Below are 114,819 nucleotides of genomic sequence, written 5' to 3' on the forward strand. Positions count from 1 at the left end.
ACGCGGGGTGCTAGTGATGATTCGATTCTAGATTCGTACGCCGGAAATCGCTATTCGATTTTAAGGGTTCGCCCCTGTTTTTCGGCGTTTCTTTTCAATATGCGCACAATCGGCTGCGACTAGCGCAAACCAGCGATAACTTTGCGGAAATCCGCCTCGAATGCATCAAGATCGCTGGTGATAAATCGCTGGAACTCGGCGAGCCGCTCCTCGCGCGGCGGATCATGCAGCGGACGCCGCTCCGACAGATGTTTCAGATAGTTGGCGTAGGCGTCGGGATACCGCTTCAGCAGGTAATAGTTGAGCGCCCACGCAAGCGCATACGCATCGAGGGCCGTTTCCGCTTTGCGAAATTGATCGTCATCGACCAGCAGGCTCGCAATCAACTGACCGCCAGGTCGCTGCACGAGTCGCTTCGCTTGCGGCAGACGAATTCGGTTCACTTCGCCGATCCCACGCCACCCGCGCGAGCTCGACAGGTCAGGCGTTTCAAAATAAATCGCGAGCCCTTCGCTCACCCAGACCGGATTGTCGGCGAGACGAACCTGAAGCCCGCAGTTGTAGGCGATCTGATGGGTCGCTTCGTGAACGATGGTCGCGACCAGGTAAGCCGCCTCAGGACGAGCGAGGATGCTGTTGATGCGGGCGATGTCGCGTTGGCTGGAGCCTTGAGCGCGGGCTGCATCAACGCCGGTCAAGTCATACATCGCGACGCGATTGGTATGCATGCTGTAGTAGCCGATGATCGAACCGGCCGCGTCGCCCAGTTCTTCTTTACCGTAGGCGGCGTAGTTCTGCTTGTTGTCGAAGATGACCGCGACCATTGGCTGCGTCGGCTCGACCAGGTTCACTCCCCGCTGCTTCCAATAATTAACGAAGCCGCGATAGAGTCGCTCGTACAGCGAGCCGCACCAGTAGGCGTACGCTTTCGACGTGTTGAAGCAGATCAAGTAGTGAGCCGTTTCATGCACCTCGAAGCCGGGGGGCAATTCGGCCAGCAACTTTTCGGTCAGTTGCTTCTTGTCGAGCGGCGCGAATTCGGTCGCATCTTGTTTACTCGCGATCAGATCGTCGGCCAGAATCGGCCACATCATGTTGTCGGGCGTCTCGAGAATCACGCCGCTTTCGGCGTTGGCGATAACGCGTCCTGTCTTCGTCACTTCCGCATCGTTGTAGCGAAACGTCAGCGTGTCTTCGGCCAGCGCCGAGACGCTGAGTGCCAATGTGATTAGAACGGGGGATAAGGAGCGTGCGAAGTTCATGTTGTCAGTATACGCAAGATCGGCCGGAAAGGTCCGAATTGCGAAGATTTGCTGCCGACGAATTACGACTGAGCCGAGCGAAACGCAGGTTTGAGCAGCATAATCGTTATCACCGCCATCGTCGCCGAAAGGGCCAGATTGATCAGACAAAGGGCGGCGACGTTGTCCTCGGCGCCGTAGTGGAGCATTTCAAAGATCGTGCGCGAGAGGGTATCGACTCCCGGCGGGGTAACCAGATAGGAAGCGGTCACGTCGCTGGTCGCCAAGGCGAACGCCAATAGAAAGACGGCCGCCAAAACCGCCGGGCGGCGCATGACGCCGACTCTCCACAGACGCCGCCAAGGCCCCAGGCCTTCCAGCTGCGCCGCTTCGTCCAGGTCGCCGGCGTCGGCGCGAAAGATATGCCACAGCAACAAGAGGCTGATCGGCAGGCTGATGATCACCAGCGCAATCGTTGGCGCCAGGATCGTGCGATCGTAAAAGTAAATCAGCAACGGCGCCTCGCGGCGATTAAAGAGCCAGATCAGCGAAAGCGCGATAATTGGACCGGGAACGCCAAACAGAACGCCGGCGATGAGTGCGACGACGCTCTGGCCATGCCGGAGTCGTGATGCTATCCAAGCGATGCTCGAGCTGATCAAAAGCGTTGCTGCGGCGCTGGCAAGTCCTATCGCGATCGTCCATTGAAAGAGGCCAGCGTACTTTTGCATCGAAGCGACAAGCAACTCGCTCACTTTCGCTGCTGACCAGTAACGATCGACGTGCCCATCGGCGACGTTGACGATCAGTCCCGCTTTGTAAACAAAAGCGCCGATCGGCAGTCCGGCCAGCAGCAAGACCGACAGCCAGACGATTGCCGTCGCAAAGAGGCGAGCGAGTGGCCGCATGGGAAACGTCGGCGAACGAACCGGCGTACTGGCGGCGTTTGCCGGCGCAAGCTGCGAAGCGAGCGTCGTGGCGACGACGGTCATTGCGAAAGTGACCAGGACCGCCGGCCAGACCGGCAGCGACGTTCGATCGACCGCTTCGCCGAGCGTGATCCCGGTAAAGAGGACCTCGGCGTAGGTTCGCACATTGCAGATGCTGGTGACGGTCATCTCGCTGAACGCGACGACGCCAATCCAAAGCGCCGCCATCAACACGCCAGGCGCTGCGCGGCGGAGCGTGACGTTCGTCAGCGTCGAAGTGGTAGAGGTGTCGAGCAGTGCGTCTTCTTCGAGTTCCGGCGCACCGGCCGCCAACTGCAACCTTACGAAGAAGAAGGTCCAAGGAATTGCGGCGATGCCATGCAGCACGATCGCGCCGAGCCAGCCATCGAACAGAAAGGGATTGGCCGCGGCGCCGATTTGATCTTGTAGCCAACCATGCGGACCAAACGCAGCTCGCCACGCGCCGCAAGTAAGATAGAGCGGCTCAAACAAGAGGAGCGTCAGCAAACCCTGAGCGAGCCAACGACCAGGAATCGCTAGTCGACCCAATGCGATCGCGAGAAACGTACCGATCGGCAACGCAATCGCCGCGGCGCCGAGCGCCAATAACGCTGACGCGCCCACCAACCGTAACGTCAACCAGTCGCCGCCGACCGCAAGCAGGCCGGCGGCAATCAAAAATAGTACAGCGGCGACGAGACGAAGCTTCACGCAATGGCCGAATGGGAAAGGCGAGAAGCGTTAGTTGTCGTCCGTGCCGAGCAGCTTTTCTTCCACCTTGTCCGCCTGCCAGGCGATCGCGGTCATGATCCGCGTCAATCCGAGCGCGTCGGCCGTATCGGCCAGTTCGTTGGCTTGGACCGAGATCATTTCGCCGGCCGGAGTCGTCGCGAACGCGAACGCTCCATGGATCATCTTCGTGTTGTAGCGAAGCAGCGCGACGGCGTTTCGTTCGGTCGCCGGTCCGCAGTACGATTGGAAGGTGATCAGGCTTTGTCCATCGTCGTCTTTGAGATTGAACGAGATGTGGACGTTCTGTTTTCGCAGGCTGCCGATCGGAACGGTGACGATGAAGCCGTCTCCGTCGGCGGCGATGGTCCAGGAGTTCGACTGCGCGACCGCTTGAACCAACTGACGCGGATCGGCCTTGTGAGCGGCCGGAGCGAGATCGTCAAACGAGAGCGAACCGCCGGCTGCCGCGCCTGCTCCGGCGGCGGCCATTGTCGCGGCGCCTTGCAGCGGCTGCTGCGGCATCGATTGACCGGCTTGCGGAGCGGGTTGGTTTTGCAGCGCCTGCTGGATCATGCCGGGCATCATCATGCCGAACCCGGCGCCCATGCCCATCCCCATCGCGTTGTTGCCGGCTCCGCCCCCCTGCTCCGCCATCTTTGACATGCTGCTGGCGGCTTGGTACATGGTGAAGGCGCGGAGATCGCCGATGGCGCCCATGCTGCTGCGAGCGTCGATCGCCTTCTGCACTTCTTCCGGCGGCGTGATCGCATTGATGAAGAAGTCGGCGAGCTCCAGCCCATACTTGGCGAAGTCTTCGGCCACTTTAATTCGCGTACCGGCGGCGACTTCGTCAAACTTGGCGGGCAAGTCGAGCATGCCGACCTGCATCGTGCCGAGCAGATCGGTCAAGCGCGAAACGATGACGTCCTTCAAGAAGCTCGTCACTTCGTCGGTCGTGTATTTACCTTGCGTACCGACCAGCGTGTTGAGCAAGAGCGACGCGTCTTTGATACGGTACGAGAACTTCCCGAAGCTCCGCAGGCGGACCATGCCGAAGTCGGCGTCGCGGACGGTGATCGGTTGTCGCGTTCCCCATTTTTGATCGAGGAACGTCTGCTTGCCGAAGAAGTAGACCTGGCACTGAAACGGCGACTTTTCCCACGGAATGGTGAGAATGCTGGTGATCAGCGGCAGGTTCTGCGTGGTCAGCGTGTATCGACCGGGGTCGAAGCTGTCCATCGCTTTGCCGTCGCGGAAGAAGATCGCTTCCTGATTTTGATTGACGATCAACTGCGCGCCGTACTTGATGTCGGCCGAACCGCTTTGCGGTTCGCGATGGACGAGCGAGCGGTTCGTTTCGTCGAAATACTGAATGACTTCTAATCGGATGCCCATGGCGTTTTCCCTCGTGTTGCTTGTTCCGTCGATCTACTCGAAGCCGCGCTAGGCGATTAGCTCGCCGGCGGTTCCGATCCGATTCCCTTCAGCATGTTTTCGCGTTCGTCCAGTTTCGCTAGCATCGCGTCGAGCAACGCGATGAGCGGCGGAATGGTGACGGCCGGAGTTTCGCTGGCGGTCGGCAACTTTTCAATTCCCGCAGCGACCGAATCGGCGTCGGTGATCATCCCAGCGTCGTAGTCGTAGATGTCATCCAATTGATCTTCGCCGATGTGTACAAAATCAAAGAAGCCGCTGTAGCCAGGCATCGCGCCACGCAAGCAACCGATCGCGGTATCAAGTTTCGCGCGAAGGCGGTCAATCATGGGGAGCTGGTCAATTTGGCCTAGATCGACAAGCATCCGTCCATAGGTGTCGAGTGGAGATTTCGCGCGATCCAGGCGATCGGCGAGCCATTTACGCGTGAGCGCGTCAGCGTCGCGCCGATACTCCTTTTCTAGGTAACCGCTAAAACCGGGAATGTAGCGCAGAATCGTTTCGATCGCGCCACGATTGCTGGCATGTTGTTTTGGATCGACCAAGGGAATTCCCCCGTAGATGAGCGGATAAGGCGGTAACGTCGATTGGTATTCGTCGCCCAATCGGGAATATTGCCCCACTGGGCGAATCGCTAGCTCTAAGTGGAAAGCCTACCACGTTTTGGCGGGAGATGCGAAGCACCGCAAGCAACAATTTTCTCCCTCCAGAGAAGGTTTCGGATTGGCTGGGATTCGTCTAGGCGGGCCTGGACCATTTTGCTATCGTCTCGCGTCCTCGCGACCAGAAATTGCTATTAGAAAATCCTTCGAAGGGCAACGATGAAGTCGGCCAGTTTTGCCATCTGTCTTTTGATATGCGTACTCGGTTGCACCAAGAACGGCGCTATCAGCAGCCCATTCGGCTGGGGCATCAAAGATGACCCCGCTGATCTGGCCAAGTACGGCCCGAGCCCCACGCAGCGCCGTGACGATATTCGGCGTATGTCGCGGTACACGCACGAGATGAGCGACTCGGAGCGGCAGTTGAACGCCAATAAGCTGACGCAGCAGCTCAAAGACGAACAGGATCCGCTCCTGCGGATCGAAATTCTGAAGGCGCTGGCGGCGCTGCAGACTCCGGCGGCTCAGGAAGGCCTGCGAATGGGGCTCTACGACAACGAGCCCCGTGTCCGCGTAATGGCGGTCGAAACGCTGGTCGTTGGCAAAGATCCCAAAGCGGTCGAAGAGTTGGGGGACTTGATCGTGCGCGATCGCGAGCTCGACGTCCGCTTGGCTGCCGCGAAAGCGCTGGAACAATTCGATTCGCCAGAGTCTCGCAAGGCGCTCGCCCCTGCGATTCAAGACCGCGATCCTGCTCTCCGCTATGTAGCGATTCAATCGCTGAAGGAACATAGCCAGGTTGACTACGGTGGCGATACGGCAAAGTGGGAGGCTTACGCGATGGGCGAGAAACCTTCCCCTCCCGAGAATGTCAGTATGACTAGTTGGTTGATTCCGTCCTTTATGCGGTAGACCGTCTGAGGCCCGTGCCGATTTCCGGGCGAATACGGACTTCGGCGATCGATGGGGAGAGGTAGGATTTACAGTTTCTACCGACGAGTCTCCCCGTGATTTCAAAAAGCGACGCTGCGAGCCGAATCGACCTGATTTCAATCCGCCGTTGCGTCCGAAAACTGCGTATGCCAAGCTGGCAATAAGGCGATTGCAGCAAAGCATGGTTTGCCTAACCGGCAAACCGGCGACAGAATCTCAAGGCATGGATGATGCGACGACGTTCGACGTTTTTGACTCTCTTGGCAATTTCCGGCTTTTGCACACCCGTCCTCGCGGATGGGTTGCAGTTGCAAGCGCCCTCGAATGTGGAAGAGTCCGTCACGCCGGTAGAAACCTCCGGGTTGCAGCTGGACTCTCCTGTTCTACGCATCGCGCTCAAGTTTGGGGCGGAAAAAGAAGCCAATAAAACGGCGCCGCCGCAAAATGACGCGCCCGCCCCGGTCGCTCCGTTGACCGAAGAAGAGAAGCAAGCCGCCGCAAAGGACAAGGCCGATGACGGCCCGATGCTGAAGCTGTTGCCGATGAACGAGCCAGCCGCCGAAATTGGCGCCGGCGTCGCGAAGCAGGAGATGAAAAGCGAACCGAAAACGGTCGCCTCCTCCGTCGAACCGGCGAAACTTCCCCTGGAAATTCCCGCCGAAGCGATGAAGCCGGTCGAAATGGAATCGATCGAGATGAAGTCGACCGAGCCTGCCCCGGCCGTCGAAGAAAAGCCGACCGAAGAGCCGAAGCCGCTTGAACTGGCGCCCGAAGCTCCTCCCAAGAAACCGCTCACTCCCGAACAGGCCCGACTCCGGGGTAAGATTCGCCGCGTACTTGACTATTACTACAAGCAGCCGGTCGATGTCGCGAAGGAAAACGCCTGGGCGACGATGCACGCGATGCTGCCGTACGGCGTTGACGCCAACGTCCAGGCGAATGGCCGTCCGGTCAATGCGATCGGTTGGCTTTGCTGGAACGGCAAATGCAAGGGCTACAATCTGTTTTACGTCGAAAACGGACGCCTCGGCGCTCGTCAAGGTGTTGGCGTTCAAGGGCATCATGGCCAGTTTTTGGCGATGCTCGCCCAGAGCTACGTCACCCCCTCGTATGAAATCCGGGTCAATAATCAGGCCTATCACATCTCGGACCTGATCGAATTCGAAAAGGAAACTTGCCGCCCGGCGACCGAATTGACCTTTAAGCTAATCTCGCTGGCCTACTACCTGCCGGTTGACGCTGAGTGGAAAAGCGACGACGGTCAGACCTGGACGATCGAGCGATTGATCAGCGAAGAGCTGAAACAGCCGGTGATCGGCGCCGCTTGCGGTGGTACGCATCGTCTGATGGGGCTCTCTTACGCGGTCCGCAAACGTGAGCTCTCGGGGTTGCCGATGGATGGCCATTGGGGACGTGCCCAGACCTTCCTGGACGACTACTACAAGTACACGTTCCGCCTGCAGAATCCGGACGGCAGCTTCAGCACCGAATGGTTCGAGGGTCGTGACGCCAAGCCCGATCTGCAGCGTCGCTTGCAGACGACCGGTCATATCGCCGAATGGCTCGCCTATTCGCTGAACGATGACGAATTGTCCTCGCCGCAGATGACCAAGGCGATCGACTACCTGGCGACGATCCTGGAGCGGAATCCGCGGATGGATTGGAGCATCGGGCCGCTGGGACATGGGCTGCACGCGCTCGCCATCTACGACCAGCGGGTCTTCGACACGCCGCCGGGGCACCGCAGCGCCGAAGTCGCCACGAAATTGCCCTAATTGCAGCGCAGATCACCATTTCGGTCGGTCGGCGTAGTTGCCTCGGTCTGCGATCTTTTTTACCATGCTTTCACGAGCGCACTTCCCCTTGCGCCTGCACTACTGACGCGGCGAAATGCCGAACTGACCGCTACGGATGAAGCAACAGAAATTCACCAAGCAATTCGCAGAGTTTCTCAAGATCGGTGCTGCGCTGGTGAAGCAAGCCGAGGCCGACGCGCTGTTGGTTTTCGTCGAAGGGGTTTGCGAGTGGGAACAGATCAAAACTGGAGCCGGCGACGTCAAAACGATCATCGCCGCCGATGACGAGGAGGCCCTTGAAGGGGCCAAAGAGGCCGGACTAATGCCGGTCGTCGTCGAACTGGATGAGAGCCCGATCCTGGAAAAGCTGACCCACGCCCTGGTCGAATCGGTCGCCGACGATATTATCGCGACCGGCGCCTCAGTCGTCGCGATCTACAGCGGCTTCGACGAGTCGCGGATCGACACGATCAGCCTGGTTCGATTGTCGGAACACCTTGGCCGGTTGACGTCGCGCGATCTGCGTCGTCTGGAGACCAGCGTTCCGCTGGAGACCCTCAAACATGTGATCGACCTGGCGGTGGACATCGGCCGTGAAGGACGCGAAGGGAAGCCGGTTGGGACCATGTTTGTGGTCGGCGATCATCGTAAAGTGCTCCACCATAGCGTCGCGAGCGGTTTCGATCCGATCAAAGGCTATAACCGCAAAGAACGGAGCATCTTCGACAGCCGCGTCCGGGAAGGGCTGAAAGAAATCGCTCAACTGGACGGCGCTTTCATCATTAACGCCGACGGCGTGGTCGAAGCGGCCTGTCGATTGGTCGACGTTTCGTCGGCCAGCGTCACCTTGTCCAAGGGACTGGGCGCGCGACATTGGGCCGGCGCTGCGATCAGCAAAAAGACGAAGTCGATTGCAATCGTCGTTAGCGAATCGAATGGAACCGTTCGCGTCTTTCAGAACGGCGAGGTGATGCTCCGCATCGAGCCCTTCCGCCGGGCGATGAAGTGGAAGGATCTCGATTTCGACAACGCGGGAGAGTAATCGATGCCCGCTTCTTCCGGTCCGGCGCCATTCGCCGGTCAGGTCGTTCTCGTCGACCTTCACAATGAACAGCACGCCGCCGAACTAATGCGGCTGCTGGAGTTGTACGCCCTCGACGTCATGGGAGGTGGAAAGCCGCTCCTCCCTGAAGTGCACGAGCATTTGATTGAGCGGCTGAAGAACTTTCCGACCTTCGTGGGGATGCTGGCGGTCGAAGACGGCCAATACGTCGGATTGGCGAACGGGTTCTATAACTTCTCGACCTTCTCGGCTCGCCCGGTGATCAACGTCCATGATCTGGCGGTCGATCCCGATCATCGCGGCCGCGGCGTTGGAAAGGCCCTGTTGGACGAGATGGCCCGCTATGCGGCCGAGCAAGGTTGCTCTTATCTGACCCTGGAAGTACGGGCCGACAACCCGGCGCGGCGGCTTTATCAGCGGTGCGGTTTCGTCGGCGGAGATCCGCAGGCCGACGAGATGGCGTTCTGGAAAAAGCGGCTGATCTGAGATTCTGCGACACTCACGGCTAAAACCGGAGTTCAACTTCGCAGCCGAATATTCCGCTACGCTAATTTCTTTCGAACGACTCCGTATGCCTATCGGTCCAAATGGGTGGGCTTTCGGGGGCGCCGCTAGGTTTTCGTCCCATGTCCGAAACCGTCGAACTGACGCAAAAGAAGCGGATTGTCCAGGAGCGTCGCAAGCAGAGTCGCGCCTACTGGAACAAGACGATGCGCAAGTGGCACTGGATCAGCTCGGCCATTTGCCTGGTGGGGATGATCGTCTTTGCGGTGACCGGAATCACGCTGAACCATGCCGGGGAGCTCGCCGGCGAGCCGCAGATTCGCAACGTCAACACGCAGGTCCCTGCGTCCCTCTTGGAAACGCTTCGCGAGCAGCCGACCGAAGGAGAGCATCCGCTGCCGGTCGACATTTCACGTTGGCTGCGGCGGGAACTGACCGTCTCGATCCCGTCGCAACCGGCTGAGTGGACCGAGGATGACGTTTATCTTTCGATGCAAGGGCCAGGCGTCGACGCCTGGCTGACGATCGACCGTGAGAGCGGCGACGTCGAGTTTGAACGAACGTCGCATGGCTGGATCGCCTACTTCAACGACCTGCACAAGGGGCGCCACACCGGGCTCGCTTGGAGTTGGTTTCTCGACATCTTTGCGATCGCGACCCTGATCTTCTGTTTGACCGGGCTCTATTTGCTCTACTTCCACGCGCAGCAGCGGCGGATGACTTGGCCCTTGGTCGGGCTGGGGTTCGTCTTGCCGCTCTTGATCGCGATGTTTTTGATGCACTGAACGGGACGCCGTTTCCATTCCCCTCCATTTAACTTGCGTGAGACATCCATGAATCGAACTCGACTTTGCGGCCTGCTGGTCGCCGCGACGTTCTCTCTGCTGGCCGGCGTCGCCCTGGCCGATGACGAAGCGAACAAATTGGAAGCGACGGTCGAGATTCCGCAGCTCAACATCGGGCGCTATCACCGCCCTTACGTCGCGGTTTGGATTGCGAACTCGAAAGACGAGATGGTGCAGAACGTCGCCGTCTGGTACCAGTTGAAAGGACGGGGAGGAAAAGGGGGCGGTACGAAGTGGCTGCCTGATTTACGGCAGTGGTGGCGCGACGGTGGACGCAATTCGCAGATGCCGATCGATGGCATTTCAGGAGCGACCCGACCTGCCGGCAAGCATGAACTGGCGGTCGACGACCAAGACGCCCTGACCAAGCTAAAGCCGGGCAAATATTCGCTGGTCGTGGAAGCGGCCCGCGAACACGGCGGCCGTGAACTGGTCGTAGTGCCGTTCGTGTGGCCGGCGAAAGAAGAAAAGTCGTACTCCTCCAAGGGGACGAACGAGCTTGGCGAGATCACGCTGACGGTTCGTCCGTAAACGAGCGTCCCCAAAAGAGAAATAGGGCGCCGCGCGCATTGCCCCAAGCATTCGCGGCGCCCTTCTCAACTGACTAGTTGGACTTCAAGTCAAAGTCGATCGTGTTGGAGCCGCGTTCGACTTCCGCAGTCAATTCCGATTCGGCGTTGTACTTTGCTGGAAGTTTCGGGAGCTTGCCGGCTGGCGCCGCCGGCGCTTCGCCGGTTTGAACTCCTACTTCAATTTTCACCCTATGTTCGCCAACCAAGGCGCCATCTTTCATTCCGGTAAATCGGAGCAAGTATTTTCCTTCGCCGTCGGTCGTTCCATGTGCAGAACGAAGTCCGGAGGTCGGATAAAAACTGATCATCGCGTTGGGTAGCGGTTTGCCATCCAGCGTGACGGTTCCGGTTACATTGCCCAAGGCTGGGCCGGAACTTGGAAAACAAGCGGTCAGGCCGACCAGCGGCGACGCGACGAGAAATAGCATTGCGAGCGTTCGGTTCATAACAGGATTCTCCATGATTGGCGTCTGGGACAAGCTCGATCAAAGTCGGCCAGATTAGTAGTCGCCAATCACTTCCCCTCCGTCGACGGTGCCAAGCGCCGCGTAGGTCTGCATGTTGATCGTTTCGCTGATAAAGCGGGACGATCCGTCGCACAGCAGGAATTGCGCTCCGCCAGGATGGAGGCTGCTGGTCGAGTGCAAAATGGTGCCGTTGATCGCATAGTCGGTATCGTTCGACAAGCGATTGATCCGGACGCGGAGCGTGAACGGGTAGCTGTGCGGAATCGGCCCGGCCAGGTCATGCCAGCCGATCCAGAGCGAAGCGACATAGACGTGGACCCCAGCCCGTTCAGTAACGGCGATCGTATTGCTGGTCCCATCGGTGATGTCGCGGAACTTCCGTTTGGAATTCTCGTAGAACATCGCCTTGCGATCTTCCGTCTTGGTTCCGGCCGCGTTGTAGTAGGCGGCAGTGTAGGCGCCGACGTAGTTTGATTTCGCGTAGATGCCCGGGTAAGTGGAGTCGGTCGAAGCGATCCGATCATTCAGCTCCGGCGTCGGATCGGAAGGGCACATGTAGGCCGGGAGGATCGTTTTCGCCAGCGGCGTCGTCCCGGTCGAAATAATCGCCGGATTGCTGTGCCAGTAAGGTTTGCTGGAAGAGCCGTCGGCAGTAAACGCACCGGCGGTTTCCAGTTGATCGCGAAGGGCAGATTGTTCGATCTGCGGCAGAACGAGCGCCTGCCAACTGATGCGGCTGCGGGTCAGTTCGCCCGGCGGAAATGAGAGGTAGGCGTCGTGATAGGTATGCAGCGCCAAGCCTTGCTGTTTCAGGTTGTTGCTGCATTGCATTCGGCGGGCCGCTTCGCGGGCTTGTTGTACCGCCGGCAGCAAGAGAGCGATCAACACGCCGATGATGGCGATGACGACCAGCAGTTCCACGAGCGTAAATGCTCGTCGCGCAGGGAGAGAATGAGTCATGGGAGGTTCCAGCCTTTAAGCGATATCAGGGGATGATGAAAGTTGCCGGCCGACACGCATTTGGCGCATCGACGGAAGGGGCTTCGGAGGCGAGAGGTGCGTGTGCGAAGAAAGCACTTCCTATGCCACACAGCCCCCAGGATCAGCCCGAAATGCCATAAGTCGCATTGAGGTTTGGGGTTATGGGACTTGCGCGATAGGGCCTAAGGCTCTCTGTCGGGGGGAATCGCCGTAGAATTGCCCTCGATTTGCGCCGAGAACTGACAAAAAACTCAGCAGTTGAGATAGCGGTTACGCGGATTACTTCGCTTCCGCCAGCCAGCGAATCTTATAGGGCTTATTCGCTGGAAACGTGATTGCCCCCGCAGGCGAGAAGAATCGCATTTCGCTTTTCCAGAAACCGATCAGCAGGCGGCCTGTCTCCGGGTTCACGTCGGCCGCTTTCACGTGTTCGAGATCCGCCGCTTCGGGATGAAGGCGGAACTTCTTCTCGTTCCGATCGAAGAGATAGACATGCTCGTGGGTCGACAGGATCAGATCGGCGCTGTTCGGGACGGCGCGGAGATCGTGTCCCCCTTCGGTCGGCAGTTCGTACTGATCGACCAGGCGAAGCGACGGTTTGTCCGATTCCCAATCGACCAACTCGTAGGTTTGCAGTTGGTCGAACCCGATCGCCCACAGCAGCTTCCGCGATTCGTCCCAAATGACGCCGTGCGCCGAATGGAGCGGCGTCTGAAACTGCGGAGCGTCCGACTTCGCCAGGTCGAACAGGATCAGCCGATTCCCGTTGACCGAACTGGCGACGACCACGCGGTTGTTCGGCAATAGCTCAATGCTGTGAGCGTTAGTGGCGTAGCCTTTCCAGAGCATTTTGCTCGTCGAGCGATCAATCAGGGCGCAGCCGCCGTTGGAAGCGGTGAGCAAGATCTGCGTTCCACCGCGTATCGCACGGCACTCGTCGAGATTGTTGAACTGCTTGATCAACTCCGGCGTCGCGTCGGGTAAGTTGGCGGCCTTCCAACTCCAAAGTTTCTCGCCGGCGCCCTGCTCCGCCGCATCGGCGTCGATCACGAACATCTCGTCCTGGCCGGCGCAAAGGAGGAGGTTCTGACTTGAGCTTCGTCCCGCTTTATCAGCTTCTTGAGCCACCGCCGCCAACGGAACAATCAGGGCGAAAATAAACGCGAGAAGCCGACAGGCGGACGTCATGGTGGGGTATATCTCGAGAGGAAGGACAATCGTAATTGGTAACTGATTTTGCTTGGCTCTGGGCGTGCCACCCCATGGCTTGTTTCATCTCTGACGCTGTCCGCCGATATCGCCGGCGCTTCGCTCAGTCGGGATACTCCCCGCCTTTTACCTCTTCGAGAAACGCCGTGAGGTTTGGCGATACCACTCGCGGTTCTTCGCACCAATCGGAGTCCATCAAGTAAACCTCGGGACTTTCGTCGCGGCGCATCAGGTAATAGCCTCCGCCCCCATCTTGAGCGATGGCAAAGTACTCGTCCCACCACTCGACCATTTCCTCGTGGACGCAGAGGGCCGCTTCCACTGCCGCTTCTTGCGTACCGACGAGATCATCCACCGTCGTGCAAACGCCCCCTTCGAAGTCGGGATTCATACCGACCGCCGACAAGTCGCCGGCCGAAATCATGGGAGCGGAAAAAGTCTTCGGAAGCAGGAAGCCAAGTTGGTCGCTGGCGGACTGGACGTCAAGTTCCGTCATGGTGATACCGGGGCTGAAGGTGGAGGGGCAGTTCGCAGTTCGGGGGGACTGCGATGACGTCGGTAGTCTCGCCGAGTCGAAGTGAGAAAGCAAATGTTTTTTGCGATCGTTCATTCTTTAGCGCAAGCGCGTTCAATCGCTTGCCGCGGGGCGCCGATATCGACGGTGACCACCTCTCCCAGATACCGTTTCGCAGTTTCGACGGCAAAGCCGACCTTCGGCGCGACGAAGGTTGCCGTCACCGTCGCTTCGACGGTTGGCTCGCCCGGCGTTCCCAGGTCGCAGTCAAGGCCGCTCGGCAGATCGACCGCCAACTTCTGCGCGTCGCTGCGATTGATCGCCTGAATCACGCGGTCGAGCGGCGATCGCGGATTTCCCCGCATCCCGGTTCCTAGCAGTGCATCGACGATCCAGTCGGCGCCGGATAGCAACTGGTCGAGAGCTTCGTCGGTCGCATCGGCCGGAACGATTACGAGCGGCAGTTCCGCCTTCTGCACGATGTTCAGCTGAACCGCTGCATCTCCGGTAATTTCGGTCGGCGGGCAAAAGAGGAGCGTTTGGGTGGGAATTCCCCGCAGGTCAAGCAGCCGGGCCATCGCCAGCCCATCCCCCCCGTTGTTCCCTTTGCCGCAGCAGATTCGGACGCACCTCGCTCCATGCGCAGCTAGAATATCGACGCACCCTCGAGCGGCGTTTTCCATCAGCACGACGCCGGGGACGCCAAAATTCTCAATCGAGATGCGATCGACGGCCCGGACCTGCTGCCGAGTGATTTGCGATAAACTAGTGCCGTTGGACATAATGATTCGGTCAGAGTTGGCGTATTCGAGCGACGGCCCCGACCCGTATGATAAGCCAATCCCCCATCTACGAAAATTAAGCGAACAGGAGACGCGTCGCGATGCCGCTGTTTGAATACGTCTGCACCCAATGCAATTGCGAGTTTGAAGCGCTGGTCCGAGGCGAAGAGACGCCCGTCTGTCCGCAGTGCGGCGCGACGAAGCTCGAAAAGGCTTGGAGCGTGCCGGCCGCTCATACCGGCGGATCGTCGCAAAGCCTGCCGGTGTGCGCTCCGCCGAGTGCGCATGGCGGCTGCGGCGCTCATCAGTGCGGTGGCGGTGGCTGCCATCTCCACTAATCGACTTGATTTCGTAATCCTGCCCCGCCCTGCTTCCCTCCTTCGCTTCTTCCAAACAAGGGTTCCTCGACGATGACCTCTCGAAACCGCTTTGCCGTCGCGACGCTGATCGCGCTGGCCTGCTCTTCGTCTGCGTGGGCCGTCGATTCCTGGCCGCAATTCCGTGGCGCATCGGGGGACGGAATCAGCGAAGCGACGAACGTTCCGCTGAAATGGTCGGAAGAGGAGAACGTCGCGTGGAAGACCGAAATCGAAGGAAAAGGTTGGTCTTCGCCGGTTCTCGGCGACGGCAAGTTGTGGCTCACCACGGCGATCACCCAGAAGGCGTCGCAGGAAGCGTTCGATAAGAAGCTGGAAGGCCGGCCGAAGTTCGCCCAGGCAACCAGCGAATTGGCCGCGACGGTGCTGCTGAAAGCGATCGAAGTTGACTATGCGACCGGCGAAATCGGCAAGCAAGTCGACCTCTTCTACATCGACGATCCCGATCCGATTCACTCAACCAATAGCTATGCGTCGCCGACGCCGGTTCTCGACGGAAATCGCCTTTATTGCCATTTCGGCACCTACGGCACTTGCTGCGTCGATACGACCAAAGGGGAATTGGTTTGGAAGAAGCGACTGCCGCTGCAGCATAACGTGGGACCGGGAAGCTCGCCGGTGCTGCACAACGGCGTGCTGGTCCTGACCTGCGACGGCGCCGACCAGCAGTACGTTTGCGGGCTCGATGCGAACAGCGGCGAGATGGTCTGGAAGACCGATCGTCCTCCGCACCGCAAAGAAGATGGGGACATGCAGAAGGCGTACGCGACGCCGCTGGTTGTAACGTGGGAAGGTCGCACGATGGCGATCATCCCCGGCGCCCAGTGGGATTGCGCCTACGATCCGTTGACCGGCAAAGAACTGTGGCGAGTTGATCACGGCGACGGGTTCTCGAACGTCCCCCGCCCGGTCTTTCAGGAAGGAGTCGTCTACATCTGCACCGGCTTTACTCGAGCCGAACTGTGGGCGACACGCGTCGACGGCGAAGGTGACGTTACCGATTCGCACGTCGGCTGGACGATGGACAAGCAAGTTCCGACCAAGCCGTCGCCCCTGCTCTGGGAGAACTTGCTCTACATGGTCTCGGACCGCGGCGTGGCGACCTGCGTCGACATCACCAATGGCGAAACGGTTTGGACCGAACGTCTCGGCGGCAACTTCTCCGCCTCGCCAGCGTTGGCCGAAGGCCGAATCTACTTCTGCAACGAAGATGGCAATACGATCGTGATCGAGCCGGGCCGCGAGTTCAAAGTCCTGGCCGAAAACGATATCGCCGGCCAAATCATGGCGACCCCGCTGCTGTTAGACGGAGCGATCATCCTACGAAGCGACACGGCGCTCTACCGAATCGGGAAGAAGTAATTCGTGGCCGGAAGCGCGAGCGAGGGAAATGCGTTTGGCTATTCCAGTCGTTCTAGCCAGTACAGCGGGCGTCGACTCGTGTGGGCGACTGCGACAATTATGACTTCCATTTCTCGTCGTAAGATGATGACCGCATACGGAAAGCGTCTAAGTAACGCACGCCTGATGTCATGCGATCCAAGATAGGTTTCCAGTTTCGAATTCGAATCTGGGGAAATTCGAATTCTGTCGAACGCGGCTGCGACTTCTTCAAGAAATTCGGAGCCAAGTAGCTGTTGGTGATCGTCGTACCAAATGGCCGCTTCAACTGCTTCAAGCTGAGCTTCCGGCAGAACGCGGAACCTCATGGCGTCTTTTTGCTAGAGCGATGCGTCTCAAGCGCCTGACGCATGTTGGCTAGAGCCGCCTCAAAATCAACCGCGTTTGTTTCACCGCGATCATAGGCCGCGATTCGCCGATCGAGTTCTTTGGACCACGCCTCGGCGATCTCCGGCGTTCGAAATTCACCGTAGGGAAGGCTTTGTTCCAGCATATCGGCCAAAAACTGGCGATCCTCTGGAGGCAAGGCCATGGCTCGCTGGGCAATTTCATCACGCGGCGTAATCATTGCATCTCCTCGTACACGTGCTGGCCCTATTCTGCCACCTACCCTCGAGTGCGTCGAGACTTTTCCTATAGCTCAAAGAAAGTGCGTTTGGAAACCCCAAACGCACTTTCGATTTTCGAATACGGCGGAGCTTAGATGCTTCCTTCCTGGAAACCAGGGTAGCCGCCGCCATTGGGGCCATAGCCTCCGCCGCCACCTGGTCCATAACCACCGGGACCGTAGCCTGGTCCCACGCCGCCGCCAGGACCGAAGCCTCCGGCCGGAGTGTTGCCATACGGGAACGGATTCGGGCCGAAGTTGTTGTTGAAGGTTGGGCCAAGGCCTTGATACGGTGCGCCCCACAGTTGGTACGGCACCGAGTAAGGACGATACGGATGGAGCCATTCGCCGTACGGGCGGACCGGGCGGCCCCATTCTTCGACGATGTGATAGTTGTCGACGCTTCGCCCGGCGCGGATCGTGCTTTGGAACTGACGATAGCCCGATCGCAGATAGGTCGGATCGTACGGCTTGGCGACGACCGGATCCGGCGCGTACTGAGCGGTACGTTCGCCGGTTTCGTTACTGTGGCTGTAAAAGCTGGGAGCGGTGAGCCAGTCTTGTCCAAGGGACGAAGATACGGCGGCAAATACCAGGCAGAGCCCGGCTACTACGCGACATACGTTCATGATTCGAACAGGGGAGTTCGGCGCATCGCCGCGCGTATCCGTTACGAGTTGCGGCGATCGAATTAGACTGCCGGCGCTTCTAGTTGCGCAGGCATACGGCACGACGAAATTCGCCGTGCAGAACTGGGGGGTACCTCCCAGTCTAATCAGCGATCTGCAAATCCCAAGACTTCATTCGGTCAAGATACGAGTTCTCGGTCAAATTAAAGTGGAGCGGAGTCAGGGTGATGTCCCCCTTCTCGAGCGCCGAAAGATCGGTTTCTTCCGATCCGTGTTCGGGACGCGGATCCCCGGTCGCCCAGAAATAGTCGCGTCCTTTGGGGTCTTTGCGGCGGATAAAGTGCTCGCCGTATCGGGCCAGACCCATCGGTACAACCTTTACAACCGATTTTTTCCGCATCGCGGCGGTCGGCATGTTCAGGTTGAACAGCTGCGAAGGCTCCCCTTTTTGGGCCAGGATTTTCTCGATGATCTCTCGCGCCTTGAGGGCGGCGACGTCAAACAGCGGGTGCTCGTCCCATTCCAGCGAGACCGCAACGCTGGTAATCCCAAAGAAGGCGCCTTCGATCGCCGCGGCGACCGTTCCGGAATAAAGAACGTTGATCCCGGCGTTCAGCCCGCCGTTGATCCCGCTGACGATCAGATCAGGGCGTTTCTTGCAAAACTCGAAAACGCCGATTTTGACGCAGTCGGCCGGGCTCCCTTCCACGGCGTAGCCGCGAAGGCGATCGCCGTCGTACGCTTCTTTGCAGATCAAGGGACTCAAAAAGGTAATCGAGTGCCCGACGCCGCTCTGCTCGGTCGCTGGAGCGACCACGGTGACGTTTCCAATCTTTTGCAATTGGCGCTCCATCGCGGCCAATCCGGGGGCGTAAATTCCGTCGTCGTTCGTCAGCAAGATTTCCATCGTTCCATCCGGTTGTGCGCTAAGATCCGTGTTGAACTTCATGCTAGGCGGGGCCGCGACAAGGGTAAACCGGGGCGCGGCGGCCAAAAGTTGGTTCCCAAGCAAACTTCACGCTCGCGACTTGCCGCAGCCAGATGAGGGGGCGTGCTAGTTTGCAGCAATTCGCGATGGCGATATAATACGCGGTTTCCTTCACCCGCCGGATTCTGGGCGGGCTTTTTCGTTTCCGGTTTGACGGAAGGATGACGATGACGGCTCCCGCGAATGACAACACCTCTGACGCCTCTCGCATCTCCGATGAAAAGATTCTCGTCCTCGACTTTGGTTCGCAGTACGCCCAGCTGATCGCTCGCCGCGTTCGCGAACAGAACGTCTATTGCGAAATCGTCCGGCACGACATCTCGGTTGAGCGGATCGCCGCGCATAATCCCCGGGGGATCATCCTCTCGGGCGGACCGTCGAGCGTCTACGAAGATGGCGCCCCGCAGTGCGATCCGGGGCTCTTTTCGATGGGCATTCCGGTACTCGGCATCTGCTACGGCATGCAGCTGATGTGTCAGGCGTTCGGCGGCTCGGTGAAGAACACCTCGCACCGCGAATATGGGCACGCCAAGATTCGCATCGCCGCCAACGAAGATCTGTTCGGCGGTCTGCCGAGCGAAACCGACGTCTGGATGAGCCACGGCGACCAGGTCGCCAACGTCGCCGACTCGTTCGAGCCGCTGGCCCACACGTCGACCTGCCCGATCGCGGCGATGCGGCACAAGGAACTGCCGCTCTACGCGATGCAGTTTCACCCGGAAGTGACCCACACGCCGCTCGGCTTTCAGATTCTCCGCAACTTCGTGATTGCAATCTGCGAGTGCGAAGGGCTCTGGAAACTGCATGACTTCGCCCAGCAGACGATCGCCGAGATTCGCGAGCGGGTCGGCAATGACCGCGTCATCTGCGGCCTTTCAGGCGGCGTCGACTCTTCGGTGGTCGCCGCTTTGCTATACCAGGCGATTGGCCCGCAATTGTCGTGCATTCTGGTCGATAACGGCCTGCTCCGAAAACAAGAGGCGGAGTCGGTAATCTCCGAGTTCACCAAGCACTTCAAGACCGATCTTCATGTAGTCGCCGGTAAGGACGCCTTCCTGGAGCAATTGGCCGGCATCGAAGAGCCGCAGGAAAAACGCCGCCGCATCGGCTACCAGTTTGTCGAGTGTTTCAAAGCGGAAGCCCGCAAAATCAAAGACGCCAAATACCTGGCGCAAGGGACGCTGTACCCCGACGTGATCGAAAGCGGCGCCGCGATCGACGGCCCGGCCGCGACGATCAAACTGCATCACAATGTGGGCGGTCTGCCGAAAGAACTCGGCTTTGAACTGATCGAACCGCTTCGCGACCTCTTCAAAGACGAAGTCCGTAAGCTTGGTCTGGAACTGGGGCTGCCGGAAGATCTGGTCTGGCGTCATCCCTTCCCCGGACCCGGTTTGGCGGTTCGTTGCCTGGGCGAGGTGACCGACGAAAAATTAGCGGTGCTCCGCGAGGCCGACTCGATCGTCGTTAGCGAGATCAAAGCGGCCGGCCTCTATCGCTCGACCTCCCAGGCATTTGCCGTCCTGCTGCCGGTGCAAAGCGTCGGCGTAATGGGAGACGCGCGAACCTATGAAAACGCGGTCGCCGTCCGCTGCGTCAACACCGACGACTTCATGACCGCCACTTGGAGCGACCTGCCGTACGAAGTGCTGGCCCGAATTTCGACCCGAATCATCAACGAGGTCAAAGGGGTCAACCGCGTTTGCTACGACATCAGCACCAAACCGCCGGCGACGATCGAGTGGGAATAACGCCGCTCGGCTAGAAGTCGTACAATAGCAACCATTCCCGGGCGCCACGGCTCTGTGAGTCGTGCGGCGTAGACTGGCTTGTCACGTCGGAAGACACGGCTCACAGAGCCGTGGCACACGTGATTTATTCGCACAAGAAATAAAAACGGACGCGACTGTTGGGAACAGTCGCGTCCATGAACGGAAACTTCGCTCGTTCGGCAATCCTGGCAGGCGGGGCGAGCTGGTGGGTACTCGAGGCCAGGGCTGCTAACGATCGCGTGGAGTTGAGATAAGAGTTTTTGCCCGAACTGATGTTCGATTGCCCAATGATATCATTCTATCGTGATCTTACAACCATTAATTCGCTGTTTTGGGAAGAATTCTTCCTGTCGCCCAGCAGCGGGCAGATCGCATGCACAAAATCGCTATAATCGGTAGCGATTCTTTATTACCCGCACCATCACTAAACGCTAGCTACGAAAGACGTTAGAGAGTACCTGCATGGGTAAAAAATACATTTATACGATCGAGAATTTAAACAAAAAGTTCGGCACGCGCGAGATCATCAAGGATATGTGGCTCTCGTTTTATCCCGGCGCCAAGATCGGCGTCCTGGGGCGAAACGGCGCCGGTAAGAGCACTATCCTGAAGATCATGGCCGGGATCGATAAAGAATTCGATGGCAAGGCGGAGCTGACGCCCGGCTTTACTGTCGGCTATCTCCCCCAAGAGCCGCAGCTGAACCCGGACAAGGACGTCTTCGGTAACGTCGAAGAAGCGGTCGCCGGGCGTCGTGCGCTGGTCGAGCGCTTCAACGAGATCAGCATGAAGCTGGGCGAGCCGCTCGAAGATGACGAGATGAACGCCCTCTACGAAGAGATGGGGAAGCTGCAGGATCAGATCGAAGTGACCAACAGCTGGGAACTCGATCGCGAAATCGAAATCGCGATGGACGCGATGAACCTGCCGCCGGGAGACGCCGACGTTTCGAAGCTCTCTGGTGGTGAACGCCGCCGCGTCGCCCTTTGCCAGCTGCTGCTGAAGAAGCCCGACCTGCTGCTCCTCGACGAACCGACGAACCACCTCGACGCCGAGTCGATTCTGTGGCTGGAACATCACCTCCAGGCCTACCGCGGCACGATTGTCGCGATCACCCACGATCGTTACTTCCTGGACAACGTCGCCGGCTGGATTCTGGAACTCGAATTCGGTCGCAGCTACCCGTACGAAGGGAACTACTCTTCGTGGTTGGAACAAAAGCAGAAGCGTCTGGCGCTGGAAGAAAAGCAGTCGGAAGCTCGTCAGAAGTTCCTGGCCAACGAATTGGAATGGATTCGCAGCTCGCAGAAAGCGAAGCAGTCGAAGGGTAAGGCCCGTATCAACGCCTACGAAAAGTTGGCGGCCGAGCAGTTCGTCGAACGGAATGACGAATTCGAAATCCAGATTCCGCCTGGTAAGCACCTGGGCGACCTGGTGATCGAAGCGACCAACGTCAGCAAGGCGTACGACGATCGCGTCCTGATCGACAACCTCAGCTTCCGCCTCCCGGCGGGCGGCATCATCGGCGTGGTCGGCCCGAACGGCGCCGGCAAGACGACCCTCTTCCGGATGTTGACCGGCGAGACGGCGCCTGACTCGGGTGAGATCCGCTTCGGCTCGACCGTCGAACTTGGCTACGTCGACCAGTCGCGTGACGCTCTCGACCCCAACAAGACCGTCTTCGAGGAAATCTCAGGCGGGCACGATACCATCGTGATGGGGAACAAGAAGGTCCACGCTCGCGGGTACGTGTCGCGGTTCAACTTCCGCGGTCCTGACCAGGAAAAGAAGGTCGGCGTGCTGTCCGGCGGTGAACGAAACCGCGTCCACTTGGCGACGCTGCTTCGCCGCGGTTCGAACGTGCTGCTGCTCGACGAACCGACGAACGACTTGGACGTCGATACGCTTCGTTCGCTGGAAGAAGCGATCATGAACTACGCCGGATGCGTGGTGGTGGTCAGCCACGATCGTTGGTTCCTCGACCGGCTCGCGACCCATATCCTGGCGTTTGAAGGAGACGGGTACGTTCACTGGACGGAAGGAAACTTCAGCACGTACGAAAACCAACGGCGCGAACGTCTCGGTATCGATCCGGATCATCCGCCCCGCTTTAAGTACAAGAAACTGCAACACTAAATACGATTGGAAAATGGTTCGTCTTGCCGCAGAGTCTTGACCTTGCGGCGACGATCCGTTACCAACAATTGCTTGCTCCGAATTATTCAAGATGTTGATTTAACTACGAGGTATTAAGCCGTGTCCATCATTCGCGTTGGTTCCAATCAGAAGTATTCCGACGGTTGGGAATCTGCGTTCGGGAAAGAGCCTGCCAAGAAGAGCTCCCCCGCGAAAAAGAGCGACGCTGCCGCCGCCAAGAAGCCTGCCAAAACCGCCAAGAAGACTTCGGCCAAGCCGGCCGCCAAGAAGACGGCGAAGAAAAAGAAGTAGCGGCTTCTCCGCTTCGTGCGAAGCGACTGGGCCGCTCGATCGGCTTAAACTAGCGATATAACGAGAAACGGCCGCGGCGATTGTTCGCCGTGGCCGTATTTTCTTTTCTTGTCGCCAGATGGCGGATTAGGCGGCGGGACGATTAGTCCCAGGGCTCTTCCCCTTCCACGTCGTCAAAGTCGTCGCCGGCGTGCCAGCGCTCGAGCGCGGCGATTACGGTGTCCCGTTCTTCGCGGTTCGTCCAGAGCGACTCCCCTTGTTCCAGCCGGACTTCGTACTGTCCTTCGCACAAGCAATCGTCGGCGCCGCAGAAGTGCGGTACGTCCGAGATCCACAAGATCCGGTAAAGGGGGACGTGCTTGTCGTCAATCATGCAAAACAACGAAGACATTTCGCTATCTCCTCACGGCGCATTTCGCCTGCTTATCGCCTGCCGTTAATTATAGTTTCGCGGAAAAGGGGCGTGCGCAGAATTTATTCGGCCCCAAGTTCCTTCGAGCGGGCGGTCGCCGCGACCACCGCGTCATAAGCCGCCGACCGAAATCCCCCCGCTTCTAGCGCCTGAAGGCCCGCGATCGTCGTTCCGCCGGGGCTGGCGACCCGATCTTTAAGGACGCCGGGATGATCGCCGGTTTCGAGCACCATGCCGGCCGCGCCGCGAACCGTTTGGGCGGCCAACTGCAATGCGGCGTCGCGCGGCAGTCCGACCCTGACGCCGGCGTCGGCCAGCGCTTCGATCAGCACATAGACGTAAGCCGGACCTGAGCCTGACAGCCCTGTCACGGCATCCATCAACTTCTCGTCGACCTTGCGAACGACTCCGACAGCGCCCATCAGCTGCTCAATCAAGGCGGCGTCTTCGGCGGTCGCCCCGCTGCCGGTGCAGAAGGCCGAGGCGCTTTCGCCGATCAGGCAGGGCGTGTTCGGCATCACCCGGATGATGCGGGTCGAGCCGGTCCAATCGGCCAGTTTGGCCAGCGAAGTGCCGGCCGCGATCGAGACCAGCAGGATGTTGTCGCCGATCTTGCCGAGCCCCGCGATAGCTGCTTGCATCATCTGCGGTTTGACTGCCAGGAAGATAACGTCGACCTCTTTGGCCAGGCCGGCCGCTTTGTCGCTGACGGCGGCGCCGGGGACCAATTTGCCAAAACTGGCTAGTGCCGCCGGAAACGGGTCGACCGCGACGATATCGGCCGGATGGACCAGATCGGCCCGAACAAAGCCGCTGGCAAGGGCTTGCGCCATCTGCCCGGCGCCCAGGAACCCGATTTTGCTCATTTTCAGCCGACCTTCCGCAGGTTTGCTCGTAAGGGGAAACGCTCAATGCTAAAGAATTGCCCTCCCAGGGACAATGCGGCCGGGGAAATGCCGCAGATTGGTCTGGACGCCGCTCGCCGATTTTGACACAGTCGCCCGCGCAAATCTTCAGGATCGTTGCGGAAGGAGAGAGTCATGTACCAAAAATGGATGAAAGTGGCGTTGTTGGGGCTGTTCGTGCTGGCGCTGTCCGGAACTCCGGCCAAGGCCGAGTGGGGAGTCTACAATCCGTTCGGCAGTAAGCCGGCCAAAAAGACCGCCAAGAAGGAACCGAGCACGCTGTCGAAGATGAATCACAGCACGCAGCAGTTCTTCAGCAAGACGGCCGACTTTCTGAACCCGTTTAACGACGCCGACGAAAAGCCGAAGAAGAAAGTGATTCCAAAGGTCTCGCGAACCAAAGAAACGAATAGCTCGTGGTGGAGCTCGATGTTCGGCGGCGGCAGCGAACCGGAACCGCCCGAAACGGTCGATCAGTTCATGTCGCTCGATCGCCCGAAGTTCTAACAGCTTTCGGCAGACGAAACAAATCGAAGGGCGTACCGCCGCTGCGGCCGCCCTTTTTTTATGCGCACTGGACTCTCCTACCTTGCGCAAATCGGCGTTCGATTCCCTTGACCTTTCCCACTCGTTTTGGTCAGTTCGGACTAGTAAGGTCGTACATGGAGATAGCCAAGATGCGCCGTAAAACTCAGTTCCTGGTAACGCTAGTCGCTCGATTACTACTCCTGTTCGTTCTGTTGAGCAGGGCTGAAACGCTCTCGCACGCCATGGCGCAGTCGGAGGACGAACAATCGCCGGCCGGCCGTTACGTCTTACACGGCAACTGCGTCGATCAGGCTGATCTCTCTCCCTTGGCCGGAATTGCCGTGACGTTGTACGAGGTGGCGGGAATGACCGGGGCGCCGGTAGAGATCGCCAAGACGGTCTCCGATGCGGAAGGGAAATTCAAATTCACAGGGCTCGTTCCCGAACGCCGCGACTTCGCCCTTGATCGACTCCGGTATGACGTGGTTGGCAGAATGCCCGGTTGGGCGATTGGTAAGAGCTTCTTCAATCAAATCAACGGGGAGTATGTACCGACGATTCGCCTGACGCGCGAAACGGCGACGCTCCGCGGCAAAGTTGTCGACATCGATGGTCAGCCGATCGCCGGGGCGACTGTTACTCCCTATTTTGTGAACGTCCGGCCGATGCCAGAATTCCTCTCGGCGACGACCGACGCCGAGGGGCGTTTTCAACTGGATGGCATCGGCATCTACAGTTGGAGCCCGACGCACGTTGTTCCAACGCATGTCGCCGTCCGGCACCCCGATTATCCGCCAGCTTCCGGCAGAACTAAGAAACTGCCGGACGATATCACGGTGACGATGGAGCGTGGCTGCGTGGTGCAAGGGAAAGTCGTCGATAGCGTGACCGGAGGGCTGGCCGATGGGGTGTTAGTGAACGCTGGCAGCATTGCCGGTGGACCGAGTCAATGGGCGTCTACCAACGCAGTGGGCGAGTTTCGGATGGTGATTCCTGAAGGGAATTACACCTTTCGTGTTGAAAAGCACGATCGCATCGGCTTGGCGCTAGGCGAAACCTGGTGCGGCGCCGGACAGAAGATCGACTTGCCTCCGATTTTGCTGATTCGCGGCGGCGTGATCGCAGGGCAGGTGGTTCACGCGAAGACCGGTCAGCCGATCGTCTTTACCGAGCGAGGAGAGCGGCTCCGGCTTGGTCTCTACGGTCCGTCGGAATTGAATCGCCAAATCGCCGCTCCCCGATCGCTAGTGGAGGTCGACGCAAATGGACGCTTCGAACTGAGGGCGGCGCCAGGCGACAACTTTCCCTATGTGCTGAATCACGAAGCGAATCGGATGTCGTGGAATACCGAGAAACAGTCGCCGGTTGTGGTGAAAGAGGGAGAGACGACCGACTACAACTTGTTGTTTGAGCCGCCGATCGCTTCGGCGGAAAAAATGAAAGATGCCGAAGCGCTAATCGCCGAATTGTCAAAAGACCCGACCGAGCGGACGGCCCAGATCTTGTCTGCTTATCGGCAGTATGCTCACCCTTTTGAGGATGCCGAGGTTTGGGCCTGTATGACCCGCGAACTGATTGCGCTGGGGCCACAGGCTGTGCCGCAGTTAATCGCGGAGCTGGATGCGACGAAGCACGAGGGAATGTTGCGGCGTCTCGGATTCGCCTTGCGTGCGATCGGCGATCCCCGGGCAGTTCCTGCCCTCATTCGGGCAATTCCCAAAACGCACGTCCCGACCGGAAGCGACTGCGGGCTGCGAATCGATTCTTCCGAGCTAACCGCTCTCTTGCGAAAGTATGATCTCGACGAGCAAGACCGGGGCGACTGGATCAGCTATGAGCGACCAGTCGGCGAGATCTGCGGCGCCCTTCACAAACTGACGGGACAAAATTTTGACGACATGGCCCTCAGCTCAATCCATCTGAGCGAAGATCCGCGGCGGGCGATCATGCAGCAGCGGCGGTTTGATCGTCATGCTCAGCTTTGGCAATCGTGGTGGGAGCAAAACTGGCGGACGCTGACGCTGGACGAACAGTTTGCGACGGTTGGTTTGAAGAGCGAAGAAAAGCCTATTCCGCCGCCAATGGCCGAGTTGGGACCAACGGCGAAGTACGGCAACGGACGGATTGGCGCGAGTCTTTCGCCGGTGAGCGTCCAGGGAAGATACAACAGACACTTCCTCGATCTCGATACCGGTTACGAGCCACATCCGCCGGCAGCGTTTATCAAGGAAGGCGCCAAGCCGACCGAAGCGGAAGTTTCCGCATGGGCCGCTGAGCAAGGGTGCGATCTGATCTGCGTCCCGTACCCGACCGACGTTGGAAAGTCGGCCGTCGCTCTAAAAGCCATCGACATGCAGGTGCGTGAAATCAGTCTGACTGACGCCCGAAAGATCAAGCATTGGATCGCTTCTGGGAAACTGCCTGAGGGACGCCAGGTCGAAGACCAATTCCTGGTTCATTACGATCCAAAGACCCAGCGTTTTGTCCCCGGCGCCGAATCGGCCTTTTTGTATACGACCGAGGAGGGATGCATCGGAATGATTACGATTGGAATGCCCAACGGGGAGGAAACGATGATTGGCCTGGAGGACCTAAATGCAAGCGACGTACTCCCACGTCGCGCCACGTTCGACCTGCGGGAGATTATTCCGTAACGACGAATTGTACCCGTTACCTCGACTTGTTTCCGCCCGAGATCAGGTTCGCTTTCGCACTTCGCGAAAGTCCCTTGATCGCCAGCTCCCGCTTCAGCGCAGCGCTTTTATTCGGCAGCGACTCGTGATAGACCAGCTCGACCGGCAAGCGGCTGCGGGTGTACTTCGCTCCTTTGCCGGCGTTGTGGGTTGCGATCCGTTGGGATAGTTCGTTGGTGACGCCGGTGTAGTAGGATCCGTCGGCGCACTGGACGATGTAGGCCGACCAGGTTTCGGCGAGTTGTTTCTTCAGCTTCAGAACGGCGAGTTCTTTCGCCTTCGCTTCGACTTCGACAGTGAGTTCCAGGTTTCGCCAACAATCGGGGAAGTCGGTGACGTCGATGTAGTCGTGATGTCGCTGCGGCTTCGGACCTTTCCAACCTTCGAGCGGACTGGAGAGGTGGAACATCGGCTCCCGGTTCCAAGTGGCGATCGCCGCGGTGGTCGCTTCCTCGATCGACAGTTCGTCCGGGTTGCAGCGATGGTGGTGGACGTCGTAGACGAGCGGAATGCCGGTCGACTGACAAAGGGGCAACAAGTCGGCCGGCGTGTAGGTGACGTCGTCGTTCTCGACCGTCAATCGACTGCGGGCTCGTTTCGAGAGTCGCGACAACGTTTCGGCGAAACGCTCAAGTGACTCTTGCTTGTTGCCGTAAGCGCCGCCGCCATGAATGTTCACCACATCGGCGCCAACCCACTCGGCGACTTCGCTTTGATATTCAAGTTCGGCGAGCGACCGCTCGACCACGTCCTCTTTGGGAGAATTGAGGACGACGAATTGATCAGGATGAAAACAAGTGCGGATGTTATGCTTCTTGGCGAATTTCCCACACGCCTTAAAGCGTTTGACGATTTCTTCCCCGTCGGGAAGCTCCTCCACGCGATAGCCGCAGGTCTCGTGCGTTTTGACGGGAAGGATCTGGCTATTGATCCGAAAACAGCCGATCCCCTCCTCGGCACAATACTCAAGCGCCGCCAATAGCGCATCGGCGTTCGCCAGGCAAAGTCCTGACAGCTTCGCCAGGCCGTCGCCCCGTTTCATCGCGCTGATCGCTTTGACGGTGGTGTTGCGAAACTTGATCGGCTGCTCGTGAAAGATGCAGCAGAGACCGAGACGGATGCCGCCAACGGTTGGTGATTCGGTCATATCGAAACGCAGCTTTCCAGGATCCAGGTTCGCATCATGCTCTTCCATGTGACGCATTCGCGTCGGTAAAGAGTGTAACCGCGAAATTTCTGAGAATTAACGGGGCGAAATTGGCGCCGCGTGCGCCCCCTCCCCTGTCTGGCGGCGCCTTGCCCCGCAACTCCCGCGGGAGCAATAATTAAAGAAAGACCCCAGGGAGAAATGCGATGCCCACGAATCTATTCGGCAAACTGCCGACCGTTAGCGAATTGTTGGACAAGCCGCCGCTGAAGAAGCTGCGGGAGACGATGAACCCGGCCACGCTGGTGAGCAACGTCGGCGTCTATCTCGATCGCTACCAGCGGGACTTCAAGTCGCGCGTTGCTGATTTTCCGGCGCCCAAGCTGCAGCATCTGGCCGAGTCGATCTCGCGCTGGCTAACGGGAGACGCTCCGGCCGGGATTCGCGCGGCGATTAACGGGACCGGCGTCGTGCTCGCTCCGGAACTGGGGAAATGTGCGATCGCCGAACGAGCGATCCAAGGGGCGTACGCTCGCCTGCGCGATTATCACACGACCCAGCTCGACGCCGAGTCGTCGCGGCAGAGCGCTTCGCAGGCCGAAGCGGTCCGGCTAATTACCGACCTAGCGGTCGCGACCGACGCGGCGATCGTCAACACGCGGACCGCGGCGCTCCATCTGGCGCTGAGCGAACTCGCGGCGGGGCGCAAGGTGGTGGTCGCGCGCGGCGAATTGGGGGAAACCTTCGACGGCATTCACTTGCCGAACTTGCTTGCCGGCGCAGGGGTTCTGCTGGTCGAAGTTGGCGCGAGCAACAGCGCGACGTTGGCCGACTACGAAAAGGCGATCGAAGACGATACCGCGGCGATTCTGTCGATCGATGCGAGCAATTTCGCCGGCGTTACCAGCGCCACGCGTCCGAGCCTGGCCGAGTTGTCGGCCCTCGCCAAGAAGCGAGGCGTGACGCTCATTCATGACGTCGGCGTCGGTGGTTTGCAAAGTCGCGACGAATATCAAGGCTTTGGCGTCGATAGCGTTCAGGCGGCGATTGCTCATGGCGCCGATCTGGTCATCGCGGCCGGCAATCACTTGTTGGGCGGACCTGACGCAGGCTTGCTGGTGGGTCGTCAGAAGCTGATCGAGCAAATTCGGAGCTCGGCGCTCTTTCCGCTCGTCGGATCTTCGCCGCTCGAGTTGGCCGCTTTGACCGAGACGTTGGAAATCTATCGGATGGGTGAGTTGGTCGCCGACGAGATTCCTCTCCTCGCACTGCTCACCACGACGATCGCCAATTTGGAACTGCGGGCCAATCGTTTGGCCGAGCAGATTCTGGCGTCGCCGCTGGTCGAATCGGTGGTGGTAGAGCCATGCAAGGCGCATCTGCTGCCGGGAAGCATGCCGATCGATTCGGTCTGCGTGAAGGTCGTTCCCAGCGATGGGGATGTCGCTGCGATGTACGCGCGACTGCAGCAGAATTTGTATCCCCTCTTCGTGCGGCAAGCGGCCGGGCATCTCGCGATTGACCTGCGGACCGTTTTCCCACGGCAAGATTTCCTGATCGCTGGCATGTTCCCGCTGGGAGTCGAAGAATCCCCCAAATAGGGCCGTTTGTTCAGCAACATGGCCGTGATTCATTGCGAAAGCTCCTCGCTCAGCGTAATTTAGGGTAATTCTACGGCCCTGGGGCTTTCGGCGATCTAGTTTAGTGGGCGAAATGTCACGACTCGCGATAATGATCTGGCTGACCAGCGTTTCTCTCTGCGTGGCGCAGGACATTCCAGATCTATTAACGCCCCACGATCACCACGAATGGGCTCGCTTCGCCCCCGGATCGTGGAAGAAGCTGCGACATACCACCCAGATCTACAAAGATGGCGCCGCTGGGCCGATCAGCGTCACCACGCAGACGATCCGTCTGAAAGAAGTGGGGGACGATTATGTGCTGCTTGAAACGGCATCGCAGTCGGAAGTCGGGGGGCAAGTCTTCGACAAGCCGACCCTCTCGTTCCGCAGCGGGCTGAGCGGTGAACCGGATCGCTACACGGCGACGGTCACTCCCGGCGAACAGGAAGCCTTGGTGGTGAACGGGGTTACTTATCCCAGTCAGCTCCGAAAGGTCGTGATTACCGGTCAATCGGAGGAAATCAGCGGCAACGTCCTCTACTGTCCTGCGACGGCGCCATGGGTGCTGCGGCGACGATTTGAGGCGCGGGAGATTGGCGGCGGTATGGTTACCAAGACGATCGCGACCGACCCCATCGCTCTCGATATGCCCTATCCGGTGCTGGCCGAGAACAAAACTGTCGCCTTTTTTCGGACCCGGATTGTGGTCCCCGAGAAGACCTCAACCACTTCGGTAGAAATCCATTGCGCCGACGTCCCGGGCTTTGTCGTCTCCAGCTCGACCACGACGATCGACGCGTCGGGAAAGATGATCAACCGGACGACGACCACCTTGGTCAGCTACGAGGCCAAGCTGGCCGAACAGAACTCTCCGACCGCGATTCGCCGCCGCGGACTCTTCAGCCGCCGCAACCGCTAGGCCTTCTAACTGCGGAAAACTGGGGAAATCGCCCCCTTTCCGGGCTGCGACTCCCCGTGAGAGCGTTGCCAGCATCGGCATTGCCCGCCATAATTGCGGGTTTACCCCCACTGCTTCGATCACGCTAGATTCGGGAGCCGCGCCATGGACGAGATGTTCGCCAAAATCGCCATCACCTTTGACGACGTTCTACTCGCGCCGCGCTACAGCGATTTTGTGCCGTCCGAAGTGACGACCGAAACGCAGCTGACCGCCAACATCAAGCTGAACATCCCGCTGATCAGCTCGCCGATGGATACGGTGACCGAAAGCGCCATGGCGATCGCCCTGTCCAAAGAGGGCGGCTTGGGGGTGATCCACAAGAACCTCTCGATCCAGCGCCAGACCGAAGAAGTCTACAAGGTGAAACGCTCGGCCAACGGCATCATCGTCGATCCGGTGACGATGCCGCCGGACGCTCCGGTCGAAGAAGCTCGCCGCGTGATGGAGCAGCACAACGTTTCGGGGATGCCGATCACGCTAGCTGACGGCAAGCTAGTGGGGATCCTGACTCGCCGCGATTTGCGGTTCCTCGAGTCGAATTCCCTTCGTATCCAAGAGGTTATGACGAAAGACAACCTTGTCACCGCCACGGGGACCGTAACGCTTGCGGAAGCTGAGCAAATTTTAACGGCTAAAAAGGTGGAGAAACTTTTACTGGTTGACGATGACTATAAACTGACCGGTCTCATCACGATCAAAGACATTGACATGATGAACCGGTTTCCTCAGGCGTCGAAAGATAGCCTGGGGCGGTTGCGAGTCGGCGCCGCGGTCGGAGTGATGGACTTTGAACGAGTCCAGAGCCTGATCGACAACAGCGTCGACGTGTTGGTCGTCGACAGCGCTCACGGCCACTCGAAGAACGTGATCGAGACGGTCCGCGAGATCAAGAAGAACTGGCCGATCGACGTGGTGGCGGGCAATATCGCCACCAGCGAAGGTTGTGCCGACTTGATCGCCGCCGGGGCCGACGCGGTCAAAGTCGGGATCGGACCTGGTTCGATCTGCACGACTCGAGTGGTGTCGGGCGTGGGGGTGCCGCAAATCACCGCCATTCGCGACGCAGCCTCGGTTGCAGCCAAGAGTGGGATTCCAATCATCGCTGACGGCGGCGTGCGGTTCTCCGGAGACATTTGCAAAGCGATCGCCTCGGGCGCCAGCGTGGTGATGATCGGCGGTTTGTTCGCCGGTTTGGCCGAAAGCCCCGGCGACGTAATCCTGTACCAAGGACGAACCTTCAAGGTTTACCGCGGCATGGGTTCGCTGGGAGCGATGGTGAAAGGCTCGAAAGAGCGTTATCGCCAGGGCGAAGTCAGCGAAGGGGGCAAACTGGTCCCCGAAGGAGTCGAAGGGCGAGTTCCCTTCAAAGGAAATTTGAGTCCGTTCGTGTATCAGCTTGTCGGCGGCTTACGTGCCGGGATGGGCTACTGCGGTACGCGGACGATTGAAGAACTACGCAGGGAAGCCAAGTTCATCCGGGTCACACCGGCCAGTGTTAGGGAAAGCCATCCGCATGACATCGCGATTACTCAGGAAGCCCCGAACTACAGCCCGGACGTTCATCAAAACAACGACTAAGGCGCTGTGTGGAGCGATCATTCTGTTTTCGGCGGCCGATCTGTGGGCCGCCGAAGGTCAGCCGCAAAGCCACCTGCAGTGGCGCCGCTCGACCAAAACTACCACTGCTCCGGAAGTCGCGACGCCGCTCGGCGTCAACGCTCCTGTCGAGCTGAAAACCGTCCGTAAGCCGACTCCGGCCGCTGCCGGAACGGTTCGCCCGGTCGCCCACGTTGAGCTGACGGCTCCGAACGGCGAACCGATGGTCCGCAAGGCCAGCAAGCTCTCCCCCGCTGACCCGTTCAATGATCCGTTTGGCGATCAGCTGACCGCTTTGAATCAAGAAGAAGCTCCGGCGCCGCAGCCGAGCCGTTTCTCTGCTCCGCAGCCGCTCACTCCGGCCGGCGACGCCGAACCGATGATCGAGCAGCCGAAGCCGATGGCGGAAGAGCCGATGCCGATGACCGTTCCGCCGATGAACGCTCCGAAGCTGCCGATGATGTCCCCCAGCGATCGCGAACCGATCGAACTCGGTGATGATGGTTTGCCGGTTCGCCCGCCTTCTCCCGAACGCAAGCCGTGCGGAACCATCTATAACGAACGGAACTGCTGCGACGACCTGGAAGCCTGCAGCGATATCGTCGCTCGTTTGAAGGCGTTCAAGTTGCCGCAGATCAACCTGGACATGACCCCGGCCTTCCGTCCTGATGAAGAAGATCCGGAACTGGCGGAACAAATGCGTATCGAAGCCCTCTCCGCCGCGCCGAGCCGCAGCTGGAAGATGCTCGATGGCCAGGTCGTCGCCGAAGGTCGCATGCTCGACTTCAAGAATCAACGCGTGGTGGTCGACACCGGTCGCGAGATCAAACGATTCGACCTCCGCGACTTGAGTGCGGACGATCGTTGCTTCGTCGCCGCCTACTGGGACCTGCCGTACGAATGCGGTTGGTCGGACGCCCAATTCCCGGGCCGTCACTGGTCGCCGACCGAAGTCAACTGGACCGCTTCGGCTCTGTGCCACAAGCCGCTGTACTTTGAAGAACGTGCTCTGGAACGTTACGGTCACATGACCGGACCGATCACCCAGCCGTTCGTCTCCGGCGCCCACTTCTTCGTCAGTGCCGCCGTCCTGCCGTACCAAATGGGGATGTATCCGCCGAGCGAATGCCAGTACGCGTTGGGCTACTACCGCCCGGGCAACTGTGCTCCGTGGATGCTGCCGCCGGTTCCGATCAGCCTCCGAGGCGCCGCCGCTCAGGCCGCCGTGGTGGTTGGGGCCGCCTACTGGATCCCCTAATCGATTACGAAGCTTTGCTACTTGGGAGCGATTGGTTGAAGCGGCGAGATCGTCTGATCTCGCCGTTTTCGTTTTCTTGGCGAAATTTTTGGTAGGATCTCCAATATCACGGCTCGGTTCGCGAACCTGCGTAGGGCAGGCCGTGCCTGCCGAAATGCGAACGCCAGCAAGAAGAACGGCAGGCACGGCCTGCCCTACGGCTACTCGAAGGAGAGTCCGTTATGCGTCACGCCTATCGTTATCAACCGTATCGTTACGAGTCCGAGACGAAGTTCCTGGGACTCCCCTTGGTCAGCATCGCGTATGGTCCCGACGGCCCTTCGCCAACCGGCGTCGCTCGCGGCGTCTTCGCCTTTGGCGATGTGGCGATTGGGATGTTCGCCTGTGGTGGTGTGTCGATCGGGTTGATCTCAGTCGGCGGCCTATCGGTCGGAGCGATTAGCTTGGGCGGAGTCGCGATTGGAATCTTAGCGCTAGGAGGTCTGGCGGTGGGAATCCTGGGCGCAGCCGGCGGCTGTGCGGTTGGCGCCGTCGCCATCGGCGGATGCGCCATCGGCTGGCAAGCGTTCGGCGGAGCGGCGATTCGGATACCGGAGTTGCTCTCGAGCGTCGTGCGTTTTCCGTTTTAGAACGCGCGGATTAACGCCACGAGTTTTCGCCTGGCGTGAACGGCAACGCATCTCTGGCGTCGGGGATCCCGTCGCCGTCAGCATCGTTCGCGGACTTGCGCTGCGTGACCGGCGTTGGCTGCGATGCGATCTCTTTCCAAAGTGCGATTGCCGCATCGCGTCGCGTCAGCTTGGCCGAATTGGCGGGAGCGGCGCACTCATAACCTTTGGCGCGAATTTTCGCGACGACGTCGTTCATCCATTTTTCGTCGGCCGCTGCTTCCGGTTGAAAGTCAACGTCGGCGGGGCCGAGCGGCAAGAGGCGGCGAGCGGCCAATTGTTGGATCGCCACGAATCCAGTGTCGTAAGGATCGACGTCGCCAAACGGCCAGATCGCGACTGGCGCCGCATCTTTCTCGGGGAGCAGGCCGTTCCAGACTTTCGCCAACAGCTGCTGATCGAACCAGATTTGTCGCGGCTCCACCTCTTGCTGCAAACTGACCGCGGCGATCGCTCCGCAGGCCTGGCCAGCTGCCGTCGACTGGTCATGCAAGCGGCATGAAGAGCTGACGATGCTGGTGTAGCCAAGATTCTTTTGAGCGCCGAGCAATCCGTCGAACTCAACAGGCACGAAGCTGCGCATGGGAAAGATCGCTCGCCCCGTGCCGCCGACCCCAAACCGGCGTTTGCCACGGAACGTCGCTTCCCAGGGGCCTTCCGGTCCGTCAGGCGTCATCCAGCGCCGGGCCGTCGGATGGAAGTCGAGTTCAAATTGCCACGAGAAAACCCCATCTTCAAACATCGTTTGGGCGTAGTTCGATTGCGAGCCTTCGCCGAGAACCTCTTGCTCTTTGATCATGTGCAGCGCTTCCAGTCGCAAGCTCTCGCGCACGTACGGTTTCGGCGGAAGTTTGTCAGGCGTTCCAAACTCGTCGCTGAGGGCCAACTTCCGGAACAGCGGATACTTTTGCTGAAGGTAGTAGAGATACTGGAGCGTCCGCAGTCGCGCGTCCTGAAAGATGATCTCCCGCTGAGCCGGCGTGAGATCGACGATCGGTTTCGTCGCCGCCCCCGCTTCGGTCTTTTCGAGCGCAGCGGCCACATTGGCCGGCAACGTATCGAGCGGATAGTCAATCGGCGGATTGTTGATCAGGATGATGTCCGGCTGCTGACGATCGGTAAGCGCTTTGCCGTCCACTAGGCGACGAGTGGTGTAATTGAACTTGTCGTCGATCCAGCTCCACATGCCATGGAAATTACGCTCGTCGTAGCCGGCCGGTTCCGGAATGGTCGCTTCGTTTTCCTGTTCGACCAAAATCATGCACCACGTGATCGGGTTCACGTCGGTTTTGGGATCGGGCGATTCCTGGGCGCGCGGCTCGCCATATTCAGCGCGAGCGTCGAGACCAAAGTCGTACGCCGCCCCTGACAGTTTGATAACGTCTCCCCAGTCGCTGGCGTCGATCGTCAGCTTCGCATTGACTTGCAGCGACTCGCTGCCGCCGGTCGTCGGTTCAAAGAGGACGTTGACGACGCGATTCTCCTCTACCCCGACCGACTTCGGACGTAGATTGGAAATGCGGCGAATCTGCCCCGTCGCTTCGTACGGCTGCAGCAGTTCTCCAAAGATCTGATTCGCGAGCTTTGGTTGACAGGTCGTGATGACCCGCGTGTTGCCGGGGCGGGCCGATCCGTACAGTTCTTTGTTCTTGCGTTCAATGGCGTCAATCACTTCACGAAACAAACCGGATCGCGGGATCGGGACTTCGCCGTTGTAGTCGTGAGCTCGATTTTCATCGATCGCGCCGAGCGCCTCCGCCGAGAACTGTCCACCAAGCCACTCGATGTCGTTGACCAGCACGATCCGTTCGATCCCCATGCGAGCCGCTTGGACTGCGGCGGCGCACCCCGATTCCGTTCCACCGACGATCAAGAGATCGGCCTCGAGCGTCTTTTCCGCTGCGGTCGCCGCTGAAGGGATGCACCACAGTCCCAGGAGTGTGATCAGAATAGCGGAGCAGCTTCGCGCAAGAATCGCCATGATGTTTCTCCGGATGCGAATCTCGCGCAAGGGTGAGCGGAGCATTCGCAGCATGATGTTGGTTGGGGTGTTGGCTCACACGCTGGTGAGCTGGGGCGAATCCGCTAAGTGTTCCGGCGGGTCGAGACCCCAAGTGACGGAACATTCGCGGCTCCCTGCGGATGTCGGGGAACAGGCAGTGGAGGAGAACGCGGGAGGGGAAAGGGAGTTGATTTACCCAACGAAAGGGTGGCGTTCTGTATAGCAAACGACTGTTTCACCGTCAAATAATTCCGGCTCGCAGAGTCGTGACGCCAAGACCAAGGAGAAAACGATCAGGGCCGTGCATCAATCGCCAGCGACGAAGAAGAAAGTGCGGCCCGCCCTGCTCTACCGTTCTCGTTTCGAGATCCGATCGCGGATTTGAGCCGCCCGTTCGTACTCTTCGCGAGCGACCGCTTCGGCCAGTTGTTCTTGCAGAGTTTGACCCACTTCGTATTGGCTGCGAAGTTGTTCGCGCAGTTCGATCAGGCGTTTGACCAGCTCGTCATTCTCGTACTCTTCTTCGAGCTCGAAGTCGATAAAGACCTCGCGCATCTCTTCCAGGCCGAGATTGATCACTTCGATCGCGCGCTCTGGCGTCAGATCGGTCAGCGTCGCCAAAGCGGCCGCTTGGATCCGGTGGAACAACACGAAGGGGCGGAACTGCTCGTGCGAGTCGACCCACTCGTCGTCGTCGGAGTGGTCACGGCAGATATCCATCAGCAGCAACGTCTGATCGGCGTCGCGGACCGCTCGCTGATATTCTCGCAGGCCGAGCCAGCAAATGCGGCGATGGTAGAACTGGATGAACTCTCGATCGATCTCGGAGCAGTCGCCGTCGGTCAGCGTGTAGTCCGGGTCTTCATCGATCCGCTGTTGCAGATAGTCGGCGTAAGTAGCGAAGCCGAACGGTTCGGTCCCATCGGGGCGCCCGTCCACTTCCATCTGCATCAAACCCATCTCGATCCGCATTTGCACGACGTCGCGTCCATCTTCGCCAGAGACGATGCGCGCGCTGAGGTGGCCGTTTTCAAAGGGCCAGTCGTTCAAGATGAAGTCGATATGTTCAGGGTTTTCCATAGTCAAATTATAGCGCACGCTACCGGTTTTTCGGTAGGCGGCGCGAATTTATCGAATGCTCGGGCGTTAGGGGGAGATTTGTAGTGCTTATAGAACCCTTGCAGGCCCCCCGGCCTCATTCGGGCGACAAGCAAGTGGATCGCGGCGCTTATTCGGGCGGAGCGCCCGGCGAACGTCGCATCCGCTTGGTCTCGCTGCGCTGCTTCTTATCGGTGATGCGCCGTTCGATCGAGCCGCGGCTGGGACGCGTCGCGCGGCGCGTTTTCTCGCGGGCTGCGCAGTCGAGCAGGATCACTCGCAGCTTTTCGAGGCAACTCTCGATATTCGTACGTTGATCGCGGCTATTGTCGTCGCTGATCACGATCTCGCCGTTTTTGTTGATTCGTCCGCCCCACCGCGTGCGTAGTCGTTCTTTTACCCGATCGTCGATATGCTCCGATTGGTCGAACGCCCAGCGCAGCATCGCCTTCGAGTTGACCTTGTTCACATTCTGGCCGCCGGGGCCGCTGCTGCGAGCGAAGGTAAACTTCAGTTCCGCCAGAGGGATCTGGATCGAATTGTTGACGCGTAATTCGGGCATGGGAGCACCTGGGAAAGCAATCTTGCGCTTCTCATTGTAGACTGGTAGTCAAATCAACGCTTCTCTTGAACCTGCCTGCCGAACGATCCTGCCATGAAAAAACGAAAATTCGTCGCTCTCGCGGCTTGCCTGTCGCTCGTTTCGTTCTACGTCTTGCCGCACGTCGCATGCGGCGAAGAGACGCTTCCGCCGGACCTTGGTACTCGCAAGCAAGGAACCGATTGGGAAACGTTCCTCGGTCCGACGCTCGATAGCAAGTCGACCGAAACTGGTCTTACGACTCCCTGGCCGGAAGCAGGTCCGCGCGTCGTCTGGCAGCGCGAACTGGGAACCAGCTACGGCATCGGTTCGGTCAGTCGCGGCCGCTTCTTTCAGTTTGATCGGTACGACGACGTCGAACGGCTGACCGTTTTGAACGCCGAGACCGGCGAGTTTCTCTGGAAGTTTGAGTATCCGACTTCGTACGAAGATTCGCTCGGCTACAACAACGGACCGCGGACTTCGCCGATCATCGACGGCGACCGGGTCTATATCTACGGCGCCGAAGGAAAAATGCACTGCCTGCAGATCTCAACGCAGAAACTATTATGGAAGGTCGATCTGAATGAAAAGTTCGGGGTGGTGCAAAACTTTTTTGGGGTCGGCAGCTCGCCGATCGTTTACGGCGACTTGCTGCTGGTGATGGTCGGCGGCAGCCCGCCCGAGTCGCATCAGTTCGGGCGGTTCGATCTGGATCGGGTCGTCGGCAAAGATAGCGGCGTCGTCGCGCTCAACAAAATGACCGGCGAAGTGGTCTATCACAAGAGCGACGAACTGGCGAGCTACGCCAGCATGACCTGGGCGAAGATTGGGGAACGCCCGTTTGCGTTCGCCTTCGTTCGAGGCGGACTGTTGGCGTTTCAACCTGAAACCGGCGTCATCGATTTCCATTTCCCCTGGCGAGCCAAGATCCGCGACAGCGTCAACGCCAGCACGCCGGTGATCGTCGGCGACGAAGTTTTCATCTCGGAGACGTACGGTCCGGGCAGCGCACTCTTGAAGGTGAAGACCGGCGGCTATGACGTCGTCTGGGAAGATGATCCGAAGAAGCGTGACAAGGCGATGCAGACCCACTGGAACACCGCCGTCTATCACGACGGCTATCTGTATGGTTCGAGCGGCCGCCATACCGGCAACGCCGAACTCCGCTGCATCGAATGGAAGACCGGCCAAGTGAAGTGGAGCGTCCCCGGCTTGACCCGCTCTTCCCTCCTCTACGTCGACGGCCACTTCGTCTGCCTCAGTGAAGATGGCATCCTACGCTTGATCAAAGCGAACCCGGAGAAGTACGAACTGGTTTCAGAAACCGAATTGCGTCAGGCGCCGGAGCCTGGTGAACGCGTTCGCCCGCTGCTGAAGTACCCAGCCTGGTCGGCGCCGATTTTGTCGCACGGGCTGCTGTATGTGCGCGGTGATGATCGGTTGGTTTGCTTAGAAGTAATGCCGGTGAAATAGTCCGAAACTAGCCCGCAGCGCAAGCGAGGGAATGCGCTCGGCCAAATGAGAAATGCCGAAACCAGAATTACGAACGAAAACGAATTCATCGTTTGAGTTTCGTCATTTACCTGCGACCACATTCCCTCGCTTGCGCTGCGGGCTAGTATTCAATCAACAAAAAAAACGGCGCCTCGTTGGAGGCGCCGTTCTTATTTAGTTCAAACTGCAAAGCGACGATTAACCGGCCGGGTCTTTGCCGTTGATCCAGGGACCTTCCAGCTTTTGGTGGTCCGGGTCGTTGATCGTCGAGCCTTTGTCGCCGGCGTTCCAGCCAGGGACGTGCGACGCTTTGCCACGCTCTTTCGAGATCTTTTCCCACTTCTTCGCCCACGAGCTGTCCGCATCGCTGATCTTCATCGTCTCTTCGTCGAAGTGATAGATCTTTCCTTCGCGGTAGCTGCGAGCTCCCAGGTTGACCAGCACGATCGCGGCGGCGCCCAGGTCCGGCGGATTGTTGCACGTGTCCGGGGCGTTGAGGTCGATCGCGGCGAGCCAGTTCTCGAAGTGAGCCCGGGTTTGATCCTTCGGCGCTTCCTTCTCGGTCTTCAGCACCTGCTTTTCAAACGGCAGCTCGGTCGGGCTGATGTGGGTCACCTGCGGACGTTCCGGAACGAAGGTGAACTCGCCCGAAGCTTCCGGGCGATCAAACAGGATCGAGCCGTCATGCCCGCGCACCAGGTTGGTGATCGGCGTTTCGGAAGCGGCCATCGTTGCGGTGACCAAACCTTGGCAGCCCGAGTTGAACTCGGCGACCACCGTGGCGACGTCCGGCACTTCGCGGCCGTCATATTCGAGGTACAGACCGCCGCTGCCGGTGATGCGGGCCGGATAACGCAGGCCGGTTGCTTTCATCATCTGCGTGGTGCGGTGGACGAACAGGTCGGTGAACATCCCGCTACCGAATTCCCAGAAGCGGCGCCACTGGGCGAAGACGGCGCGATCGAACGGCTGGTCTTGCGCCAACCCTTCTTCGACGCCGAGGAACCGCTTCCAGTCGACCGTCTTCGGGGTCATGTCTTTCGAGAGCGGATAGTAACGCCACTGGCCGATGTCGGAGTTGCGGAAGTACTCGGTCTGGTACATCAGCACTTTGCCGAGGAGACCGGCGTCGATCTTCTCGCGAGCGGCGTCCCAGATCGGCAGGCTGGTTCCTTGCACGCCGACCTGCATCACTTTGCCGGTGTCGCGCCAGACGCCGACCAATTCGATCGCATCTTCGACCTTCTTGACCATCGGCTTTTCGCAGTAGACATGCATGCCGCCTTTCATCGCTTCCATCGCTTGGATGGCGTGCCAATGGTCCGGCGTGCCGATGCTGACCGCATCGAGGTTTTCCTTGGCGTACATCTCACGGAAGTCGACGTACCGCGCGACCTTCCCGCCGTTTTCTTTTTCGATGTAGTCAGCGGCGCGATTGCGGTTGTGTTCGTAAACGTCGCAAACGGCGACCAGTTCAATATTGGCGCCATCTTTGGCGATCGCCGACAGGCTCTTCACATGCGCGCCGAAGCCGCGTCCACCGACGCCGACGAAACCGATGCGAAGTTTGGAGTTGGCGTCAGCTGCTTGCGATTTGGCGGCTTTCACGGCGAGCGAAGTCGCAGCGACGCCGGCGGCGGTCGTCTTCAGAAAAGTTCGACGCGAGGCATCGAAAGAATCCATGGGCATGGTTCTCCATTCAATGGGGCGGGACAAAAGTAGAAAGTAGATTCTGGCGAGCAGAGGGATGTTTCTATCAAACCAAGCCGGCCGCATAAATTCAATATGCCATTTCTCCTATTTGCGCAATCGCTTCTCGTTTCCGCCTGATAATTCCCCCAACATGGCGCAGTCCGGGGGAATCTTGACGGATTGCGTTGACATTTCACGATCACGCGCCCGCAGCGCAAGCGAGGGAATGCGGCCGCAAGTAAATGACTAATGACTAAGCCCTAATGTCTAATGACAGATCGTGTCTTCCGAATTAGACATTAGGGCTTAGTCATTAGACATTTCCGAATCCATTCCCTCGCTCGCGCTGCGGGCTAGTGTTGGCGTTCTGTTTTGCTTTAAGCGTTGGAGAATCCGTTTAAATCCACGCAAGATTAGCGAGCAACTAGCGAATACCCGGCTGAACGGATCGATTCGTCGACGGAGATATGTATTCCCAGCAATACGAATCTTCTTCCGCAAAACGGTGCAATCGACCTATTGCGAGCGATAGAATCAAGTTCGTGGCGTTACCCGTTCTTTGCAGCCCCAATTTCGCAGTGAAGGTGAAGTCATGTCTCGTCTCCTAGCCTCGATCGTTTTGATCACTCTCACGTTAGGCGTCGTTCATTCGCAGTGCTGGGCACAGGAAGATGGCGCAAGTCCGCCGGTCGCGGCGGAAACGGCGCCCCCGGAAGCCGGCGTTGCCGATGTCGAAAAAGAGAAGGAAGCGACGCCGCCAGCCAAAGAGGAAGCCCCTAGCGCCGAAGTAAGTCACGGTGAGGCTTCCGATGCAACCCACAGCGCCGATAGTCATCTCTCTGGCCAGTTGGAAGACATCGCCAAGAGCGTTGATGAATCGGATACGGCGAAGGAAACGAGCGCTGGGATTTTGACGCCGATTTATCAGGTCGCCGAAGCGCTCGAGTTTCCGGCGTTCCACTGGATCGCCTTCTCGCTGATGCTGGCCGGCGTCGTCGGCTTCGCGTTGCAGTTGGTGATCGGCAAACTGGTGGTCTTCTCCCACTTCGGCTTCAGTCTGCGCGAGATCCTTTCAGACTTGCTTGGGTTTGCGATCAGCGTCGTCGGCCTGGTGCTGACCACGCAAGCGGCCGCCCAGAACTCGACCTTCACGCAAAGCCCGTTCGCCGTCCTCTCGGCCAGCGCGTTCGGGCTGATCATCGGCCTGCTCCTCTATATCTGGGGACAGTCGCAAGAAGTGGAAGCGGTCAAAGGACGCGTCGCCGCGGCGAAAGAGAAGAAGGTCGAAAAGAAGTAGGCGGTATTAACTAGCCCGCAGCGCAAGCAAGGGAATGCGGTCGCAAGTGAATGACTAATGTCTAAGCCCTAATGTCTAACGACAGATCGTGTCTTCCGAATTAGACTTTAGTGATTAGTCATTAGGCATTTCCGAATCCATTCCCTCGGTTGCGCTGCGGGCTAGTGTCGGAGTTACTTCGCTGGCAGCGATTTCTCTGACGTGGTGGCGCCGAAGATGTCGTTGAAGTAGCCGCGGCTTTGGGTGATTAGTTGTTGGTAGTCGGAGTTCTCGATCGCCAAGCCCATCAACTCGATGTCGAACGCTCCTTCGTAGCCGGCCGAGCGGAGCGCAGCGACGATCTCGCGCAGCGGCAGTTTGCCGCTGCCGAGCGGACGGCGATCAGGTTCCCCCATCGGGGCTTCATCGGCGTCGGCCAACTGCACCAGGGCCAAATGGGGCGCCGCCTTCTTCAACTGCTCGATCAGATTCTTTTCGCCGAACAGCTGATAAACGTCGGCCACGATTTTGAGATGAGCGCTATCGAACTTTTTCGTCAGTTCGATCGCGTCGGCCAGCGACTGCAGGAAGGTCCACTCGGCGCCGGCGGCGGGGTGCATCGGTTCGACGGCTAGCTGGATTCCATGCTCTTCCGCGAGCGGCAACAGTTCTCCCAAGGCCGACAGAAAGAGACGCCGGGCATGGTTTACCGTGTGACCGCCGCGCGAGCCGCTATGGACGACGAGGACCGGCGCTTGAAGTTCGGCCGCTTGTTCGATCGCCAGCTTACCGTCGCTGAGGGCGTCGGCGAAGGTACGGCCGTCGCTGCCGGTAAAACCGCCGGCCCAACTGAGCGCGACCGGCTTCAGGCCGTACTCTTCCAGGAGGTGCGCCCCTTTTTCGACGCCGTAGTCAACCAACTTCTGCCGCCAGACATGGATCCCGGGGATTCCGGCCTCGGCAATTCGTTGGGCATCGGTTTCAAAGGACCAACGAAACGTGGTGAGTTGATTGATCGCGAGAAGCGGCACGCGCATTGCCTCCGTGTAGTTAATAGGTCCGATCCTTCGGTTGGCGACTCAGAAAGTAATGGGCCAGTATAGAAGGCCGCATCGTCCTGTAAACCGCCGCTCCCTGGGGTGGTTGCTAGCGATGGAGGCGACTACTTCGTCAAATCCCACGCGTTCAGCCAGCGGGTCGACTGCGGCTGCAAACCGAAGTCTTCGACCAATCGACGATGCATGTCGGCGAAGTGCCCTGCGCCGTAGAAGACTCCGATCTTCTTTTTGCCGTCATTCAACTCCTGCCGCAGCACCTGAAACGCTTTGGCGTTCCGCTGCGAGATCAGGGTCGAGCCATTCTTCCCTTCGATGGCTCGCATCTGCCCTTCCATGTCGTCCATTTGCGAGGCGAAGAGCCGCTTCATCCGCAGTTGGCGATCATCCGCGAAGAGGGCCATCAGCATCGCGGCGTTCATATCTTCCCCTTTGGTCTGCTGAACCATGCCGGCGCCCATCAGGCGAGCGAACATCTGGAGGAAACCGTCCCCGCGTTCCGCCATGTCGGCCGCCATTTCTTCGGGGCTCATGTCGGCATGGACGAAGTTTTGCGGAGTGTAGTCGATCTGTTCCAATTGGAATTCGAGACCAAGCATGTCCTTCATGCCGTTTTGCAAGCCGCTGACGGCGCTACCGTTCTTCTTGGGGCCGCCTTTGGGGATGCGAGTCCCCTTGGGAGCGACAATTTCATACAAGAGCGCGTCGTAGTTCTTGAATTCTTCGTTCAACTGGTCGTAGTAGGCCTGTTCGCCGATGTGGACGGCGCCAACCAGATCGACATAGACGCCAGGCTGCTGGGGATCGGCATAGCGAACGATCGCCGTCTGCAACGCATCCGGCTTGCCGCTAGCGTTTTCATGAATGCGGAGAAATGTCGGCGCCGTCTTCTCCTCGGCCGATTTTTCCGTCGCTTCCTCGGCTCGAGCCGCTAGCAGGGCGGAGCTGAATTGAAAAATGAGGGCGAGCAACAGAGTCAGCTTGGATCGGACGGACATCGCGATCTCCGAAGATGGGAGGAAAAGTACTTATTCCAATATAGAACCGACCTGCCAACCGCTCAATGAATGGGGCGGCGCGATCGTTGAAATCGAAGCATCTTTCCTATTTTTACTCGGCGGCCTGTTTTCGTGCGAGAGTCTGCGGATTGCACCGGTTTTTCGGCAGAGAAAGACATTCTCGCTTAACTCAGGTCAACGGGAATTCCGATACTACCGGCACAGCAAGATTTTTCCGAACAATTTGCGGTAGGCAAAGCCGCGAGCGCTGAAGCACTTTACAAGGTATAACCGGAACATGTTAATGAACCGCAAAATGCTCTGGCTACTCTTCGTCGCAGCATATTCGCTCGCGGCGTCGACGGCGTTTGCCCAGTACGACCAGGTCTACCCCGGTTTTAATACGCCTTTCACCGACATGCCGATCGAAGACTACGACTTCCAGTGGTTCGCTCCGCCGATCACGGAAGTTTATGGTCAGGACGGCATCGACCCGAAGACCGGCCCGTTCTTCGACTACCACCGCGTCTACCTGAACGTGACCCGCGGCGAAGCGGCCCCGGATAACGCCCAAGGGGACGTGACCTGGGGCAACAAGCTCGACATGGGCTGGATGTCGGAAGAGGGGCACGGCTGGTTGCTCCGGACGTTGCACATCGACGGCCCGCAGGTCGCCGAACGGAACGTCGGTTCGACCATCAGCGTCGGTTTGAACAAGGTCTGGCGTCTCGATCCGTACCACAACGGCTTCTGGGTCGAACCGATGATCGGCGTTCGCTACTTCCAGTTCAAAGATCAGTCGCTACGGGTCACCTACGACTACTTCCCGATTATCAACACCTGGATCATCGACGACACCCATCTGGCCATGGAAAACAACATGCTGCTGGGTCAGGTCGGGGTTCGCATGCACACCCATCGCGGCCACTGGAAACTGTACGGCGAATGGGAAGTGTTCGGCGGTAACAACTGGGTCTACCGGATGCAGCAAGACAACACCTACTCCAAAGGTATCATGGGTACCGAAATCACCCTGGGTTGTGCTTACTACCTGACCCGTGAAATCGCCCTCGACTTCAGCTGGAATACGATCTACTTCCCGGATGGCGTCGGACGTAACCCGTACCAGTCGAGCGGTAACCAAAGCGAATCGCTCTTCATCTCGGGTCTCGGCTTCGGCTTCAGCTTCCATCGCTAAGCCGCTCCGTCAAACCAACAAAAAAGGACGACCAATTGGTCGTCCTTTTTTTATGCGCGAAGCGAATCGCTACGCCCTGACGTTGGCTCCGCCGTTGCTCAGAAAGTCGGAGTCTTCGGTCCGGATCTCGTCGCACAGCTGACGCAGAATGTTGATCGTGCTGCGGATCTGCGCCTCGGTATGCTCCGAGTTGATGAAGAACCGCAAGCGAGCCGCCGACTCGTCGACCGCCGGATAGATGATCGGGCGAACGTTGACTCCTTGCAGCAGCATCCGCTGGGCGACGAACATCGTCATCATCGAGTCCCCCAGGATCACCGGCACGATCGGCGTCTGGCGGCTGCGACCGGTGTCGAGCCCCGCCTGACGAGCGACCCGCAGGAAGAACTCGGCGTTGCGATGCAAGGCCGAAACGCGCTGCGGCTCTTCGCCGAGGATCTTCAGCGCTTCGATCGCCGCGGCCGCACTGGCCGGCGGCATGCCGACGCTGAACACAAAGCCCGGCGCCGTGTACTTCAGGTACTCAACCAGGTCGGCGCTGCCGGCGATGTAGCCGCCGCAGCTGCCCAGCGCCTTGCTGAGCGTTCCCATCCAGATGTCGACGTCCCCTGGCTCGATCTTAAAGTGCTCGGCGATGCCGCGACCTGTGGCGCCCATCGTGCCGATCGAGTGGGCCTCGTCGACCATCAGCCACGCTTTATGGCGCCGCTTGATCTCGATGAACCGGGGCAAGTCGGGGAAATCCCCTTCCATGCCGAACACCCCTTCGGTCACGATCAGCACGCGGCGATAGTCGCGGCGAATGTCGTGCAGGATATGGTCGAGCTCTTCCCAGTCGTTGTGCGGGAAGGGACGACGACGTGCGCCGCTAAGGCTGGCGCCTTGAATGATGCTGTTGTGAGCCAGCGAGTCATGCAGCACCAGGTCGCCGGTTCGCACCAGATGGCCGATCGTCGTTTCGTTGGTCGCATGTCCGCCGAGCATCGCCACGGCGGCGTCGACGCCGATCCAATTGGCGATCGCTTGCTCTAGTTCGGCGTGAATCGGACGTTCGCCAGAGACCAGACGGCTGGCCGAAACGCTGGTTCCGTATTGGTCGATCGCCTGCTTGGCCGCTTCGCAAACGCGCGGATGCTGCGCGAGTCCAAGGTAGTTGTAGCCGGCGAAGTTCACCAGCTCGGCGCCGTCGATCGACGTCATGCTGCCGGTCGATTTGTCGTGCGACTGGAAGTAGGGATTCGGCATCCCGAGCGATTCAAGCTCGTCGGCGGTCTGCTTCACCTGGCGATATTCAGGAAGCGCGGCGAAGCTGTACATTTCGGCCGGAACGTCGTCCGCGACCGCCTGCGGGCGAGGTTCACCGCCTAGATAGATTTCGACCGCTTCGGTCACTTCGCGGCAGGTCTTCAACGTCGGCAGGATATGATCCGGGAACTGGACGCCATACGCGTCTTCGATTGACGCGATGATCTCCATTCGCTCCAGCGAATCGAGTCCCAGAGACAGCAGGTCGGTGTTCATTTCCAAGTTGGTAGCGCGCTCTTTGGCGACCGCATGGATCTTTTCCATGACCAGCTTGGTAGTGCGATCTCGCAGTTCCGGATCGGAGACGGCGAGCCCTTCAGCGTCGGCTCGGGCCAATTCGAGTTGCGAGCGACGGAGTCGAACCTTGCGGACTTCGTCGAGCATCTGGGATTCGTCCCAGCTGACCCAGCGATCGACGATCGCCAAGACGTTTTGCATGAAGTGATTGCGGCACGCGTGACGCTGAATCTTGCCGCTGGAGGTCTTGGGGATCGACCCGCGGCGGATCAGCGCGACGCCGTCGACCGCCATCTCGTGCTCGAGCGCAACTTCCTTCCGAATCGCGCTGATGACCTCGGCGTACTCTTTCTGACGCAGGCGGGGCGCTTCGACGACGATCACCAGGCGTTCTTTGCCGGCGATCTCGGCCGAGAAAGCGGCGGCCGTCGAATTCTCGAGGTGCTCATGCGCCGCACAAACGGTCGCTTCGATATCCTGCGGATAGCGGTTGACCCCGCGGACGATAATCAGGTCTTTCAGACGACCGGTGACGAAGAGTTCGCCATCCTTCAGAAAGCCCAAGTCGCCGGTTCGCAGGTAAGGTCCCGCCTTGGTGTCGGCCAGATGCGCGCGGAAGCAACGCTCCGTATCTTCTTCGTTGCGCCAGTAGCCTTTGGCGACGCTCGGGCCGGAAATCCAGATTTCGCCCACCTTGTTCGCCGGCTGCTGCGTCAGCGAATCGGGGTCGACAATCAGAATCTCTTGGTCGGGGAGGCAGTTACCGCAACCGACGATCGGCCGAGCGCCAGCTTCATCCGGATCGCAGTCGATGACGACCCCTTGATCGAGCACGTCCCCATCGACCGTCAGAACGACCGGCGGGCTCTTTTTCAAACCGCCGGAGATGATCAGCGTCGCTTCGGCCATGCCATAGCAAGGATAGAACGCTTCGCGGCGGAAGCCGCATGGTTCAAACGCTTCGGTAAAGCGATCGAGCGTCTCCGGCTTGATCGGTTCGGCGCCGTTGAACGCCAGTTCCCAGCTCGACAGGTCGAGCTTCTCGCGCTGCTCCGGCGTGATCTTGTTCACGCACAGTTCGTAGGCGAAATTCGGTCCGCCGCTGATCGTCGCCTGGCTTTTCGAGATTGCACGCAGCCAGCGATACGGCTGCTGCAAGAAAGCCATCGGCGACATCAATGTGGTCGGGTGACCGATCTGCATCGGCTGCAAGACGCCGCCGATCAACCCCATGTCGTGATACATCGGCAGCCAGAAGACGGCTCGCACGCTGCGCGTATGTTCGAACGCGTACGAGATGAGGGCCGAGTTGTGCATCATGTTGCTGTGCGACAACATGACCCCTTTCGGCGTGCCGGTCGAACCGGAGGTGTACTGCAAAAAGGCGAGCGTCCTGTCGTCAATGTCCGGCATCCGCCACTTTTCGGGATCGGCCAACTGCGGACCGTCGGTCGCGAGCCACTCGATCTGCTTCAGGTGGGGCGTCTCGTCCAGCATCGGCGTGACGCGGTCGAGCACGTCGCTGGTCGTCAGCGCGATCTTCGCTTCGGCGTCGTCGGCGATCGCTTGAATCCGCACCATGTTGCGGTTGCGGCGCGGCGGATAGGCCGGCACGGCCACAGCGCCGGCGTACAAGCAGGCGTAAAAGGCGATGATGAAATCGAGCCCCGGCGGGAAGAGCAGCAGGGCTCGTTCGCCGTGCATGTTCTTTGCCTGCAAGCGTGCAGCCAAAGCGCGAGCCGCTTGATCGAGCTGCGCGTAGGTCAGTTCGAGCTTCTCGTCTTCCCCGTCTACGAGATAGGTATAAGCCAGGTGCGGGCCCTGATGTTCCGCCCGATACCGCAGTCGATCAACGACGGTCGATGTTGGGGGGGAAAACGAACCAGCAGATTCGGTTGTCACGCGGCTATCGCCTCTGCAATTAGGGAAGGACTTCTTCTCAACGGCGCCCAGAATTGGCGCAGTGGGAGATATGGATTAGATCGGCGTATGGGACTTAACTGTTTTAACCAAGCTTCCCAACCTTACGGCCAGGGAGACTAGGTAGACTAAACCGGCATTTTATTGCATTTCGCGCCGCTGTCGAAGAAGCGGATCGCCGAATCGATCCCGGAAAGTTGATTTAACCGGAAGAATTTTGCAAAAGCGGCCAGCTTTGCGCCAAAAGATATCGAGCTCTGTTCGTGTTTCCGAATTCGGCGGCCTACGCCCAGCTTAAGCCGCTCGCCTTTTGCATCCGCTTTTCGTAATCGCCGATCAGCCCGCCGATGATGTCCCACCCTTCCGGGCGTCGAACTTCGATGTCCCCTTGCTGATTGATGCGGACGATCGTCGTTTCGCTGACGCCCGCCTTTTTCAGTTCGTCAGGGCTCATTTCGTCTTCGTGCAAAGCGCCGATCAGAGTGCCGCCAGTCATCTCGATGAATTTCATAGAATCGCCAACTTCGCAACAGATAAGACCAATGGCGGCGCGACAGCGTCGCTCAATCCAATCGTATTATCCTCGATCAAAGACCAAAATCCAAGTCGGCGGGGCCCCGTAACCCGCTGGCGTGGCGATCTGCCGGAAGCCCCACGATTTTGCGGGTGAATCAATAAAAATAGCCTGCATCATGATGCAGGCTATTTCCCGTCTTTGAGGGGTTCGGCGGAGAGAAAACTGGGCGGACTACTGAAGCGAAACGACTTCGCCGCCGTTTCGCGTGCCGATTGCCGACAGGATGTTCGCCGCCGTGTTTTCGCTCACGAAGCGAACCGATCCGTCCATCTGGGCGAATTGGACGCCGCCAGGATGCTGGCTGCTGAAGCCAGCGTAACCGACTTCGCCGGTGTCGGGGCTGTTGAGCGGAATGCCGGTCGAGCCGCTGAACGCCGAGTGGCGGTCTTGCGAGTTCGGAATCCCGATGTACCAGTAATTGAGGTATTTGCTTTCCTCGGTCTTCTTGTGGTTCCAGCGTTCGCCGATGCCGACCGTGTTGCTGGTGCCGTCGGTAATGTCGGCGAAGCGAGTCGTAATGTTTCGTCGTAAGAAGGGACCGTTGAATCGGGCATGGTTGTCTGAGCCGTCGTCCATGTAGTGATTGTTCGTTCCATGGCTCGAGTTGTAACCGACGGTCCCTGAGGTGACGACGCCGTAGTTGGCGCGATAGTGCGTAACCCCTTCCTGGGTGCTGGTGTTTGCATCCGGCGCCGACGGGCAGCGATAGGCTTCGATTTTGGTATTCAACAAGTTTTGATTGTTGCCGCTGTCATTCCAAACGATGCCGAAGCCCATCCCTTGGATCTTGTCGTAGATGTTCCCTTGTTCGATCTGCGGCAGGATGAAGGCGCTCCAGAAGGTCGCTTGCTGACTGCCTGGCTGATCTTGATTCGCTTCTTTAACGCAGGTCGGAGGGAACGATTGGTAGGTGTCATGGTAGTTGTGCAGCGCCAAACCAAGTTGCTTCAGGTTGTTTTGGCATTGGCTGCGTCGAGCCGCTTCGCGGGCTTGTTGCACCGCCGGCAAGAGCAATGCGATGAGAACGCCGATGATGGCGATCACCACCAACAGTTCGACGAGCGTGAAGCCACGTCGCCGCAAGAAAGGAGTAGGCATAATGGAGGCTCCGAAATGGGACAACGAAAATGAATGATGGATAAGTGGGATTCGGTTATTTGCCTTCAAGCTGAAGGATGATTTCGTTGGGCTCCGGCTTTACTTCGACAGTGAAGTCCGTCGGCAACTTTCCGGGCAGCTTTGCGCTCGGATCTTGCACCGAGACCGTAACGCGATGCGTTCCGGGAATCGCACCGTCGCCGCTTTCATACGTGGAGAGGGTGAACTTCCCTTCCGCATCGGTCGCGCCCCCGGCCACTTTGCCGGGCCGATCGCTCGAGCCGGCGGTCTTAATCGGCATCAGTTGGACGTAGACGTCGGCTACTGGCTTGCCGTTGAATTCGACGCGTCCTTCTACCGGGGCGACTTCCATATTGGTTGATTGGGCGCCGCAACCGACAAGGAGAAAGAGTGTTAGAAAAAAAGGAAGGGCAGCAAGAAGTAGAGGGGATTTCCGTGGCATGAATGTCTCAGCGGCGATGTGGGATGAGTAATCGTTGGCGATCCTGTCGCCATAGCCACATTATAAAGCGGCGCTATGTCCAATTAACGGCAGTTTGCGGGCTAACGAATCAGAGTTAAGGAAAAAGTAGAGGTCAAATTTCTAATTTTTACGTGCCCCAGGTCCGCTCCTTTTACCTATCTATTTAGGGTGTTTATGTCGCCGCAAAGAGGTGCGAAGTTTCTGCAAAGAAACGGGCAATGGGTAGAGGTTTCGCGCAGCGCAAAAGAAGCGGACGCCGCGCCCGGTGCGCGGACCATCAGCGCAGAGTTCGGTATGAATCCGAGATAGAAACCGCCGCGTTACTTGCCCAGCGACAGCAGCTTCTGGCGGAACATCTCGCTCATCGCCAAGACTTCGTCCGGCGTGAACTGCTCCGCGCGAGCGTCCGGCTGCAGGCCATTCTCCGCGATCACTTCATCGACCTGGCTCTTTTCGAGCCGATCTTTGAACGCGCTCATCAGCACGCTACGGAGAAACTTGCGGCGATGGAAGAAGATCGCCCGACTGAAGGTATGAAAGAACTCGAGATCCGGGATCCGACCGCGCAGCTCGTCGTCGACCACCAACTGCACAATCGCCGAATCAATCTTCGGCCGCGGCCAGAAGACGCTCGGCGGCAAGATGCGGACGATCTCGCAGCGACATTGCGACTGCAGCCAGACGCTCAGCGCGCCGTAGTCCTTGGTGCTCGGCTGCGCGATGATCCGTTCGGCCACTTCCTTCTGAATGGTCGCCGTCATCGAGTACGGAATGATCTCGGTCCGCAGCAGGTTCGAGATGATCGGCGTCGCGACGTTGTACGGCAGATTGGCCGAGAGTTTCAAACGTCCGCCAGGGATCTCGGCGATCTTCTCTTTGATCGTCTCCATCACTTCCGGGCGAAACGCGTTCTTGTTCTTCAACACGTCGAACTGCAGCATCGTGACGTTGTCGAACTCAAACAGCTCTTCCGACGCCAGCGTATGCAGATGCTCGTCGATTTCGACCGTGATCACATGTCCCGCTTCGGCAGCCATTCGCGTGGTGAGCGATCCGGTGCCGGTGCCGATTTCAAGGACGACGTCCTGCGGACCAAGGTCAGCCGAGCGAACGATCAGATCGAGGATGTTCATGTCGATCAGAAAGTTCTGCCCATGGCGCGACACCGGGCGAATGCCGACTTCGCGGAACCGTTTGGTCAGAAAGGAGATCGTTTGATTCTGAAATTTGGGCATGCGTCAGGCGAACAAGTCGCCAGGTGAAAGTAAGGAAGAAAAAAGTTGCGTGTCGTTAGTTGGTCGCGGCGCCGCGGAGTTGTCGTTCGACATACTTGGCGAGCAAATCGGTTTCGATGTTCACCTCGTCGCCGGGCTGTCGTCCGCCGAGGGTGGTGACCGCCAAGGTATGCGGAATCAGGGCGACGCTGAATCGCTCATCTTCCACGTCGACCAGCGTCAGGCTCACCCCGTCGACCGCGACCGAACCTTTGGAAGCCATCTGTAGCGCCAACTCCGGCGCGACGCGGAACCAAAACTTCGACCATTCGGCGTCGTCGTGTCGCTCGTCGACCCGCCCTACCCCGTCGACATGCCCGGTCACGTAATGCCCCCCCAAACGGTCGCCGGCGCGGAGGGCTCGCTCTAAATTGACCGGATCGCCGCCGGAGAGGCGGCCGAGGTTCGTCTTGCTGAGGGTTTCCTCCCCCGCCTCAAAGGCCAACTGGGAGCCGGAAATCTCGATCACGGTCAGGCAGCAGCCGTTAATCGCGACGCTGTCGCCGATCATGGCGCCGTCGGCGACCGGGCCGCACTCGACCAGCAGCAGGACCCCGGGCCCTTGTCGCGTGATGGCGACGATCGAGCCGAGCGCTTCGACCAGTCCGGTAAACATGAGCAATCGCCTTCTGGGAGGTACAAGGTGGAAAAATAGCGCCGCAATCGCAGCGCAGCGGCGAGAGTCAGCATTCGGTTACAGACGGTTCGTAGTTAATGAATGTATCCCGAGTTAATTTTTTCCTCAACCAAGCCTCGAATGCCTAGTCAATGCGTATTGTGCGCGGCAAAATGGCGACTCCATTCGAACTATGGTAAGCCAATTCTAGGGACATAGGCGTCCCTAGGCCCCGAAATGTGCGGCGCCCTACGGCAAGCCGTGCTCCCAGCGACATCCCTTGTAGAACGAGAGAGAACCATGAGCTTTATTGTTGACATTCGTGGCCTGCAAGTGCTCGACAGCCGCGGCAATCCGACCGTCGAAGTCGAAGTGACCCTGGATGACGGCGCCGTCGGCCGCGCCGCCGTGCCGAGCGGAGCCAGCACCGGCGCTCACGAAGCGAACGAACTGCGCGACGGCGACAAGAGCGTCTATGTCGGCAAGGGCGTCACCAAGGCGGTCGAAAACGTCAACACCGTCCTGGCCGAAGTGCTGCTGGGCGAAGACGCGCTGAACCAGACCGAAATCGACCGCAAGATGATCGAGCTCGACGGCACGCCGAACAAGAGCAAGCTCGGCGCCAACGCGATCCTCGGCGTTTCGCTCGCCACGGCCAAGGCCGCCGCGCAAAGCTCGGGCTTGCCGCTGTACCGCTATCTGGGCGGCGTCGGCGCTCGCCTTCTGCCGGCCCCGATGATGAACATCCTCAACGGCGGTTCGCACGCTGACAACAACGTCGACGTCCAAGAATTCATGGTCATGCCGCTCGGCTTCGATAACTTCAGCGACGCGCTCCGCAGCGGCGTGGAAGTCTTCCACAGCCTCAAGGGCGTTTTGAAGGGTAAGGGCCTGAACACCGCCGTCGGCGACGAAGGCGGTTTCGCTCCGAACCTCGGCAGCAACATCGAAGCCCTCGATCTGATCATGGAATCGATCGAAAAGGCTGGCTACAAGCCGGGCGAACAGGTCTTTATCGCCCTCGACTGCGCCTCCAGCGAGTACTACAACGGCGAAACCAAGAAGTACACGATGGACGGTAAAGAGTTCGACTCGGCCGCCATGGTCGACTTCCTGGCCGACTGGGCCGCGAAGTACCCGATCGTTTCGATCGAAGACGGCTGCGACGAAGACGACTGGGCCGGTTGGAAGATGCTGACCGAAAAGCTCGGCAGCAAGGTTCAGCTGGTCGGCGACGACTTGTTCGTCACCAACACCGAACGTCTGGCTCGCGGCATCAAAGAAGGGATCGCCAACAGCATCCTGATCAAGGTCAACCAGATCGGCACCTTGACCGAAACGATCAACGCGATCGCCATGGCTCACAACAACGGCTACACCAGCATCTCGAGCCATCGCAGCGGCGAAACCGAAGACTCGTTCATCGCCGACCTGGCGGTCGCCTTGGGCTGCGGTCAGATCAAGACCGGCTCGGCCTCGCGTAGCGATCGTATGGCGAAGTACAACCAACTGCTCCGCATCGAAGCCGAACTGGGCGAAAACGCCAAGTACGGCGGCCCGATCTTCCCGGCGATGAAGAACAAGTAGTCTTCACGTCGCGAGCAATCGTGAAAAACGAAAAGGCGTCGGTCTAAGGACCGGCGTCTTTTTTCGTTTCTTGAAGTTCTAGAGCGCCGCACGCGCTAATTCACTGGGAGAGGCGCCGTACTAGGAATCGCAATGGGCTGTCCAGCGGTCGCATCGCGGCTTACTGGGCGAACGCGAATGATGAGCGACCGCGTTTCCGAAAGCTTAATCATCCGGCCTTTCGGCGGCTGTATCGCCGCCAGTTGCGGATCGAGTTCGGCGCCTTGCAGCGTCATTCGCACGTCGACCGAATCGTGGCGTACGATCGTAACGCCGGCGTCGTTTTCCACTTCCTCGCTCCGGCGGAGAGTCGCCTGCAATTGAAGCTGGCCGTTGGCGTTCGGGCGAAGGATTCCTGCCAGCCGCATGCCGGTTTCCAGCGGAGGCCCATCGAACTGCGGGTCGCGCGGTAGAATGCCCCCCGCATCGATCGAAAACGGGACATTGGCCTTCGCATGCATCGCCGGCATCGCGAGATTCTCTGGTCGCTCGCTGGTTGGTGATGTTCCCGACAACTCGAGGTGAATCTCGTAGAACCCTTGGTGAGCGTCCGCCGCAGAAAGTTGCGCCGTCATGCAAGCAGCCAGAAAAACGGCCAAGGCGAATGGGAAGCGGATCATCGGTGCATCCTTGCAAACGGGAACGGCGTAGGGCCTACGTAATCGCTTAGTTGGAACGAGCAGTTGCTGGCTCCGCCAACTGCGCGCGGATTTCCAGAATGCCATTCGATTCAAACCGGATCTGCTTCGGACGTGCCAGCGGCAGCGGCATGCGGAATCGATAGACCGACCCGAACGTGGTCGTGACTTCGTTTTCTTCTTCCGGCGGCAGCGCCTCGCTCACTTCGATCGCCAGGTGGAGTTGCGTTTGCCCGTCGGCGCTTTCGCGAATGACCCCTTCGACCTGCGTTCCATAGAACAAGATCTCTCCGCCGAACTTGGGATCCGGCATGATTTCGCCTCCCGAGAGAAACGAAAACTTGCGTCCCGAAGTCGCCGCGATCGTCGGCGCGGCCAGAATGCGATCTTTGTTCGCAGCGTCGTCGGTCTCCAGCAGCCTCAGCTGGATAATGTATTGCTGCTGCGATCCCTGAGCGAGCAACGATGGAGGGATGGCTAGCATCCCGGTCAAACAAACGGCAAGCGAAAGCAAACGCACGGCGAGACTCCTTCCACATCAAGGGACGACGAAGCCGTCAGCGTAGGCAATTCGGCCCCCCAAGTCTGCGCCGATCGGGGCGCCTGCAATTTCGACCCGGTTTTGGCCTCCCCGTGTATAATCGAAACCTATGGAAAAGCCGCAAACGCCGATCGCCGATTCCCCTTGGTTTTGGCTCTACCTCTTCGCCATGTGCGCCCTGGCCGGCGGCCTGGTGATGGCGCCGAAATATGGGGCGCGGCAAGCGACGCTTGAGAAACAGTACCAGGCTCGCCAGCGAGCCGAGCAGATCCGCCAAGGGGAAACGCCGCAGGGAGAGATCTCTTCGGCCGATAGCACCTTGATCGACCTGCGACCGATTTACCTGGTGCTGCTCGTCTTGGTGAGTGTCGGTTGGGCGCGGCTCTGGTGGACCCGCTGGGGAGCGAAATCGCGAAACGAAACGCCTGTAGAAGGAACGTCGACATGAGCATCTTGCTAGAGCAACAAACGACGATTCTGGTGATCGGCGTGATCGGCGCCGCGATCATCGCCGGCTGCCTGGTGCAGACCGGCAAAAAGGTTTTCATCCCGGTCTTCTTTCTCTGGATCGCGCTGGCCGGGTGTGCGGCGCTGATCGAGATGGCGGTCGTCACGCCGACCGAACAAGTCCGCGACTCGGTCCTCTATTTCGGCAGCGCGTTGCAAAGCAACGATCAGGCCCGCGTGATGGACGTCCTTTCCGACATCCGCCCCGAGATGAAACAGCGGGCCAGGTACATCCTCAACCTGGTCACCATCGACAGCGTCAGCGTCAAACAGCCGATCGAAGTGATCTTCTTCGATCCGCAAAAGACCCACTGCCACGCCAAGTTCAACGTGGTGGTCGTCGGCCGCTTGAAGTCCGGCGCCTACGCCGGCGGAGACCGCTTCGCCGCCTTCCTGGTCCTCGACCTGATCAAAGAAGAGGACGGCAAATGGCGCGTCGCCGACTATGAGACTTATGATCCCCGCGGCGAACAAGCGGGACGCTTGGCCGAGCCGATCTAACGCCGCTCAATAACTTGGCGCCATGCTCTTGCGGCGATAGCCGGATGAGCATGTCTTCGATGCGTTCGGACAGGGCCAAGACATGCTCATCCGGCGAAGACGACGCAAGAGCATGGCGCCAGCTTTGTTTAAACCAATCTTAGCCGCCCAATCCCAGCGGCGCACGTTGTAACACCAACTTCGTCGTATGCGCCTTATACGCCTCGGGCGCATCATCCCAATCGGCGACCAGCGTCGTCACCGCTTCCGCTGGAAATTGTTCTTGGGCGACAAAGTTGAGCAGTTCCGGCAGAATTGGCCGCACGTGCGAGACGCCGACTTTGAGCGTCGCGCTGGTCGCGTACATGTGCATGATCGGGACTTTGGTCCCTGGGGCGATGTAGTATCCGACCGCGGTGCAAATGCCGCCGGGCGCTAACAAGCGGATCGCCGAGTCGAGTCCATCGCTGCGCGACGAAGCTTCGACCGTAATGTCGTAACGCTGCGAAATCTGGCTCGCCAACGAGCGTCGACGGTTGGAGGGAAGTTCTACTACCTCCGCGCCCAACTGCGCTGCGATTTCCAGACGCGTTTTGTCGTTGTCGACGTAAGTGACGCTCGCCGCTCCTTGGCGGACTGCAATGCCCGCCGCATACAGACCAATGCTTTTCGCGGCGCCTCCCAAGACGAGTACCGATCCGCCGGGACGTTCTGTAAGCGGAGGTACGATGCAGCGCCACGCATCCGCCAGATTATCACTGGCCGCAGCGACCCGCAGCGGCGGAACGCCCCCCGGGACCGGAACGAGCATATGATCAGCGATCGGGACGCGGAGCTCGTCCACGATCATTCCGCCCCAAGGCCCGCAACAAGCGCCAAAGCCGTACGCCCCCAGAACCTGCTGACGAAAGGTAGAGCACTTGGCGGTGAGCCCGCGTTGGCATTCGAGGCACTCGCCGCACGACACGGCCCACGGAACGATGACGATATCGCCGATTTGACGCGTGTGGACATCTTCGCCCACCGCGATCACTTCCGCGACGCATTCATGGCCGATTCCAAAGGGACCCTGAAACGGCACTTTGCCGCAGATCTGCCCCACAATCGGATCAACCATCCCCAGGTGTATGCCAAACTGGAACGCGCGGGAAACCGGCGTGTGGATCGGCAAGGTATCGCCATCGCAGCGGCCGGCGATGAAGGGACGCACGATGGCATCCTTCGGGTCAAGCAGAGTTGGCTTCTCGCGCTCGCTCCACTGAAGACGCCCGGCACGCAGGAACTGAAGTTCTCGCACTAACTAGCCCAGCAAGTATTGAAGGTGTCCGCTCGTCGGAAATGACGAGTGAGGAATGGCAGAAAGTCGATCGACGGCGGATCACAGCGTTCCAGTGTCCGCAACGTCGGCAATGCGTCAACATCCCCTAATCCTGCCGCGCGATCAATTTACGTATCTTTTACCGGCGCCAACACGGCGACCTCCATCCCCTCAACGAGCCGTTCGCCAGGATTCACGACAATCCTTTGCCCCGGCTCGATTCCTTTCGAAATTCCCAGCGACGTTCCTTGATCCATTTCGACTTCAACCGGCCGCAGTTCGATCAAGTCTTGCGAATTGACCACCGCGATCTGGGCGCCGTTGGCGTTAAAGATTAATGCGGACGCGGGGACCATCAACGGCGGGTTTTCGCGCTCGACGTGCAGTTGTACACGGACGTAGGCGCCTGGCAACAGCAAGCCGGCCGAATTGTCGACTGCTATCTCAGTCCGCATCGTTCGCGTTTGCATGTCGATCGCACGGGCGGTTCGTTCGACGCGGCCGGTGAAGGTTTTGTGGGGTAGTTCCCGCACGACCAATGGAGCTTCCTCGCCGGCTTTGATCCCCGAGGCGTAAATCTGCGGAACGTGGACGATGACGCGTAGTAGGTCGGTTCGCTCCAAGCGGAAGAGGGACTGCGCTTGATCATTGCCCGAGGTGACCAGTTGCCCCAGATCGATTGAACGCTGGGTAATTGTCCCGTCAAACGGAGCGAAGACCTGGGCGAACGACTGCATTTCTTTGATTCGCTGCAGTTCGGCCATCCCTGCGGCGATGTCGGCGTCAGCGACTTTGATCTGGTGCTGCGCGACCGAGAATTCAGCCTGGCCTTCGTCGAACGCTTGTTGCGACGCCGCTTTTGAAATCACGAGCCGCTGAAGTCGTTCGAGCGTAAAACGAGCCAGTTCCAGCTTCGTCTCGGCGACTTCACGACGAGCTTTCAGTTGTTCGACGGTCGCTTCCGCTTGCTGAAGTTGTTGATCAACCTCCGGCGTATCAATCTCGGCGAGCAGTTGGCCCGCTTTCACTTGATCGCCGATATCGACGTGCCATTTTCGTAAGTAGCCGCTGATACGGGGGAAGATCACCGTTTCTTCCTCGGCTTGGATTTCGCCCGGCAACTGAACGGCGACGCTCGCCGCGGCCGGCGTCGGGATCATCGTTTCGACCTCGGGCGTCGCATGCGTCAACCGATGCGTCTCTTCAGCCAGCGCCGCATGCTGCCGAACTTTCGGAAACCAGCCGAGCAAGAAGACGCCGGCGATCGCTCCCGAGAGCGTCAGAAACAACAGCGTCGCCACGGCGGCCGAAACCTTCGGAACCGGCGCCGGCGGACCGGCTTCATCGGGATCAAGGTTTTCAATATTCATGCTGGGATTGGTAGTCGTGTGGTTCATACGGCGGCAGGCTCCTCTAAATTGTCCATCTCTTGCTGCGATTTCGGCGGCGTTACCCGCAGCAGACTGTAAATCACCGGCACCAGGATCAGGGTCGCCAACGTGGCCATCATCAGCCCGCCGATCACCGCGCGGCCGAGCGGAGCGTTCTGCTCTCCCCCTTCTCCAAAGCCCAGCGACATCGGCAACATCCCCAAGATCATCGCGCCGGCGGTCATCAGCACGGGACGCAAGCGCGTCACGCCCGCGGCCCAAGCGGCGTCATGCGCGTTCTTGCCAAGTTGACGTTGATCGTTGGCGAATGTGACCAGCAGAATCGAGTTAGCGGTCGCCACGCCGATGCACATGATCGTCCCCATCAGCGACGGAACGTTGATCGTCGTTTGCGTTACGAACAGCATCCAGAGAATACCGCTCACGGCGCCTGGCAGCGCCATCAACACGATGAAAGGATCAGTCCACGATTGAAAGTTGACGACCATCAGCAAGTAGACCAGCACGATCGCGAAGATCACGCCGTAACCGAGAGCGGCGAACGAACTTCGCATGCTTTCGACTTGCCCACGGACTTTGATCGTCGTGCCGCGGGGGAGTTTGTCTTGAAACTCGTCGAGTACTCGATTGATCTGTGCCGATACGCTTCCCAGGTCAGCTCCATCGACGCCAGCCAGGATGTCGATGCTTCCAGCGACGTTGTAATGCGTCACGTTCGTCGCGCCGACATCTTGCTTGACGTAGCCCAGATTGCCGAGCAATTGCGAGTCGGCGTTGGCGTTACGCGGCGTGATCGGAGTTCCCGTGATCGCCGAGACTGAGTCGAGTTGCCGCTGGGGCGACTGCACGACCAGCGGATACTGAATCCCCTTCTTTGGATCGAGCCAATAGTTGGGATTGGTCTGCTTGCTCGAACTGAGCGAGACCAGCACGTCGCTGGCGACGTCATATTGCGAGATGCCAAGTTGGCTCAGCAGCGTGCGATCGGTTTCGATCCGCAGTTCCGGTGCGAAGGGAACCTGGTGGATCCGGACGTCGGAGGCGCCGGGGATCGCTTCGATGCGACTCCGAATCTGCTGAGCGATTTCGAAGTTTTCCTTCTGGTTGCGACGTGGCCCGGTCAATTGAATGTCAATTGGCGCCGAGAGCCCGAAGTTCAGCACTTGCGTTACGATGTCAGGCGGTTTGTAGAAGAAGGTCAGCTCGGGAAAACGCTTCTGAAGTTCACGGCGGAGCTGTTTTTGATGTTCCGCCGTCGGCGAATGACCGTGATGCAGCGTGACCAGGATTTCGCCATCGGCCGACGACATCAGCGTCCCGTCGCTCAGCGCCAGATTGATGCCGCTGTTCGGAATGCCGATGTTGTCGATGATCGACTCGATCTCGTGAGCTGGAATGATTTCGTGGATCGTGTCGACCACGCGGGCAAAATGACGTTCGGTCTCTTCAACGCGCGTTCCGGCCGGAGCCCGCACGTGCAAGCGAATCTGTCCCGAGTCGACCGACGGGAAAAAGTCTTGCCCGATCATCGGCGCCAGCGCGAACGAACCGCCGGCGAATAACGCAAACAGGGTCAGCGTCGCCGCGCGGTGGGCCAGCATCCACGATAAGCAACTGCCGTAAAGCCCTTTCAGGCGATCGAACAGCCGGTTGAAGCCATTGTGAATCTGCCCGAACACCCCCGGCGTCGCCGTATGTCCGTCGGGCGAATAGCGTTCGACTTCAGCCGCAAGCAAATAGCGGGTCATCGTCGGCACCAAAGTTCGACTGAGCAGATAGCTGGCGAACATCGCGAAGACGACCGCCAGCGCCATCGGCACGAACAAAGCGCGAGCGGCGCCGGTGATAAACCCGATCGGCAAAAAGACGATGCAGATGCAGAGTGTCGAAACGAACGCCGGCATTGCAATCTGCTGGGCCCCGTCCAAAATGGCGGTCGTCAATCCTTTCCGCATGTGCAGATTGCGGTGAATGTTTTCGATCTCGACCGTCGCATCGTCAACCAGAATACCGACCGCCAGCGCCAGCCCGCCGAGCGTCATCACGTTCAACGAATGGCCTATGGCGCCCATGATGGTGATCGACGCGAGAATCGCCAGCGGAATTGAGATCACGATGATCAGCGTGCTGCGCCACGATCCGAGAAAGAGCAGGATCATCGCGCCGGTCAGTCCGGCGGCGATTCCCGCTTCGACGAGCACCCCCTGCACGGCATGCCGGACGAAGATCGACTGATCGGCCAATAGCGTGACGTTCATTTCTTCCGGCAGCGTCGCCATCACGGCGGGAAGTCGATCGCGGACTCCTTGCACGATGTCGAGGGTTGAACCGCTTGATTTCAAGATCGGCTGCAAGACGCCCCGTTTGCCGTCGACATGGACGATGTTGGTTTGCGGAGCGAACCCGTCTCGCACGGCGGCGATATCACGAATGAAGATCGTCCGGCTGCCGACCGATTTGATTGGCAGATCGCCGATCGCTTCGACCGCTTCGGGACTGCCGTTCAAGCGAACGTTCATCTCCTGGGCGCCGATCTTTACCGAACCGGAAGGGAGGATCAGGTTTTGGGCGTTGACCGCCTCCGAGACTTCGCCCGGCGAGATTCCCCACGCATGCAGCTTGGCCGGATCGATGTCGATCATGATCTGCCGCACTTTGCCCCCATAGGGCCAGGTCAATTGCGCTCCGCGAACCGGCGCCAGGCCTGGCCGCATCGAGTTGGTGGCCAGGTCGTAAAGTTGTTGTTCGGTGAGCGACTCGCTACCGATCGACGCTTGGACGATCGGCACGTTGGCGGCGTTGTACCGCATCACCAGCGGCGGAAAGATGCCAGGCGGCATCGACTTCAGCGCCTGCTGCGAGGTGGCGACGATCTGCGAGATCGCCGCATCAACGCTGGCGCCTTCCTGCAAAAAGACCTTCACCACGCTGATCCCGTTCAGCGATTGGCTCTCGACATGCTCGATGTCGCTGACGGTCGAAAAGAGGACCCGCTCGTAACTGCCGACGATCCGCTGTTCCATCTGATCGGGCGGAATTCCTTCGTACGTCCAGATCACGGCGACGACCGGAATGTTGATCTCCGGGAAGATATCGGTCTCCATGCGACGAATCGAGACCGCGCCGGCGATCGCAATCAGCATCGAGGCTACGACGAAGGTATACGGTCGCCGTAGCGCCAGGCGAACAATCCACATGACGTTGAACTACTCAAGGTAGGAAGGTCGATAGTCAGGGGCGGGGACCGATCAATCTGTCGTTGTCGACATCTCGACCGAGCATGACGAGGTGGGGGCGTCCGAGTCGGACGTGGGGTTTTGCGCTTCCTGGGCCCAGACGGCGGCGAACGATTCCGAATGTTCGCGGAGCAAGCGTCCTGCTTCGTCGCCATCGCCGCGAGCGAGCGCGTCGATAATCGGCTGGTGTTCGGCCGCACGATCGACGATCGCTTTGTTCTTGCGAAACAGGTTGACCCGGATTCGCGCGTCGAACTGCAGCGCGTCCCAGCTTTGCAGCAGCACTTGATTGTCAGCCGCGGCGACAATTGCGCGGTGAAACTCCATGTTGCTGCGCGCGTAGGCGTCGATATCGCCGCGGGCGGCCGACTCGCAAATCTCGTCGACCTTCTGTTGCAGTCGGTCGATGGAGTTTTGAAAGCGTGGGGCGGCCAGTTCGGCGGCGCGCTGTTCGAGAATGGCGCGCACCAGGTAGGCTTCGGCCATTTCGCGGGGAGTGATCTCGCGAACGCGGGTTCCTTTGTACGGCTCGGACTGGACGAGACGCATCGCTTCCAGTTCGCGTAACGCTTCCCGCACCGGAGTCTGGCTGGTGCCAAACTCCTGGGCGATCGCCAGTTCGATCAAACGTTCGCCCGGCTGCAGCGATCCGTCGTAGATCCTTGTCGCCAAGGTATCGCGGATCTCGTCGCTCATGCACTGACGTTTGACCATGGGAAATCTCCGGGGCTGGGTTAGTTTCTATATTATCGATAATGTAGAACTAGTGCAAACATTTTCTTTGGAAGCGAAGGAAGTCGGGAGACAGAGAGACCGAAGCGCTGCCCCTTCTCTGCCGCAGAATTGGAGATCAATCGCGACCGATCCGACCGCCATTTTGAAGGTCTGACGGCCGGTTCTCGGTAAATCCTGCAAGGAAATTGTAAGTATGTACACCAACTGTCCAGATCGCTAGCGCCCTGGCGAAAGTGTGGAAGTCCTTGTCGGATTGATGGTTGCGACAATTCGGAAAAATGAGGTTAGTCTTTGGCATGCCAAATGCGAAGAATCCTTTCGCAATCGCTTACCCAAGGATTCTTCCAAGCAAAGGAGTGTAGGATGCTGGTTCTGACCCGGAAACAACAGGAAAAGATTCAGATTGGCGACGACATTGTGATCACCATCCTGAAGGTGAAAGGCAATTCGATTCGCGTCGGTATTGAGGCCCCCAAGGATGTCCGAGTCGTTCGCGGCGAATTGCCGAAGTCGGAAATGGCCGACGACGAGCAGTCGGCTGCCGCTCAGCCGAGCGAGGATAGCCAATCGGGCCTGAACCCCTTTCTGAACGCCCATAACGATGGGGACGATTACCGGGTTCTCTCGTTCCGAATTTCGGCCGAAGAGCCGAAGCATGAACCGGCTCAGTTCGAGCAGCCGAAAGCTCGGCTGCAGACGATGCGTGAGTTCATGGCGAATCGCTAGTCAGGGACAAAGACGCCTGGTAGGGCATGCCAGGCGTCGCTAACGCCGCTCTCTCGTTTTGATTTTTACTTGGACGGAGTCAAGTGAAGTGATTCAGACATCGATGGACCGCCGTAGCCGCCTTGTGGGGCGCTGTTTTGAATCGGCGCTGAATGCCCGGCTTGCATCACGGTGGAATTTGGAAACGCTGGATGAAGGGGAGCGCCTAGCTGCGTCGCGGCGACATACTCCTGACGCAGTCCTTCAATGTGGTCTCGTAGAATGCTTCGGACGCGTAGGATGCTGCGTGGATGTCGGTGAACATTCGCATGATCGGCAGTAACCACCAGTTCCGAAGCCGCCTCTTCCAAGTGAGCGCTCGAATACTCGACCACCCCGTCGCTCTTCCCCGCGAACGTGCCTAGCCACGTATCTTGATCGACCACGCCGATCACCGTGTGGTATTTGACCCATGGCGCCTTGGGCGCCTCGATGATCTTCGGCAAGACCGGAGAGTCGGGAGCCAGCGAATCGATGCTCGTAGCGACCGCCAACATCTCGGCGTCGCGGAAGTAGTTCGGGTTCGCTTCTTTCAAACGCTTTTCAGCGCCAGTTAGCGATTCCGGCAAGGCGATCAGATGGCGGCCGAGCCATTTCGTCGTCGGATTGGCGAAATCGCTGCCGCGATGCGGCGTGCCAAGCGTGATCACCTGGCGAACCGACGGGCTCGGCTCGAAGAAGAGCATGCTCATCAGCTGCTGTTTGTCTTGAGCGGTTCCTTGCAGCTTATCCGGCGACTGGTCGCTGACCATCGCCCAGAAATCTTGTTGGCTGTCGATCGTTTGCCAGCGAGAAACAAGACCGCCCATGCTGTGCCCAATCAGTACCGTCTGGTCGAGCGCCAAAGCCTGATGCTGCGGGTCGAGATCTTCGCGCGCCTTTTGCAGGTCGCGGCGGAACTGCGTCGCACTGATCCAGAACGGCTCGCCGGTCGGATAGAGATAGAACCAGAATTGGTAGTTGTCGCGGATCTCGGGCTGAGCGCGGAGATCGTTGAACATTTCCATCCAGGTAATCGGGCTCGACCACAATCCATGCACCATAACGACCGGGATCTTCTGCGGATCGTACGGTTCGAGCATGTAGAGCCCCTGCACTGTTTCGCTGTGGCCTGGGAGCAAAAGGCCCCAGGTCGCCAAGTCGGTGTCGCGGAACTGCGGTTGATCGAGGTAGTAGGCGAGCGGCGTGCTGATGTCAGCTTCGAGCGGAGTCGTCTTGTTGCCGATCTTCACTTCGTTCTGCATCAGCGGATCGTAAAGTTCGATCTTGCAGAAGTGGACCGACGAGCCTTCCGTCTGTTTCTGCGGAGTTACTTCCAGGAATGCGGTCAGCGGGTAAGCGAGCCCCGGCGGCAGATACTTGTCTTCCGCCTTGCCGGTCTTGGCGCCTTTGCAGATCGCGATCAGCGGCACGCCCAATCCATATTGGCGATGTTGGTTGCGAAGCCCTTTCACTTCGTAGTCCGAAGCGAACTCGAAGTGGTCGAAGTCTTCCGGATTCCAGCGTCCTGAAAGCTGCAGCGCAACCTGGAACTCATGTTGCGGCGTGGTGATTCGATAGACTGAGCCCGGCTTCAACTTTCCTTGCGCACGGACGATGCGGAGGGCCGATTCGAGCGAGCCGTTGTACAAGTCGCAGGCGCCGCGGAATTGCGGATCGTAAATATGATCCTGGCGAGCGAACTTCGGATCGAAGAGATAGTAATAGGAATGGGCGGCGCAAGAGGCGAATAATTCGAGCGCCGTCGCCTTTTTGCCGAGCGCTTCGGCTCGCGAGCCGGCGATGTAGCAAAGCTCGGCGTAGGCGTACGTTTTTTCGGCGGTCGGCTCTTGTTCCAGCTCTTGGGCGAGCTGATCGAGCGCCTCGCGATGGTCCCCTTCAGCGTATTTTTCGAGATCGTATTGCCGCAGAAGCTGCTTGGTCCGTTCAGTCGCTTGCGGGCCTTGACGCGAGAGGAGTTGCAATTGCCCCGCGAGCGGATTGCGCGGCGTTTTGCGTACTGACATAAAGGTATCGCCAGCGCAGCCGGTGGTCGTTAGCAACAAGGCGAACAGGCCAATGGCGAGAATACAGCGTACGAATTGTCGTTGGTGCGGCGTTTCCATCGATCCGCTACCCCCCATCTCTAGCGGAAATCCCAGAAGAGAACTGGACTCGGTAGTTTTGTCGAGGGACAATACGAAGTCTGCCCACCCCAAGTCAAGGCAAACTCCCCACCCCGATGAGGATTTTCATGCACTTCTATCATTGCTTCCGCGCATTGTTGCTAGCTGCGGTTGTTTGCAGCTGGGCCGCTGCGGCCGATACCCCGCCAAACATCGTCTTGATCCTGTCTGACGATCAAGGCTGGGGCGACTATTCCTTCATGGGACATAAGTCGATCCAGACCCCCAATCTCGACCGCTTGGCTCACCAGTCGCTCACCTATACCCGCGGCTATGTGCCGGACAGCTTGTGCCGACCGTCGCTAGCGACGATCATCTCCGGCCTCTATGCCCATCAACATGGGGTCGTTGGTAACGATCCGCCGAAGACGGCGAAGGGAGATCCCTCGGCTCCGTATCAAACCGGCACTCGCAACGACTATCTGCAGCACATCGACAAGATGCCGAAGCTGCCCGAGATCCTGAAGCGGGAAAAAGGGTACGTCTCGCTGCAGACCGGCAAATGGTGGGAAGGAAACTTCTCGCGCGGCGGTTTCGACCAGGGGATGACGCACGGCGACATCACTCGCGGAGGTCGACATGGCGATGAAGGATTGAAGATCGGCCGGACCGGACTGAAGCCGATTTACGACTTCGTGCGTGAAGCGAAAGCGGACAACAAGCCGTTCTTCCTCTGGTACGCTCCGATCATGCCGCACACGCCGCATACTCCGCCGGAACGTCTGCTGGCCAAGTATAGCGACAAGACCAAGAGCCTGCCGATCGCCAAGTATTGGGCGATGTGCGAGTGGTTCGACGAAACGTGCGGCCAGCTGCTCGACTTCCTCGACGAAGAGAAGCTGTCGGACAACACGATCGTGATTTACATCTGCGATAACGGCTGGATCAATCTCGAGAACGAAAGCAAGTACGCTCCCCGCTCGAAACGCTCGCAGTACGAAGGGGGAACTCGCACGCCGATCATGATTCGTTGGCCTGGTCATATGTCGCCTCAGATGAACACGACGCAGCTCGCCAGCTCGATCGACATCGTCCCGACGGTGTTGGCCGCGGTCGGCATTGAGAAGTTGCCGGAGATGGAAGGGATTAACCTGCTCGACGCCAAAGCGGTCGACGCCCGCGATACGATCTATGGCGAGATCCTGGAGCATGACATCCGCGCGATGGACGATCCGGCGAAAAGCCTGATGTTCCGCTGGGTGATCGAAGGGCCGTGGAAGTTAATCGTGCCGTACGCTCCCAACGAACCGAACGTGAAGATCGAGTTGTTCAACGTCGAGAAAGACCCGACGGAAGAGAACAACCTGGCCGCCCAGCAGCCGGAAGTGGTCAAGCGACTCCAGGCGAAGCTCGACGCGTGGTGGGCGGTTCCGTGAGCGATTCGGACTCGCCGCAATCTCCCCTCTGGCCGCTAGAAGATGACGACGTACGCGATGCGCTGTTGGCCGCGTACGCCGACGGCAGTTGGGGTAAGTATCATGGGCCGCATGTTCCGCGATTGGAAGCGGAACTGGCCCAGTACTTTGGCGTGCCGCATGCTTTTAGCTGTGCGTCGGGCACGATTGCGGTCGAGATCGCGTTGCGAGCATTGAACTTGCCGGAAGGCGCCGAGGTGTTGCTGGCGGCGTATGACTTCGCGGGCAATTTTCGGGCGATTCAAGCGGCTGGCTTACGCCCGGCGCTCGTGGACATCGAGCCCAATTGTTGGCGGATCGACGTCAGTCAGCTCGAAGCGGCGGTCACGCCGGAAACGAAGGCAGTCCTCGTTTCGCATCTGCATGGCGATCTCGCCGACATGCCGGCGGTGATGGAAATCGCCCAGCGACATCAGTTGCAGGTAGTGGAAGACGCCTGTCAGTCGCCGGGGGCGGTGATCGGCGGACGCAAAGCGGGAACTTGGGGAGATGTCGGGACGCTGAGTTTCGGCGGCAGCAAGTTGTTGACCGCAGGGCGAGGCGGAGCGATCGTCACCTCACGACCCGATGTGTTCCAGCGAGCGAAGGTCTTCTGCGAGCGGGGAAACCATGCGTTTCCGCTCAGCGAACTGCAGGCTGCGGTTTTATTGCCGCAATTGGAGAAGCTCGACGCACGGAACCAGCGACGAGCCGCCGCCGTAGCGCGACTGCGCGACGCGACGAAGAATTCTACGGCGTGGAACTCTCCGCCGCCGTGCGACGATAGCCCTGTCTATTACAAGGTTGGCTGGTACCTGGCCGATCCGGCAGCGCGGGAAGCGACATGTGCTCGCTTGCAGTCGGCGGGAGTCGCGATCGACGCTGGCTTTCGAGGTTTCGCCAAGCGGCCCGATTCGTGGTGTCGCAAATTGGGACAGTTGCCGGAAGCGCGTCGGGCGGCCGAAGCGACGATCACGCTGCATCACCCGGTATTGTTGGCAGACGAAGCGGAGTTGGCACGCGCCGTCGAAGTGGTGCGCGAAGTTGCCGGTGGGTAGATCCCGCTGCTGCGTCAAGAACGCAAATGACCCGGCTTCCACCTCTGCCGGGTCATTTGTCTGGAGATTGCTCGGTGTTGCGCGGCTGATTGAGCCGCGGTGCTATTCAATGCGTGCCCGTTAGCAGCACTTCCTGGGTTAGGCAGGCATGCTCTTCGGCATGCGGCTGTTCGTCCGATTCGATGACTTCGCCACGCAGAATGCGAACTTGGTTGGGGGCGTCGATGCCGACGGTGACTCGGTTCCCCGAGATTCGATTGATTACGATCGTGACGTTGTCGCCTACGTGGATGGTTTCTCCAATCTTACGGCTCAGAATCAACATGTTTTGGGTTCCTTCCAGTGGTCGCTGGACTTGTGCGTTCTTCGCTAATTCAAGGGGGGAGTTCGGCTCGCGTTCGCCTTGATCGCGGCGTCTCGCGTTTGCCTAACCAGTACAAATGCAAGCCGAGGGCCAATGATGGAAAAATTTTCAATCGCACCGCGTGATCTAATCGCAACTCTTTATTGCGAAGGTAGTTGCGATTTTTCTTTTTCGCTTGATAGCACGCCGGAATTGGCAGTCGAACCCTCGCCTGGGTGTCTCAATTTGAGAATAGCTCTTCATTGTGAGAAGCTTCGATCTCCGTAAACCGAAGCGAGCCAAGGTGATTAGTGCTGGCAATGCACAAAGAGCGCAAAGATCGATAGCTCGCCATACTTCGGCCACAATGTGGCGTTTATGGCGAGAATCGAAAGTTTTGTGCATGAAGTTCTGAAAAATTGCCCTCCCGCTTGTCGAAACAAACGTTTGCGTATTACTATTTCAGAGGGGAACCTCTTAGGGTGGTATGTCCTACTCTCGTGGCATCACTCCCAACTCGAGTTCGACTTGTTTCGCCCCAAGGGATGGAATGCCGAAGCAGCCTGTTTTTCTGTGCGGAGTCCCCTACCGCATGACGAGCCGGGGGCCCTTCTTTTGTCTCAGTTCAAGTTCGAATGGGGCGCGGTGGGGATTTCATATGACGCCTCACCAGACGACGGATACTGAGCATTTGCTCCGTCTCTTCGCCGCCGATTTGGGGCTGGGATGTTCGTTCCGTTTTCCCGATCCAATCGACGAGTTTCCGACTTCGCGCAACGAAGAGCCTGGGCGTATCCGCGCTTACCTGCTGCGGGTCGATGTCGAATACTCGATCTGGGGACGGAGCGAAGAATTCCGGCGGCGGTGGTGCCTCTCGGACGAGGCGCAACTGCGGGTACGTCGCAAGCCGATTCAACGCTTGATTGACAACGCCGTACGAAAGCTGGAAAAATCGAGAGCCTGATTTACGGCGATCGACTTCTCCAGCTTGGATTTTGCGATGCGTTACCTGATTCGCTTGTTGCTGCTCTTCCCCGTCCTCTTCGCTTCGTCCCGATTGATCGCCCAGGACGATACGGCCATAGAGTTCGCTTTTCAGGCTCGCGTCGCCGCGTCGCGTGGCGACAGCGCGAAAGCGGTCGAACTGGCGACCAAGGCCCTCGAGAGTAATCCGCAGCCGGATGGGATTACGTTTCTCTATTATGTTCGCGGGCGAGAGGAGTTTCGGATCGGCCAGATCGCCAAGTCGGCCGCCGACTTCGACAAATACGCCGAGCTCCATCCCGCCGAGAAGCCGAAGCTGTGGGAACGAGGCATCACGCTCTACTATGCCGGCCGGTTTCAAGAAGGCGCCGATCAGTTCGCCCTCTATCAGAAGTATCTGAGCAACGACGTTGAGAACGCGGCCTGGCGATTCCTTTGTATGGCTCAAGCGGACGGCGTCGACAAAGCTCAGGCCGAACTGTTGCCGATCGAAGGCGATGGCCGGATCCCGATGATGACGCTGCACCGCTTCTATCGGGGCGCTGCGACCGAGGAAGAGGTGCTGAAGGCAGTGGAAGCCGGAGAAGCCAGCGAAGCGGAGCGAGCCGGCCGCCGGTTTTACGCCGATCTCTATCTCGGGCTCTACTACGAAGCGATCGGAGATGATGCGAAGGCGAAGCCGTTTCTCAAACGAGCGGCGAGTCCCGATTTGCAGAAGACCGCTACGGGGGCGATGAATTCGTACATGGGGGACGTTGCGCGGATTCATTGGCAACGCTTGCAACAACCGGACAAGTCGAGCGACGAAGAGTCCGCCGGTTCCGCTTCGCAGGATTCAAAATGATTCGGCGGTACGAACCAGGCGATCACACGGCGATCGCCGAAATCTTCACCCGGGCGATTCATGAGGTCGCGTCGGAGGTCTACACGCCGGCGCAGTGCGCCGCCTGGTCGGACAAGCGGCCGAATCCAGAGCACTGGAAAACTCGCTGCGAACAGAAGCGTCCCTACGTCTATGTAAGTGAGGGACGCGTCGCTGGTTTTCTGGAACTGGATGACGATGGACATATCGACTGCATGTACGTCCATCCCGAGGAAGTCCGCAAGGGAATCGCTTCCGCGCTGGTCGACTTGGCGATCGAGAATTGCGTGGCTGCCGGTCTGCTGAGAGTCTTCGTCGAAGCGTCGCACTGCGCCCGACCTGTGTTTGAGAAGAAGGGTTTTCGCGTTGTCGAAGAGCGGCAGGTCGCGCTAAATGGCGAATTGCTGACCAACTTCGCAATGGAGTTGCCGCTCGACGATTCGTCAAATCTCGGCTGAACGCAGAAAACCGGTGAGAAAACGGCCGGAATGGGCCCCGGGCACTAAAAAACCGGGAGAACTTCGACTATTTTAGGAGTACCCACCTAACACCCTCTTGTCCTCGATTCGGAGAGTCGAAGCATGCACCAACTGCGCTCGATTGCGTTCTGCGCACTTGTCCTTCTTGCCGGCGCGACGGCCGCCAACGCCGCCGAGAAGCCGAACATTATCTTTATCATGGCCGATGACCTGGGGTACGGCGATCTGGGCTGTTTCGGACAGCAGAAGATCGCGACGCCGAACCTGGATGAAATGGCTCGTGAAGGGATGCGGCTGACCAACTTTTACGCCGGCTGCACGGTCTGTGCTCCGTCGCGCTGCGTCTTGATGACGGGTTTGCACACGGGGCATTGCTTCATTCGCGGCAACGCCAAAGACAACCTGCGTCCCAGCGATGTCACGGTCGCCAAGGTTTTGAAAGAGGCCGGCTATCAAACGGCGCTGATCGGCAAATGGGGTTTGGGGCATGAAGGCTCGACCGGTGTGCCGACGCGACAAGGATTTGACTACTTCTTCGGCTATCTCGATCAGACGCACGCTCACAACTACTATCCGACCTATCTGATGCGGAACGAAGAACGCTTTCCGCTGAAGAACGTCCCGCTGAAAGAAGGCCAATGGGGACAAGGGATCGCGAAGGAGAAAGTCGACTACTCGCACGACCTATGCATGGACGAAGCGATGAAGTGGATCGATGGCGCCGCGAAGAAAGACGCTCCCTTCTTTCTTTATCTCGCGCTCACCATTCCGCACGCCAACAATGAAGCGGGCAAAGAGGGAATGGAAGTTCCCGACTATGGCGACTACGCCAACAAAGATTGGCCCGAACCGCAAAAGGGACATGCGGCGATGATCTCGCGGATGGATCGCGATCTGGGCAAGTTGTTCGCCAAGTTGAAGGCGGACGGCATCGACGACAACACGCTGGTGATCTTCACGTCGGACAACGGTCCGCATCGTGAAGGGGGGAACGATCCCGACTTCGCTGACTCCAACGGTCCGCTGCAAGGAATCAAACGAAGCTTGCACGAAGGGGGCATTCGCGTTCCGACGATCGTCCGCTGGCCGGGTCATGTCAAAGCCGGCAGCGAATCGGATTTCGCCGGCGCCTTTTGGGACGTGATGCCGACCTTGGCCGCCGTCGCCGGCGACAGCGATAAGGTGCCCAGCGACATCGATGGGATTTCGTTCCTGCCGACCCTGACCGGCATGGGAACCCAGAAACAGCACGATTATCTCTACTGGGCGTTCTACGAAGGGGGCGGCGCTCAAGCGGTTCGCCTGGGCGACTGGAAAGCGATTCAGCAGCCGATCAATACGCCGGTTCGTCTCTACAACCTGAAGAACGATCTGGGCGAAGAGCATGATCTGGCCGCTGACAATCCGGAGAAAGTGGCGGAGATGACCAAGCTGATGGCCGCGGCCTACACGCCGAGCGACAGCTGGAAGTTCCCTGAGCCGAAGGCGAAGAAGAACAACGCGAAAGGAAAGAACTAATGCGAAGGTTCGCCTTGGGACTGGTTCTGGTCCTGTCGACGGTCGCGACCGCTTTCGCCAAGGAAGATCGCCCTAACTTTTTGGTCATCTTGTGCGATGATCTGGGGTACGGCGATCTTGGCTGTTACGGCAACCAGACGATTCAGACGCCCAACTTGAACGTACTCGCCAAGCAGGGAATGCGTTTGACCGCTTGTTATTCGTCGGCGCCGGTTTGTTCGTCGTCGCGAGCCGGCTTGATGACGGGACGCACGCCGAGCCGTATCGGCGTTTACGACTGGATTCCGGCCGGCAATGTCATGCACGTCCGGCAGAGCGAGAAGACGGTCGCTTCGCTGCTGCAAGACGCGGGGTACGACACGTGCCACGTCGGCAAGTGGCACTTGAACGGCAAGTTCAATAGCGACCAGCAGCCGCAGCCTGGGGACCAAGGATTCAATCATTGGTTCAGCACCCAAAACAACGCGGCTCCGACGCATGAAAACCCGAACAACTTCGTCCGCAACGGGAAAGCGGTCGGCGAGCAACAGGGTTACTCGTGCCAGGTCGTCGCCGACGAGGCGATCCAGTGGTTGAAAACCGGCCGCGACGCCGACAAGCCCTTCTTTGCGTTCGTCTGTTTTCATGAACCGCACGAGCCGATCGCTTCGCCGGACGAACTGGTCACGCACTACGGTGACGCAAAGAAAAAGGGGGAAGCCCTCTACTACGCCAACGTCGAGAACATGGACCGCGCCGTCGGTCGCTTGATGAAAGCGGTCGACGAATTGAAGTTGACTGACAACACGTTCGTCTTCTTCACCAGCGACAACGGACCGGAGACGCTCGATCGTTATCCGAGCGCCTGGCGTTCGCACGGTTCGCCCGGTCCGCTGCGCGGGATGAAGCTGCATATTTATGAAGGGGGAATTCGCGTTCCCGACATCGTTCGTTTCCCGGGGCACATCAAACCAGGAGCCGAAAGTGACGAACCGATCTGCGGGCTCGACATTTTGCCGACCCTCTGCGAACTGGCCGGCGTCGCGGCGCCGACCGATCGTGCGCTCGATGGCGCCAGCTTCGCAAAGTCGCTTCAGGGAGAAAAAGTGGACCGCCCTGCCCCGCTCTTCTGGCATTACTACAACGCCATTGGACCGGCCAAGGTGGCGATGCGGGTTGGCGATTGGAAACTGGTCGCCCATGTTGATCTCGGCACCAAGAAGGCCGGCGGCAATTTTCGCCCGGAACTTTCACAGGCGATCAAGCAGGCGAAGCTCTCGACGCTGGAGCTTTACAACCTGAATGACGACCTGGCCGAAAAGCACGATCTGGCGGCGGAAAAGCCGGAACTGGTCGCTCGCATGAAAAAGCAACTGCAAGCGAAGTACGACGCGGTACTGACGGAAGCTCCCGATTGGGAAGCGATCAGCAAATAGATCTCCTTGTGCTGCAAAATAAAACGACAGCGACGAGTTGGCATCGCCTGACTTGTCGCTGTTTTTTTGTGTCTTGCCGTTGCGAAAGCTTATCCGTTGGGAGTGGGGGCGACTCCCGATTCGTTGCCGACGGTCGGCGCCACGACGATGCAGTTGTCCATCAAGCCAGGCGGATCTCCCGGCGAATCGTTGGTATCTGCGTTGTCGGCGAACCCGCTGCCGGAGACGGCGGCCGAGGGGCCAGTGATTCCATAGATCACGTACGACTGATTCAGATCGCCGATGGCGCCGCCGACGTCGGAGAGCTCTCCCGTGATCGAGTCACGAATCGTCACGAGCCCCACCAGAAGTCCGATCACTAAAATGGTCGCGATCAAAATGAGCTCGACCGAAATGATAAACCCGGCTTCGTCGTTCCATAGGCGTTTGATGATCTCCATCCTCGATATCTCCTTCGTAAGCGTCGCAAGTTGCCCCTGCGGTATCTCGTCTGCATAGCCCAGGATGCGTGCGACGGAGAATGCGACTTGCGTGCCAGCACGTTGCGAATTGCGCTGCGAAGAGGAGAATGCGATGACTTGCTCGGAAATGTTCCGAGCGAAAAAATTCGGCGCGAAACGAATCAAGCGAATCGTATCGACGAGTCCTTTGAAATATCTTCCGATCGAGGGAATTAGATATGCTGACCTGCTGGTATTGGCCGTTTGGACGTCACCATGATCGAGCGTTAACCGCCGGCGCTATGCGTTCGATAGGAAGTCGCTTGTTTGATTAGGACTTACGGAATCGGCACGTTGTTTGCAAAAGTAAGCTCGCGTTACGGTTGCTCGAGCCTGACGCCAAACGCTCGCCGTTCTCGAGGGACTGTGCCTTCCTCAGTACAAGGAGACGAACAATGAGAAATCGCATAATCCAATTGGTCGCGTTCGGTTTGTTGATGATTCCGGCGGCGGCGATGGCCCAGACGGTCACGACTTACTATTACGGCGCTCCGACGCCGATCATTTACACGCCGCCAAGCGCCGTGCCTGTCACGCGATATTACGCACCGACGCCGGTTCGCGTCTATTCGCCGTATTATGGGTCGCCGCAGCCGATCATCTACGGACGACCGACCTACCAGTTCTATTCTCCCTACGGCGGAACGGAAGTTCGCGTGCCGGGACAACCGGTGCTCAATACGCTGCGAACCATCGTGCCGTAGTCGAGACGATTCATTAGCGATCGCAAGATAGACGGGGAGAGCTGTTGCTCTTCCCGTTTTTGCGTCAGGGGAACGCATCGCTTGCGATTGGTCGGATCAAGGAAAGTCGATACAATCGGAGTCGCGTGGCGGGCAGGCCGGTAGGCGATGAGATTTCCTTTCCTGATACGATGGAGCGTTCGATGGATTCTCCCCTTCTCGTCGTGGGCGCAGGCCCGGTCGGACTGGCCGCGGCGTTGACCCTTTCTCGCTTCAATGTCCCGTTACGGATCATCGACCGCAACGACGCTCCGACGACTCTCTCGAAAGCGCTCGTTCTCTGGCGGCGATCGCTGATCAACCTGGACCCGGCGATCCCTTACGAGACGTGGCTCGGACAAGGAATGGTTCCCAAGGGACTCCATTTCTTCGACCAAGGCGCCTATCACGCCACGATGACGCTCGACAATTCCGGGCACGTCCTGCCGCCGGGGTTGCTGATTCCGCAATCGAACGTGGAAGCGTCATTGATCGACGCCTTGGAGAAGCGAGGCGTCATCATCGAGCGTGAGACTTGTCTGGAGTCGTTTGAGCGGAAGGGGGATCGCGTTCTCTGTCAGCTGAAGACGCCGCAGGGCACGGAATGCGTCGAGACGCCGTACTTGTTCGGCTGCGACGGGGCGCACTCGACCGTCCGGCATGGTCTGGGGCTCGACTTCGCCGGCGAATCGGTCGCCCAGCGGTGGCTTCTCGGCGATATCGAGGTCAACGTCAAAGATGGGGTCAATCCGCACACGCCGCGCGACGCGCGGGAGCGTGCGCTCTCGCACGGCTGGCTCTATTCGACCAACTCCGATCAAGGGAGTCTCCAACTCTTCCCGATTACCGACACGCGCTATCGCATCTTCGTTGAAGCCGGCATGGTTGGACCGGAAACGCCGCGGCAAGATCCGACGATCGCCGATCTGCAAGCGTCGTTAATTGAGCGGACTCGTCTGCAGTGGAAGATCACCGACGCCTATTGGCTGGCCGACTTCCGCATCAACGAGCGTCAGGTCTCGCAGTATGTGCACGGCAACGTCTTTTTGGCGGGCGATGCGGCGCACGTTCATAGTCCGGCCGGCGGCCAGGGAATGAACACCGGAATTCAAGACGCGGTCAATCTTGCCTGGAAAACGGCTCTGGTGATGCGAGGAGCAGCGGACGCTTCCCTGCTTGAGACGTATCAGGAAGAACGTCACCCAGTCGCGGCGCGGGTGATCAAGATCAGCGGCCGAGCGATGCGGATGACGATGAACACGAATCGCCTGACGCGGGGCGTACAGGATGTGATTCAGTCGATCGTCACGCACATCCCGGCGGTACGCAAAATGGTGACGTCGATCCTGGCCGAGGATGACGTCAAGTATCTGAATAGTTCGCTCTCCGGCGAAAGCGAAGGGAAGATCGAGCCCGGGGTTACGATGCCGGACGTACCGATAGAAATCGACGGCCAAAGCGTCAGCTCGATTCAGCTGCTGCGTCCCGAGCATGAAAGCGTTTTCTACACGTTGATCTTGATGGCCGACGCGAAGCCTGCGCTATGGCCGACCGATCCCCTTTTGCAATGCCGCCAACTCGGCCAAGATTTCCGCGATCCGGAGCGACACTTTCAAAGCACGTTTGGACTGCATGCCGATTCCGGCGTCCTGGTTCGTCCCGACGGAGTGATCGCGGCCGAAGGTTCGCCCTCGGCGATTCGGACGTGGCTAGCGCGAAGTTCGTAGTCGCTATTCGTTGGTCCAGCGACACTCATAAATGTAGCCAATTTCCGGATTGACGACCGACCAGCCGATCAACGAACCGTAAGGATGATTGATGCGGTAGCGCGAATTCATCACGGTCGGCGGCTTCGATTTGTCGATCGGGTAACTGACCAGTTCGTAGTTCTGGTACGGTCGATCTTCGGGGAAGAGCATCCAAACGCTGACCAGGTCGGTCTTGAACCGCGTGGCGAACGGCGCTCGGGTAACCGGAGCCGGCAGTCGCACGAACATCTCGAGCGTCAACGTGACCGGTTCTCCCCGCGGCAAGTCGCTGAAGTCGTACTCGACCTCGTAGGACCACCGTTCGACGCCATAGTCCATGACCGGTTTCGAGAGCTTGCGGATTTCGGCGACGAATCTTTGGTCCGGCTGATGAAATTCGACGTCCTTGAATAACGAAGGATAGCGGAAGACGACCTTGGTCCCTTGGTCGGGGTCGAACTTGGCGTCTTCAGGAATGACCACACTGATCCGATCTTTGATATAGACCCCTCCTTGGTCTTCGATCCTTTTCTCCAACGGTTTCCAGCGACGGAGATCGATGATTCGACTGTGATCGAGGAACTCGACTGCTTCTGGCTTGACGTCGCTTTCCGTGTCAACGTCGAGTACCGGATCTGGCTGCCAGTCGGCGAGCGGGTTGCGATCGAGCAGGCCGAGGATCTCATGAATGTCGGGGTTGCCGCTGGAGATCGCCGCGATCACTTGGGCCTGCGTCTGCGATTGCTTGTAGAACTGGTACGCTTTAAACGGCAAATAACCGAAGACGAAGATCGCGATCGCGATGTAGACGTACGACGTCCAATCGCGCCAATCAAAGAGAGTCGACCAAACCCGGCGCAACGCCGAGTTGCGGAGTCGCCGAGCGACGGCGGTTGGGGGCGCAGCGGCCGCGGAGCCGTTGCCCGATCCAGTTAGTCGGGGGCCAGGCGCTCGTTTGTTCGGGATCGGCGCCCATCCTTCGCCGGACGGAACCTTTTCGGCTTCTCCGGGGTGCGTTTGACGATAGGCCTTTCGCGCGACTTCGTAGCCATGCTGGGCGAGGGCGTTGATTTCCTCGTCCGAAAAACGATCGAGGTCGGTGCGGATCGTTTGGACCTCGGCTTGAACCACAGGGTGCAGCGTGGGGTCCTGATCCATTTCGACGGTGTCGGTGATCGGCAGAAAAATGAAGCCGGTTTGCTTGCCGAAGTTTTCTCGTTCTAACTGCCAAACGCGATCCCATAAGATATCGGAAGCGCGGATCGACTGGCCGACGAAGCCGAGGGAGTTGTCGCTGAGAATCTGAAACGGCTTGCCGGCGTCGCTGACGTAGATCTCGTCGAACGTTTTGCCGGCGTCTTCCAGCCAAGAGAACGCGCGAATCCCCAGGTTGTCGTAAACGCCGCCGTCGGTGAAGTACTCGGTTGGGAACTCGCCGTCCCGCACGCCAAGATCGGCGGCGGTGAACTCGACGGGAGGGAAGAAGCCGGGAAAGGCGCTCGAAGCGCCGACCACCCGCGGAATGCTCGCCATCTGCCCCGCCACAAACTCAAAGCGAATGCCGCCAAGATCGCAGCGCTGTTGGATATAGACGCCGTTCCGGTTGAAGACGGTCAGTCCGCCGTTGCTGACGCTTGTCGCCAGCATGTGGAGCATCGGTTGCTCGGGAAGTTCGTACAGGCAGCGATCGCCATACAGATATCGCTCGTAGCACTTCTCCAGAATCGCGTTGGGAGTAAACTGACGCGGCGAAAAGTGCGTCAGTTTGGCGGCAACCCGCGCGGGGTACTGAAACGGCAAGCGGCGGACGACATGATTGCGGACGTCAAACTGCACGAAGCGGACGATTTCGGAGACCGCTTCGTCGAAGTCGTCGTCGGACCCGGTATAGCGATGCCAATTCAGGGTCAGATGTGCCGCGAGAATGCTTCCGCCCGAGACGGAAGCGATATCGGTCACTTGATGGAGCAAGTTGACGTCTTTTAGGAAGCGAAGGATTCCGAGGTGGAACAGCGTCGCTCGGAATCCGCCTCCGGAGAGGGCCAAGCCGATTTTCGTCATTGCGAGAGCCTTCGTGAGCGTCAAATCAAGGTGCGGCTTCTTCTAAATATAGTTTGCAGTCTCCTTGATAGCGAGTTTTCTCGATTTTCGGCGGTTTTGAGGCTACGGCTTGCTCGAATTCGTTTCCTGCAGGTGATCCTCGACTTTAACCCACGTCGCCCCTTCGATTTTCGCATCATGGCCATGCCCGGACGAATCTTTCAGCACGTCGCCATGACCTTCGTCAAAGCGGTAGAGAACCAGCGTGTCTTCGTCCGCTTGAAAGCGTTCGTCGGGAACAAAGTCCTGCGTATATCGGGCTCCTTGCGAGATGCGAAATTGACGGAAGACGCCTTTGAATAAGTTTTCGCCTTCGTGGGGCGGTTTGCGCCCCAAGTAGAGGTTTGCGACGATATTGGAGTCCGAGGCTTCCGCTATTAGCCGATCCCCGCCAAAGAATTTTCCATTCATAAAGAAAGTATGGCGTTTTCCATCCCAGACGCCGGCCACATGAACGAACTGATTCAGTTTAACGCTTTCGCCAACAGGAATGACCCCTTCCCTGGTAGCTATCGAGCGAGAGACGGATCGCCAAACATTTTTGGGGCTGGCGTCGGTATAGGCCGAGATTTTGATCTGGTTAGTGCGGAAGTCGAAGGCGGTCTGGTTTGTTTCCAAAGCGGCCGCGATCGAAACCCAGCCTTCGACCGTATAGCCTTCTTGTGCGGAGTCTGATTGGGGGCCGAGCTGGAAGTCTTCAAGGACGACAAAATCATCCTCGCCATCAAAGGAGAGACCGTAGCTTTCTTTTCCCGCCTGCTCCATCGACGTCGCACCTTCTGCGGCGTCATCCGGCGATCGCCACGGAATATCATCAAGCGATTCGTGCAGCACGACGCACTTCGGAATCGCCGCTTGAAGCCGCGCGGCGCCTTCCGGCGTGATCTGCGTATTGGCGATATTCAGAACGCGGACCGTTTTCAGTTCGCTGAGAAGCGGGATCGCCTCGTCGGTGACGTTCGTCCCTTCCAAGTGAAGGCGATGCAAGCGGGGGAGCGACGCGAGATGCGCTAGGCCGCTGCCGGTAATCCCTTCGCAGTTGGCGAGTTCAAGAATTCGCAAACTCGGCATTTCGCTCAGATGAATAAGTCCTGCGTCGGTGATCGGCGTATGTCCAAGTTTCAGCAAGCGAACGAACTCGAGTTTGGAGAGGCTGGAAAGCGCTTCGTCGGATAGCGATTTGCAATCGCTGAAATTGACGTATTCCAGTTCCGTTAACTTCGCCACGTGGGCCATGCCGGCAGCGGAAATGTCGGCTCCTGACATTTCGAGTTGAATCAGGCTGTCCAGCGTTCCGATCGTTTCCAAGGCGACGTCCCCGTCTTTGACGGCGGACCAATTCAACGCTTTTACGCCGATGGCCCCCTTCAGGTGGATCGCCTCGTCGCCGTCCGGAAACTTGGCTGGAGGGAGGAAGAGGATGCCAATACCGAACGATTCGCTGGGAACCTGTTCAGCGCGCCAGCTGTACGAAAGATCGAGCTCTCCTCCCTGGTCGAGCACCCACTGTGCGATCTTGCTTTGGTCTTCGCGGGCGGGGAGTTCCGGATGGATGACGATCGCGTCGGGGCGAAGCTCTTGCAGTCGCGCCGCACCTGCCGGGGTAAACGTCTCCTCCAACTTGATGTGCCGTAACGATTTCAACTGAATCAGCGAAGCGGTGGCGGCTTCTTCGTCCAGGCCTTTGCGAATCCAGATATCGCGAAGGTGCGACAGTCCCGCAAGCTTCGCCAGTTCGACGCCCGAGAAGGCGTTTTCGCCGGCGGATAAGCTCCGCAAATCCTTAAATTGGGATAGAGCTGCGATAGACTCCGCATCGAACGTGACGTCTCCTTCATAGACCCGGAGTCGTTTCATCCCGGCGACGTCGCTCGGCTTCAGCGGCAGCCCAGATAGACGCGCTATCGTGACGTTTTCCGACTGCGCGAATCTGGCTAAGCCTGGTTTGTCTAACTTGGTTTGGGAGATATAAAGCGATTCGATCGCGCTGGAATGCTTGATGTGGGCCAAGGCGTCGTCGGTCAGCGGCGACGACGCGAACTCTAAGGAGTCGAGCGAATAGATCGGCTCCGCCGGAGCGAGATCGGCGTCGACCGCGTCTGGGCAGTCGATCAGCTTGACTTCGCAAACGGCGAACCGCGCTTCCCGGAAGTCGGCGGGCTTTCTCAAGTGTCGCGACGCGGTGCTGGTAACGACCAACGCTCGGCCCCCGCCGCGAATGATCGACTCGGCCAAATGGCGATGGGGATCAGCGTCCGCTTTCGCCGGTGGCGTCGTAAGCGACTTGACGGCGTCCGGCGACCGCCACGGGATATCGTCGAGCGATTCGTGCAGCACAACGCATTGCGGGATCGCAGCTTGCAGTTTGGCGGCGCCTTCAGGGGTGATCTTGGTGTTGGCGATGTTCAGAACTCGAACCGTCTTCAGCTCGCTGAGATAGGGAATCGCCTCGTCGGTGAGGTTTGTCCTCTCCAATTGGAGTCGATGCAAACGGGGGAGCGACTTTAGATGCGTAAGTCCGCTGCCGGTAAGTTCCTGACAATTCCCGAGATCAAGGATTCTTAGGCTCTGCATTTGGCCGAGCGAGGCGAACGCCGCGTCAGTGATCGGCGTTCCACGGAGATGGAGCTGGCGAACGAATTCCAGTTTGGAGAGGAAAGGAATCGCATCGTCCCGCAGGGACGTGCAATACCTGAAATCGATGTATTCCAGTTCCGATAACTTAGCGACATGAGCCATGCCTGCGGCGGTAACGTCTGCGTTTCGCATTTCAAGTTGCGTTAAGCTGTCGAACGTTCCTATCGTTTCCAGTGCGTCGTCGACGTTTTTCGCAAAATCCCATTGGAGCGTGCTTAGCCCGATAGTCCCCTTAAGGTTGACCGCCTGCTTGCCATCGGAAAGTTTAGCGCTGTCGATCACAATCGTTTCGATCGCAAACGACTCTTGTGGAACCTTGTCCACCTTTCCCATCGGCCAGACTAGTAAGGTTGAGCCGTTGTCGAGGACCCATTGAGCGATTTCGCTTTGATCTTCCCGAGCCGGAATTTCCGGACAAATGACGACTAAATCAGGTCGAAGCTCTTGTAGCCGCGCCGCGTCCTCTTTCGTGAAGCTGTCCCACAGCTGGATGTACCGCAATGATTTCAGTTGAGAAATAGCGTCAATGGCCGCCTCTTCTTGGCAAACGCCATCGTCAATCCGGATGTCGCGAAGGTGCGTTAGGCCCGCGAGCTTCGCCAATTCAGGGGCGGACGACTCGTTTACGGTAGCGAAGATGCGCCGCAAGCTATGAAGTTGAGCGAACGCTGCGACCGATTCGGCATCGAAAACTTGGTCCGCCTCATACAGCCGTAGCCCTTTCATCCCGACAACATCGGTCGGCTTGATCGGAAAACCCCATGCGCGCAACGCCGTTACGTTTTCCGACTGGGCGAATCTGGATACTCCAGCAGCGCTCATCTCTGTGCCGCTCAGGTACAGCATGTCGATCGCGTCGGAATGCTTGATCGATTTCATCGCATGGTCGGTCAGCGGCGTCCCCGGAAAGGATAAAGTCTCGAGAGAGTAGATCGGCGCTGCCGGAGCCAGATCGGCATCGGTCGCCTCTTTGCATTCGATCATTTCGATTTCGCTGACGGCGAACCGGGCAGGTCGAATATCGGCGAGGTTGGCGAAAGAGCGTGTCCCGCCGCTGGTGGTGACGACGGTTCTGCCTCCGCCGCGAATTATCGATTCGGCCAGACGACGCTGGGGGTTATCCTCGTTTGCATCGGACGGTTGGGAAGCGACGGGCGATTCCGACAAGTCCGTCGTCGGCATCGCTGGGGGGGCGACGTTGGCAGCGACTTCCTGCACGAGCGGGTCCAGGTGGACCCGGATCGTTTGATCATTGGCGGCGTCCACCTGAAACTCCTGCGTAAACGTCTGGAACCCCCCCTTCACCACCTTCAGCTTGTGCGTCTTTTGATCGGCGCTGACGATCACCGGCTCTTGTCCTTGACCGGTCTTGATCGTGAGTCGCTTTTCGTCATCGACCAAGACTTCGGCGCCGGCTAGTTCGGGCTGGTCGATCTCCAGGATGATCGTGCCATGCGGCGTCTTGACCTTAAGTAGGAAGCCGGCGGCGAGGGCCATGCCGAACAGCGCGAGCAGGCAAAACGTCGCGACGGGCCATCGCGGCTGCTTGTGCGCAGGGGCGAGTTGATGAGCCGTTGCGGTCAGGTCGCGATTGGTGTCGATCGCCGTCGCCGTTTCGACGAACTCGGTCGGGATCGGCGCTTGGTACTCGTGAGGAACGGGCGAAAACTCAGGAATATCCAGCGTCGCCAGGTCTTCCAGCAGCTGCGTCATGCTCTGGTAGCGATCTTCCGGCTTCTTGGCGACCATGCGGTGGAAGACCCGATTGACTTGCGGCGTAAAGCGATCCCCTTCCAGATCAGGAGCCTCCTTTTCTCGGTGGGCGATCAGCATTTTGTAGGTGGTGTCTTCCATGAAAATTGGCCGCCCCTTCAACAGATAATAGAGGGTGCAGCCGAGCGAATAGATGTCGCTGCGGGCGTCGGCGTCGCGGGTGTCGATCGCTTGTTCCGGCGCCAGATAGGCGACAGTTCCCATTACGGCGCCGGCCATCGTCAGATCGAACGACTCGGCCGGTTGCGGTTGAGACGGCGACGCGTCCATGCGAGCCAGGCCCATATCGAGAATCTTGACGTTCCCTTCCCGATCGACCAGCAAGTTCGCCGGTTTGATGTCGCGATGAACAATCCCCATGTTGTGGGCGTGTTGCAGACCGCGGGCGGCTTGTGCGATGTAGTCGAACGCCTTGGCGGGAGGAAGCGGACCTTGGAGGCGAACGAGCTTCGCCAGATCGGTTCCGTCGACGTACGACATCACCAGAAAGTGAACCCCTTTGTCGGTATGGGCGTCGAACGCCGTCACGATGTTGGGGTGTTCAAGGCGTGCCGCCGCTTTTACCTCGCGGTGGAAACGTTTGATTTTGTCAGGCGAGTCGAGCGCCTCTTGCGGAAGAATCTTCAGGGCGACGATTCGATCCATCCGTTGATGCAGCGCCTTAAAAACGGCGCCCATTCCGCCGGCGCCGATTTCATCCAATAAGACGTAGCGATCGAGGGCCAGCGGCAGGTCTCTGCGCTGCAGCAGGACAGTCGCTTGAAACAGCGTCAGCTTTTTTTCGCCGACCAGTTGCGATGCGAACGAGTGGGCGTCATGGGCAGGGTAAAGACGCTGGAGCTCCGAAATGGAGTCCTGCGTCAGCAGTCCCGAATCTGCGAGTCGCGTGCGGAACTCGGCGAGATCCATGCCGGTCTGGGGAAGCGGCGAAAGGCCGCCGCGGGTGACGAGCGTGCTCTTGTCCGACTGATTCAGGAAGTTGACGACCGTGTCTTCTTCTTTCTCAATCCAATCCGTCGCCTTCAAATCGCTGATCAGTTCCGCAAGTTCAGCGGCAAGTTCTGGGCAATCGCGACAAAGTTCTTCAGGTGAGATCTCTTCCCCTTGCTGCCGTCGCAAGCCCCATTCGACCAGCAGCTCTTCAAGTTGATCCTGTTGATCCATGCGCGGTCCCTTTAAGGGTTAGCTCCTTTTAGCGTTCGCTGGAGAAAAATACGGGCGCGATAGTAGCGGCGCAGGACGGTTCTCGTGGAGATGCCCAGTAGATCGGCCGCCTCGCGTTGCGTCGTTCCGGCGTACCAAAGCAGCTGAAATACCTCGCGTTCTTCCTCCGGCAGTTGTTCGACCGTTTCGTGAAACTGCGACCAAAATAGTAGGTTTTCCGGCGAATCGCTTTTGGCGACGGCAGGGACGTCCGGGTCAGAGGCATGATTGGCGCCATGCCCCTGCGGTCCGAAATAGTGTCGTCCGAGGTCGATCAGCGTTCGCCGGATTTGCGTCGCGGCAAGTCCAAAGAATTCACGGACCGATCGTGGACGGACCGAAGACAAGGATTGGTGCAGGCGGATGGCGGACATCTGAAAAACGTCGTCCGTCTCTTCCCACCGCCGCAGCTTGGGATACCCCTTCAGCATCTTGCTGGCAAGCTTGTGGAGTCGAAGCGATGCAAGGGCCAGAAGTTCCTGGTACGCCTCGTCATCTCCCCGGTCCAACAAGGCCTGGAGTTGCATCGTGCTGATCTGGGATTCCGCCATTTCCGCCATACGTCGCCTGCATGCTGGTCATAGAGCTAAACGTAGATAGGTATCACTCTAATGGGGCATTCGGGCGTCGGCAATCCTGATCTTCATTAAAGCTAAGCGAGTGGGAATTACGCTTGCTGACAGGAAATGTGAAGATTTTTTTCGGCGATGATGTGCGAACGACGGACGGGGGGCCTTCCCCGCTTAAAACGCCGCTTGTCGAGCTCGAAATCCCTTCGCTATCTCGGGCTTTCTGGCATCCATTGGGTAAGCAAGCGAACCGGCGACGCCGCTCGTCGAGCGAGGCTACGAGTTTTCCGACCACTTTTGGCGCACGCGCGACAAGCGTCGCTCGACGGTACGCAGAGAGATGCTGAATTTCGCGGCGATTTCGTGGTTGGCGTAGCCTTCCTGCTTGGCCACCGTCACACTTCGCAGTCCTTCGTCGAGGCCAGCGAGTCGCTGCTCGACTTCTTCAATCAGCTGTAGAGGGCATGGGAGGTCGGTCGAATTGGTCGCCAAGTTCTGCTGTGCGTCGGCGGCGATCGTTCGATACGTCACTAGGGCGAACCCTAGATTCTGCCTGCGGTGTTCGTAACGCCGTAGATCGATCGCCTTTCGTGACGTGATCTTCAGCAAAACCTTCCACATGCTGAGTTGGTCGTGCAGTTGGGGAAAGCGTCTCTCTTGGATCGCCTGACAAAAACTCTTGATCGCGTCGGAGGCGACGTCCTCCTCGTCCGCGATCCGTTTCGGCGCACCTTCGAGTCTTTTTCTCGCCAACGCCAAGACGCGTGGATAGCACCGTATCCACATTTCGCGAACCGTTTCTTCATCGCCATCTTTCAGCCGCTCCAGAAACGCGGCGAAGGACGCGTTTGAATTCATGCTTGTCTCCCCAGCAGTCTTGGAGGCGAGTCATTGGAATCGACCAACGTCGCGATTCCAGTTCTCGCGCTCTTTGCGGCGCCTACTAAGTTATGCGAGAGGTTGGGGGGCGATTGGACGGAGATTTCAAAACTTTTTTTGACTTCTTTGGCGGAGATTGCCAAGCTCAAGCGTTGAACTAATAGGGCAAGCTCTATTTTCGCACCTCATCGCAATAATCTAGTCAGAATTCATGGGGGATAAGTAATGAATTACGAACCCACTTCTCTTGCCGTGCGAACGTTGGACGATCGCAACTCAAAAGGGAAAAACGAGTCGCAGCGACATGGCGTATTCGATCCCGATTCAGCCAAGCGGAACTCCCTATACCTCTTCGCCTTATGTTCGCTGGCGGGCGCCGTTTTCGCCGTCGCGCTGCTGGTTTTGCTCTACTTCGACCAAGACCCTAACTCCGGTTCGATTTCGCCGTCACAAGTCGCTGCGGCCGAAGTTGAAATCGAAGTGCCGGCAGCGCTAGAGACGCCCCCTCTGCAAAACCATGATCAACCCCAACTGCAGGAATCGGCGCAAAGTCCCAACGGTGAAGATCCAAAGTTGGCGCCAGACTCGGAAGCGAAAGACTCGGACATCGAAGGGGACGCAGACGTTGCGGTACCGCTAGAAAGCGAGACGCCGGACGCGGCGATAAGCGTGCCGGAGATTGCCGCTCCGGCCAAGCTGCCGGACGTCGTCGCTCAACTTACGACGGTTGACGGCGCTCCTTATTCTTTGGGGCGGCTTGTGGTTCAGTTCGATGCGGACTCGACGGTTGTGCGAAAAGCGGATGAAACGTATTTGTTGCGATCGCCCGACGCGAAACTGCGTTACCCGACGTTCGAGGAAGCGTATCGAGATCGAGACGAGAAGTCGAACGCCGAGCTCGCTACGCTCACGATTCATTTTCTGTATTTGGATAAAAAGCCCCCACAGACCTTCGAGTTGAATTGGGGAGAGCAAACGCCGATTACCATCGCTCCCACGCTTGAAGCGGAAGATGTTGTCAGCTTTGACGAACTCGCCGACGCTTGGTGGAATCGATTTTCGCAACCTTCCGAGATGCTGCAGGGGGAATTGTTCGATTTCGATCAGGACCTGAAACATGTGGTTGCGACTCGCACCGGACGAGCGTTGACCAATCGTTCGCACTCGTCGCAGAAAAGCAGTTCGACTAGCCAGATGGAAGCTGGGTTCGAAAGCGTGGTTAAGACGCTGTTTGGCATCGATTCGGTGCTGCTGTCGATGCCCGACTACCAGATCACATCAAATCTCGATTCTGACGAGAACCGAAGTCTCCCCTTGCCTGCTCCGCTGCGGCTGAATTCGGTGACGCCGCCAAGCTTTTCTACGCAGATGCCGATGGAGCGAATTGCGGCCTATGTGCCGAAAGAGTGTTTCTACGTTCGCTGCGGAAACGTGGCCAACTATCGTTGGTTGCGAAGTTTTCTGGTCGAGTGGGGCGGGAGCCTGGATGAGATCGTTTCGACGCCGACGATCGATTATCGAACGCGCGAAAAACTAGAGCGCCAGCTCGCTCTCGATTACGAACAGATTCAAGAGGAGGGCCTGGAGAAGAGCGTGTCGGATCTTGCGCTGATTGGGACTGATCTCTTATTCCATGAAGGAGCTGGCGTCGGGGTCTTATTCGAGGCGATTGACTCCGCCGCGGTTCATGAACTCGTACTCTCGCAACGCAAAGCGACTCAGCGAGACGAGCCAAACGCGACCGAGAAAACGCTCATTCTCGCCGGTCAGCCAGTGATGTTGCTCTCGACGCCTGATAATTCGGTCCGATCGTATTATGTGAACGTCGGACGGTATCACCTTGTCACCAACAGCGAGTACGTCGCCAAAAAATTTCTCGGGGTGCGAGCCTCCACCGCGGGGCTCAGCGACTTGCGTGAATTTCAGTACGCTCGCGCCAAAGTCCCGCTCGATTCGTCGGAGCGAGTCTTCATTTATTTGTCCGATCCGTTTTTCCGCCATCTCGCTAGCCCCGAGTATCGGATCGAACTTCTTCGTCGAGCGAAAGCGACCGCCGAGATCAAACGAGCGAATGCCGCCTTGTTGGTCGCTCGCTCCGAAGGATTTGAAGTCGACGCAATCGATCAATTGATATCGCTCGGTTATCTGCCTGCCGAATTCGCTACGCGAAACGAAGGGGAAGAGCTGGTGATGGGCCAGCGGGGCTTTATCGACGCTGCGCGGGGAACGCTCGGCGCCTTCGTTCCCGTTCCGGATCGAGAAGTCGGATTGATCTCTTCTCAGGAGCTCGCCAACTACCGAGCCTTTGCGGCTCGTTATCAGCAACAGTGGAACATCGCCGATCCAGTCGTCGTCAGTCTGGCGAATCGTCCCGGGGACCGGCCCGACGAACAAGTCGTCGGGGTGAAGATCTGCGTAACTCCCTATGCACAACAGCGCTATCGGTTCTTAGCCACGAATCTGGCGACGAACTATCAGAAGGTTGCGCCGCTGCCGGACGATCTAATGGGAATTAGCGCGTCGCTTCACGGCGGGGGCTTGTCGCGGCAGCTACGGATTGGAATCCAGGATGCGGACGTTCCCTTTGAGGTGGTCGAGGGCGAGGTGGTTACGAAAGGAGCGTTCGCGGGACGGACGTTGTTCGGGCAAAACCTCTATGCGGCGGTGAACCCTGGAGGAGACGCGAGCATGGATCAAGTCCATAGTTTCGCTCAGGAATTGAAGCTTGTTCCCAACTACGGCATGGAAGCGAGAGTGGCAGGCGCCTTGTTGTCGGTGATTATCGGCAGTCAGCGGTTCGCCAATTTCTTTGATTACGTGCGAAGTCGGCACGTAACCAGCCGTCCCAGCTGGTCGGTCGCGGCAGGACGATTAGAACTGCGGAGAAAGGTACTTCCGCAACTGAGCGTCGAGCGCCAAAACCAAGATTCCCAAATCGAGTTTGCGGCGAAGGATGTCGGAAAATCGCAAGCGGCGCCATACATTCGCGCCTATACCTATGTGGAAGCGCGCAAAGCGTCGGCACGCAATGCGGTCTTTTTGGACCAATTGTCGCAGCAACTGGCGCTGTCGCCGCAGGACGCGGAATTGGGCGTGGGCTTACTTTGCCGTGGCAAGCTCATCTGTCCCTTGGGGGGAAGATACGTGCTCGCTGACGACGCGGAGAATCGCGGATGGACGAGTACCGCTTGGGAGACTCCCAGTTACCAAGAAGTCGCCGCGGTTCCCAACGGATATCAGTTCGCATTCATGGAATGGCTTCATTCCATGAACGTTGGCTTCAAGTTGGATCGCACTTCGTTGACGTCGGATATCGAACTCGCCGTCTCCGGAACCTACATCGCGCCGCCGGTGAGTGAGCAAGTCGTATCAGCCGCTCCTGTCGCGTCAGTCGCGCAGGCGCCGTCGCAGAGAACCGTGGAGAAGATGCCGATGCCGCTCATTCCTTCGACTCCCGTTGAGCCGGCAACCCCAGTCGAGCCGGCGATCTCAGTCGAGCCGGTGAAAAAGCTCGGCCCTGATTTGACGATTTCTTCGCTCAACGCGGAGATCGTCGCGAGAGACACCGTCCGATACGTCTATACGATCACCAACAACGGAGATGAAACCGCTGTCATCCGTGGTCGCTCGTCAAATGCGGCAGGCACGGTCTGCATTCAGGCGTTCCTTTCTGAGGATATGGTTTTGGGCAACGCCGGCGATCGACCTACCGGCGGTAAGATTCTGACCCTCGCATCGGAACTTGCGCCTGGACAGTCCATTACGGAGTCCTTCAGTTCGGGCGCCAGAGATCTGGAGAAATATCCTTACCTGACGCTCATGGTCGATTGGCATGATCTCGTCAAAGAATCAAATGAAAAGAACAACTACGCCGCGGTAGCGATCAAGCAAAAGATTTTCCCGGAACTTCCGAAAACGCCTCCGGCGGATCGTGCTGACGACTCCAAACCGGCCGCGCCGACCGGCGAAGTGCTGATCGATAACGTCGCGGCGTTTCAGCAAGGGAATCAGATGATCATTACCTACGATCTCGTGAATTCGACTCCCATTCGTAACGCCAAAGATATGAATGGGGCGTCGATTTCGGGCGCTCGCCAGCACTGGATCGAGCGACTTGGCTCTGATTCAAGAATTGCGAAGATTCCGGGTAACATCGCTCGCGATGGGCGGCGATATGCGGCGAGCGGTTACACCGAACACGTAAGGCCCGGTGCGGTTCGTAGTCTCCAGCACCGCCAATGGATTGAAGGATACCCGTCCGGAACCTACCGATTTACCGTTCAGTGGCGGCAGAAGGGGCTTCCAGATAAGGAAGCGCATGTTGACTTCACGATTCCCTAGCCGTCCACGCTGAGTCTGCGCACGAAAAAGCCCGTTGCAAGTCTTTACCTGCAACGGGCTTGCGGTAGCGGAGGGCACGAGATTCGAACTCGCAACTCACCACTAGATTCCCAATCTTGCCTCCGATGGCAAGAAAGTGGTGGAAGTGGGATGAAGTACGGGGTGGAAATCTAGAGTTTGGAAGCAGATCGAGACGCGGTAATCCAATAGGGAAGTTCAAAGGGGGAATAGGTCAGTCGACCTTATGTAATGCGGTTACGTCAACTTCGCGCCAGTTGGTTTTCATGTAGTCCGCAACATTTGCTTGATTTTCTCCGTATTTCCCAATCCCAGAAGCGACGAGAATTGCGATTCCAATCCAATACGCCAGTGCGTAATTTGGCAGCCATGAATAGACTGCCCAGGTAATAAGGGCAAAGATGCCCGGAATAACAAGGAGCGAGATCAGGTAATTGCCAAGTACTTTAGACCCCTTAATTGCTTTGGCCCGCATCAGTTTCAAAGTGAACGGGATAGCAAAAAACAAGACAATCAAAACCTGAAGGAGAAAAAAACCGGCTATTGTGCCAATGAACCAAGTCAGCCCGAAAAAGAAAAAGGTTGCCATCGGCTGCTCCCATAAAACTCACCACATCTGGCGACGCAAGAAACCTTACAAGCAATGGTAGTCAAACCTGCGTTTCTACTCGAAGTCTTGCCCTGGTAGGCGGACGCGGAGTTTTTTCCGCCGGCTGTTCTTTAGGCTTGTTTATTGAATAACGAAGCACCTAAGAATAAAGCGTGGCGATTGAGAGTGCCAACGATTTTTCTTGCCTTTGAGGCTGATAGGTATACGAGCTTGGCGATGACGAACTTGGTATATCTCGTGTTGCAAGTTGGGAAATGCCTAGCAAACTTCCAGGCAAACCTAAACGCTACACGTACACTTTGTTGGCTGACTTGGTCACGAAAAAGCCCGTTGCAAGTCTTTACCTGCAACGGGCTTGCGGTAGCGGAGGGCACGAGATTCGAACTCGCAACCCCTTACGGGGCACTTCATTTCCAATGAAGCCGCTAACCATTCGCTTACCCTCCATCGATACGTGCTGGGGAAGGCTTTCCCACTGCACGATCTTGCCAAAGGGCAATTCTCGACGCCCATTCTAGCTGGCGACCCCGGTTACCACAACGGAGCCGTCTACCTGGGGCCAAGGGACGATTTTTCCTAGACACGCCTCGCTTCTGCGGGGTTCAGGTCTCCTCAGTAGCGAGATTTGCGGGGCGGATACCCGCGATTTTCTTGTAATCGGAAAAAAATAAAGAGAATTTTGGCCAAAATGCGGGCTGATCGGGCGACTGCTATCGAGATGTCACGGGACGTCTCGCTACTCGTCTCGACGATTGCACCTTATCTGGCCGCTATGCTTCCATCTATCGACGGCAACGACGCCGGCAAACATACCAGTTTTGCCGAACAGTACATCGTTCATCAGGAACGACTGCGCGGTTACGTCAGCTCGCTGGTCACGAACTGGAGCGACGCCGAGGAAGTCTTCCAGCGGACCAGTCTCTGCCTCTGGCGGAAGTGGGAAGCGTTTGACCCGGCCCGGGGATTTTTGCCCTGGGCGTTCGGGGTCGCGCGGATTGAGGCGAAACGGTACCTCGCCGAAAAAGGGCGCCAGCAGCAGATGCTGAGCGACGCGGCGATGGAGGCCCTGGATAAAGCGATCATTCAGAACAGCGACGCGATCGACGAGCGGCTCTCGGCCCTCGAGCATTGCGTCAACAAGCTGCAGGTCGCCAACCGCGCCCTGCTGCGAGCCCTTTACCAGAAGAACGCCTCGGTCGAAGAGGCGGCCGCGACCTTCGGCCTAACTGCCAACGCCGTCTACAAACGGGTCCGAAAAATTCGGGAACTGCTGCATCGTTGCATCGATCGCCAACTCTCGCCGGCGGGAGATCAACCATGAGCGACCATAAAGGCCCCTACGGCGAAATGATCGCCGACGTCGAAATCTGCGACCTGATTGACGCTTGCGTCTCGAACCAGGCGACTCCCGATCAATGGCTTCGGTTGAGCCGCTTGATCGTCGATCGCGAAGACGTCCGCGCTTGTTATGCGGCGCAGTCGATGGCTAACGCTCGTTTGGCCGCCCTATTGCAGATTGGCGAACAAGACGAGCTGGGCGTTTTCACGCAGATCGAACAAGAGCCGGCCCCGCGCGTCATGTCGTCGATTCCAAAGCGAAAGCCGGCGATCGAAATCAGCTCCGAAGCGCTCCTCACGTTGCTGTGCGGCGCTGCTGCCGTTGTGCTGGTCTGCGGCGTTGTGATGAGCCAGTGGCTCATTACTACTCGGGTCGATAGCGGTCCGATCGCGGTTACCGAGCAAGTCCCACCAGCAGTTTTGCGACAGGTCGAAGCGAACGCAGGGGCTGAAATCGCCGTTCACCCACGCGAACTGTTCGCCAGCACGCTGATCGAGTTGCCCAGCGGTAAGTACGAAGCGACCACCTCGGTCGGAGCGACGATCAAATTGGCCGGCCCGGCTCGTCTGCGAATCGAGGACCATCTGACGTGGAAACTCTTCACGGGCAAGATGGTCGTCCACGCTCCTCCTGCGGCCAAAGGCTTTACCGTCAAAACCGACAATGCCGAGATTGTCGATCTGGGAACGGAGTTCGGCGTCATCGTCGATTCCGCGGGAGTCACCAGCGTCGCGGTCTTTGACGGCAAAGTCGACCTCGCGTCAGGAGAAAGTCAAAAGTCGTTGGTTATCGGCGACGGCTTTACCATCAGCAAGACCGGACGACTCGATCACTTGTCGATCATCGACCCTTCCCGCTTTGAAGAGCCGGGCGAAGATTTGACCCCTCCGCTCATTTCGGAGGTGCGGAACAACAGTCTGATTTCGTTCGGCGCATGCCAGATTATCCGGGGCGGCTTCCGTGAGGATGCGCTCGCCTACGTCGATCGTAAGCATCAATGGAATGGCGTCGACGCGAGCGGCTTGCCGGAAGAACTGGTCGGGGTCGACTACGTGCGGATGGTCAATGACTGGAAGTTCGACGAGCAGATCGAGGAGCGTGACGATCTGGAATTCGCCGTGACGTTCGCTCGGCCGGCGACCGTCTATCTGCTGGTCGACGAGCGTATAACGCCGCCGATCTGGTTGCGCCGCAATTTCGCCAAGACCGGCATGCAGGTCGGCTTGGATGAAGGGACGCACAACTGCGTACGTACCGGATTGAGCTACGAGAAAGAACAAGCGAAAGGCCCCGGCAATTCGATTGACGTGGTCATGCGAGTTTGGAAGACCGATCTCCCTGAGGGGGGCGAACTGAAGATAGGTCCCATCGGAAGCAAGAGCAGAGGCTGGGTCGTGCCATGTATTGTGGCGCGTCCCCTGTAACGCGTTTCGTTGGGTCAGCATCCCTTTTCATTTTATTCTCATTCGTTCAGAAGGTTCGTTGGATGTCCTTATCTAGAAAGAAAGGTTTCACCCTGGTGGAACTGCTGGTGGTGATCGCCATCATCGGCGTTTTGATCGCACTGCTCTTGCCGGCAGTGCAGCAAGCCCGCGAAGCCGCGCGGCGCATGCAATGCACCAATCACATGAAGCAGTTGGGATTGGCGCTGCACAACTATCACGACACGTACCGCGCGTTTCCCGCGATCAGCTACGATCACGAAGTGAACGGCGGCGACGAAGCCCGGCACGCTAGTTGGAGCTGGGGGACTTTGATTCTGTCGCAATTGGAACAAGGCGCCGCCTACGATATCCTGGCGCCCAGCCGCCCGGACCGTCTGCATGAAGCAGTGACCAAGCCGGCCAAGCTGGCGGTGCTGCAAACGCCGCTGACCACCTGGCGCTGTCCGTCCGACACCGGTCCCGAGTTGAACTCGCACTACAAGATCAACGACGGATCGGGCACCGCGGGCAATCGGAAAGAATTGGCGACCGCCAACTACGTCGGCGTGAATAGCGCCGGCGACGTTGATCGCGCCAACACCCACAACGGCATCTTCGTCCCCGGCACCAACGTGCAAGGGAACAAACGCTGGGTCGTCGCGATGCGCGACATTCTGGACGGGACCAGCAACACGGCGATGGTCGGCGAACGGGCCTGGATGCAAAACGGGGTCGAAATTGGCGCCGCGGTCGTCTTTGGCCACAACGGCAACGCCGATATCGAAAACAACGCCGACTACAACAACGGGTTCATCACCGTCGTCGGCGGAGGAAAGCCGCATATCAACACGATTGATACCTGCGGATCGGGATGCAATGACAACGACGGCCGCCAAGGCTTTTCGAGCATGCACCCGGGCGGCGCTCAATTTCTGTTTGGAGACGGATCGGTCCACTTCCTGAGTGAGAACATTGACGACAACATCGGCGGTGGAACCGACTCGACCTACGAGCGATTGATGAATCGCTACGATGGTCAGCCGGTCGGCGCGTACTAACGAAGCGTTTGCGAACTGCAGCGCGGGCGATTCGCTTGCGCTGCGTTCGTCAACGAAGGTTCTCAATTAGGAGATGCTATGTATCGAATGATTTCCAACAGCCCTTGGCTGGCGCTAGCGATAATGACTGCGGCGTTCGTCGGCTGCGGCAACGACCTGCCGCCGGTCGGAGAAGTCTATGGAACGGTCAAACTGAACGGCGAACCGGTCGAAGGTTGCCAGGTAATGTTTGAGCCGATCGCCGGCGGCCGAAGTTCCTCGGCGATGACCGACGCCGACGGACGTTATACCTTGCGTTACAACGGAGACGCCGACGGCGCGTTGCTGGGCAAACACAAAGTGCGGTTGATCACGGCGCGCGGGACGCGACGAGACGACAATGGGCGGATCGTCGATCCCGGCGTCAAAGAAAAGTTGCCGAAGGAATACAACAGCGAAACGACGCAGGTCGTCGAAGTGACCTCCGGCGACAATCCGATCGATTTCGAGGTGGCTGTCAGCAAGTAGCGATCCTCGATTTGCGGAATTAGATCAGACGCTCGAGAGCGGCTTCGGCCGCTCTTCTTTTTTGCGCTCAGCCGACTGGAAATGCCCTCCCCCTCTCTTGTCTGGTGTCAGCTACCGGCGTTTCTCCCCCCCGTCGGCGCTCGATTTGGCGCCTTAGCGACTTGCGGGTTTCCCTAGCAGCAGGGGTTTCTATGAGGATTTCCTCATATCCATAAAAAATTACCGCCATTTCGCAGAATCGATGGCCAAACTGAGGCAATCCAATGGAGTGCATGCGGAAACGATACCCAACGATGGTCTGCACGAGAGCGGCGCGGCTGCCGGCGACGACAATGATATCGACCCCAGATCCCTCTGCGACGAACCAGTCCAGCTTCGCCGAAGCCTATATCGCGAACCAGGAACGGCTAAAGGGATACGTCTATTCCCTGGTCTTCAACTGGAATGACGCCGAGGAGGTCTTTCAGCGGACCAGTCTCGGACTCTGGAAGAAGTGGGAGCAGTTCGATCCTGAGCGAGAATTTCTTCCCTGGGCGTTCGGCATGGCCCGCATCGAAGCGAAGCGTTTTCTGGCCGAAAAGGGGAAGCAGGAGCTGATGTTGAGCGACGCCGCGATGGAAGCGCTCGATACGGCGCTGGTCGATCGCGCCGACGGCTGGAACGAACGTCTCGCCGCGCTGGAACAATGCGTCAAGAAGCTGCCGACGCAACAACGCTCGATGCTGTGGGCCTCTTATAAGAAAGCGAGCAGCGTGGAGCAAATTGGTCAGATGTTCGGGCTTTCGGCGAACGCCGTGTACAAGCGACTGCGGCGCATTCGCGAGCAGCTCCATCAATGCATTGATCTGCGGATTGCAATGGGAGGCGACGGGAAATGAACTCGCGTCGTGCTGTACAAGGAAAACTGGTCGCCAACGCAGCGGTTCTCGATCTGATCGATCTTTGCTTGACCGATCGAGCGACTCCGGATCAGTGGAAGACTCTCAGTCAATTAATCGTTGACGAGCCGCTGGTTCGCGATTGCTTCGCCGCGCAGGCGATCGCCAGTTCTCGCCTGGCGATGATCGCCGGGTTTGAAGTTTCGCCCGCGGAGCCAGTGGCGACGCGTCTCGCTGCAGAGTTGGCGACGCCAGTCAAACGATCATGGTCCCCGCGTTTGCCGAAGGTCCAAATTCCGGTCAGCCGCGCGGCGCTGGTCACCTTAGCCGCTGGCGTGATGCTGGTCCTGGTCGGGTATGGCGCGCTGGTAGGCTATCAAAGCTGGGTTTCCAGCGGCGTCCCAACCGCGAATCTTGCCAGCGGCGGCGTCCCGGCTGCGGTCCGAATCTTTAACGTTGCCGGCGAAACCGAACCACGCGAATTTCACGGCACCGAAGTTTTTGAGCTTCCCAGCGGCAGTTACCAGGCTGAGACTTCGGCTGGCGCTCGCATTCAACTGACCGGGCCGATCCGCGTGCGGGTCGAAAGTCCGCTCGCGTGGCGGTTGTTCTACGGAAAAATGATCGCCGACGTTCCACCGGAAGGTTATGGCTTCACGATTCAGACGAACCAGGCGAAGGTGATCGATCTGGGGACGAAGTTTGGCGTCGCCGTCGATCGAGACGGCGACACCAAGGTGGTCGTCTACGAGGGGAACGTCGAGCTTGTTTCCGGTCGCAAGAAAAAGTCGCTGACGGTCGGGGACGCATGGACGGTTCCGACGACCGAACAGTTTGAGCCGCTCACCTTTTCCGATCCGGTAACGTTCCTGGAAGCTGGCGACATTCCTCCGTCGGTGATCGGCAAGGTGATGCATAACGGCGTCGATCGCCGAGCGACCTATCAGATTGTGCGAGCCGGCTTCCAAGAGGATGCGCTCGCCTACACCGATCGCGTGCATCAGTGGAACGGAATTCTCTCTTCCGGATTGCCGCCGCAACTGCTCGGTTTGGACTACGTCCGGATGGCGAACGATTGGAAGTTCGATGCGAACGACAGTCTCCGCGACGATCTGGAGATCACCTATGAGTTTAACCGCCCAGCCGTCGCCTATTTGCTGGTCGACGAACGTCTGGCGAAACCGCCATGGCTGCGGCAGAACTTTCGTGATACCGGTTGGGTGATCGGGCTCGATAAGGGATCGCACCACGATCCGGAAACGCGCCTCAGCTACGAGCTCGATCAGGCGAAAGGCGCCGGCGCCTCCATCGACGTCCTCTTGCGTGTGTGGCGCGTCGTCTTGCCCGAAGGGGGCGAGTTGAAGATTGGCCCTATTGGAAATCAAAAGGACGACTGGGTAGTTCCCTGCCTGGTCGCACGTCCGATTTAACCGCCTTCAGACTGCAGCGGCGGTGATAGCGATTATTCATTCATTTTGTTACTTCCAGGAACTGCAATTGATATGAACGCTTGCCGAAAGAGAGGTTTCACCCTGGTGGAACTGCTAGTTGTGATCGCCATCATCGGCGTCTTGATCGCTTTGCTGTTGCCTGCGGTTCAGCAGGCCCGCGAAGCGGCTCGCCGGATGCAGTGCACCAACCATCTGAAGCAACTCGCTTTGGCGCTGCACAACTACCACGATACCTTTGGCGTCTTTCCGGCGATCAGCTACGACCACGAAGTGAACGGCGGCGACGAGAACAGACACGCCAGCTGGAGCTGGGGAACCTGCATCCTGCCGCAGATCGAACAAAGCAACGCCTATGACATTCTTGCGCCGAGCCATCCCGATCGTTTGCATGAAGCGGTCAACAAGGCGGACAAGCTGCGCGTGCTGCAAACGCCGATTTCCTCGTGGCGTTGTCCCTCGGACGTTGGACCGGAACTGAACAGCCATCTGACGATCAACAATGGTTCTGGCAACCAGGCGCAAGACGTGCAAATCGCGACAGCCAACTACCTGGGGGTGAATCATAGCGGCGACATTGGCCGGACCACCAAGAACGCTGCGGTGAACGGGATCTTTGTCGCCGGGACGAACGTCGCTCAGAACCGCCGCATGGTCTGCCGCTTGCGAGACGTGCTGGACGGTACCAGCAACACGGCGATGGTCGGCGAACGGGCCTGGATGCTCGGCGGCGTCGAACTGGGCGCCGGGCTGGTCTTCGGCCACACCGGCAACGAAGACATTGAAGATAGCCACAACTACAAAGATGGCTTCATTGCGGTGGTCGGCGCCGGCAAGACGCACATCAATATGAACGACACCTGCGGCACCGGCTGCGACGATCGCGACGGCCGCCAGGGATTCTCCAGCTTGCATCCAGGGGGCGCCCAGTTCGCCTTCGCCGACGGTTCGGTTCACTTCCTGAACGAGAACATCGACGACGACTTTGGCGGTCCGGTCGATACGACCTACGAACGCATCTTGTCGTGCAACGATGGACAAGTGACCGGCAACTACTAAACGTACGATCGACTATCCCCTTATCAGTCTTCGTCTCGCTTGGCCGTGACGGAGGCGAGACAGGAGTTTCTCCATGATTCGCGGTTTTCATTTCGGCAGATTGTTAGCGCTCACGGCAATCGGCGCGGCATTGGTTGGATGTAGTGACGGAAACACGCCGCCGCTGGGCGACGTTCATGGGCAAGTGACCTACAACGGGACGCCGGTCGACGGTTGCAACGTCATCTTTACGCCGGCGGCGAGCGGACGAAGCTCAAGCGCTGTGACTGACGCCGACGGATATTACGTGTTGAAATATAGCGCCACCGCCGCTGGGGCGCTGGTTGGCGAACATCGCGTCGAGTTGACCACTGCTCGCGACCGAATCGTCAGCGACGAAGGGCAACTGCGTGACGCCGGCCGGAAGGAGATTTTCCCGAAGGAATACAACGCCGAAACGACGCAGGTCGTGGAAGTGACCGGTTGGGATAATACGATTGATTTTCACGTCGTCGGCAAATAGCCAGCGGTGCGAAGTCGCTATCACCAGTCTTCGATCAAAACGCGGCGGTTCCGGCGGCCGCGTTTTTTCATGCGCTGCCAATAAGTGAAATGCCGGCTCCTGTCATGCGGGACATCGCATGAAGATTCTCTGTTACTTACGAAAAAATCTCCAGATTACGCGGCCAAATCAGCGCAATTCTGTGGAGTGCTCCTGAGCCTGGGTCGCACCGCGGCCAGGTCGATGAATCCGTTGCGAAGCAGTGAGTTTGTTTCTTCATCGTCTTGGGAATTCCGTTGCAATGAAAAGTCGTGGCAAGCAGGGTTTTACCCTGGTCGAGTTGTTGGTGGTGATTGCGATCATCGGCGTGTTGATCGCCCTGTTGCTGCCGGCAGTGCAGCAAGCGCGCGAAGCGGCGCGACGGATGCAATGCACCAACCACTTGAAGCAGTTAGGACTGGCGCTGCACAACTATCATGACACGTTCGGCGCGTTGCCGGCGATCAGCTACGACCACGAGGTGAACGGCGGTGATGAGACGAAGCACGCCAGTTGGAGCTGGGGAACTTGCATCCTGCCGCAGATGGAACAAAGTGCGGCCTATGACATTCTGGACCCCAGCAGTCCCGATCGATTGCACGAAGCGGTCAACAAGTCGGCAAAGTTGGCGGTGCTGCAGACGCCGATCGCATCGTGGCGTTGTCCGTCTGACGTCGGCCCGGTGCTGAACAGCCACTACACAATTAACAACGGATCGGGCAATCAAGCTCAAGACGTACAGATTGCGACGGCGAACTATCTCGGCGTGAACCATAGCGGCGACATTTGCCGAACCAACACTCCGACTTCGACCAAGAACTATCGGATCACCGGCGTCTTTGTGCCGGGAACGAACGTCCAGAAAAACAATCGCATGGTTTGCCGGCTGCGAGACGTTTTGGATGGAACGAGCAACACGGCGATGGTCGGAGAACGGACCTGGATGCTCGGGGGCGTCGAGCTGGGCGCCGGTCTCATCTATGGTCACACTGGAAATGAGGACATCGAAAACAGCCACAACTACGTCGACGGCTTCATCGCGGTGGTTGGAGCGGGCAAAACGCACATCAACATGAACGACACCTGCGGGACCGCTTGCGACGACCGCGATGGACGTCAAGGATTCGCGAGTCTCCATCCCGGCGGCGCACAATTCGTCTTCGTCGACGGTTCCGTTCATTTCGTCAATGAGAACATCGACGACAACTTTGGCGGGCCCGACGATTCGACGTACGAGCGGCTGCTGTCGTGCAACGACGGTCAGACGCTGGGAACCTATTAGGACTTTGCGTTTCGCTGCGAAGCAATTCGATTGATTTTCAGATAGTCGGGATTAGCTGCCCAGCGACTACCTGGGAATTATCGACGCGAAGAAACGTGTCGGCCCGGGCCGACACGTTTCTTTTTTGCGCACTATCGGCGCCAAGCGGGCGTTCGCCTATTGGAGGGGGGATGACGCCATCGCTGTTTGCCATCTCACATCCGGAAATATAAAATAATGGCGTTGTAGATAGTCCCCGCGAAATGCGGCAGTCGCCGCTGGTCGCTCTAGCGCCGCCCCGGCGAATCACCATCGATTTGCATCCCACGCCATGACGACGATCGAACATCCGGATCAACTGATCGAAGGACAGCGGTATCGTTTTTATGTCGACGTCGGCGAGTCGCAGTACGAATTGGAAGCGACCTTCTTGCGTTTAGATCACCATTTCCGCCGCTTGATCTGCGTTCTGCACATGGACGACGAAGATTACAGCATTGAGTGGAACTGGGCGACCGAGATCGTCCCGGTCGAAACCTAGCCGCCCCGCCCTGCTCTTTTTGGGCGGCCAAAAAATATTCTTGCCCTCTTCGGGCTCTTTTCTCGCGTTCTCCATTGCTCAGCCGATAGAATCGTCGCCAGTAACGATCCTACGCCTTAGGGGAATGCGATGTCTCCCGAAAACGAAGAGTCCAACCCGTTTGAGCCGCCGCATTCTGTCGACAGTTCCGCCCAAAAGCATTGGGTGGTGGTGTGGGGAGCGGCTGCGTTGTTGGTGCTGGCGACTGTCAGTTCGGGGATACTCGACCCGTCGTTTCTTTGGGCGACGGTGAGCGTCGTCATCGGCGTTCCCGTTTTGATCAGAACGGCGCTCGATCTGAGTCGCAAGCTGGCGGCAGGTTGGGCGATTGATCCTTTGGTGCAAATCAAGTCGCTATTTGTTTCCTTCGCCATCACGATCGTCTCGGTTGTCTCGGCTGGGATTGCCGGCGGGAGTTTGTGTTTCGCAGGCGTCACATCAGCGATGAGTACGCCGGTCTCGCTACAGTGGGTTGGCTTAGCGCTTATTTGGACGGCCATACCGATCGGGCTGCTGGTCCTCGGCATCGCGTTCTACGCGTTTGGGCCCAAGAAAGTTGGACCACTGCAAAAACAAGCTGCCGAACATGGTGGAACGGAAACGTCGACGCCCGATGGCGAGACCAAGCGTGACCAGTGAGACGAGCGACAATCCGTTCGAGTCCCCCTGCGACGTCGGCGTTGCGCCGCCGTGGCGGAAGTGGTACTGCTGGTGGTCATTGTCGGCCATGCTCGGCGCGATCGCACTGTGGGTGTTTTGGCTGCTGCCGTGGCTGGGTGCGATTCTCGTTTGCGTCGCGGCCGGGATCAGCGTGCGATCGCTCCTGGATCTTTGCCGCAAGCACCAGGCCGGTTGTCTGATTACCGATACGACGCAATGGGTATCGTGCGGGGAGTCGATGATGGTCGCCTTCGCGGCGTCGATCGTTGGGCTGATCCTTTTCTTCAGTGTCTTCTTCTTAGCGTATCTCTTTATGGATGAGCAGATCGTCCTGTATCGGACCGAAGAGGACCTGCGAGCATACCGAATGAAGATACGAGTCATATACGTAGTCGCCTACGCGATTACGACAGTCGGACTTGGAGCGTTTATCTGGGGAATGGGCCCTGATCGGCTCGATTCGTCACCATTGTCGACTCTACGTCGAAATCGCGGGACGTCGAGGAATATTGAAGGGACGTACGATGACCGATAGTCCCGAAGAGAATCCGTTTGAGCCTCCGGCCGTAGCCGCCAAACGCGAAAAAACCGAATCGGCGTTTTTCAAGGAGTGGCTGGTCGGCACGTTTTTTCTGTTCGTCTTGTCGACGCCTCTTTACCTGGCGGACCTCGTTGCTGGCTTTTGGGCGAACGCTTTTGCGATCGTTGTTTCCCTCCGCTCTTTGATCGACCTGCGCAGAAAACAAGCGGCCGAATATTTGCAGCCGGGGGACGTTTGGATGTCGTTGGGAGCTTCGGTCTTGGTCGTGGGGGCGGCGTCCGTGGCAGGTACGCTCGCCTTCTTCATCGCAGGTTTCGCGGCCTGCAATGCGGACTTACCGAAGACGGAAGACACCTTGAAATTCTACGTAATTGGGATCATTACGTCTGTCGCGGCGATTTTCTGCGCCGTCTTATATTTCCTGGGCCCTGCTTCGGTCGATACATTGCGACGGCGGAAACTTACGCAGGCAACTTTGGCGCCAAACGACCAGGGAGGCGAGTCGCGTGAAACGAACTGACGCGCCACCGGAGCGGGAAAACCCGTTTCAATCGCCATCGGCGACGATTCGCGTCGCTCCATCCGATCCGCATGCCGAAAACGAGTTCATGGTCGGAGTCGTGCTGTCGTTTGCGCTCGCCTTAGTCCTATTCCTCTACCATCCGCTCGTAGGATTTATGGCGACGATCGGCGTGGCGATCGTCGTGATGCGGGCATGGCTCGAAATCAGCCGGAAACAAGTCGTCGGTTGGAAGCTGCGACGCTGGGACGCGACGTGGATTCTGCTCGCTTCGGCCGGACGAATCGCCATTGCGGCGGTCTTTGGGATCGGCATAACGGGAATCGCCAGCGTCGCTGGGGCGGCCCTGTTTGAAGCAATTCCTTCGCTCGCTGACCGGTTTTCTCCCTTCGACGCAATCTTGGTGGACGGCGCGGTCGGCTTGACGGGAACTTTCGCGCTGTTGCTTCTCCTGGGACCCGCATCGGTCGAGACGCTGAGGCGACGGAAGCTTTCGCAGACTACTTCGGCGCCGAACGAACATGGAGGTGAGTCGCGTGAAACGAACTGACGCACCGCCGGAGTACGAAAACCCGTATCAATCGCCGGACGAAGTGGAGAAGCTGGTCGATCGACATTGGGCGGTTGTCATCGAGTTGGTTGTAGGATCGATATTTCTGTTCGCCTTATCAGGTCCGGTCTATTACTACGTCGATTCTAATTTTGGCATGGCGGCGAGCGGCATTGCGGCAGTCGTTGCGATACGCGCCGGTATTGACGTTCAAAGAAAGCTGGCGGCTGACTGTTTACAGCGAGGAGGTGCGTTGAAGTCGTTGGCGATATCGTTATTCCTGGTCGGCGCGACATGCGTCGCCGCGTACGTCGCTTGTTTTACGACATGTTTCGCCGCCGCTTCGATCTTTAACCATCTCTACGACCAAAATATTGGGCTTCTCGTTCTGATTTCTTTCGGCTCTGGAGGCGTCGTCGGTTTGTCGGTCGGTTCGGCTCTCTTGTATTACCTCGGCCCTGCATCGGTCGAAATGCTGCGACGAACCCGCACGACGGAGAATTCAACGAATGTGCATGCAAAGGAGGAGGTATGAGCCAAGGAGAATACGGCAAGAAGCTGGTCTCTTCCCTGGGGATCGCGTTCTTGGTTACCTTGGCGGCCTGCATTGCGCTATTGAGGAATTGCTTCGCCGCGGTCGCCACTCAAGTCCACAGATCGTATCCTGGAAGAGTCGTCGATGGTTTGATCGGTCTGGCCTGCGTCCCTTCGGTGGGCATCATTTTTGTGGAGGTTCCGGCGACGCTTGCCTATCGACTTGGACAGGCATCTTCCGATACGTTACGACAAGCGAAAGACGCCCAGAATTCGTCTCCCATGCCTGAGCAAGGATCCAAATCGAGTGAACGCACCTGATCGAGATTGGTATATCGTCCGCCGCTGGCAGTCGTACGTCGCCGAAATGCGCGTTGTCGCGCTGCGGATGGCGGCGATCGTCGTTTGTTACGGCCTGCAGCTTTGGCATCACTTCGGCCTGCTCGACGAAGCGGGGCAAGCGGCCAATGCCGAGTTTCACAAGCAGGCGACGCTGATCGCGTGCGGGTGGCTCTTTTTGTCGCTGGCGGTCTGGCTGGTGCTATTGCGCCGCTGGTTTCCGCCGCTACTCAGTTACGTCAGCACGGCGGTCGACATCGCGTTTTTGACGACGCTGATCGCCGCCTCCGGCGGGCCGACGGCGACGCAGCTCGATACGTTTTACTTCTTTATCATCATCCTGGCGGGTCTGCGGTTTGAGCTTCCGCTCGTTTGGTGCGCGACGTTGGCCACGATGGTTGGTTTTATGGCGAGCGTCGGCGCGGTTGATAAAACCTGGTTTGACGCCGAGCATACGGTGCCGCCGATCAGCCAAGGGATTACGCTCGTCAGTTTGGGCGCGGCCGGTATCGTGGTTGGACAAATCGTTCGCCGCTCGAAAGACCTGGCGGTCGCCTACGCCGAGCGCAAGCGGCAAGGGGGCGAAGCATGAGTCGCTCGCTTCCCCATGTTCGCTGCCCCGAGTGCGGCGCCGACAACAACGCTTTCGCGGCGAACTGTTGGATTTGCCAACGTCCACTGGTCGACGAGGCGGAACTGGTGAAGGCGCTGCCGGTCGAAGCTCCTGCCTTCGTCGCCGGGGTCAACACCAAGGTCGGCAACGTGCTGTTGCTGTTCACGCTAATCGCGCTGATTCTCGTCGGAATCGGCGTATCGACGGTCGAGCCTGTTGCGCTGATCTTTTATGCGATCTTGGTCGTCGCTCCCTGTTTAGGGGTGGGAATAACGCTACGGCAGATCCTGGTCGCCAAAGACAAGCCGACGGCGACCGGCGGATTAACGGCGGTGTTAATCGTGGTCAGCGTTGTCGGATTACTGATGATCTCGTTTGGGATTCTGTGCTTTACCGCTTGTTTGCAGATGTTTTCGCCCAACGCTTTTCACTGATGAGCGATCCTCGCCAACATCGAAACGCCAAGCTCGAGCCGCGGACGCTCCCGGTGGTTGCGTGCCCGGAGTGCGGCGCCGAGAACTATGCTTTTGCACCGCGTTGTTGGATTTGTCAGTGTAAGTTCGATCCAAACGACCTGATCCAAGGAGAGAAAACCGTCGAGTCGCCAGCGTTTGCGCGACCCCATTCGCCACTAGCCGCCAACTTGCCGGTGTTGATCCTGCTGCCGGCCTTGATTGTGATCGGCTACGGAGTGGCGTGGCTCAACCCCTACCTGTTTATTCCTTACCTATTGCTGATCAGCTTGCCGATGCTGGGGATCTCGTTTTTGATTCGGAGCAGTTGGACGCAGCCAGGACGCAAGCCCCTTCTTGGCGGAAGCATTGCGGTCTCGGTGATCCTTTTCCTGATGGCTATTTTAGGGTCGGCGATCTTTGTGATCGCGGCGATTGTGATTCTGGTGTTTCTCATATGTACGAACCAAATTGACCGGACGAATCTGCCATGGTGATGGACGAGCCGAGTAATCCAGAGCGACGTCCGCTGACCCCTTCTTCGGTGAAGCTCATCCAGTGCCCCGAGTGCGGCGCCGAGAACCAGGCGTTCGCCGCGAACTGTTGGATTTGCCAACGCCCGCTGGCGGAAGAAGAGATGATCGAAGCGAAGCTTGCGCCGGCGCCGCCGAAGTACGTCGACACCACGAGCAGCATCTTCGCCTATTTGCTTTTGGTCCTGTCGAGCCTGGCGATCATCCTGATGGGAGTCGGCGTTTATTACGTAAACCCCGTCTGGGCCCTTTATTACGTCCTGCTGTTTGGCGTTCCGCTGATGGCGGCCGGCGTTGGGATCTTCTACGCGTTGCTCAGTAATGATGAAAATATTCGAAAGGCAGGAGCCATTTTCGCGTCCTTTTACGCGATAGGGATGACGATCTTGGGATCGTTGGGGATCGTGTTTTTGACGATCGCCGCCATTGTTATATTTGTGATCAGCGTTTGCGCTGGTTTTGCTGAACTCTGCTTCGGACCGCAAAACACGGGGAATTGATCCAATGCTCAAGCCGCATGATCTAGCGCGACGCGACTACACCGTCCTGGGCGTGACGCAAAGTCTTTGCCCCGAGTGCCTGGCCGTCGTCCCGGCCAAGATCATCACCAAGGGGAACCGCGTCTACTTTCGCAAACGTTGCCCCGAGCATGGCGAACGGGACGACTTCGTCTGCTCCGACGTCGCCCAGTACGATCAACTGCAATACAGCGTTCCGGGCAAGGTGCCGCATGAATTTGGCGTGCTGCCGGAGAAAGGGTGTCCGCTCGATTGCGGGCTCTGCACCGAGCATGAACAGCACAGCTGCATCGGCCTGCTCGAGATCACGTCGAGCTGCAATCTTTCGTGCCCGATGTGCTATGCCGGCAGCGGTCCCGGCGGTAAACATCTGACCGTCGCCGAGTGTCAGGCCGCGATTGATCGGCTGGTCGAAGTAGAAGGGCGTCCCGAGGTGCTGCAGCTTTCTGGCGGCGAGCCGACGATTCATCCCGAGTTTGAAACGATCCTCGCCTACGCCCTGTCGCAGCCGATCGACTACGTGATGATCAACACGAATGGCATTCGTCTGGCTCGCGATCTGGAACTGGTCGAGCGGCTAGCGAAACATCGCGACCGGATCGAGATCTATCTGCAGTTCGACGGCTTCAGCGAAGAGGCGTCGTTGCTGCTGCGGGGTGAATCGCTGGTCGAAACCAAGAAGAAGGCGGTCGAGCGGTGCGGTGAAGCGGGACTGCACGTCAATCTGGTCGCGACCCTGCAAACCGACGTCAATCACGATCAGCTGGGCGCACTGGTCGACTACTGCGTCGACAAGCCATGGATCACTGGGCTCAGTTTCCAGCCGGCGACCTACAGCGGTCGACATGTTTTGCCGGAGGTGCTCGAGCGGCGGATTACCTTCCCCGATGTGATTCGCGGAATTGATGAGCAGACGGAGGGACGTTTCCGGCAAAGCGACTTCATGCCGCTCCCATGTGCGCATCCGAACTGTCACCAGATGAGCTACGCCTATCGATATCAGGGGAAACTGATTCCGCTGATGCGGTTTATCGACGCGACGCAGCATATCGACCTGTTAGCGAGCGGCATCTCCTTCACGCGACCGGCGGTGCGCGATCTGCTGGAACGTTATCTCGCGCGACAAGGTTGTTGCAGCGGCGGTAATTGCGGAACTTCGACTCCGGTCGATAACAACGATCCGTTCGCCATCATTGAGCCGCCGACTTGCGAGCCGGAACTAGAACTGTCGCCCGAGATGTTCGCCGATCCCGAGATCGGAGCCGCCGCGGTCGATTTCTTTGCGAAGGCGATGCGGCAAGAGCTAGGCGCCGGCGACGTCTTTCGGGTGATGGTCACGTCGTTTCTCGACGCGTACAACTTTGACGTCCGCCGCGTTATGAAATGCTGCATTCATCATGTGCTGCCGAGCGGACATTTGATTCCGTTCTGCGCTTACAACGTCCTCTATCGCGACGGCCATGTGCCGCTGCCGCCGCTCGATCGAAAGCACGTCTAGTCCCATGATGATCAACCCGACCTATATCGTGATCATGGCGACGGCGATTGCGCTTTGCAGTTTGATGGTGCGCCGATCGCAGCAGAAGTTGCCCCTGACCCGGGAAGAAAAGTTCGGGCTGGGACTTGGCGGTTTTTGCGGCGCGATGATCGGCGCCAAGCTGCCGTTCGTCTTGTACGACCTGGAAGGACTCTGGAGCGGCGGCGCATGGTTTGCGCATGGCAAGACGATCGTCTGCGGCCTGGCCGGCGGTTATCTCGGCGTCGAAATCGCCAAATGGCTGATGAACGTCCGGATCAAAACCGGGGACTCCTTCGCCGCGCCGGTTGCGTTCGCGATCGCCATCGGCCGCTGGGGCTGTTTCTTCGGCGGCTGTTGTTTTGGAACGCCGACGACCTTGCCGTGGGGCGTCGCTTTTCCGACTGCAGTCGACGATCCGCTGGCGCTGCGGCATCCGACGCAGATCTACGAGAGTCTTTTTCATCTGACGATGGGCTTTACGCTGCTATGGCTACAGCGGAAAGGTTGGTTCCGCGGGCAGCTGATGAAGCTCTATATCCTGGTCTATCTCGGCTATCGCTTTTTGACCGAGATGATTCGTCCCGAGCCGCGGTACTTCGTCGGATTGACGGCGTATCAATGGGGGGCGATCGCCCTGGCGATCATCTTCATCTGGCTTTGGCGACGCGACGCAGCGGCGCTGTCCGCCGAGAGCGCACAAAAAGAGCCGCGTCCAGCGGACGCGGCTGCAGATTAGTTTTCTTCATTTGTGGCATGCTCTTGCGGCGTCTTCGCCGGATGAGCATGTCTTCAAACGCCAGTGAAAGCCTTAGTGGCCGTTGCGAGTTCCGGCGATCAGGCTGACGAATTCCAAGTTGTTTTTGTACTTGCTGAGCTGACGCGTGAGCTGCTCCATCGCTTCGATGTGGTGCATCGAAGTGAGCGTGCGACGGAGCGCGACGACGGCGCCCAGGGTTCCTTCGTCCAGCAGCAGTTCTTCGCGACGCGTGCCGGATTGCGAGATGTCGATCGCGGGCCAGACGCGACGGTCGGCCAGTTTGCGATCGAGCACCAGCTCCATGTTGCCGGTCCCTTTGAACTCTTGGAAGATCAGCTCGTCCATGCGGCTGCCGGTGTCGATCAGGGCGGTGCCGACGATCGTCAGCGAGCCACCTTCTTCGAAGGCGCGAGCCGTGGCGAACAGCTTCTTGGGGATGTCGAGCGCCTTGATGTTCACGCCGCCAGACATCGTACCGCCGCTATCGCCGACCCATTTGTTGAACGCACGGGCCAGACGCGTGATCGAGTCGAGCAGCAGGAAGACGTCGTGACCCATTTCGGCCAGACGCTTGCAGCGTTCGATGACCAGCTGCGAGAGGCGGACGTGGCTTTCGACGTCGCGGTCCAAGCTGCTGGCGATCACTTCGCCGTTGATGTTCCGCTGCATGTCGGTCACTTCTTCCGGACGTTCGTCGATCAACAACACGATCAACTTGACGCTCGGATAGTTCGCCGAGATGCCGCGGCTCAGATTCTGGATCAGCATCGTCTTGCCGGTACGCGGCGGAGCGACGACCAGGGCGCGTTGCCCCTTGCCGAGCGGCGTCAGCAGATCGACGACGCGATTGGTGAGCGGGCCCCCTTCGATTTCGAGCTTCAGATGCTCGCGGGGATTGATCGGCGTCAGCTTGTCGAACGGACTGGTCATCGCATACTTTTCAGGAAGCATGCCGTCGACGTCGGTCAGTTCACGCAAACGCGGGCCTTGTCCGCGGCGGAATCGCTGCACCATGCCGCGAAGCATCAGACCTTCGCGAAGCTGGTATTTCTCGATCATCGTGCCGGGGACGAATGGATCGGTACGCTCACGAGCGTAATTGTTTTCTGGGCTGCGGAGGAAGCCGTAGCCGTTGGGATGCATTTCGAGCAAGCCATAGCCCGGTTCCAACGGAATCGGTTCGCCCGGTTCAAATTCTTCCTGTTCCAGGTTATTGCGAGGAACATTGGAACTGGGAGCAGAAGCGCGACGGTGTCCTCCACCTTGGCGACGCGAACGTCCGCCTTGTTGTTGTCCGTCGTTTTGGCCTCCTCGACGCCGCCCGCCGCCAGAGCGAGAGCGGGCCTGCCTCTTTTTCGCCATCGAAATCACCTAAGTTGCGCGAAGCAAATCGAGATAGTGAGAGAATGGAGCGCTCAATTGCGCCGCCTTTGTAATTTGCCCGCAAACGATCGACATTCCGTTGTCGTTTGCGCGGCTACCGTTTGGTTTGAATCAACGAAGATCGTGAAACCGAATGGATCAGCGTCGGTCGACTCAGCGACGATTCTGAAACGTGGGTTGAGAGGTGCGCGAAGTCCGCTAATCGAACCAGGCGTCGCTCTCAGGAAGAATCAAAGCTCACCGGGGCTTCAAACGTCGCCGCCCGTCATGGGGTTGTAAGCGTCGTTTGAGAGGCACATCGCGTTCCGGTATCTCCTGCCGGCGATGAACGTCACTGCCGTGAAGGGATCGATACCGTTACCGGTGATGGGTAACTCTAAAGGTCCTGTGCGGCTCACTGGAGAGCCTGGGACCGGAGGTCCTTCTCGCCCAAATTCAAACTTCCGCCGGTGCGAACGAAATCGCGGAGGGGAAGGTTTCTTAAAGCCCTGGTTTGGCCTCAGTCGCTGCAGGAGCAGGACGACGGTTCCAAAACCGAACCTTAAGAGCGTCTAGGTTCGCCGGACGCATACGCGAAGGAGAAATCAATTTTAAACTTGAAGACTCGCGACCGCGTCGCCGAACTTCGCCCGAAGACATCGTAGACGATTGGGCGTGAGGGTTTTGCCGAGGTGGCATTCTTAAACCTTCGGCATCTTATCCACATTTTATCGGATGTGTCAAGCTATCATCGCCGGCCCAAATAGGCGAAAAGGGGAAATTTGTTCGATTTCCCTGCCCTGCAAGCACTTGCGACAAATCCCGCAACACGCGAATTGGGAATTGAAGGAAAAATCGGACTTTTTGCTACGGTCGTTAAAGTCGCATGTCCGATACCCAAAACTGATTGTTTGATTGAGGGGGACTACGCTGCTAGCGAAAGGCGCCGAAATGAGAGCTTACAGCTCTATTTGGACTGTCGTACTACTGCTGATTATCGGCTCGGCCGCGACCGCTCAGGACGCGATGCCCTGGGCCGCCGACCTGGAGTCCGCCAAACAACTGGCCGCGCAGAAGAACCAACTGGTGATGGTTCACTTCTGGGCGCCCAATTGCCCCCCATGCCGCATGCTCGACGCGACCCTGTTCAAGGATCCGACGTTCGCCGCGGCCGTGGCCCAAGATTACGTACCGGTGAAGATCAATGCGGCCGAAGAGACCGCGATCGCCAACCAGTACGGCGTCGATCGCTGGCCTCAAGACGTGATTATTTTGCCGACTGGCCAGATGGTTTACCGGATGGTCAGCAAGCAGGAAAAGGATAAAGACCAGTACCTGGCCGTTCTGCACGGCGTCGCGATCAAGACGGCCGGCATGAGCCAGCTCGCTTCGAGCCGCGGACCCGATTCGGCTCCGGTTTCCTATCCAGGCGAAGCTGCCGCTCCGGCTGCGGGTTATTCTCGCTTTGGCGCCGCTCCCGCCGCGACCAGCGAAACGGCCGCTGCCGCCGCTCCGCAAGGTCAGTCGCGTTTCTCGGCTCAGCCGCCGGCTTCGACCTACTCGCAAGACAACACCGCCGCTCCGGCCGCCGCGCCGACGCAGTCGCGTTTCTCGACCGGCGGTTACGGCGACATGAATACTGCCGCTGCTCCGACCGCTCAACCGTCGCAACAGCCGAGCGGTTACGCCGCTGGCCAGTATTCGCCTGCTTCGACTCCGGCTCCGACTCAGTCGCGCTTCGCCGCTCAGCCGAGCGAATCGTCGTACGGTCAAGGTTCGCAGTACAATCCGCCGGCCACGCAAGCCGCGCCGCAGGCTCAACCGCAAGATCGTTTCGCTTCGCAGCCGGCCGCTTCGCCGTCGATGCCGAGCCAATACGGTTCGCAGTCGATGCCGCCGCAAAGCCAATTCGCTTCGCAGCCGAGCCAACCGGCCGCTCCTCCGGCGTCCGCCGCTCCGCAAGCTCAACCGCAAGCGAAGCAACCGGAATTCGCCCTCGACGGCTACTGCCCGGTGACGCTGGCCGAAGGGATGAAATGGCAGAAGGGTGACGCTCGTTGGGGCGCCGTCCATCAGGGACGCGTTTATCTGTTCGCCTCGGACGTCGAACAGCGGAAGTTCCTCGCTTCGCCTGATCGCTTTAGCCCGGTCTTGTCGGGGAACGACCCGGTCGCTTACATCGAACAGGGACGTCTGGTCGACGGCGATCGCTCGCACGGTTTGACCTACAACGGCGTGCTCTATCTCTTCTCGAGCGAAGATAACCTGAAGACCTTCTGGTCGGCGCCGCAGCGTTACGCCGCTCAAGTGCAGCAAGCGATGCTTCGCAACTCGCAGCAGCTCCGCTAAGTCGGACCTGCGACAACGCCTAAATATCTTCCGCCGCCGGCTCTACAACGCCGGCGGCTTTCATTTCTTGGGCCTTCTTGCGAATCGCGTCATAACGTTGGCGATCTTGCGCCCCAAGCTTCGCCGGATCGACTTTCGACAGAACCTGCAACGCTTGCCCAGGACGAGACTCCCCTTCGACCATCACGTGGGCGATCCGCAATCGGACCGGCGTTTCTTTCGCACCGCCACGCCGCGCGTATTCGATCATCGCCGGCAGTGCGTCTTGGCTTCGCTTTTGTTTCAGAAAGCTTTGGATGATCTCCAGCAGGTCTTCTTCCGGCAGGTACCAATCGGGATTGGAATGTCCAAGCTTCAGATGGGCGCGATAGGCGAGGGCCGGATCGCCTCCTTCACGCAAGATCTGGCGAATCTGCTCGAGGCCCAAGTTGGCTGAGCGAAGCCGCGCCGCTTTGAGACCTGTCTCGTCCACTTTCTCTTCCCGCGGCGCGTCCGGGTTGCCGAAGTAGACGGTGAAGAAATCGTAGTTTTCGCAATCGACCCACTCTTTGCGCACCATCACAATGCCGACCGCAAGTCCGATAAAGGCTCCAAAGGCGTGGAAGAAGCTGCTACTGATCAGGCCTCCCTGCAGCGGATCGTACGTGAAGTACAGGATCAGCAACTCAAAGGCGATGCTGAAGGCGCAGTAAACCGAAACCGGCAGCGCGAACATGATCGGGCGAAAGCCGAGCAGGAGAAAGCAGTTGACCTCGTTCATCGGCGCCCAGACCAACGCAATCGCGATCAATCCGAAGATGATCGCTGACGCGCCGAGCGAAAAGGTCGGCTCAGCGAGGAACAGAAACAGGAACTGCTCGACCATCGATTGAAAGATGCCGATCCCCGCGTAGAGCAGCAAGAAACGCTTCCAGCCGATCTTCCCTTCGATCAGCGCACCAAACGGCCAGAGGATCAGCATATTGCCAAGCAAGTGCCAGAAGTCGGCATGCATGAAGTTGCCGGTCAGCCATTGCCACGGCTTGATGCCGTCGCCGTAGTGCAGCGTACGCCAGTCAAAGTCGTCAGCAGGATCGTACGTCTCCGCATTTTCCTCACCCGTCTCTTCCTCTTCAGCGTACGCTTCCTGGAATTCCCTCCATTCCTCATCGCTCAATTCGCCGTAGTCGTGCGCCGCTTCCATTTGTTCGTAGAGATCTGGAAGCGAATACGACCCTTGATACTCGGGGAAATGGACCGGCCACAGAAAGAGGAGCAGCGTGTTGACGACGATCAACGAAGTGGTCGCGATCGGCGCGTGATAAAGTGGCGCGTCGGTGGAATACGGAATGAACATGTGCTGAGATTGCCCGCCCGAAAAGAAACTGCACTACACGCAGCATAAAAGCGATGGCGGAGC

101 protein-coding genes and 1 tRNA gene are annotated in these 114,819 nt (G+C 58.6%); 58 read left to right on the top strand and 44 right to left on the bottom strand.

Annotation, left to right across the window (positions count from 1 at the left end):
• Positions 1–119 precede the first annotated feature (119 nt).
• The 4 genes from LOC68_RS26385 to LOC68_RS26400 form a co-directional block, all read right to left on the bottom strand.
• A complete protein-coding gene (locus LOC68_RS26385) occupies positions 120–1,262 on the bottom strand; it encodes a DUF1570 domain-containing protein (RefSeq protein WP_230224799.1) in 1,143 nt (380 codons plus the stop codon).
• 62 nt (positions 1,263–1,324) lie between these two features.
• On the bottom strand, positions 1,325–2,902 hold the full coding sequence (locus LOC68_RS26390) for an ABC transporter permease (RefSeq protein WP_230224800.1): 1,578 nt from the start codon (positions 2,900–2,902) through the stop codon (positions 1,325–1,327).
• Between the two features lie 30 nt (positions 2,903–2,932).
• Positions 2,933–4,318, bottom strand: coding sequence for an SPFH domain-containing protein (locus LOC68_RS26395; RefSeq protein WP_230224801.1), 1,386 nt, complete (start codon positions 4,316–4,318; stop codon positions 2,933–2,935).
• A gap of 56 nt (positions 4,319–4,374) precedes the next feature.
• On the bottom strand, positions 4,375–4,980 hold the full coding sequence (locus LOC68_RS26400; RefSeq protein WP_230224802.1) for a hypothetical protein: 606 nt from the start codon (positions 4,978–4,980) through the stop codon (positions 4,375–4,377).
• A 198-nt stretch (positions 4,981–5,178) separates the two neighbouring features.
• Here LOC68_RS26400 and LOC68_RS26405 point away from each other — a divergent pair, with 198 nt between their 5' ends.
• From LOC68_RS26405 to LOC68_RS26430, 6 genes are all read left to right on the top strand, one after another.
• Complete coding sequence (locus tag LOC68_RS26405) at positions 5,179–5,871, top strand: HEAT repeat domain-containing protein (protein ID WP_230224803.1); 693 nt, start codon at positions 5,179–5,181, stop codon at positions 5,869–5,871.
• Between the two features lie 329 nt (positions 5,872–6,200).
• Positions 6,201–7,667, top strand: coding sequence for a hypothetical protein (locus tag LOC68_RS26410; RefSeq protein WP_230224804.1), 1,467 nt, complete (start codon positions 6,201–6,203; stop codon positions 7,665–7,667).
• 136 nt (positions 7,668–7,803) lie between these two features.
• On the top strand, positions 7,804–8,730 hold the full coding sequence (locus LOC68_RS26415) for a diadenylate cyclase (RefSeq protein WP_230224805.1): 927 nt from the start codon (positions 7,804–7,806) through the stop codon (positions 8,728–8,730).
• Between the two features lie 3 nt (positions 8,731–8,733).
• Positions 8,734–9,237 (top strand): GNAT family N-acetyltransferase, encoded by a 504-nt coding sequence (locus LOC68_RS26420; protein ID WP_230224806.1) that lies wholly within the window; start codon positions 8,734–8,736, stop codon positions 9,235–9,237.
• Between the two features lie 140 nt (positions 9,238–9,377).
• Positions 9,378–10,040 carry a PepSY-associated TM helix domain-containing protein gene (locus LOC68_RS26425; protein ID WP_230224807.1) on the top strand — a complete coding sequence of 221 codons (663 nt, stop codon included), beginning with the start codon at positions 9,378–9,380 and terminating at the stop codon, positions 10,038–10,040.
• 48 nt (positions 10,041–10,088) lie between these two features.
• On the top strand, positions 10,089–10,631 hold the full coding sequence (locus LOC68_RS26430; RefSeq protein ID WP_230224808.1) for a DUF2271 domain-containing protein: 543 nt from the start codon (positions 10,089–10,091) through the stop codon (positions 10,629–10,631).
• A gap of 73 nt (positions 10,632–10,704) precedes the next feature.
• Here LOC68_RS26430 and LOC68_RS26435 read toward each other — a convergent pair whose 3' ends face one another.
• The 5 genes from LOC68_RS26435 to LOC68_RS26455 form a co-directional block, all read right to left on the bottom strand.
• The gene (locus LOC68_RS26435) at positions 10,705–11,118 is read right to left on the bottom strand and encodes a carboxypeptidase-like regulatory domain-containing protein (RefSeq protein WP_230224809.1); all 414 of its coding nucleotides are present in this window, start codon (positions 11,116–11,118) and stop codon (positions 10,705–10,707) included.
• A 54-nt stretch (positions 11,119–11,172) separates the two neighbouring features.
• The gene (locus tag LOC68_RS26440) at positions 11,173–12,099 is read right to left on the bottom strand and encodes a DUF1559 domain-containing protein (protein ID WP_230224810.1); all 927 of its coding nucleotides are present in this window, start codon (positions 12,097–12,099) and stop codon (positions 11,173–11,175) included.
• 300 nt (positions 12,100–12,399) lie between these two features.
• Positions 12,400–13,308, bottom strand: coding sequence for a DUF6528 family protein (locus tag LOC68_RS26445; RefSeq protein ID WP_230224811.1), 909 nt, complete (start codon positions 13,306–13,308; stop codon positions 12,400–12,402).
• Positions 13,309–13,432: 124 nt separating this feature from the next.
• Entirely contained in the window at positions 13,433–13,825 is a 393-nt protein-coding gene (locus tag LOC68_RS26450; protein ID WP_230224812.1) for an SMI1/KNR4 family protein, read from the bottom strand.
• Between the two features lie 110 nt (positions 13,826–13,935).
• Positions 13,936–14,625, bottom strand: a complete 690-nt coding sequence (locus LOC68_RS26455; RefSeq protein WP_230224813.1) for an NAD(P)H-hydrate epimerase — start codon at positions 14,623–14,625, stop codon at positions 13,936–13,938.
• A 101-nt stretch (positions 14,626–14,726) separates the two neighbouring features.
• On the opposite strand from LOC68_RS26455, the gene LOC68_RS26460 reads away from it, so the two are divergent.
• Both LOC68_RS26460 and LOC68_RS26465 read left to right on the top strand, forming a co-directional pair.
• Positions 14,727–14,963: an FmdB family zinc ribbon protein gene (locus LOC68_RS26460; RefSeq protein WP_230224814.1), complete on the top strand. Its 237-nt coding sequence runs from the start codon at positions 14,727–14,729 to the stop codon at positions 14,961–14,963.
• Positions 14,964–15,035: 72 nt separating this feature from the next.
• Complete coding sequence (locus tag LOC68_RS26465) at positions 15,036–16,364, top strand: outer membrane protein assembly factor BamB family protein (protein WP_230224815.1); 1,329 nt, start codon at positions 15,036–15,038, stop codon at positions 16,362–16,364.
• 343 nt (positions 16,365–16,707) lie between these two features.
• On the opposite strand, the gene LOC68_RS26470 is transcribed toward LOC68_RS26465, so the two are convergent.
• The 3 genes from LOC68_RS26470 to surE all read right to left on the bottom strand — a co-directional run bounded on the left by LOC68_RS26470 (position 16,708) and on the right by surE (position 18,546).
• Positions 16,708–16,971, bottom strand: a complete 264-nt coding sequence (locus tag LOC68_RS26470; protein ID WP_230224816.1) for an addiction module protein — start codon at positions 16,969–16,971, stop codon at positions 16,708–16,710.
• A gap of 131 nt (positions 16,972–17,102) precedes the next feature.
• Entirely contained in the window at positions 17,103–17,639 is a 537-nt protein-coding gene (locus tag LOC68_RS26475) for a hypothetical protein (protein ID WP_230224817.1), read from the bottom strand.
• Positions 17,640–17,781: 142 nt separating this feature from the next.
• Positions 17,782–18,546: a 5'/3'-nucleotidase SurE gene (surE, locus tag LOC68_RS26480; RefSeq protein ID WP_230225199.1), complete on the bottom strand. Its 765-nt coding sequence runs from the start codon at positions 18,544–18,546 to the stop codon at positions 17,782–17,784.
• A gap of 248 nt (positions 18,547–18,794) precedes the next feature.
• Here surE and guaA point away from each other — a divergent pair, with 248 nt between their 5' ends.
• The 3 genes from guaA to LOC68_RS26495 all read left to right on the top strand — a co-directional run bounded on the left by guaA (position 18,795) and on the right by LOC68_RS26495 (position 22,847).
• Complete coding sequence (guaA, locus tag LOC68_RS26485; RefSeq protein ID WP_230224818.1) at positions 18,795–20,378, top strand: glutamine-hydrolyzing GMP synthase; 1,584 nt, start codon at positions 18,795–18,797, stop codon at positions 20,376–20,378.
• A 483-nt stretch (positions 20,379–20,861) separates the two neighbouring features.
• The gene (gene ettA, locus LOC68_RS26490; RefSeq protein ID WP_230224819.1) at positions 20,862–22,535 is read left to right on the top strand and encodes an energy-dependent translational throttle protein EttA; all 1,674 of its coding nucleotides are present in this window, start codon (positions 20,862–20,864) and stop codon (positions 22,533–22,535) included.
• Positions 22,536–22,655: 120 nt separating this feature from the next.
• A complete protein-coding gene (locus LOC68_RS26495) occupies positions 22,656–22,847 on the top strand; it encodes a hypothetical protein (RefSeq protein WP_230224820.1) in 192 nt (63 codons plus the stop codon).
• Between the two features lie 142 nt (positions 22,848–22,989).
• Here LOC68_RS26495 and LOC68_RS26500 read toward each other — a convergent pair whose 3' ends face one another.
• Together LOC68_RS26500 and proC are read right to left on the bottom strand one after the other, a co-directional pair.
• Positions 22,990–23,238 carry a hypothetical protein gene (locus LOC68_RS26500; RefSeq protein ID WP_230224821.1) on the bottom strand — a complete coding sequence of 83 codons (249 nt, stop codon included), beginning with the start codon at positions 23,236–23,238 and terminating at the stop codon, positions 22,990–22,992.
• An 83-nt stretch (positions 23,239–23,321) separates the two neighbouring features.
• Complete coding sequence (gene proC, locus LOC68_RS26505; RefSeq protein ID WP_230224822.1) at positions 23,322–24,125, bottom strand: pyrroline-5-carboxylate reductase; 804 nt, start codon at positions 24,123–24,125, stop codon at positions 23,322–23,324.
• A 174-nt stretch (positions 24,126–24,299) separates the two neighbouring features.
• Between proC and LOC68_RS26510 the strand changes: the two genes are divergently transcribed.
• Positions 24,300–24,671, top strand: a complete 372-nt coding sequence (locus LOC68_RS26510; protein ID WP_230224823.1) for a hypothetical protein — start codon at positions 24,300–24,302, stop codon at positions 24,669–24,671.
• Between the two features lie 170 nt (positions 24,672–24,841).
• Entirely contained in the window at positions 24,842–27,346 is a 2,505-nt protein-coding gene (locus tag LOC68_RS26515) for a hypothetical protein (RefSeq protein WP_230224824.1), read from the top strand.
• Between the two features lie 16 nt (positions 27,347–27,362).
• Here the strand turns inward: LOC68_RS26515 and uvsE are convergent, their stop codons facing one another.
• Positions 27,363–28,580, bottom strand: a complete 1,218-nt coding sequence (uvsE, locus tag LOC68_RS26520; RefSeq protein ID WP_230224825.1) for a UV DNA damage repair endonuclease UvsE — start codon at positions 28,578–28,580, stop codon at positions 27,363–27,365.
• Between the two features lie 158 nt (positions 28,581–28,738).
• Between uvsE and selA the strand changes: the two genes are divergently transcribed.
• The 5 genes from selA (at position 28,739) to LOC68_RS26545 (ending at position 34,598) form a co-directional block, all read left to right on the top strand.
• Positions 28,739–30,133, top strand: a complete 1,395-nt coding sequence (gene selA, locus LOC68_RS26525; RefSeq protein WP_230224826.1) for an L-seryl-tRNA(Sec) selenium transferase — start codon at positions 28,739–28,741, stop codon at positions 30,131–30,133.
• Between the two features lie 130 nt (positions 30,134–30,263).
• The gene (locus tag LOC68_RS26530; RefSeq protein WP_230224827.1) at positions 30,264–31,073 is read left to right on the top strand and encodes a hypothetical protein; all 810 of its coding nucleotides are present in this window, start codon (positions 30,264–30,266) and stop codon (positions 31,071–31,073) included.
• A 144-nt stretch (positions 31,074–31,217) separates the two neighbouring features.
• On the top strand, positions 31,218–32,693 hold the full coding sequence (gene guaB, locus LOC68_RS26535; protein ID WP_230224828.1) for an IMP dehydrogenase: 1,476 nt from the start codon (positions 31,218–31,220) through the stop codon (positions 32,691–32,693).
• On the top strand, positions 32,629–33,969 hold the full coding sequence (locus LOC68_RS26540; protein ID WP_230224829.1) for a hypothetical protein: 1,341 nt from the start codon (positions 32,629–32,631) through the stop codon (positions 33,967–33,969). The genes guaB and LOC68_RS26540 overlap by 65 nt, the downstream gene beginning before the upstream one ends.
• Before the next feature lie 221 nt (positions 33,970–34,190).
• A complete protein-coding gene (locus LOC68_RS26545) occupies positions 34,191–34,598 on the top strand; it encodes a hypothetical protein (protein ID WP_230224830.1) in 408 nt (135 codons plus the stop codon).
• Positions 34,599–34,608: 10 nt separating this feature from the next.
• Here the strand turns inward: LOC68_RS26545 and LOC68_RS26550 are convergent, their stop codons facing one another.
• From LOC68_RS26550 to arfB, 3 genes are all read right to left on the bottom strand, one after another.
• Positions 34,609–36,618, bottom strand: a complete 2,010-nt coding sequence (locus tag LOC68_RS26550) for an FAD-dependent oxidoreductase (RefSeq protein WP_230224831.1) — start codon at positions 36,616–36,618, stop codon at positions 34,609–34,611.
• 369 nt (positions 36,619–36,987) lie between these two features.
• The gene (locus tag LOC68_RS26555) at positions 36,988–37,719 is read right to left on the bottom strand and encodes a UvrB/UvrC motif-containing protein (RefSeq protein WP_230224832.1); all 732 of its coding nucleotides are present in this window, start codon (positions 37,717–37,719) and stop codon (positions 36,988–36,990) included.
• Positions 37,720–37,867: 148 nt separating this feature from the next.
• On the bottom strand, positions 37,868–38,299 hold the full coding sequence (gene arfB / locus LOC68_RS26560) for an alternative ribosome rescue aminoacyl-tRNA hydrolase ArfB (protein ID WP_230224833.1): 432 nt from the start codon (positions 38,297–38,299) through the stop codon (positions 37,868–37,870).
• 93 nt (positions 38,300–38,392) lie between these two features.
• Between arfB and LOC68_RS26565 the strand changes: the two genes are divergently transcribed.
• Entirely contained in the window at positions 38,393–39,793 is a 1,401-nt protein-coding gene (locus tag LOC68_RS26565) for a PQQ-binding-like beta-propeller repeat protein (protein WP_230224834.1), read from the top strand.
• Positions 39,794–40,012: 219 nt separating this feature from the next.
• Here LOC68_RS26565 and LOC68_RS26570 read toward each other — a convergent pair whose 3' ends face one another.
• Positions 40,013–41,497 (bottom strand): Gfo/Idh/MocA family oxidoreductase, encoded by a 1,485-nt coding sequence (locus LOC68_RS26570; RefSeq protein WP_230224835.1) that lies wholly within the window; start codon positions 41,495–41,497, stop codon positions 40,013–40,015.
• Between the two features lie 601 nt (positions 41,498–42,098).
• Here LOC68_RS26570 and LOC68_RS26575 point away from each other — a divergent pair.
• The gene (locus tag LOC68_RS26575; RefSeq protein ID WP_230224836.1) at positions 42,099–42,803 is read left to right on the top strand and encodes a hypothetical protein; all 705 of its coding nucleotides are present in this window, start codon (positions 42,099–42,101) and stop codon (positions 42,801–42,803) included.
• A gap of 173 nt (positions 42,804–42,976) precedes the next feature.
• On the opposite strand, the gene LOC68_RS26580 is transcribed toward LOC68_RS26575, so the two are convergent.
• Positions 42,977–43,819 carry a sugar phosphate isomerase/epimerase family protein gene (locus tag LOC68_RS26580; RefSeq protein WP_230224837.1) on the bottom strand — a complete coding sequence of 281 codons (843 nt, stop codon included), beginning with the start codon at positions 43,817–43,819 and terminating at the stop codon, positions 42,977–42,979.
• 125 nt (positions 43,820–43,944) lie between these two features.
• Positions 43,945–44,835 carry a hypothetical protein gene (locus LOC68_RS26585; protein WP_230224838.1) on the bottom strand — a complete coding sequence of 297 codons (891 nt, stop codon included), beginning with the start codon at positions 44,833–44,835 and terminating at the stop codon, positions 43,945–43,947.
• 304 nt (positions 44,836–45,139) lie between these two features.
• On the opposite strand from LOC68_RS26585, the gene LOC68_RS26590 reads away from it, so the two are divergent.
• Entirely contained in the window at positions 45,140–46,033 is an 894-nt protein-coding gene (locus LOC68_RS26590) for a hypothetical protein (protein WP_230224839.1), read from the top strand.
• 69 nt (positions 46,034–46,102) lie between these two features.
• Here LOC68_RS26590 and LOC68_RS26595 read toward each other — a convergent pair whose 3' ends face one another.
• The 6 genes from LOC68_RS26595 to LOC68_RS26620 form a co-directional block, all read right to left on the bottom strand.
• Positions 46,103–49,477, bottom strand: a complete 3,375-nt coding sequence (locus tag LOC68_RS26595) for an aminotransferase class I/II-fold pyridoxal phosphate-dependent enzyme (protein ID WP_230224840.1) — start codon at positions 49,475–49,477, stop codon at positions 46,103–46,105.
• Between the two features lie 301 nt (positions 49,478–49,778).
• Positions 49,779–49,991, bottom strand: a complete 213-nt coding sequence (locus LOC68_RS26600; RefSeq protein WP_230224841.1) for a hypothetical protein — start codon at positions 49,989–49,991, stop codon at positions 49,779–49,781.
• A gap of 252 nt (positions 49,992–50,243) precedes the next feature.
• On the bottom strand, positions 50,244–51,170 hold the full coding sequence (locus LOC68_RS26605; protein WP_230224842.1) for a DUF1559 domain-containing protein: 927 nt from the start codon (positions 51,168–51,170) through the stop codon (positions 50,244–50,246).
• Between the two features lie 55 nt (positions 51,171–51,225).
• Positions 51,226–51,543 (bottom strand): DUF4198 domain-containing protein, encoded by a 318-nt coding sequence (locus tag LOC68_RS26610; RefSeq protein ID WP_230224843.1) that lies wholly within the window; start codon positions 51,541–51,543, stop codon positions 51,226–51,228.
• A 431-nt stretch (positions 51,544–51,974) separates the two neighbouring features.
• A complete protein-coding gene (gene rsmA / locus LOC68_RS26615; RefSeq protein ID WP_230224844.1) occupies positions 51,975–52,889 on the bottom strand; it encodes a 16S rRNA (adenine(1518)-N(6)/adenine(1519)-N(6))-dimethyltransferase RsmA in 915 nt (304 codons plus the stop codon).
• A 55-nt stretch (positions 52,890–52,944) separates the two neighbouring features.
• Positions 52,945–53,544 (bottom strand): riboflavin synthase, encoded by a 600-nt coding sequence (locus tag LOC68_RS26620; protein ID WP_230224845.1) that lies wholly within the window; start codon positions 53,542–53,544, stop codon positions 52,945–52,947.
• A gap of 300 nt (positions 53,545–53,844) precedes the next feature.
• Here LOC68_RS26620 and eno point away from each other — a divergent pair, with 300 nt between their 5' ends.
• Positions 53,845–55,131, top strand: a complete 1,287-nt coding sequence (gene eno / locus LOC68_RS26625; protein ID WP_230224846.1) for a phosphopyruvate hydratase — start codon at positions 53,845–53,847, stop codon at positions 55,129–55,131.
• Positions 55,132–55,226: 95 nt separating this feature from the next.
• Here the strand turns inward: eno and LOC68_RS26630 are convergent, their stop codons facing one another.
• Both LOC68_RS26630 and LOC68_RS26635 read right to left on the bottom strand, forming a co-directional pair.
• Positions 55,227–55,790: a hypothetical protein gene (locus tag LOC68_RS26630; RefSeq protein ID WP_230224847.1), complete on the bottom strand. Its 564-nt coding sequence runs from the start codon at positions 55,788–55,790 to the stop codon at positions 55,227–55,229.
• 46 nt (positions 55,791–55,836) lie between these two features.
• Entirely contained in the window at positions 55,837–56,328 is a 492-nt protein-coding gene (locus LOC68_RS26635) for a hypothetical protein (RefSeq protein WP_230224848.1), read from the bottom strand.
• 130 nt (positions 56,329–56,458) lie between these two features.
• Between LOC68_RS26635 and LOC68_RS26640 the strand changes: the two genes are divergently transcribed.
• Positions 56,459–56,797, top strand: a complete 339-nt coding sequence (locus tag LOC68_RS26640) for a hypothetical protein (protein WP_230224849.1) — start codon at positions 56,459–56,461, stop codon at positions 56,795–56,797.
• Positions 56,794–57,357, top strand: a complete 564-nt coding sequence (locus tag LOC68_RS26645; protein ID WP_230224850.1) for a hypothetical protein — start codon at positions 56,794–56,796, stop codon at positions 57,355–57,357. Before LOC68_RS26640 ends, LOC68_RS26645 begins: the two co-directional genes overlap by 4 nt.
• Positions 57,358–57,496: 139 nt before the next feature.
• Here the strand turns inward: LOC68_RS26645 and LOC68_RS26650 are convergent, their stop codons facing one another.
• From LOC68_RS26650 to LOC68_RS26665, 4 genes are all read right to left on the bottom strand, one after another.
• A complete protein-coding gene (locus tag LOC68_RS26650; protein WP_230224851.1) occupies positions 57,497–58,546 on the bottom strand; it encodes a zinc-dependent alcohol dehydrogenase in 1,050 nt (349 codons plus the stop codon).
• Positions 58,547–58,782: 236 nt separating this feature from the next.
• A complete protein-coding gene (locus LOC68_RS26655; protein ID WP_230224852.1) occupies positions 58,783–60,051 on the bottom strand; it encodes an efflux RND transporter periplasmic adaptor subunit in 1,269 nt (422 codons plus the stop codon).
• A complete protein-coding gene (locus tag LOC68_RS26660) occupies positions 60,048–63,242 on the bottom strand; it encodes an efflux RND transporter permease subunit (RefSeq protein WP_230224853.1) in 3,195 nt (1,064 codons plus the stop codon). The genes LOC68_RS26655 and LOC68_RS26660 overlap by 4 nt, the downstream gene beginning before the upstream one ends.
• 51 nt (positions 63,243–63,293) lie before the next feature.
• The gene (locus tag LOC68_RS26665; RefSeq protein ID WP_230224854.1) at positions 63,294–63,995 is read right to left on the bottom strand and encodes a GntR family transcriptional regulator; all 702 of its coding nucleotides are present in this window, start codon (positions 63,993–63,995) and stop codon (positions 63,294–63,296) included.
• 384 nt (positions 63,996–64,379) lie between these two features.
• Here LOC68_RS26665 and csrA point away from each other — a divergent pair, with 384 nt between their 5' ends.
• Positions 64,380–64,742, top strand: coding sequence for a carbon storage regulator CsrA (gene csrA / locus LOC68_RS28670; RefSeq protein WP_315858771.1), 363 nt, complete (start codon positions 64,380–64,382; stop codon positions 64,740–64,742).
• 65 nt (positions 64,743–64,807) lie between these two features.
• Here the strand turns inward: csrA and LOC68_RS26675 are convergent, their stop codons facing one another.
• Positions 64,808–66,787 carry an esterase/lipase family protein gene (locus tag LOC68_RS26675; protein WP_230224855.1) on the bottom strand — a complete coding sequence of 660 codons (1,980 nt, stop codon included), beginning with the start codon at positions 66,785–66,787 and terminating at the stop codon, positions 64,808–64,810.
• A 227-nt stretch (positions 66,788–67,014) separates the two neighbouring features.
• On the opposite strand from LOC68_RS26675, the gene LOC68_RS26680 reads away from it, so the two are divergent.
• Together LOC68_RS26680 and LOC68_RS26685 are read left to right on the top strand one after the other, a co-directional pair.
• Positions 67,015–68,322, top strand: a complete 1,308-nt coding sequence (locus LOC68_RS26680; RefSeq protein ID WP_230224856.1) for a sulfatase family protein — start codon at positions 67,015–67,017, stop codon at positions 68,320–68,322.
• Complete coding sequence (locus LOC68_RS26685) at positions 68,319–69,398, top strand: DegT/DnrJ/EryC1/StrS family aminotransferase (RefSeq protein WP_230224857.1); 1,080 nt, start codon at positions 68,319–68,321, stop codon at positions 69,396–69,398. Before LOC68_RS26680 ends, LOC68_RS26685 begins: the two co-directional genes overlap by 4 nt.
• Positions 69,399–69,504: 106 nt before the next feature.
• Here the strand turns inward: LOC68_RS26685 and LOC68_RS26690 are convergent, their stop codons facing one another.
• On the bottom strand, positions 69,505–69,723 hold the full coding sequence (locus LOC68_RS26690) for a carbon storage regulator (RefSeq protein ID WP_230224858.1): 219 nt from the start codon (positions 69,721–69,723) through the stop codon (positions 69,505–69,507).
• A 676-nt stretch (positions 69,724–70,399) separates the two neighbouring features.
• On the opposite strand from LOC68_RS26690, the gene LOC68_RS26695 reads away from it, so the two are divergent.
• From LOC68_RS26695 to LOC68_RS26715, 5 genes are all read left to right on the top strand, one after another.
• Entirely contained in the window at positions 70,400–70,705 is a 306-nt protein-coding gene (locus LOC68_RS26695) for a hypothetical protein (RefSeq protein WP_230224859.1), read from the top strand.
• Between the two features lie 36 nt (positions 70,706–70,741).
• Positions 70,742–71,569 carry a tetratricopeptide repeat protein gene (locus LOC68_RS26700; protein WP_230224860.1) on the top strand — a complete coding sequence of 276 codons (828 nt, stop codon included), beginning with the start codon at positions 70,742–70,744 and terminating at the stop codon, positions 71,567–71,569.
• Complete coding sequence (locus tag LOC68_RS26705; protein ID WP_230224861.1) at positions 71,566–72,045, top strand: GNAT family N-acetyltransferase; 480 nt, start codon at positions 71,566–71,568, stop codon at positions 72,043–72,045. Before LOC68_RS26700 ends, LOC68_RS26705 begins: the two co-directional genes overlap by 4 nt.
• A gap of 123 nt (positions 72,046–72,168) precedes the next feature.
• Entirely contained in the window at positions 72,169–73,584 is a 1,416-nt protein-coding gene (locus LOC68_RS26710; protein WP_230224862.1) for an arylsulfatase, read from the top strand.
• Positions 73,584–74,999, top strand: coding sequence for a sulfatase (locus tag LOC68_RS26715; protein WP_230224863.1), 1,416 nt, complete (start codon positions 73,584–73,586; stop codon positions 74,997–74,999). Before LOC68_RS26710 ends, LOC68_RS26715 begins: the two co-directional genes overlap by 1 nt.
• 89 nt (positions 75,000–75,088) lie before the next feature.
• Here LOC68_RS26715 and LOC68_RS26720 read toward each other — a convergent pair whose 3' ends face one another.
• Complete coding sequence (locus LOC68_RS26720; RefSeq protein ID WP_230224864.1) at positions 75,089–75,439, bottom strand: Flp family type IVb pilin; 351 nt, start codon at positions 75,437–75,439, stop codon at positions 75,089–75,091.
• 455 nt (positions 75,440–75,894) lie between these two features.
• Between LOC68_RS26720 and LOC68_RS26725 the strand changes: the two genes are divergently transcribed.
• Complete coding sequence (locus LOC68_RS26725) at positions 75,895–76,203, top strand: hypothetical protein (RefSeq protein ID WP_230224865.1); 309 nt, start codon at positions 75,895–75,897, stop codon at positions 76,201–76,203.
• A gap of 182 nt (positions 76,204–76,385) precedes the next feature.
• Positions 76,386–77,948 carry an FAD-dependent monooxygenase gene (locus LOC68_RS26730; protein ID WP_230224866.1) on the top strand — a complete coding sequence of 521 codons (1,563 nt, stop codon included), beginning with the start codon at positions 76,386–76,388 and terminating at the stop codon, positions 77,946–77,948.
• A 3-nt stretch (positions 77,949–77,951) separates the two neighbouring features.
• Here LOC68_RS26730 and LOC68_RS26735 read toward each other — a convergent pair whose 3' ends face one another.
• The 4 genes from LOC68_RS26735 to LOC68_RS26750 all read right to left on the bottom strand — a co-directional run bounded on the left by LOC68_RS26735 (position 77,952) and on the right by LOC68_RS26750 (position 87,109).
• Complete coding sequence (locus tag LOC68_RS26735) at positions 77,952–80,030, bottom strand: patatin-like phospholipase family protein (RefSeq protein ID WP_230224867.1); 2,079 nt, start codon at positions 80,028–80,030, stop codon at positions 77,952–77,954.
• A 102-nt stretch (positions 80,031–80,132) separates the two neighbouring features.
• A complete protein-coding gene (locus LOC68_RS26740; protein WP_230224868.1) occupies positions 80,133–85,643 on the bottom strand; it encodes a protein kinase domain-containing protein in 5,511 nt (1,836 codons plus the stop codon).
• An 11-nt stretch (positions 85,644–85,654) separates the two neighbouring features.
• A complete protein-coding gene (locus LOC68_RS26745) occupies positions 85,655–86,233 on the bottom strand; it encodes an RNA polymerase sigma factor (RefSeq protein ID WP_230224869.1) in 579 nt (192 codons plus the stop codon).
• Positions 86,234–86,527: 294 nt separating this feature from the next.
• A complete protein-coding gene (locus LOC68_RS26750) occupies positions 86,528–87,109 on the bottom strand; it encodes an ECF-type sigma factor (protein WP_230224870.1) in 582 nt (193 codons plus the stop codon).
• A gap of 246 nt (positions 87,110–87,355) precedes the next feature.
• Here LOC68_RS26750 and LOC68_RS26755 point away from each other — a divergent pair, with 246 nt between their 5' ends.
• Entirely contained in the window at positions 87,356–91,471 is a 4,116-nt protein-coding gene (locus tag LOC68_RS26755) for a CARDB domain-containing protein (protein ID WP_230224871.1), read from the top strand.
• A gap of 232 nt (positions 91,472–91,703) precedes the next feature.
• On the opposite strand, the gene LOC68_RS26760 is transcribed toward LOC68_RS26755, so the two are convergent.
• Positions 91,704–92,078, bottom strand: coding sequence for a hypothetical protein (locus LOC68_RS26760; RefSeq protein ID WP_230224872.1), 375 nt, complete (start codon positions 92,076–92,078; stop codon positions 91,704–91,706).
• A 385-nt stretch (positions 92,079–92,463) separates the two neighbouring features.
• Positions 92,464–92,545 (bottom strand) — tRNA-Ser (locus tag LOC68_RS26765).
• Positions 92,546–92,871: 326 nt separating this feature from the next.
• Here LOC68_RS26765 and LOC68_RS26770 point away from each other — a divergent pair.
• From LOC68_RS26770 to LOC68_RS26885, 22 genes are all read left to right on the top strand, one after another.
• Positions 92,872–93,420 (top strand): sigma-70 family RNA polymerase sigma factor, encoded by a 549-nt coding sequence (locus LOC68_RS26770; protein ID WP_230224873.1) that lies wholly within the window; start codon positions 92,872–92,874, stop codon positions 93,418–93,420.
• On the top strand, positions 93,417–94,862 hold the full coding sequence (locus LOC68_RS26775) for a FecR domain-containing protein (protein WP_230224874.1): 1,446 nt from the start codon (positions 93,417–93,419) through the stop codon (positions 94,860–94,862). The genes LOC68_RS26770 and LOC68_RS26775 overlap by 4 nt, the downstream gene beginning before the upstream one ends.
• A 62-nt stretch (positions 94,863–94,924) precedes the next feature.
• Entirely contained in the window at positions 94,925–95,920 is a 996-nt protein-coding gene (locus LOC68_RS26785; RefSeq protein ID WP_261360172.1) for a DUF1559 domain-containing protein, read from the top strand.
• A gap of 78 nt (positions 95,921–95,998) precedes the next feature.
• Positions 95,999–96,427, top strand: a complete 429-nt coding sequence (locus LOC68_RS26790) for a carboxypeptidase-like regulatory domain-containing protein (protein WP_230224875.1) — start codon at positions 95,999–96,001, stop codon at positions 96,425–96,427.
• A gap of 332 nt (positions 96,428–96,759) precedes the next feature.
• Positions 96,760–97,305, top strand: a complete 546-nt coding sequence (locus LOC68_RS26795; RefSeq protein ID WP_230224876.1) for a sigma-70 family RNA polymerase sigma factor — start codon at positions 96,760–96,762, stop codon at positions 97,303–97,305.
• Positions 97,302–98,735 carry a FecR domain-containing protein gene (locus LOC68_RS26800; RefSeq protein ID WP_230224877.1) on the top strand — a complete coding sequence of 478 codons (1,434 nt, stop codon included), beginning with the start codon at positions 97,302–97,304 and terminating at the stop codon, positions 98,733–98,735. The genes LOC68_RS26795 and LOC68_RS26800 overlap by 4 nt, the downstream gene beginning before the upstream one ends.
• A gap of 72 nt (positions 98,736–98,807) precedes the next feature.
• Positions 98,808–99,812, top strand: a complete 1,005-nt coding sequence (locus LOC68_RS26810) for a DUF1559 family PulG-like putative transporter (RefSeq protein ID WP_315858770.1) — start codon at positions 98,808–98,810, stop codon at positions 99,810–99,812.
• A gap of 73 nt (positions 99,813–99,885) precedes the next feature.
• A complete protein-coding gene (locus LOC68_RS26815; RefSeq protein WP_230224878.1) occupies positions 99,886–100,314 on the top strand; it encodes a carboxypeptidase-like regulatory domain-containing protein in 429 nt (142 codons plus the stop codon).
• 280 nt (positions 100,315–100,594) lie between these two features.
• Entirely contained in the window at positions 100,595–101,614 is a 1,020-nt protein-coding gene (locus tag LOC68_RS26820; protein WP_230224879.1) for a DUF1559 domain-containing protein, read from the top strand.
• 310 nt (positions 101,615–101,924) lie between these two features.
• Entirely contained in the window at positions 101,925–102,134 is a 210-nt protein-coding gene (locus LOC68_RS26825) for a hypothetical protein (RefSeq protein ID WP_230224880.1), read from the top strand.
• 228 nt (positions 102,135–102,362) lie between these two features.
• Complete coding sequence (locus tag LOC68_RS26830; protein ID WP_230224881.1) at positions 102,363–102,812, top strand: hypothetical protein; 450 nt, start codon at positions 102,363–102,365, stop codon at positions 102,810–102,812.
• Positions 102,802–103,368 carry a hypothetical protein gene (locus LOC68_RS26835; RefSeq protein ID WP_230224882.1) on the top strand — a complete coding sequence of 189 codons (567 nt, stop codon included), beginning with the start codon at positions 102,802–102,804 and terminating at the stop codon, positions 103,366–103,368. The genes LOC68_RS26830 and LOC68_RS26835 overlap by 11 nt, the downstream gene beginning before the upstream one ends.
• The gene (locus LOC68_RS26840; protein WP_230224883.1) at positions 103,358–103,894 is read left to right on the top strand and encodes a hypothetical protein; all 537 of its coding nucleotides are present in this window, start codon (positions 103,358–103,360) and stop codon (positions 103,892–103,894) included. The genes LOC68_RS26835 and LOC68_RS26840 overlap by 11 nt, the downstream gene beginning before the upstream one ends.
• On the top strand, positions 103,881–104,444 hold the full coding sequence (locus LOC68_RS26845) for a hypothetical protein (protein ID WP_230224884.1): 564 nt from the start codon (positions 103,881–103,883) through the stop codon (positions 104,442–104,444). The genes LOC68_RS26840 and LOC68_RS26845 overlap by 14 nt, the downstream gene beginning before the upstream one ends.
• Positions 104,431–104,979 (top strand): hypothetical protein, encoded by a 549-nt coding sequence (locus tag LOC68_RS26850; protein ID WP_230224885.1) that lies wholly within the window; start codon positions 104,431–104,433, stop codon positions 104,977–104,979. Before LOC68_RS26845 ends, LOC68_RS26850 begins: the two co-directional genes overlap by 14 nt.
• Positions 104,976–105,299, top strand: a complete 324-nt coding sequence (locus tag LOC68_RS26855) for a hypothetical protein (protein ID WP_230224886.1) — start codon at positions 104,976–104,978, stop codon at positions 105,297–105,299. The genes LOC68_RS26850 and LOC68_RS26855 overlap by 4 nt, the downstream gene beginning before the upstream one ends.
• Complete coding sequence (locus LOC68_RS26860; RefSeq protein WP_230224887.1) at positions 105,286–105,909, top strand: hypothetical protein; 624 nt, start codon at positions 105,286–105,288, stop codon at positions 105,907–105,909. The genes LOC68_RS26855 and LOC68_RS26860 overlap by 14 nt, the downstream gene beginning before the upstream one ends.
• Positions 105,906–106,364: a hypothetical protein gene (locus LOC68_RS26865; protein ID WP_230224888.1), complete on the top strand. Its 459-nt coding sequence runs from the start codon at positions 105,906–105,908 to the stop codon at positions 106,362–106,364. The genes LOC68_RS26860 and LOC68_RS26865 overlap by 4 nt, the downstream gene beginning before the upstream one ends.
• Positions 106,364–106,879 (top strand): hypothetical protein, encoded by a 516-nt coding sequence (locus LOC68_RS26870; RefSeq protein WP_230224889.1) that lies wholly within the window; start codon positions 106,364–106,366, stop codon positions 106,877–106,879. Before LOC68_RS26865 ends, LOC68_RS26870 begins: the two co-directional genes overlap by 1 nt.
• Complete coding sequence (locus tag LOC68_RS26875) at positions 106,873–107,415, top strand: hypothetical protein (RefSeq protein WP_230224890.1); 543 nt, start codon at positions 106,873–106,875, stop codon at positions 107,413–107,415. The genes LOC68_RS26870 and LOC68_RS26875 overlap by 7 nt, the downstream gene beginning before the upstream one ends.
• Before the next feature lie 4 nt (positions 107,416–107,419).
• Positions 107,420–108,931 carry a radical SAM protein gene (locus LOC68_RS26880; protein WP_230224891.1) on the top strand — a complete coding sequence of 504 codons (1,512 nt, stop codon included), beginning with the start codon at positions 107,420–107,422 and terminating at the stop codon, positions 108,929–108,931.
• A gap of 4 nt (positions 108,932–108,935) precedes the next feature.
• Positions 108,936–109,688, top strand: a complete 753-nt coding sequence (locus tag LOC68_RS26885; protein ID WP_230224892.1) for a prolipoprotein diacylglyceryl transferase — start codon at positions 108,936–108,938, stop codon at positions 109,686–109,688.
• Between the two features lie 72 nt (positions 109,689–109,760).
• On the opposite strand, the gene rho is transcribed toward LOC68_RS26885, so the two are convergent.
• The gene (gene rho, locus LOC68_RS26890; RefSeq protein WP_230224893.1) at positions 109,761–111,071 is read right to left on the bottom strand and encodes a transcription termination factor Rho; all 1,311 of its coding nucleotides are present in this window, start codon (positions 111,069–111,071) and stop codon (positions 109,761–109,763) included.
• Positions 111,072–112,022: 951 nt separating this feature from the next.
• On the opposite strand from rho, the gene LOC68_RS26895 reads away from it, so the two are divergent.
• A complete protein-coding gene (locus LOC68_RS26895) occupies positions 112,023–113,420 on the top strand; it encodes a thioredoxin domain-containing protein (RefSeq protein WP_230224894.1) in 1,398 nt (465 codons plus the stop codon).
• Between the two features lie 19 nt (positions 113,421–113,439).
• Here the strand turns inward: LOC68_RS26895 and LOC68_RS26900 are convergent, their stop codons facing one another.
• A complete protein-coding gene (locus LOC68_RS26900; protein ID WP_230224895.1) occupies positions 113,440–114,756 on the bottom strand; it encodes a rhomboid family intramembrane serine protease in 1,317 nt (438 codons plus the stop codon).
• Positions 114,757–114,819: the final 63 nt, after the last annotated feature.

Source organism: Blastopirellula sediminis (assembly GCF_020966755.1).
In the GTDB taxonomy this organism is placed as follows: Bacteria; Planctomycetota; Planctomycetia; order Pirellulales; family Pirellulaceae; genus Blastopirellula; species Blastopirellula sediminis.

What these genes read in the sequence shown, in the direction of transcription:
- LOC68_RS26385 (WP_230224799.1), bottom strand. Translation starts at nt 1,262, where the DNA reads ATGAACTTCGCACGCTCCTTATCCCCCGTTCTAATCACATTGGCACTC.
- LOC68_RS26395 (WP_230224801.1), bottom strand. Translation starts at nt 4,318, where the DNA reads ATGGGCATCCGATTAGAAGTCATTCAGTATTTCGACGAAACGAACCGC.
- LOC68_RS26405 (WP_230224803.1), top strand. Translation starts at nt 5,179, where the DNA reads ATGAAGTCGGCCAGTTTTGCCATCTGTCTTTTGATATGCGTACTCGGT.
- LOC68_RS26415 (WP_230224805.1), top strand. Translation starts at nt 7,804, where the DNA reads ATGAAGCAACAGAAATTCACCAAGCAATTCGCAGAGTTTCTCAAGATC.
- LOC68_RS26420 (WP_230224806.1), top strand. Translation starts at nt 8,734, where the DNA reads ATGCCCGCTTCTTCCGGTCCGGCGCCATTCGCCGGTCAGGTCGTTCTC.
- LOC68_RS26425 (WP_230224807.1), top strand. Translation starts at nt 9,378, where the DNA reads ATGTCCGAAACCGTCGAACTGACGCAAAAGAAGCGGATTGTCCAGGAG.
- LOC68_RS26430 (WP_230224808.1), top strand. Translation starts at nt 10,089, where the DNA reads ATGAATCGAACTCGACTTTGCGGCCTGCTGGTCGCCGCGACGTTCTCT.
- LOC68_RS26435 (WP_230224809.1), bottom strand. Translation starts at nt 11,118, where the DNA reads ATGAACCGAACGCTCGCAATGCTATTTCTCGTCGCGTCGCCGCTGGTC.
- LOC68_RS26440 (WP_230224810.1), bottom strand. Translation starts at nt 12,099, where the DNA reads ATGACTCATTCTCTCCCTGCGCGACGAGCATTTACGCTCGTGGAACTG.
- LOC68_RS26445 (WP_230224811.1), bottom strand. Translation starts at nt 13,308, where the DNA reads ATGACGTCCGCCTGTCGGCTTCTCGCGTTTATTTTCGCCCTGATTGTT.
- LOC68_RS26450 (WP_230224812.1), bottom strand. Translation starts at nt 13,825, where the DNA reads ATGACGGAACTTGACGTCCAGTCCGCCAGCGACCAACTTGGCTTCCTG.
- LOC68_RS26455 (WP_230224813.1), bottom strand. Translation starts at nt 14,625, where the DNA reads ATGTCCAACGGCACTAGTTTATCGCAAATCACTCGGCAGCAGGTCCGG.
- LOC68_RS26460 (WP_230224814.1), top strand. Translation starts at nt 14,727, where the DNA reads ATGCCGCTGTTTGAATACGTCTGCACCCAATGCAATTGCGAGTTTGAA.
- LOC68_RS26465 (WP_230224815.1), top strand. Translation starts at nt 15,036, where the DNA reads ATGACCTCTCGAAACCGCTTTGCCGTCGCGACGCTGATCGCGCTGGCC.
- LOC68_RS26470 (WP_230224816.1), bottom strand. Translation starts at nt 16,971, where the DNA reads ATGATTACGCCGCGTGATGAAATTGCCCAGCGAGCCATGGCCTTGCCT.
- LOC68_RS26475 (WP_230224817.1), bottom strand. Translation starts at nt 17,639, where the DNA reads ATGAACGTATGTCGCGTAGTAGCCGGGCTCTGCCTGGTATTTGCCGCC.
- surE (WP_230225199.1), bottom strand. Translation starts at nt 18,546, where the DNA reads ATGGAAATCTTGCTGACGAACGACGACGGAATTTACGCCCCCGGATTG.
- guaA (WP_230224818.1), top strand. Translation starts at nt 18,795, where the DNA reads ATGACGGCTCCCGCGAATGACAACACCTCTGACGCCTCTCGCATCTCC.
- ettA (WP_230224819.1), top strand. Translation starts at nt 20,862, where the DNA reads ATGGGTAAAAAATACATTTATACGATCGAGAATTTAAACAAAAAGTTC.
- LOC68_RS26500 (WP_230224821.1), bottom strand. Translation starts at nt 23,238, where the DNA reads ATGTCTTCGTTGTTTTGCATGATTGACGACAAGCACGTCCCCCTTTAC.
- proC (WP_230224822.1), bottom strand. Translation starts at nt 24,125, where the DNA reads ATGAGCAAAATCGGGTTCCTGGGCGCCGGGCAGATGGCGCAAGCCCTT.
- LOC68_RS26510 (WP_230224823.1), top strand. Translation starts at nt 24,300, where the DNA reads ATGTACCAAAAATGGATGAAAGTGGCGTTGTTGGGGCTGTTCGTGCTG.
- LOC68_RS26515 (WP_230224824.1), top strand. Translation starts at nt 24,842, where the DNA reads ATGCGCCGTAAAACTCAGTTCCTGGTAACGCTAGTCGCTCGATTACTA.
- uvsE (WP_230224825.1), bottom strand. Translation starts at nt 28,580, where the DNA reads ATGGAAGAGCATGATGCGAACCTGGATCCTGGAAAGCTGCGTTTCGAT.
- selA (WP_230224826.1), top strand. Translation starts at nt 28,739, where the DNA reads ATGCCCACGAATCTATTCGGCAAACTGCCGACCGTTAGCGAATTGTTG.
- LOC68_RS26530 (WP_230224827.1), top strand. Translation starts at nt 30,264, where the DNA reads ATGATCTGGCTGACCAGCGTTTCTCTCTGCGTGGCGCAGGACATTCCA.
- guaB (WP_230224828.1), top strand. Translation starts at nt 31,218, where the DNA reads ATGGACGAGATGTTCGCCAAAATCGCCATCACCTTTGACGACGTTCTA.
- LOC68_RS26540 (WP_230224829.1), top strand. Translation starts at nt 32,629, where the DNA reads ATGACATCGCGATTACTCAGGAAGCCCCGAACTACAGCCCGGACGTTC.
- LOC68_RS26545 (WP_230224830.1), top strand. Translation starts at nt 34,191, where the DNA reads ATGCGTCACGCCTATCGTTATCAACCGTATCGTTACGAGTCCGAGACG.
- LOC68_RS26550 (WP_230224831.1), bottom strand. Translation starts at nt 36,618, where the DNA reads ATGGCGATTCTTGCGCGAAGCTGCTCCGCTATTCTGATCACACTCCTG.
- LOC68_RS26555 (WP_230224832.1), bottom strand. Translation starts at nt 37,719, where the DNA reads ATGGAAAACCCTGAACATATCGACTTCATCTTGAACGACTGGCCCTTT.
- arfB (WP_230224833.1), bottom strand. Translation starts at nt 38,299, where the DNA reads ATGCCCGAATTACGCGTCAACAATTCGATCCAGATCCCTCTGGCGGAA.
- LOC68_RS26565 (WP_230224834.1), top strand. Translation starts at nt 38,393, where the DNA reads ATGAAAAAACGAAAATTCGTCGCTCTCGCGGCTTGCCTGTCGCTCGTT.
- LOC68_RS26570 (WP_230224835.1), bottom strand. Translation starts at nt 41,497, where the DNA reads ATGGATTCTTTCGATGCCTCGCGTCGAACTTTTCTGAAGACGACCGCC.
- LOC68_RS26575 (WP_230224836.1), top strand. Translation starts at nt 42,099, where the DNA reads ATGTCTCGTCTCCTAGCCTCGATCGTTTTGATCACTCTCACGTTAGGC.
- LOC68_RS26580 (WP_230224837.1), bottom strand. Translation starts at nt 43,819, where the DNA reads ATGCGCGTGCCGCTTCTCGCGATCAATCAACTCACCACGTTTCGTTGG.
- LOC68_RS26585 (WP_230224838.1), bottom strand. Translation starts at nt 44,835, where the DNA reads ATGTCCGTCCGATCCAAGCTGACTCTGTTGCTCGCCCTCATTTTTCAA.
- LOC68_RS26590 (WP_230224839.1), top strand. Translation starts at nt 45,140, where the DNA reads ATGAACCGCAAAATGCTCTGGCTACTCTTCGTCGCAGCATATTCGCTC.
- LOC68_RS26600 (WP_230224841.1), bottom strand. Translation starts at nt 49,991, where the DNA reads ATGACTGGCGGCACTCTGATCGGCGCTTTGCACGAAGACGAAATGAGC.
- LOC68_RS26605 (WP_230224842.1), bottom strand. Translation starts at nt 51,170, where the DNA reads ATGCCTACTCCTTTCTTGCGGCGACGTGGCTTCACGCTCGTCGAACTG.
- LOC68_RS26610 (WP_230224843.1), bottom strand. Translation starts at nt 51,543, where the DNA reads ATGGAAGTCGCCCCGGTAGAAGGACGCGTCGAATTCAACGGCAAGCCA.
- rsmA (WP_230224844.1), bottom strand. Translation starts at nt 52,889, where the DNA reads ATGCCCAAATTTCAGAATCAAACGATCTCCTTTCTGACCAAACGGTTC.
- LOC68_RS26620 (WP_230224845.1), bottom strand. Translation starts at nt 53,544, where the DNA reads ATGTTTACCGGACTGGTCGAAGCGCTCGGCTCGATCGTCGCCATCACG.
- eno (WP_230224846.1), top strand. Translation starts at nt 53,845, where the DNA reads ATGAGCTTTATTGTTGACATTCGTGGCCTGCAAGTGCTCGACAGCCGC.
- LOC68_RS26630 (WP_230224847.1), bottom strand. Translation starts at nt 55,790, where the DNA reads ATGATCCGCTTCCCATTCGCCTTGGCCGTTTTTCTGGCTGCTTGCATG.
- LOC68_RS26640 (WP_230224849.1), top strand. Translation starts at nt 56,459, where the DNA reads ATGGAAAAGCCGCAAACGCCGATCGCCGATTCCCCTTGGTTTTGGCTC.
- LOC68_RS26645 (WP_230224850.1), top strand. Translation starts at nt 56,794, where the DNA reads ATGAGCATCTTGCTAGAGCAACAAACGACGATTCTGGTGATCGGCGTG.
- LOC68_RS26655 (WP_230224852.1), bottom strand. Translation starts at nt 60,051, where the DNA reads ATGAACCACACGACTACCAATCCCAGCATGAATATTGAAAACCTTGAT.
- LOC68_RS26660 (WP_230224853.1), bottom strand. Translation starts at nt 63,242, where the DNA reads ATGTGGATTGTTCGCCTGGCGCTACGGCGACCGTATACCTTCGTCGTA.
- LOC68_RS26665 (WP_230224854.1), bottom strand. Translation starts at nt 63,995, where the DNA reads ATGGTCAAACGTCAGTGCATGAGCGACGAGATCCGCGATACCTTGGCG.
- csrA (WP_315858771.1), top strand. Translation starts at nt 64,380, where the DNA reads ATGCTGGTTCTGACCCGGAAACAACAGGAAAAGATTCAGATTGGCGAC.
- LOC68_RS26675 (WP_230224855.1), bottom strand. Translation starts at nt 66,787, where the DNA reads ATGTCAGTACGCAAAACGCCGCGCAATCCGCTCGCGGGGCAATTGCAA.
- LOC68_RS26680 (WP_230224856.1), top strand. Translation starts at nt 67,015, where the DNA reads ATGCACTTCTATCATTGCTTCCGCGCATTGTTGCTAGCTGCGGTTGTT.
- LOC68_RS26690 (WP_230224858.1), bottom strand. Translation starts at nt 69,723, where the DNA reads ATGTTGATTCTGAGCCGTAAGATTGGAGAAACCATCCACGTAGGCGAC.
- LOC68_RS26695 (WP_230224859.1), top strand. Translation starts at nt 70,400, where the DNA reads ATGACGCCTCACCAGACGACGGATACTGAGCATTTGCTCCGTCTCTTC.
- LOC68_RS26700 (WP_230224860.1), top strand. Translation starts at nt 70,742, where the DNA reads ATGCGTTACCTGATTCGCTTGTTGCTGCTCTTCCCCGTCCTCTTCGCT.
- LOC68_RS26705 (WP_230224861.1), top strand. Translation starts at nt 71,566, where the DNA reads ATGATTCGGCGGTACGAACCAGGCGATCACACGGCGATCGCCGAAATC.
- LOC68_RS26710 (WP_230224862.1), top strand. Translation starts at nt 72,169, where the DNA reads ATGCACCAACTGCGCTCGATTGCGTTCTGCGCACTTGTCCTTCTTGCC.
- LOC68_RS26715 (WP_230224863.1), top strand. Translation starts at nt 73,584, where the DNA reads ATGCGAAGGTTCGCCTTGGGACTGGTTCTGGTCCTGTCGACGGTCGCG.
- LOC68_RS26720 (WP_230224864.1), bottom strand. Translation starts at nt 75,439, where the DNA reads ATGGAGATCATCAAACGCCTATGGAACGACGAAGCCGGGTTTATCATT.
- LOC68_RS26725 (WP_230224865.1), top strand. Translation starts at nt 75,895, where the DNA reads ATGAGAAATCGCATAATCCAATTGGTCGCGTTCGGTTTGTTGATGATT.
- LOC68_RS26730 (WP_230224866.1), top strand. Translation starts at nt 76,386, where the DNA reads ATGGATTCTCCCCTTCTCGTCGTGGGCGCAGGCCCGGTCGGACTGGCC.
- LOC68_RS26735 (WP_230224867.1), bottom strand. Translation starts at nt 80,030, where the DNA reads ATGACGAAAATCGGCTTGGCCCTCTCCGGAGGCGGATTCCGAGCGACG.
- LOC68_RS26740 (WP_230224868.1), bottom strand. Translation starts at nt 85,643, where the DNA reads ATGGATCAACAGGATCAACTTGAAGAGCTGCTGGTCGAATGGGGCTTG.
- LOC68_RS26745 (WP_230224869.1), bottom strand. Translation starts at nt 86,233, where the DNA reads ATGGCGGAATCCCAGATCAGCACGATGCAACTCCAGGCCTTGTTGGAC.
- LOC68_RS26750 (WP_230224870.1), bottom strand. Translation starts at nt 87,109, where the DNA reads ATGAATTCAAACGCGTCCTTCGCCGCGTTTCTGGAGCGGCTGAAAGAT.
- LOC68_RS26755 (WP_230224871.1), top strand. Translation starts at nt 87,356, where the DNA reads ATGAATTACGAACCCACTTCTCTTGCCGTGCGAACGTTGGACGATCGC.
- LOC68_RS26760 (WP_230224872.1), bottom strand. Translation starts at nt 92,078, where the DNA reads ATGGCAACCTTTTTCTTTTTCGGGCTGACTTGGTTCATTGGCACAATA.
- LOC68_RS26770 (WP_230224873.1), top strand. Translation starts at nt 92,872, where the DNA reads ATGCTTCCATCTATCGACGGCAACGACGCCGGCAAACATACCAGTTTT.
- LOC68_RS26775 (WP_230224874.1), top strand. Translation starts at nt 93,417, where the DNA reads ATGAGCGACCATAAAGGCCCCTACGGCGAAATGATCGCCGACGTCGAA.
- LOC68_RS26785 (WP_261360172.1), top strand. Translation starts at nt 94,925, where the DNA reads ATGTCCTTATCTAGAAAGAAAGGTTTCACCCTGGTGGAACTGCTGGTG.
- LOC68_RS26790 (WP_230224875.1), top strand. Translation starts at nt 95,999, where the DNA reads ATGTATCGAATGATTTCCAACAGCCCTTGGCTGGCGCTAGCGATAATG.
- LOC68_RS26795 (WP_230224876.1), top strand. Translation starts at nt 96,760, where the DNA reads ATGATATCGACCCCAGATCCCTCTGCGACGAACCAGTCCAGCTTCGCC.
- LOC68_RS26800 (WP_230224877.1), top strand. Translation starts at nt 97,302, where the DNA reads ATGAACTCGCGTCGTGCTGTACAAGGAAAACTGGTCGCCAACGCAGCG.
- LOC68_RS26810 (WP_315858770.1), top strand. Translation starts at nt 98,808, where the DNA reads ATGAACGCTTGCCGAAAGAGAGGTTTCACCCTGGTGGAACTGCTAGTT.
- LOC68_RS26815 (WP_230224878.1), top strand. Translation starts at nt 99,886, where the DNA reads ATGATTCGCGGTTTTCATTTCGGCAGATTGTTAGCGCTCACGGCAATC.
- LOC68_RS26820 (WP_230224879.1), top strand. Translation starts at nt 100,595, where the DNA reads ATGAAAAGTCGTGGCAAGCAGGGTTTTACCCTGGTCGAGTTGTTGGTG.
- LOC68_RS26825 (WP_230224880.1), top strand. Translation starts at nt 101,925, where the DNA reads ATGACGACGATCGAACATCCGGATCAACTGATCGAAGGACAGCGGTAT.
- LOC68_RS26840 (WP_230224883.1), top strand. Translation starts at nt 103,358, where the DNA reads ATGACCGATAGTCCCGAAGAGAATCCGTTTGAGCCTCCGGCCGTAGCC.
- LOC68_RS26855 (WP_230224886.1), top strand. Translation starts at nt 104,976, where the DNA reads ATGAGCCAAGGAGAATACGGCAAGAAGCTGGTCTCTTCCCTGGGGATC.
- LOC68_RS26865 (WP_230224888.1), top strand. Translation starts at nt 105,906, where the DNA reads ATGAGTCGCTCGCTTCCCCATGTTCGCTGCCCCGAGTGCGGCGCCGAC.
- LOC68_RS26870 (WP_230224889.1), top strand. Translation starts at nt 106,364, where the DNA reads ATGAGCGATCCTCGCCAACATCGAAACGCCAAGCTCGAGCCGCGGACG.
- LOC68_RS26875 (WP_230224890.1), top strand. Translation starts at nt 106,873, where the DNA reads ATGGTGATGGACGAGCCGAGTAATCCAGAGCGACGTCCGCTGACCCCT.
- LOC68_RS26880 (WP_230224891.1), top strand. Translation starts at nt 107,420, where the DNA reads ATGCTCAAGCCGCATGATCTAGCGCGACGCGACTACACCGTCCTGGGC.
- LOC68_RS26885 (WP_230224892.1), top strand. Translation starts at nt 108,936, where the DNA reads ATGATGATCAACCCGACCTATATCGTGATCATGGCGACGGCGATTGCG.
- rho (WP_230224893.1), bottom strand. Translation starts at nt 111,071, where the DNA reads ATGGCGAAAAAGAGGCAGGCCCGCTCTCGCTCTGGCGGCGGGCGGCGT.
- LOC68_RS26895 (WP_230224894.1), top strand. Translation starts at nt 112,023, where the DNA reads ATGAGAGCTTACAGCTCTATTTGGACTGTCGTACTACTGCTGATTATC.
- LOC68_RS26900 (WP_230224895.1), bottom strand. Translation starts at nt 114,756, where the DNA reads ATGTTCATTCCGTATTCCACCGACGCGCCACTTTATCACGCGCCGATC.